Source organism: Amycolatopsis sp. GM8 (assembly GCF_021653975.1).
Lineage (GTDB): Bacteria > Actinomycetota > Actinomycetes > Mycobacteriales > Pseudonocardiaceae > Amycolatopsis_E.
Map to the genome: position 1 here is coordinate 449,084 of NZ_JAJKFK010000002.1, position 110,663 is coordinate 559,746.

Below are 110,663 nucleotides of genomic sequence, written 5' to 3' on the forward strand. Positions count from 1 at the left end.
CCAACCTCGTCAAAGGACTCGGCGACGCCGGGCACGACCTGGCCGACAAGGTGCAGTCCGCGCACGACGCGATGTCGAACCACGAGGACGCCTCGAAGCAGAAGCTCACCGCGCTCGGCAAGGAGATCGGGAAGTGACCACCACCGAGAACCCGCTGGTCGCACAGCCGGAAACCGGGACCACGGCCACGGCAGGCACCGGCATTTTCGACGACGTCGCCACCACGGTGAAGGACTTCTCCGGTGGCAACTGGATGCAGGGCGGCCTCGACGCCGCGACGGACGGGCTGGATCTGCTCGGCGCGGCGATGGACCCGCTGGGCACGCTGGCCAGCGCCGGTGTCGGCTGGCTCATCGAGCACATCAGCTTCCTGCGCGAAGGCCTGGACAAGCTCGCCGGTAACCCGCAGGCCGTCACCGCGAAGGCGGTGACCTGGCAGAACATCGCGAAGCAGCTCAACGAGACGGCCGACGGGTACGAGCAGTCGGCGGGCACTCTCGCGCAGAGCTACCAGGGCGAGGGCGGCCCGGCCGCCTATCAGAAGACGGCCAAGGGTTATGCCGAGTCGATCAGGGGCGCCGCGGGCCACGCGGAAAGCGCTTCCACCGCGATGCAGGTCGCGGCCGCGCTGGTGGGCACCGAACGCGGCCTGATCCGGGACCTGATCTCGTCGTTCGTGAGCGCGCTGATCATCAAGGCGATCGCCGCAGTCGCGACCGCGTGGTGCTCCTTCGGCGGCACGGTGGCGGCGTTGATCGCCGACACCGTCCTCGAAGGCGCCTCACTCGCCGAAAAGATCAGCTCCCGGATCACCAAGATCGTGGAGAAGCTGGAGACGCTGGCGCAGGCCGCGGGCAAGTCGAAGGGCATCATCGAAGCGGCGGCCAACGGCCTCAAGAAGGTCGGCAAGGCGGCGGACAAGATCGCGGACAAGGGCCTGGACGCGGCCGTGAAGCTCGACTCGAAGGCCAAGGATCTCAAGGCAGCGCCGAAGATCTCCGTAGGGGAGCAGGTCGAGAAGTTGAAGAATTCCATACCGCATCTGGATGAGAACATCCCGGGTGGGCAGATCGCAGAACCGAACCGGAACATCCTCAGCGGCGAGCAATGGGAAAAGCGCCTCTTCGGAGAAGAGGGCGCGAAGCCTCCGAAGTGGAGCCCCGCCGACACCGCGGGCGTCGTCGAGGAAGGGCGTCGCCAGTGGAACGAGCAAGGGGCTCGCTCGAAGGAAACCACTGAGGCCTACGAAAAGGAACACGGTGAGGGCGGCGCGGAGTGAAGGTCAACCAGTACGAGGTTGATCAGCAGAACTTGGCCGGGCGCTTGCATCCCTCGCAGCGTCATCTGGCACTGCGAGGGATTTCGATCGGCGTGTTCCTCGCAGCTGCGGCGATCGTGGTGTTGGTGCTCGCCCTCACGACGCTGCCGGTGGACGTGTCGGGCCTGCCCTATCTGCTCCCGGAGGTCGCGCTCCTCGTGTGGGGTCTCTGGCTGACGCTTCGGCGCGTACTCGACGTCACCGACGGCCGGGTGGTCGCGATCACCGGCTGGACCGGGCCGGACGTCGGTGAGCAGATCCACAGCCCGGCCGACTACGGCAAGCGGATCATGATCGTCAACGGCCAGGCCAACAACTACCAGGTCCGCATCGGCGACCGCCGCTTCCAGATCGACAAGGACATCTACCAGCGAACGCCACCCAACAGCACGAACGCGGCTTTCCTGACCCCGCGCACGAAGCGAGTCGTGAACATCGCCCGGACGGCTACCTGATCTGGAACCGGCCAGCCTTCACGGTCTTCTGCCCTGCCCACAATTCGGGTGCGAACTGCTGGACACCGCGGGCGATTTCGTCGACGCTGCGTTGCTGGCTACCGATCCGAAGGCCGATGGCCCCCTCCTGGGTGAAGACGAGGATCTGGTCGAGACTCCGTTGGGCGGCCCACGTGCCTGGACCTCGCGCCGTGACGCTGATCTCGGCGCCGACTCCAGTGATCTCCGGCCAGCCGAGGGTGAACGCGCCTTCGACCGAATCTGCCAAGGCGAAGCTGTCGGCATCGAGCACGAAGCTCCGCGTGCGGATGCTCACCAGGCCGAACGCCACGGCGAATACCGCCGGCACCAGGAACAGCACACTGACGAACGCGCCGATGACATGCAGGAGGATCTCGGGGCTCGAGCCGAACGTGATGGAAAGCGCGCCGGTTGTCAGGGCGATCGACACTACCCCGCCGACCAGGATTTGCCAGCGGGCCCGCCGTCCCACGTCGACGACGACCGGCGGACGGACGTCCGGTGCCGGAATCACGTCCGGCGCGACGCCCGGCGCGGCCACCAGCACGTCCCACGGGGCGGCAGCCAGACGTTGCCAGTCGCTCGGGGCGGAGCTACGAAACGCATCGGCGATTTCGGCGCGGTACGGAATCCGGACCTTCACGGCATGATTTCTCGGCAGCCGCACGAGAAGCGGGCCGCGCAGATTCTTCCCGAAATCCGCGGTTTTCGGGAAGAATGTCAGAGTCACACCGAATCGCTTGTCCGCGCCGGGATCGGCGTGCACGCCCACCGCGGCGAGATGTGACCACTGAATCCGGAACGCACCGTCGTGCTTGGTCTCGTGCGCGATGACCTCCGGGCCGATTACCAGCTCCCGGCGCCACCACAACGACCGCCAGCCCTGCATCCGCAGCGCGACAATCAGCAGGATCAGGACGCCGATGACGATCATCGGCACGGTCAGCCAACCGCTCCAGTCCGTCAAGGCACCCAAAAGCACCAAACCGGCACCAACGACCAGGAAATCGATCGCGACGGCAATCTGGTCGATTCGCGCTTCCCAGCCGAGCCGAATTCGGGTCATGCCGGGAGTTTAGGTGGGCAAGAGTCCGTCGATCAGCACACGTCCCAGCGAACGTCCGGGCGGGGACAGGCGCAGGATCGCGACATGGCCCGAGAGGAGCGCCGTCAGGTCACCGGGTTCGAGATCGTCGCGGACCGCGCCGGTCGCTTGCGCGCGCCGCAACAACTCCCCGAAACCGGCGCGGAACCTGTCCTTCCGCTCCGACGGATCCGTCATCGCCGCACCCGTGCTCTCCTGCAGCGCGTCGCACAAAGCCTTGTTCAGCAACGCCTGCTCGGCGACCGCGTCGAAGTAGTCGAAGAACGCCGCACCCGGGTCGGCCGCGTCCAGCAGCGACTCGGCGCGCTCGGCGAGGCGCTCGATCCCGTCCAGCACCACCGCCTCGAACAGCGACTCCTTCGACGGGAAATGCCGGTACACCGTGCCCGCGCCGACCCCGGCCCGCCGGGCGATCTCGTCCAGCGGGACACCGGGCCCCTGGTCGGCGAACGCCTCGTGCGCGGCCGCGAGCACCCGGGCGCGGTTGCGCCGGGCGTCGGCCCGCAAGGTCGGTTTCGCGCTGGTCATCGCTGTCGATTCTAGGCGGCCGCGGGCGCGAACAACTGGTCGTAGAACGCGATCAGCCCGGCGATCACACCCGGCACCAGGACCAGCGCCCCGACCAGGCACAGCGGCGCGATGACCAGCCGTTCGAAGCGGCCGCCGGTGCGGAACCGGAGGAACGCCGGCGGCCGCAGCTCGTACCAGGTCTCGCCGGCGATGGGCACCGGGAACAGGAACGGGCAGCCGGACTCGGTGAGCGCGTCGCCGAGGCAGTGCGTGACACAGCCGACCGCGACGGCGACCCCGAGCCAGCCGGTGAGCTGCTGCAGTTCACCGGCGGCGCTCGCGGTCAGCGCCCACCACGCGGTCGCCGCGCCCGCGAGGAGCAACAGCCAGTCCCCCAACGCATCGGCGGCCAGCAGCACGCCGAACAGCACGACCCCGGCGACGGCGTACCAGCCGCCGGCCCGGGTGCCCCACATCGTCAGCGCGCCGAGCCCACCGGCGAACAGGATGGTGTGCGACATGTGCCGGTGCGTGCCCTTGCTCCGCTCGTCGCGCGGGCCTTTCGTCAGCGCGTACAGCGCCGCCGACAGCCGGCGGAGCAGCCACGACAGGGCGCCGGTGAAGGGCCCGAGCAACCGCGAGGCGCCCGCGCCGGGATGATCGAGGTCGGGCAGCAACGCGAAACCCGCTGTGGCGGCGGCGAAAGCGATGGCCTGGTGGATCGAACTCGCGCCCACCAGCGGAGCGACGGCGAGCCCGGCACACCAGCCGGTCAGTGCGTGGGTGCGGCCCATCATGAGCGGGCACCTTCCGCCGGATCCACGGAGCGGAGGCTATCTATGAACGCACGGGTGCGAGGATGGCGCCCGTGGAGGACCTGATCACGTTTCTGCGCGGCCGGCTCCGCGAGATCGAACTCGCGATCGGCGACTACTTCGAAGGATGGCTCGCACTGCCGTTCGCCGGGCACCCGGACTATCGCGAAGCGTGGCGACCGTAGGAGTGCGTGCGTGCGGCCCATCATGAAGGAAGATCTTGGCAACAGGGCACGACAAAGTCTGGGAGGCGCACCCGATGAGCCCGGAACTACAGGGTTTCTGGTCCGAACGGCACCTGTGCACACTGACCACGCTGCGGGCCGACGGGTCGCCGCATGTGGTGCCGGTCGGGGTGACCGTGGACGAGAAGTTCCAGGTGGCACGGGTGACCTGCGGGCGCGGCAGCGTCAAGGCCCGCAACGTCCGCGGGGACGGGCGGGTCGCGGTCAGCCAGGTCGACGGCCGCCGGTGGTCGACGCTGGAAGGGCTCGCCGTCATCCGCGAAGACCCGGAATCCGTGCGGGACGCGGAAAACCGGTACGCCGAGCGCTACGGCCGCCAGCCCCGCCCGAACCCCGAGCGTGTCGTGCTGGAGATCACGATCACACGGACTCTGGGACTGTCATAAGGAGACTAGCTGCGCTGGAGTTCTTCACGTGTGACACGGCGAGCGATCTCTTCGACGTCGGCGGCGCTCAGGCCTCCGCTCTCGTGCGTGTGCACCGCCTGCGTGAGGAGCCGTCGAACGAACGCGGAAGTCGGGATGTGCTCAGCGGCAGCGCGTCGGCGAAGCTCCGCGTCAAGGGTATGGCTGATGCGCAAATGCAGTGAGACGTCGAGAATGGCGGCGTTTTCCGCTGCTTCGGCTTCCGCTGCTTCGGTTTCCTCGTCCGCAACCTGAGCGCGGATCGCTTCGTGGCGAGCCCGACGGGCGCCCTTCGCGGGATCGGTCATGGTTGCACCTCCTTGCCTTCGAGATAGTCGCGCAGGTCAGCCCCACGCGTCTTCCACGCAGTAACCCCGGAGTTGTCCTCGGGATCGACGATCACTGTCAGCACGAACCCAGCACTCGCCGAGTAGCCGATGATCCGGGTATAGCCGACACGACTTTTCGGGTCGGGATCACGGACGACGCACTGTGGGTCCTCCGCGGCTTCCAGCGTCCAAGCAGGTTCGAGATCTGCGGCTCCGGGATAGCGGGTGGAGCGGTAGCGGATGTGACGGGCGTCTTCGTCGTCCCACCACAACTCACCAACCATGTAGCACATTGTAGAACACTGCGATACAAGCGCGCCACGGCGGCAGCCTCGCGGTCCCGCCGCACTGAAACACGCCCTAAAGCGCCTGCCACCACGGATCCACGGGTCCGACGTTGTCGATGTCGACGCGCTCGCCCGGGCGTGGCACGGCGAGGGTGATGTCGTGCGCCTTCGCCTCGCGCCAGGTGCGGTCCGCCGGGTCGCTCCAGCCGTGCAGGGCGAGGCGGAAAGTCCCCCAGTGCACCGGAATCAGCACCCCGCCGCGCACATCGAGATGCGTGGCCACGCCCTCCTCCGGCGTCATGTGGATGTCCGGCCACGCCGGGTGATACGCGCCGACCTGCACGAGGGATGCGTCGAACGGGCCGTACCGCTCGCCGATCCGCTGGTAGCCGTCGAAGTAGCCGGAGTCGGCCGTGTAGAACACGCGGCGGTTCGCGCTCGCGATGATCCACGACGCCCACAGCGTGTTGTTGCGGGTGAACGCCCGGCCCGAAAAATGCTGTGCTTCCGCCGCGGTGATCCGGACGCCCGCGATTTCCGTGCTCTCGTGCCAGTCCAGCTCGATGATCCGCTCCCGCGGCACACGCCACCGCCGCAGGTGCGCGCCGACCCCGAGGGGTACCACGAACGGCGCGTGCTGGGTCTTTGTCAGCGTCCGGACGGCGGCCGCGTCCAGGTGGTCGTAGTGGTCGTGCGAAACGATGATCGCATCGAGCCGCGGTAGTTCCTCCAGCCGGTGCGGCGGCTCGTGCATCCGGCGCGGGCCGATCAGCCGCGACGGTGAGACCCGCTCCGCCCATACCGGGTCGACCAGGATCCGGATGCCCTCGATCTCGACGAGCGACGACGCGTGGCCGTACCAGGTGATGTACAGCCCGTCGGCCGGATGGTCGAGGCGCTGCGGCACGAGCGGGACCTGCCCCGCCGGCTTGCGCTGCTGGCCGCCGAACAGCATCTCCCGCAGCAGCTCACGGCCGGCGGCGCCGTCCTGCGTGATGGGTGGCGCGAGATTGCGGAACTTCCCGTCCCGAAACTGGGGTGAGCGGCGCATCACCTCCAGATCGGGCCGGCCACCGAAGGCGAGCGGGATCTCCCACACCGCCCACGCCAGCGCACCGACCAGGGCAGGGACTGTCCACCGGAGTTTCGCCATGCTCGAAAAACTACCGAGTTTGCCGAGAAGTTCCGCGAGATCGACCCGATAGGGCGAGCTACCGTGTCTCGGCGACGAGCCAGTCCAGGTATTCCGCGCTGCCGCCCTCGATCGGGACGGCGATGATCTCCGGGACGTCGTAGCTGTGCACCGATTTCAGCAGTGCCACCAGATCCGGCACCCGGTCCGCGGCGGTCTTGACCTCCACCCGCCACTCGGAATCGATGCGCACCCTGCCCTCCCAGCTGTAGACGCTGGTGATCGGGCCGACGATCTGCGCGCACGCGCCCAGCTTGTCCGCGACCGCCTGCGCGGCCAGGTTGCGCGCGGCATCCTCGCTGTCGGTCGTGGTCGTGACGATGATGTGGTCGGACACGCGCCCAGCGTAGAGCGCTGTTGACCGCGGTCGCGATCTCTCCTTAAGCTGTCTTCATATAGAGCCACTGTCCACATATGAAGACGGACAAGATGAAAACACCGCAGGAGACCGCAGCTCTACTCCGGCAGCGCATGGCCGCCGGGGTCCTTTCGTTCCCGCTGACCTCGTTCACCGGAAGCGGCGAACTCGACCCCGCCGCCTTCCGCGCCTACTTCCGCACGCAGCTGGCGGCCGACCCGGCGGCGGTGTTCGTCGCGTGCGGCACCGGTGAGTTCTTCTCGCTGACGCTCGACGAGTACACCGAGGTCGTGCGCATCGCCGTCGAGGAGACCGCGGACCGCATCCCGGTGATCGCCGGCGTCGGCTACGGCTGGGCGATCGCCGCCCAGTACGCGGCCCGCGCGGCCGAAGCCGGCGCGGACGGTGCGCTGCTCATGCCGCACTACCTGGTCAAAGCGCCGGTGGACGGGCTCGTCGAGCAGGTGCGCAAAGTCGCCGAGTCGAGTCCGCTCCCGCTGATCGCCTACCAGCGGGACTACGTCACGTTCGACGCCGCGTCGGTCGGCCTGCTCGCGAAGATCCCGAACGTGATCGGACTCAAGGACGGCCACGGCGACCTCGACCAGTTGCAACGCCTGCGCCTGGCCGCGCCCGAGGACTTCTTGTTCTTCAACGGCGTCGCGACCGCGGAGATGCAGGCCCGCGCGTACTCCGCGATCGGCATCCCGGCGTATTCCTCGGCCGTGCACGCGTTCGCACCCGAGATCTCCAAGGCGTTCTTCACCGCGCTGCACGCCGACGATCAGTCGCGTGTGGACGAACTGCTGCGTGGTTTCTACCAGCCGTTCGTGGAACTTCGCGACCGCCGCGCGGGCTACGCCGTCGCGCTCGTCAAGGCCGCCGCCCGGTTGCGCGACCTGCCTGTCGGCCCGGTGCGCGCGCCGCTGTGCGACCCGGCGCCCGAAGAGCTCACCACCCTCAAAGCCCTGCTGGCCACCGGCCTCGACCTCGTCTGAGGAGGACACCGATGTCCCGGATCGCGGAAGTTCGCGTCACGCCGATCCTGATCTCCGATCCCCCGCTGCTGAACCTGCAGGGCGTGCACCAGCCGTACACGCCGCGCACGATCGTGGAGGTCATCACCGAAAGCGGCGCCGTCGGCCTCGGCGAGACCTACGGCGACACCGACTACCTCAAGCTCGCCGAGGCGTTCGGCCCCCGGCTCGTGGGCGCCGGCCTGGTCGTGAACGACCTGCTCGCGGCCGTGACGCGATGCCTGTCCGAAGTCGGCGCGGAACGGGTCGACAACACCGTGCAGGCCGAGGGTCTTCGCGGCAGCCGCACGCTAGGGAAGATCGCGTCGAGCGTCGCGTCGGCGTTCGAGGTCGCGATCTACGACGCGCTGGGCCACGAGCTGCGCCTGCCGGTGCACGCCTTGCTCGGCGGCAAGGTGCGGGACGCCATCGAGTACAGCGCGTACCTGTTCTACCGCTGGGCCGAGCACCCCGAGCCGGACGAACCCAAGGACGACTGGGGTGCTGCGCTCGACCCAGAAGGTGTTGTGGCGCAAGCGAAACGCATGGCCGAGGACTACGGGTTCAGCTCGTTCAAGCTCAAGGGCGGGGTGTTCGAACCGGCGCACGAGATCGCCGCGTCACGCGCGCTCGCCGAGGCATTTCCCGGTCAGCCGGTGCGGCTCGACCCGAACGGCGCCTGGTCGGTCGCGACGAGCCTCGAAGTAGCCGGCGCGCTGGAGGGCGTCCTCGAATACCTGGAGGACCCGACCACCGGCACCGCGAACATGGCCGAGGTCGCGAAGAAGACGTCACTTCCCTTGGCCACCAACATGTGTGTGACCGCGTTCGACGAGATCCCCGAAGCGTTCACGGCCGACGCGGTGCAGGTCGTGCTGTCGGATCACCACTACTGGGGTGGGTTGCGCGCGACGCAGGACCTGGCCGCCGTGTGCCGGACGTTCGGCGTCGGGATTTCCATGCACTCCAACACCCATCTCGGCATCAGCCTCGCGGCGATGACCCAGGTCGCGGCCACCATCCCGGGTCTGCGCCACGCCTGTGACACGCACCGTCCATGGCAGACAGAGGACGTGATCACGCAGCCGCACACGTTCTCCGGCGGGAAGATCGCCGTGTCCGACACCCCCGGCCTCGGTGTCGAACTCGACCGCGACGCACTCGCGAAGCTCCACAACCGTTGGGAGACAAGCGATGCGCGCCGCCGCGACGACGCGGCCGCCATGCGCCGCGTGCACCCGGACTTCACCGCCCCGAAATTCCCCCGCTGGTAACGGCCATGCCTGAACAGCAGAAGGGCGTGCGCGATGTGAAGTCGGCCGCGCGCACCGTCGAGGTTCTCGAGGTACTCGGGAGCCTCGATGGGCAGCCGATCGGCCTGCGCCAGCTCGCCGAACGGATGGATGTGCCGCGCAGCAGCCTGTACGCGCTGTTGCAGACGCTGGTGAACCGCGGCTGGGTGCGCACCGATCCGACGAATTCGTTGTACGCCATCGGTGTCCGGGCGTTGCTCGTCGGAACCTCCTACATCGACGGCGATCCGCGCCTGGCCGCCGCCAAGCCGCACCTGGACGCGCTGGGCGAACAGGTCGGCGAGACGGTCCACTTCGCGCGGCTCGACGGCGCGGACATCGTGTACCTCGCGACCCGGGAGTCGCGGCACTACCTCCGCCCGTTCAGCCGGGTCGGCCGGCGGCTCCCGGCGTACGCGACGTCGCTGGGCAAGGCGATCCTGGCGGAGCGCACCGACTCCGACGTCGAAAAACTGCTACCGCCTGAGATGCCCGCGCTGACCGAGCACACGCTCGACCGCCCCGGGCTGCTGGCGGATCTGGCCGGCGTGCGCGAACGTGGGTACGCGATCGACAACGAGGAAGGGACGATCGGCCTGCGATGCTTCGGGATGGCGTTGCGGTACGAAACCCCGGTCATCGACGCGATCAGCTGCTCGGTGCCGATCGCGCGGCTGGACACGGACACCGAGGCCACGATCCTCGAAGCACTGTCGACGGCGCGAACCGCGATCGAGCGCGCGATCCGCTCGGCGACCTGGCGCTGACCTAACGGGCCCAGTCCGGGACCCACACGTCTTCGCCGGCTGTCGCCCGGTATCTCGCCCGCAGGTACTCGAGGAAATCCGCCAGGACGGGATGCGCGTTGTCCGCCCGCCAGACCACCGAGAGCGGGTACACGGGGATCGGGTCGACGACCGGGATCCGGCGCAGGTCATAGCTTTCCGGCCAGAGGTATCGCGAGCCTTCGCCGACCAGATTGGCGAGCCGGGCCGAGTCCGCGATCTCGGCGAGGAGCGCCTCGATGCCGAACATCGGGCCGATCGTGTCGATGGTGAGCCCGAACGCCCCGGCCAGATCTTCGTAGTAGCCGATGGGCTCGGCGTCGGTCATACCGGGCATCCAGACGGGGTGTTCGGCGAGTTCGGCCGGTGTCACACTTTTGGCGTTCGCCAACGGGTGCTTCGGGCCGACCAGCAGTTCGTGCCGGTCGTCGATGACGCGCGCGGACCGGAGCTCGTCCGGGAGTTCGAGGGCCCGCAAGGATCGGAAGGTGGCGTCCAGGGTCCCGGCGCTGACCTCGGCCAGCGCCGACGCGGCGTCCGCGTGGGCGAGCGTGACGACATCGAGCTCGATCGCCGGATGTTGCTGGTAGAAGGCGCGAAGGACGTTGGAGGGCGCGATCCGGCGGTTGACGACGTCGATGCGCAGGGCCCGGCGGCCTGGCGTCACGGCCGCGGCGGCGCGTTCGGCGGCGCGGAGCAGTTCGCGCGCATGAGGCAGCAGCGCCTGCCCGTCCACGGTGAGCCGGGCGCCCTTGGCGGTCCGCGCGAACAGCCGCACGCCGAGTTCCCGCTCCAGGCCGGCCACCCGTTTCGAGGCCGCCTGCTGGGTGATTTCCAGGTCGTCGGCGGCGGACTGGAACTGGCCGGTCTCGGCGACGGCGATGAAGGTGCGCACCGCATCGAGATCCATCAGGCAGAACCTACCCGCACAACGCCGGGTTGTGACGCGCCGGCCGATCCGTTGTTGGCGCCCGCACCGGCAGACCGGCTTTCCTTTCCCCGTGCGAAATCTGGGGCGGACGTTCGGGTGGTTGTGGGCCGCGTACGCGGTGAGCGCTTACGGGACGGGGCTCGGGTTCGGCGCGTTCTCGGTGGTCGCCATCGAGGTCCTGCACGCCGGCTCGGCCGAGGTGGCGGCGTTGTCGTCAGCCGGGCTCGCGATCGGAGCGCTGCTGGCGGTCCCGCTCGGGCCGTGGATGGAGTTCCGCGCCAAGCGGCCGGTCATGATCGCCATGGACGTGGTCCGCTTCGCGGCGTTGGTGTCGATTCCGTGCGCCTACTGGCTGGGTGCGCTGTCGTTCGCACAGCTGTTGGTGGTCTCCGTCGTCGCGGCGGCGGCGAAGATCGCGTTCACCGCCGCCAGTGGTGCCTACCTCAAGACCATCGTCCCGGCCGACCGGCTGCTGATCGCCACCAGCCGGTTCGAATCGACCACCTGGTCGGCCACGATCATCGGACCGCCCCTGGGCGGCGCCGCGGTCGGGCTGCTGGGGCCGGTGACCACGGTCGTGTTCGACGCGATCAGCTACCTCCTTTCGGCGCTCGGCGTCACCGCGATCAGGGAACCCGAGGAGCCCCCGAAGCCGAGCGCGAAGCGGGCCCGCCGGTGGAGCGACCTCGTCGAGGGGTGGCGCTACATCCTCGCCCACCGCACACTTCGCCGGTTCTTCTTCAACATCGTGCTGGTCAACGCGCTGATCATGGCCACGGAGCCGCTGCTATCGGTGCTGATGCTCGGCCCGCTGGGGTTTCCGGTCTGGGAGTACGGGCTGGCGTTCGCCGTGCCGTGCATCGGTGGCCTGATCGGCTCACGACTCGCCCGCCGGGTCGCCGCTCGCTACGGCGAACGGACGGTGCTGCGGGTCTTCGGCGCGGTCCGTGCCTGCTGGCCGTTGGGGCTCGCGTTCATCCGGCCGGGCCTGGCCGGGCTGGTGATCGTGATGGCCACCGAGCTCGGGCTCATCATCTGCATGAGCATCTTCAGCCCCGTCTTCGCCGCCTACCGGATGAACAACACCGACGCCGACCGCCAGGCGCGGGTGCTCGCCGCGTGGTCGATCACCACCAGCACCAGCATCGCCGTGGTCACCATGCTGTGGGGTCTCGTGGCGGAACTCACCGGCCCGCGGGCGGCGATCGCGCTGGCCGGGGTGCTGCTCCTCGCCACGCCATTCCTGCTGCCGCGGCAGCCGAGGCCCTATAGTCATACCCGGTGGAGGTATGACGATGACCGCGATCGGGGAAGCACTGGCCCTCGCCGGGTCGATGACCTGGGAAGTCCTGTGGGCGCTGATCCTCGGGTTCGCGCTGTCCGCGGTGGTCCAGGCGGTGGTGCGCAAGTCGACGGTGGTCCGCCTGCTGGGTGACGCGCGCCCGCGCACGCTCGTGATCTCGGCCGGCCTCGGCGCCGCGTCCTCGTCGTGCTCCTACGCCGCGGTCGCACTCGCACGGTCGCTGTTCCGCAAGGGCGCGAACTTCACGGCGGCGATGACCTTCGAGATCGCGTCCACGAACCTGGTCGTCGAGCTCGGCATCCTGCTCGCATTGCTGCTGGGCTGGCAGTTCACGGTCGCGGAGTTCATCGGCGGGCCGCTGATGATCGTGTTCGTCGCGTTGATGTTCCGTTTCTTCGTCCGCGAACGGCTGCTGCGCGCGGCTCGCGAGCAGGCGGAGAAGGGCATCGCCGGGTCGATGGAAGGCCATGCGGCGATGGACATGTCGGTCGCCCGCGAAGGCACGTTCTGGCAGCGGCTCGGCTCCCGCGAGGGGTTCACGTCGGTCTCGCACGTGTTCGTCATGGAATGGGCGGCGATCCTGCGTGACCTCGTGATCGGCCTGCTCATCGCGGGCGCGATCGGGGCGTGGGTGCCGGACTCGTTCTGGCGCGGGTTCTTCCTCACCGACCATCCGCTGGGCTCGGCGTTGTGGGGGCCGGTGATCGGGCCGGTGGTCGCGATCCTGAGTTTCGTCTGCTCGATCGGCAACGTGCCACTCGCGGCGGTGCTGTGGAACGGCGGCATCAGCTTCGGCGGGGTGGTCGCGTTCATCTTCGCGGACCTGCTGATCCTGCCGATCCTCAACATTTATCGGAAGTACTACGGCGTGAAGATGGCGCTGGCCGTGCTGGGCGTGTTCTACCTGGCGATGGTCGCGGCGGGCTATGTCGTCGAGCTGCTGTTCGGCGTCACCGGCCTGACCCCGACGGAGCGCAACGCGCGCGTCGTGGAAGCCGGGATCTCGTGGAACTACACGACGTGGCTGAACATCGTGTTCCTGCTACTCGCCGCGGTGCTGCTGGCCCGATTCTTCCGCACCGGCGGCGCATCGATGCTCCGCATGATGGGCGGTGCGCCACCGAGTGGGGAAACACAGCACCATCATTGACGCGCAACACCATGCTGGTGGACAAGTACTTCATCGACAAGACTGCCAGAGCGCCCGGATCTTCCGTATCTATCGGAAGTGCCGCTGCACTACCCCAATGAGTGTCAGCGGCCGCGGGACGTTTCATTTGGACGGCAAGGAGTTCGAGGCGCGGCCGGGGATGTTCCTGTGCTTCGAAAAGAAGAAGGTGCACGGATTTCCGCGAATCGACGAACATCCCTTGGTGATGCTCGCGATCGACGTACCACGCCCGCGTCCTTAGCGGAAACGCCGCAACCGCAAGGAGTTGGTGACCACGAAGACCGAGCTGAAGGCCATCGCGGCGCCGGCGATCATCGGGTTGAGCAGGCCGGCCGCCGCGAGTGGGAGCGCGGCCACGTTGTAGGCGAACGCCCAGAACAGGTTTCCCTTGATGGTGGCCAAGGTCCGGCGGGACAGCCGGATCGCGTCCGCCGCCGCGCGCAGGTCGCCGCGCACCAGGGTCAGGTCGCTCGCCTCGATCGCGACGTCCGTGCCGGTGCCCATCGCGAGGCCGAGGTCCGCCTGCGCGAGCGCGGCCGCGTCGTTGACGCCGTCGCCGACCATCGCGACGCGCCGTCCTTCGTCCTGCAGCCGCTTGACCACGTCGACCTTGCCCGCGGGCAGCACCCCGGCCACGACCTCGCCGATACCGACCGACCGCGCCACTTCCCGCGCCACAACCTCGTTGTCGCCGGTCAGCAGCACCGGTTCGAGGCCCAGCGCGACGAACCGGCGGATCGCCTCGGCCGACGTCGGCTTGACCGTGTCAGCGACTTCGAGCACCGCGCGCGCTTTGCCGTCCCAGCCCGCCACGATCGCCGTTCGGCCGAGCTTTTCCGCTGCTGCCAAGGCTTCCGTGAGTTCGGATGGGATCGCGTCGAACAGCGCCGCCCGTCCGGCCGTCACGGCATGTCCGTCGACAACACCGCGCACGCCGAAGCCTTCGAGGTTGGTGAACTCGGTGATCCGGCCCGGCACCGCGATGGCCTTCGCGACCGGATGTTCCGAGGCGCTCTCCAGGGTGCCCGCGAGCCGCAGCACCTCGGCGCGGTCCTCACCGGGCGCGAGCCGGACGGCGACGAGCGACATCCGGCCCGTGGTCACGGTTCCGGTCTTGTCCAGCACGATCGTGTCGATCCGGCGAGTGCTCTCCAGGATTTCCGGGCCCTTGATGAGAATGCCGAGCTGCGCGCCGCGGCCGGTCCCGACCAGCAGCGCGGTCGGTGTGGCGAGGCCCAGTGCGCACGGGCAGGCGATGATCAGCACGGCGACGGCGGCGGTCACCGCGGCCGTCGGTGTGCCGCCCGCGACCAGCCAGCCGACGAACGTGATCAGCGACAGCATCAGCACGATCGGCACGAACACCCCGGCGACCCGGTCGGCCAGCCGCTGGACCTGCGCCTTCCCGGTCTGGGCTGCCTCGACGAGGCCGGCCATCCGCGCCAGTTGCGTGTCCCCGCCGACCCGTGTCGCGCGGACGACGAGCCGGCCGTGCGCGTTGACCGTCGCCCCCACGACGGCGTCCCCCGGCGCGACCTCGACCGGCACGGACTCGCCGGTGAGCATGCTCGCGTCGACGGCCGAGGCGCCTTCCTCGATCACCCCGTCGGTCGCGATCTTCTCGCCCGGCCGCACGACGAACCGATCGCCGGCGACGAGCTGCCCGGCCGGAATCCGGACCTCGGCGCCGGCACGCAGCACGGCGACATCCTTCGCGCCCAGTTCGAGCAACGCGCGCAGCGCCGCCCCGGCCCGCCGCTTCGACCGTGCCTCGAAATACCGCCCTGCCAACAGAAAAGTGATGACCCCGACCGCGACCTCGAAGTAGACGGTTTCACCGGTGGAGCGCGCGATGGTCAGCTCGAACGGATGCCGCATGCCGATGATCCCGGCGTCCCCGAAGACAAGCGCGTACAGCGACCAGACGAACGCGGCCAGCGTGCCGACCGAGATCAGCGTGTCCATGGTCGCGGCGCCGTACCGCAGGTTCGTCCAGGTCGCCTGGTGGAACGGCCACGCCGCCCAGCCGATGACGGGGGTCGCGAGTACGAGCGAAACCCATTGCCAGTAGTCGAACTGCCACGCCGGAACCATCGCGAGCACGATCACCGGCACGGCGAGCACAGCGGACGCGATCAGCCGATCCCGCAACGGACGCGACGGATCGTCGTCCGCCTCCGGCCGCGGCAGCGCGGCGGTGTAGCCCGCCGCCTCGACCGTTTCGACCAGCTTTCGCGGGTCGACGCCAACGGGGAAGGTCACGCTGGCCTTCTCCGTGGCGTAGTTGACCGTCGCGGTGACCCCGTCGAGCTTGTTCAGCTTCTTCTCGACCCGCGTCGCGCAGGACGCGCAGGTCATCCCGCCGATCGCGAGCTCGAGCCGGTCGTGGTCCGCCGTAGCGGTCATCAGGCGACCTGGTAGCCGGCCTCGTCGACCGCCGCACGCACGGCCTCGTCGCTCAACTGGCCCGAGCTGACGACCGTGACCGCCCCGGTGGGCAGGTCGACCGCGACGGACTCGACGCCGTCGATCGCGCTGACCTCCTCGGTCACCGCCTTGACACAGTGCTCACAGGTCATCCCGGTGACGGTGTAGCTCGTCTCAGTCATGACCTTGACTGTACCCCCTACCCGTAAGGGGCGTCTCAATCGGCGGACATCGCCCAGCGCTCCTCGATCCGGCCGAAGCGCCACACCAGCACGGCCACCGCCCAGGCGACCACGAACAGTCCGACTATCGCGAACCCCACGTAGTCCAGGTTCACCTTCGCGATGGCCGCGAGTGGGCCGGTGGTGATGTCCAGGCGGTCGGCGAGCACGCCGATCAGCTCGATCACCCCGATCAGCAACGCGACCGCCACGGACAACGCGGTCACCGTGATGTTGTAGAAGATCTTGCGAACCGGCCGGGCGAACGCCCAGTCGTAGGCGCGGTACATGAACACCCCGTCGGCGGCGTCGAGCAGCGACATCCCGGCCGCGAACAGCACCGGCAGCACCAGGATCGCGTACCAGGGCAGGGAAAACGCGGCCGCGCCGCCGGCGAGCACGAGCAGCCCGACCTCGGTCGCGGTGTCGAAGCCGAGCCCGAACAGCACGCCGATCGGGTAGATGTGCCACGGCTTGCGCACCGCGGCCGTCGCCCGGCCCAGGATCCGGTTCATGAAGCCGCGTTTGTTGAGTTGCTCCTCCAGTTGGGTTTCGGTGTATTCCCCCGCCCGCATCCCGCGGAACACCCGGAGGATCCCGAACAGCACGACCAGGTTGACGATACCGATCAGGCACAGGAACACCCCGGACACCGAAGCGCCGATGACTCCGGTGACCTGGTGCAACTGCGACGAGTCGTCTTCGAGCTCCCCGGTCAGCGCCCGCACGCCGAGGGACAGCAGCAGGCAGAGCGCGAAGACGATCGTCGAATGCCCGAGAGAGAACCAGAAACCCACGGTCAGCGGTCGTTGTCCGTCGTTGATGAGCTTGCGGGTGGTGTTGTCGATCGCCGCGATGTGGTCCGCGTCGAAGGCGTGCCGCATACCGAGCGTGAAGGCGGTGACGCCGAGCCCGATGCCGAACACCTGGGCGTTCCCGAGTGAGTAGTGCGCGGGAACGACGAACAGGGTCAGCACGCCCCAGCCCAGGACGTTGAGAACCAGCACGAACGCGGCCATGGCGGCCACCGGACCCCAGTCACGCCTACTCATATCTGAGAGAGTAATCAGATGAGCAGGCTTATAGGGTTTCGGTTGGGTCTCGGAAATACGGGGAGCGGGTATGATGGCCTGAAGTCGAGAACGAAGGTGGGCAGGACAATGGCAAGCTACAGCGGCGACAGGGACGCCTACCTCAAGCGTCTCCGCCGGATCGAGGGCCAGATCCGGGGCTTGCAGCGGATGGTCGAAGAGGACAAGTACTGCATCGACATCCTGACCCAGGTGTCCGCCGCGACGAAGGCCCTGCAGTCGTTCTCCCTCGAACTGCTCGACGAGCACCTGTCCAGCTGCGTCGTCGACGCGGCGAAGGCCGGCGGCCGCGAGGCCGAGGTGAAGGTGCGCGAGGCATCGGACGCCATCGCCCGCCTCGTGAAATCCTGACACCTCTTTTCCCGGGCACGGCAACACAAACCGGCCGTCCACAAAGGACACCAAGGCCACGCCCGGCCCAAACTGTCAGACCCCACCCCTAGTGTCGAACCCATGTTCGACCCCACCAGGACCAGAGCGACCTCAACCGTCCGGCACGCGGGCATCCTGCCCGTAGACCCGCCTGCTCTCCACCGACCCGTCCCGCCGCAGGACCTTCAGCACGCTGGGCCGATCGCAGCGCGCCAGCCGCGCGGCGATGGTCACCGCCTCGCGCTTGCGCCCGTGATGCGACAGCACCCGGTTCACCCGCCGCACGTCCCAGCTGCCGAACAGCGGCGATACCCAATAAACGGTGCACGACACGATAAATCCCCTTCCCCAGTGGTGTTCCACTGCCACAGAAGCCTGCCACCAGTGTTGCAAAACCGCAAGAGCATTGCAATACTGAAACACGCCAGAGGAGACGGAGGATGAGCGATCAGATGACAGGGCGGCTGGACGCGGCCAGGTTGTACACGGCGCTGGACGCCGAGCGCGCGGCGCGCGAGTTGTCCTGGCGGCAGCTCGCGGCCGAGGCCGGTGTGAGCGCGTCCCTGGTCAGCCGCATGGGCAACGGGCACCGCCCCGACCTCGACGGGTTCATCGCACTCGTGCAGTGGCTGGGCCTGCCCGCGGAGACGTTCATGGTGTGGCCGGAAGGCTTGCGCGACAAGCATTCCCGGCCTTCGTTGGAGGCGCAGCTCGCGCCCTTGCTGCGCGCGGAAGAGGAACTCAGCGAGTCCGACCAGCAGCACGTGCTGGACGTGGTCGGCATGACGCTTCGACACATGAGAGCCAGGAACAAGGGGGACTGAAATGGCGCTGCGGCGCGGCTTCAAGAAGGAGGCCAGGGAACTGGCCCTGGAAGTACGGGAAGAGCTGGACACCAAGGTGTTCGCGCCGATGGACCCGTACGCACTCGCCGAGCTCTACGGCGTCGAGATCTTCGATCTCACCCAGCCCGAACTGCCCGCGGAATCGGTACGCCACCTGACCGAACTGCGGCCGCACGTGTTCTCCGCGGCGCTGGTACCACTGAACCCGAGCGGCGTGATCATCGTCGAGAACCACGTGCACCACCCGAAACGCCGCCGGGCCACGATCGCGCACGAGATGGCGCACGTCCTGCTGGAGCACCCGTTCGGTCCCATGCTCACCGGCGAGAACGGCTGTCGTTCGGCGGTCAGCGTGATCGAGGAGGAGGCCGACGAACTGTCCGGCGAGCTGCTGATCCCGAGCGACGCGGCGCGGATGGCGGCGTTCAAGAGCTGGTCGGATCAGTCGGTCGCGAACTACTTCCGGGTCAGCGTGCCGATGGCACAGTGGCGGATGAACGTGACCGGTGCCCGGCGGATCGCCTGTCGCTGGCGGGAAAGGTCGATGCGCACCCGGTACGCCGTCGCCCACTGACCCGGGCCGTCCACATGCGACAGTCGTGCGATCCCTTGCCCCGCTTCGGATTCGCTAGCCGAGCGCACCGCCGAGCAGCTCGTCCGCCGCCCGCGAACGCAGCCGCTCGAGCCGGGTGATCTGGCTGCGACCGCCGGCGATCAGCTCGTCGAGCCTGCCCTTGTCGAGCCGGGAGTCGACGGTCACGCGGGCGCGGAGTGCGCGCCAGGCCGCCACCTTGGCTTCGATGCCGAGGCGCAACTGCTCGAGGTCCATCACCCGGCTCAACGGGGACTGCGCCACCACGCGGCCGTTGGGCCTGAGCCGGCCGATCCTCGCCCCGGCCATCCCGGCCCACTGCTCGAGGCGCCGGACCGGCTCGCCGAGCGCCGCCATGGTCTCCACCAGCGCGGCACGGTCGTGCCGGACCTCTTCGGCGATCCGCTCGAGCTTGCCGTTGCCGGCCCATTCGCCCTCGGTCAGTGCGAGCCGCTGGGCGAGATCGACGCAGGTCGTGGCGCCGGCGAGGTGCTCGTTGAGGTACATCCCCAGCAGCGTGCGGCTCATGCCCCATTGAGTACCCATCCGGAGGACCACCAATCGCCTGAACCTGCTGAGCCGCCCACACCCTAGTCATCGACCACAACCCTGGCCAGGCCTTTCCGCGGCAGGCAAGGCGTTTTTGTCCATAGTGGACATCATTTCCGGTGGTACGGACCGCTCCGGGGCTTCGCCGGCCATATCATGATCGCCGAGGTCCGCGGCATCTCGGAGGGGGAACCTGTATGTCGTATCCACCGCAACCTGGCCAGCCGTTTTACGGTCCACAACAGTCGTATCCCGGCCCACCGGGCGGCTGGGGTCCGCCGCCCGGATACCCCGGTTACCCGGGCGGTCCGGGCGGGCGGCCACCACGGCGGAAGACGGGCCTGATCGTCGGTGTGATCGTGGGCGCAGTGGTCGTCATCGGCGGCGGCGTCACCGCGATCGTGCTGACCACCGGCCGCAGTCACGTCGATGCCGGTTCGATCCCGCGGACGAGCTACCCGTCGCCGGCCGGGCTCAGCACCGGTCCGGTCGCCAGCGGCCGGCCGAGCAGCGCGGGCGGTGGCGGCGCGGGCAAGGCGACCCCGGAGGCGCTGCAGGCCGCCATCGCGGACGCCTACAACAACCGCGACGCCGACGCGTTCCCGGCGCTCTCGTGTGACCCGACCAGTGACGCGGACCTGAAGGACCTGCGGGACACGATGTCCCGCGTCCCGGCCGCGGTCCGCTACGCGCCCAGTGGCCCGCCGCAGGTGAACGGCTCGACGGGCACCTTGACCTATGCGGTCACCGCACCCGGCGCGCAGACCAAGACGTTCGACATGCCGATCACCAAGTCCGGCGGCAACTGGTGCATCCCGTCGTGACCGGCGATCGTGCGTGTCCGGCAGGGTTTCGGGCCTGCTGAACACGCACGGGCGTCAGGTCAGCCCCACTGGCCGGGCTGGTAGTCCCCGGCCGGCTGGCGAACGATGATGTTGAGCCGGTTCCAGGTGTTGATCTCGGCCACGAGCACGATCAGCGCGGCGAGCTGGTCGTCGTCGTAGTGCTTGCGCGCCTGAGCCCAGGTCTCGTCGCTGACGCCCTCGTGTTCGTCCGCGAGGCGGGTGCCCTCCTCGGCGAAGGCGAGCGCGGCCCGCTCGGGCTCGGTGAACACGGTGGCCTCGCGCCACGCGGCGACGAGGTTGAGCCGCTGCTGGGTCTCCCCGGCGTGGGCGGCGTCCTTGGTGTGCATGTCGGTGCAGTACCCGCAGCCGTTGATCTGGCTGGCCCGGATCTTCACCAGCTCCTGCGTCGCCTTCGGCAGCGCCGAATCGGCGACCACGTTCCCGGCGTTGATGAGGCGCTTGAAGTACTTCGAGCTGACCTGGTTCTCCAGCAGGGCGAACCGCGCTTCCATCAGAATGTCCTTCCGCTTTGGCTGTCGACCTTCACCGGTATGACACGACAGCCCAGCCGCTTGTGACAGGCTCAGGCCTCCGGTTGGTCGAGGTCCGACATGTCGAGCACGAAGCGGTAGCGGACGTCGCCGTCTTCGAGGCGGGTCAGGGCTTCGCCGACCCGGGCGGAAGCCAATACTTCGACGTCGGCGGTGAGGCCGTGCTCGGCGCAGAAGGTCAGCATCTCGGCGGTTCCCTTCGTGCCTCCGGTACCCGACGACGTGAGTTTCTTCCGGCCGAGGGTGAGCGCCAGGATCGGCGGCGCGCTCAGGAGCGGATTGCCGAGGACCCAGAGCGTGCCGTCCAACGTGAGCATGTTCAGCAGCGGCAAGAAGTCGTGGTCGGCGGAGATGGTGTCGAGGACAACGTCGAAGCGGCAGCGTGCCTGCTGTACCTGGGTTTCGTCCGTGGTCAGGAGCAGCTCGTCAGCTCCCAGCGCGCGAGCGTCGGCCGCTTTGTCCGGCGTGCGACTGAGGACGGTGACCTCAGCGCCGAGGGCTGCTGCCAGCTTCACTCCCAGATGCCCCAGTCCGCCCATCCCGGCCACGGCGACACGGCTGCCCGGCCCGACACCGGCGGCCCGCAGGGGTTCCCACATCGTGATCCCGGCGCACATCAGCGGAGCGGCGGCGGCCGGGCTGAGCCCGGCGGGCAGGTGATAGGCGAACTTCTCGCGCAGCACGTACTCCCGGCTGTAACCACCCTTCGTCACCGTGCCGTCGACACCGTCCTTGCTGCCGTAGGTGCTGAGCGGGCCCCGGTAACAGAAGTTCTCCTGGCCGGCCTGACACATGTCGCACTCGCCGCAGGAATCGACGAGGGTGCCGACCGCGACCGAGTCGCCCACCGCGAACCCGGTGACCGCGGACCCGACGGCGGTGACCGTTCCGGTGAACTCGTGCCCTGGGACCAGTCCGCTCGGGTCGGACATGTGCGGCGTCACGCCGTGGATCGCATGGAGATCGCTGTGGCAGACGCCGCAGTAGTCGATCCGAACCGCGATGTCATCGGCGCGCAGGTCCCTGCGCTCGATCAGAACCCGCTGCAGATCGACGGAATTGTCCGTGCTCCGCCAGGCGAGAGTCGTGCTCATGAAGCCTCCAGAAGAATGACTAGTCTTTCTTCTGCGAACGGTAGCAGTACGTTCGTGAGCAAGCAAACGAACTAGTCTTTCTGCTAAGCTGCGTAGTATGCCCGAACTGCCCACCACGGCCCGTGGGATCGCGACGCGCCGCCGGATCCTCGACGCCGCCGCCGTCGAATTCGCGCAGGTCGGTCTGGCCGGTGCGCGGATGGACCGGATCCTCGACGCCGCCGAGGGAAACAAGGCCCGGCTCTACGCGTACTTCGGCAGCAAGGAGGGCCTGTTCGACGCGGTCATCTCCGACCGCGTCGACACGAGTACCGACACTGTCCCGTTCGATGTCGATGACCTGCCCGGCTGGGCCGTGGGCCTGTACGACCAGAACCTCCGCCACCCGGAGCTGGCCCGCCTCATCGCCTGGACCAGGCTCGAGCGGTCCCCGACCGGCCGGTGGTTCGACAGCACCCGGCACGAGCACAAGCTCACGGCAATCACGCAAGCGCAGGCGGCCGGCCGACTGCGCGCAGGGGACCCCACTGACCTGCTGGTTCTGCTCATCAGCATGGCTTCGGCCTGGTCCCCGGCCAGCAGCGTTTACACCGCCACACTCGACGAACCCGCCGCAGACCACGAGCGCCGCCGTACGCTGCTGCGCGAATCCGTCGCCCGGGCAGTGGCCCCAGAGACCGGCGAACCCCTGACCTTCTGATCGGAAATAGGGAGTTTTCGACACAGCATGAGGGGTCGGATGGTCCTGCTCTGCGTGATGCCTTGTTCGAGGAGATCTGTCGGTGTAGCGGTGGTCGCGCATGTGCGCTCGGGCGGCCGGGGATTCGAGTCGCCGTACGCGCCGAAGTTCTTGTCGGATGGGGACGGCATCGAACTCATCGACGACCTGCGGGTCACACTGCGACGATAGGCTGAGATCATTTCTCGCGGCTTGGGTTCACTCATTGGCGGCCGCCAGTGCTCGTAGCTTCAGGCCCAGATGCAGGGTCAGGCGGTCGTCGCCGTTGTCTAGATGGCAGTCCGTGATTTTCTCAATGCGTTTGAGTCGGTGGTAAAGCGTCGCCCGATGGATGCAGAGCAGATCCGCAGTACGGCGAATATCGCAGGCGCTTTCGAAGAATGCGTCGAGAGTCGCGACGAGGACCTGCTGTTTGTCCGCCGCTTCGAGCGTCTCCAGGGGCGAGACTTTGGCAGCGCGCATTATTTCGTCGCTCGGTAGGCGCAGAAGAATGTCGTAAGGGCCCAGGCATCCCCATCTCGCCACATCTCCCAGCGAGGGGACCAGAAGCGCGGCGCGCACCGCGACGAATGCCTGTCGATAGGCGCGGAAGACCTGACCGAGTTCGTTGACAGTATCGCTGACACCAAGAACGAATCGACTGTCATGTCCGCTTAATTGCTGGAAGCGGCAAGTCATACGCTGAGTAACGGAATCCAGTTGTTGCTGGGTCGACGCTTCTGTCAGGGCAAGCAACAGCCAGGCTCGGGATCTATTCGCAACCATCAGTCCGGCACCGTCCGGAAAAGCGTGTAGCCCTTCCTGGACCGCCACTTCGACCGCTACGTCGTCCGATGCCGCGATCGAGCGCGCGGCCCCTCGCTGTGCCGCGATGACCCGATACCGTGTCGCCTCTTCGACCAACAGCTGCTCAGCGCGTAGATCCTCGACCGCCTGCCTCCTCACTTCTTCATCTGAGGCGATGAGGTCGCGGAGAATTGTTTCGCGACGGACGTTCGCACGTTCGCGAAGTAACAGGCGTTTGTAGAGGATTACGCCCGCATATGAGGCAGTCTCCTCCGCCATTTCGATCTCGGAACTGGTAAGGGGATTCTCGTCGTGGTCAATAAGCCAGAGGAAACCGAGCAGCAGGCTGTTACACCGCACGGGTACACAGAGCCGCGGCTCGAACCCCGGCACATCAATATCGACCCGGCGCGGCTTGATCCACTTCGCGATGCCCAGAGCCAGGAGGGGGCGAGTCACTTCGTCGGGTACCGCTCGGTTCAGGATGGAGGTGACCCGCAGTGAGTCTTCGTCGCCGAAGTGCCGGCTGGCGGCGAGGAGCCGGATCGAGGGATCATCGATGGCCACCGAACGCTGCAGCCGCCCGGCCAGGTCGTCAACGAGCGGCTGCAGGTCGTCGGCGGGCATGTGCGCTCTCCTCAAGAAACCTGCCGCCCAGGTCCACGGCGGATGGCCCCATGCCGGAACCATCCGCGTACCCCGTGTCCGTCACGTAACCTCCCGGTCGCTTCACCGCAGCACCACGTCCACCTCACGACTTATCCAATGGAAAACCATGAAGGTGCCGATGTCAACAGGGGCGGAGCGGTGAGCTGGGCCGGCGCGGTTTGGCCTATCCCTCGAGGGCTGAGGACTTCTTCGAGTCGTGAACGCCTGTCGATGCGCGGCCGGCCTTCGGATCGCGGTACCAAGCGAGTACCACAATGAGCGCGACTATGGCCATAACCGCGACGAATACCGGGAAAGCAAGATGGGAACCCGTGGCTTGAGTGAGCCACACGGCTATAAATGGCGTGAAACCGCCCAGGATCACGGTCAGGTTGTACGCCAGAGCGCCGGCGGTGACACGGACTTGAGCCGGGAATAGCTCGCTCACATTAATGATGGCCGGAGTAATGAAAACCGAGAGCGGAACCACAAAGATCAACGCTCCCAGCAGCCCCAGACCCAAGGAACCGGTAGCTCCCAACAAAAACGTGGGCACGACGGCCACCGCAAGGGCAATGGAGCACGCGAGCAGGATCGGTTTTCGACCGACCCGGTCGGCCAAACCTCCCGAGAGCAGGAGCCCGACGATGAGGACGAGGCCAGCGACGGTATTGATCATCAACGCTTTCGCCGATGACATTCCGTTGGCGAGCATGTATGCGAGATAGGCGGTAAAACTGACGTACACGGCAATGGAGTAGAACCCGCCAAATCCCAGATACAGCAGGATGGATCGGCGATTCTGCCGAATCACGGACCAGAGGCTCTCCGCACCTGATTTCGGCGTCCCCGATGCCTTCTGATCCCGCAACGCCGCGAAGTCGGGCGTCTCGCTGAGGCGGCGCCGAATGTAGATGCCGACGAAACCGAGAGGAAGAGCCGTGGCGAAGACTATTCGCCAACCCCAGGATTGCATCAAGTCGGCAGGCAGGGTGACGGTCAGGAGGGTCGCCAACGCCGACCCCAACACGGTCGCAACGAAGGTGCTGACACCCAGGAAGCTGACCGTTCTGGCCCGGCGACCGATGGGCGCATGCTCATACAGGAAAGCGGTCGCGCCGGCGAACTCACCGCCGGCCGCGACGCCCTGAGCGATGCGCACACAAACGAGGAGAATCGGCGCGGCGATACCGATCACCGAATACGACGGGATCAGCGCGATCGCGAACGTCGCGAGCGACATCACTGCGATGGTGACGAACAGAATGTGGCGCCGACCGTGACGGTCGCCCAGGCGGGCAAGAAGGACTCCGCCGATCGGCCGTGCGAGAAAGGAGATCCCGAATGCTGCCCACGTGTTCAATACGGCGGCCGAGGGGTCATCCGTGGGGAACATCGCCTTCGATAGATAAGCCGCCACCACGCCGTAGACGGCAAACTCATACCATTCCACGAAGTTGCCGATCGACGCTCCGACAATCGTGCGAGTGAGGCTGATCGGGGTGTTGGCATCCTCGGCGGAACCCACCTTCGAGACACTCATGATGATCCCCTTCCCGTAGCACATTACGTTTGCGGGTCAAGCGCAGAACTAAATGTCACCGGCGTACGACGTGCCCACCACCACACCCGCGACAACAACGGGTTCGGTGCTCCGGTTGACCCACCGGTGGACGTTGCCCACCTGAACAACGACATCGCCGGTGTGCAACTCTTTCGCCAGCGAGTCACTCAGCTCCAGAGTGACCGGACCGGTCAGGACAACGCACAGATCGATCGTCTCGGAAGTGTGCATTCCGGTGGTGCCGGGCTCGACAGTGCCAAGGAGGCCCGGAAAAGTCTCCTCCAACTCCTTCAGCTGACTGTCGGTCGGATTGTCGATAGGGGCCGCGGCCTGTCCGGGCTGCAGGGTGAGGAGCACGAACCGCCATCCATTTTCCGGCGGAAAGTGACTGGTCCATGAAGGTTGCGAGCCGTCGCGTGGCAGAAGTCGCTCGTCGGCGCCCCAGATGTAGTGCATCGCAAAACCGGGCAACGCTTCGGCTGTTCGAGCGGTGATGGTCGAATCCTCGGCGAAAAAGGCGTTGCCGTGAGCATCGGTAGCCGAAACGATTCTGCGGAGCATTGTTTCTCCCGTGGGCTGGTGAGGCGATTTAGGCAGCATGCTGCCTCCCGATCGCGACGGGTAGTGGTCGCGTGTTGCGACTTCGATGGGCGATCTTCGACACATGTCGCAGCCTGTCGGCCTGGAGTGGTGGGCGCCCACCGCCAGCGACGGGTGAGGGAGGCCGACTCGCGCGGGCCACCCATGTCCGGCGATGCCGAGAACACCCGCAGCGGTCCGTAGTTTCCGCGCTGGCCTGGTCATCGTTCGTGATCTGCGGGATGACCGGTTCCAGTGGCGTCAAGATGGGCACTTTCGGCACTGGTGGGCACAAGTTCGTGGATGAGCGTGTGGATGAAGTTCAAGCCGCTTTCACCGCGCGCACCCAGTCGGCCCAGGTCTCGATGCGGCGCCAGAACTGCTCGCGGGTGCCGGCGAAGTTGTGCATGTGCCCCATTTTCGGGCAAATGAACAGGTCGACCGACGTCGCCAGCAAGTAGGCCCGCGGCTCACCCTTCGGGTCGGCGATCACGTCCCGCTCGCCCATGCCGACCAGCACCGGGGCGGTGACAGCCGCCGCCTCGGGCGCCACCGCGCCCGGCGTGAGGCAGCTGGCCGCGACGGTCCCGGGCAGGGTCGCCGACGCCCACGGCGGCACATTTCCCCTGCGGGTGGGGAAATCCGTCAGGTCGGCCGCGATGATCTCTTCGTCCACATCGGAATAATGGAAGCCCCAGCCCATGGCCGTGCCACGTTCGCCGGCGACCAGGGCGGCCGCGGCGAGCGCGGGCGCGTTGGTGAACACCTGATCGGCGGGGCTGACGTCCCGCGGGATCCACGGCGCGGTGATCGCAACCTCGCCCGGCCGGACCGGCGGATGGGTGTGGACGGCGCTGTAGCCGAGCACGCCGATGCCGTCGTAGCAGTGGTAGCGGCCTTGCTGGATGACGGTCATGCAGCCGCCCATCGACTGCCCGATACCGAGCAGCAGCGGATCGCTGATCGCCGGGAAGCCCGCCGCGAGCGTGCCCTTCGCGAGCCGGGCGAGGACTTCCTGCTCGGCGGCCTGGTTGCCCGCCGCGACCACCGTGTAGCCGAGTTCGAGGGTGCGCTCGGCGTGAATCGTGCTGTCGCCGACACCAAGGTGATCGACCGAGACGAAGACCCAGCCCCGCTCGGCGTGCCAGTCGGCCTGCGCCCCGCTGCCCGGCCCCGGAAGGTCCACCGTGTAGTAGCCCTTCGAGTAACCACCACCGGGCTTGCCGAAGCAGACGACCGGTCGCTCGCGCAGGTCCGCGGGATCGGGAAGGGTCACAGTCACCGCCACAGCGGCCGGCTCCCCGAGGCCCGCCGCCTCGGTCACGTCGATCTTCAGGTCCACAGCGCGCATCGCGTCCTCCATTTGCTCCTGCCGGGCACCGTTGCCACCTAGGCATGAAGCCATCATTCTTAGACGCTGTCAATACTTGCACTGCGTCCATCTTTGGGTGACGGTACCGTTATGCGCATGAACGAGGAACGGCTCGGTCTGCGCGAGCGCAAGAAGCTGGAAGCGTGGCGCACACTCCGCACCGAGGCATACCGCCTGTTCGCCCGGCACGGCTACGAGGCGGTCAGCGTCGAAGACATCGCGGCGGCGGCGAACATGTCCCGTTCGACGTTCTTCAACTACTTCACCAGCAAGGATGCCGTACTCCGCGACCCCGAACCAGGTGACCGCGAGCGCTGGCTGGCCCTGTTCGACCGCCCGGCCGACGAGCCACTGTGGGACTCGCTCGTGGTGCTGCTGCTGGAATTCGCGAAGCAGATCTCGGAGTTCCTGACGACGATGAAGCGCCTCGAACTTCAGTCACCCGCACTGACCGAGAGGACCCTGGACCGCACCCACCCCTTCTACCGTGACCTCCGCGACTGGGTCGACACCCGCACCAAACCGGGCGACGAGCTCGAATCAGCGCTGGTGCTGAATGTCGCCCTCGCCGCCGCCGAAACGGCGTACGCGCACTGGGAACCGACGGTCGACTTCGCAGGCTTCCTGCGGACGGCACTGGAGTGTCTCGAACGGGCGGGGGCGGGGGTGGCCAGGCATGGCTGAAGCGCAAGATGCTGCCGTTTCCCGTGGATCTAGAGCCGCCGTACGATCCCGAGGCTCAGCGATCGTACGGCGCCGTCGACTTTGTACAGCTACCGGAAATGGCCAGGGCCGGGGTCGAACAATCCGTCGCTTCCATCACGAGCCGGCCCAACGCGCTATCGACGCGCCTCGTCCAACTCGACTTCGACCCGCAGCTGCTCCAGTACGTCTCGGCCTTCCGTGAGCCCCTTGCTGCGGTAGTCATGATCAGTGGTCCTCCGACGAATCAAACGGACGGAGCTTCCCCCTCCGCCCGACCCAATCAGTAGAACATGCGTTCGAATAAACCGTGAGAGAAGTAGCAGGTGCTGCTGGCCGCTCAGCCTGCCGCTCCGGGATACCGTTCGCGTCCTTCGGCACCCCGAACGTGGCCACGTGCGCGGTGTTGCCGTGCCGGCCGCGCGTGAGCCCGACGTACCGGGCTTCCTGCCCGGTGGACTCGCTCACCACGGCATGGCTGGTGTCCACTGTCAAGCCCTGTCCACTGTGGATGGTGGAGGCGTAGCCGAGGGTGACGTGCTCGCCGACGTATGAGCCGGGCAGGGTGATCGGCTCGGCTATCACCTCACCCACGCCGTCCTCGCGGGTATTGAGGACGCGGTACTGCTTGCGGTTGATCGGTGCTTCGCCGTTGCCCTCGAACCCGCGAGTTCCCAGCCGTTTTTGCGGGCTTGGACCAGGTCGCCGACCCCGGCGTAGGTGGCCTGTAACCCGAGCGGCACCCCGGTCTCGGCGACCTTGCCGAGCCGGACGAGTTCGTTGCGCAGCTCGGCGCACAGGTGCGCGGCCTGCTCGCGGGTTCCGGCGTCCACGAGCCGGCCGTGCTTGTAGTAGTCGGCCAACACCGATTCGTCGTCGTCGCGTAGCCGCAGGGAGGCCGTGTGTTCCCAGCGTCGGCCATCATGTCCACGCCGCCCGCACCGGCCACCGCCAGCTGACGGTGGTCACCGGTCAGCAGATGACGCCGGGTTGTAGGGAATCCAGCTCCAGCGAACCGCTGCGCTCAGTGCGCCGCTGATGATCGCGCGCACGTGGCGGACCGTAGAGGCCGGGTACCCTCGCACTTGTTGCGGACCACACTCGATCACCGTGCAGCCAGCGGCCTTGCAGTTGCGGTCGACATGGCCGGCGGCCGACCAGGCGGGTCGACTTGGTCCGGGCGACTTTCAACGAGTCAGCCTCGGACTGCAGTCGGGTGAGGCTCTTCTTCGGCTTCCGTCTTCGCCGCTCGTTCGGATCCCCGTGAGCAGCACATTGGCAACAGCTGTGGATGAGACTGTGGAAATGAAGAAGCCCCCAGGTGACTGGGGGCTTCTTGCTGTCTCAACCAGACGTGCGCCCGAAGGGATTCGAACCCCTGACCTTCTGATCCGTAGTCAGATGCTCTATCCAGCTGAGCTACGGGCGCGTGTTCAGTTATCAACTTAGCATCCGGCGTGCCGGCGCTGAGCGGAGGCTCCGGGATTTGAACCCGGGAGGGGGGGTTACCCCCAACCGCATTAGCAGTGCGGCGCCATAGACCAGACTAGGCGAAGCCTCCCGGGATCAATGACCACTGCTGAGAAAGCGTACACAACCCCGAAACCCCACGGCAAAGGACCCCCTCACCGTTGCAGCATCCGCATCAGCCAGCGTGAACGCCCGCCGAGGCCCTCCGCTTCGAAGACCGCCACCCCGACCCGCGGCAGTTCACGCACGCCTGGGAACACCAGGAACCTCGGCACCCAGTTCGGCTGGAACTTCGCGTTGAACCGATACAGCGACTCGATCTGGATCCAGTGTGACACCAGGCCCAGCACCTTCGCCGAGATCCGGGCGACCGGGCCCGCCCCGATGCGCCGGCCCTCCTCCAGCAGCTTCCGGAACGCCGCGAAGTTCAGCGAGACGTACCTGACGCCGTGGTCCCGCGCCCCCAGTAACAGCTCCGAGATCATCAGCTCGTTGACGCCGTTGTCCGCGGCCCGGTCCCGCCGCATCACGTCCAGCGACAACCCGTCCGGCCCCCACGGCACGAACTGCAGCACGCCCCGCGTCCGCCCCGCCTGCTCCGCCGTCACCAGCACCGAGCCCGGATCCCCCATCCGCCCCAGCGCCATCGAGAAACCCCGCTCCGTCGCGCTGCCCCGCCAGTTCGCGGCCAGCGCCTCCAACTCCGCCAGCTCACCGGGCGACAGGTCCTCCGTCCGCCGCACGCGCACCTCGTACCCGGCCCGCTTCGTCCGCGACACGGCTTGCCGCACGCCGCGCATGGCCCGGCCGTCGAGGGTGAACGCCGACGCGTCGACGATGGCCTCGTCGCCGATCTCCAACACATCCAGGTGGTACCGCGCCCACACGGTCGCGCCCAGTTCCGAACAGCCCATCGCCGCCGGCACCCAGCCGTGCCGCCGGCACACCTCGAGGAACTCTTCGATCGCGCCCGGCCAGGCTTCGCTGTCCCCCAGCGGATCGGCCGACGCGACCGCCGCGCCGGCGATCACCCGATACGTCACGGCCGCCTTGCCGGTCTTCGAGAACACCGCGAACTTGTCGTCCCGCAAAGCGAAGTAACCCAGGGAGTCCCGCCCGCCGTGCTGCTCCAGCAACTCGCGCAGCCGCGCCTTCTCCGCTTCCGTCGGGTGCGGCGCCGGCTCGGCCGAGCGCAGCAGGAAATACGCCGCGATCAGCACCGCGCCGAGCCCGAACACGACGCCGACCGAGGTCGTCAGGTCATCGAGCCACATCACATGGAACACCGCGGGCCCGCTGACCCCGAACAGCGACAGCGCCGCGTCCGCGAGCCGGCCCCGCCAGTCCAGCGGTTCGAGGAAGCTGCGCGGCGCGAACGACAGCAGCCCGAAGTTGATCACCAGTCCGGCCAGCACCAGCTGCAGGAACACCCGCGCGGCGCGCCATTTCCCGGTCACCGGGTCCGGCAGCGCGATGAAGTACCGGCGGTTCAGCAGCAGCGCCGCCGCCAGCGCGACCGACACCATTCCGGCGCCGAAAACGTGCCGCAGCCCCAGATGCGACAGCGCCAGCAGCAGGCTCGCCGCGAGCGCCAGCTGCCACGCCCGGCGCTTGCGCCGCCGCAACCCCGACGCGAGCAGGATCAGCAGCACCCCGGTCACCAGCACCACGGCCGCGGCGGCCGTGGTCGCGTCCTGCGGCAGCTCCAGCCACTCCGCGACCTGCCCGCGTATCCCGCGCCGCCCCGCGGGCAGCACGACCGACAGCACCGCGACCAGCCCGACCAGCCTCGTGGTCCAGGTGATCGCCGCCACCGACGCCGCCCCCGTCAGGCGCCACAGCGCGGGGCGCGCATACCCCGTCAACGGCCTCCCCACCAACCCCGCTCCTCTTCGGTCTAGCGCCCCCCGGCCCACTCGACGAAGGGCTGCAACGCCTCCGGGTTGGCCAGCGCGTCCCGGCTCACCGCCCGGTCCAGCGCCATCCCGGCCAGGATCCTCTTGACCGGGACTTCACACTTCTTACCGTTGAGCGTCCGCGGCACCGCAGCCACCTCGACGAACCGGTCCGGCACATGCCGCGGCGACAGCTCGGCCCGCAGCGCCTTGCGCAGTTCCGGTTCGACGCCGGCGAGGCTCGCGCCCGGCGCCATCACCACGAAACACAGCAGCTCGCCCTGGGTATTCCCGGCACTCGTCGTGTCGATGACGAGTGAGTCGGCGATCTCGTCGAAACCCTCCACCACACGGTAGAACTCGGCGGTGCCCATCCGGACACCGCCACGGTTGAGCGTCGAGTCGCTGCGCCCGTAGATCACCGCGGAGCCACGCTCGGTGATCCGGATCCAGTCGCCGTGCCGCCACACGCCCGGGTAGTAGTCGAAGTAGGCCTCGCGCAGCCGCGTGCCGTCGGGGTCGTTCCAGAAGTACACCGGCATTGACGGCATCGGCCCGGTGACGACGAGCTCGCCGACCTCCTCGACGATCTCGTGCCCGGCGTCGTCGAACGACGCCACCGGCGCGCCGAGCGCCCGGCACGACAGCTCACCGAGCCAGATCGGCACATCCGGTGCGGCGCCGACGAACGCCGCACACAGGTCGGTACCGCCCGACACGGAACAGATCTGCACGTCCTTGCCGATCTTCTCGGCGATCCAGCGGAAGCCTTCGACACTCAACGGCGATCCGGTCGACCCGATCGCGCGCAACGACGAAAGATCGTACTCGGTGCCGGGTTCGAGGTGTGCCTTGAGGCAGCTCTGGATGAACGGCGCGGACGTGCCGAAGTAGGTGATCTTCCTCTCGTCGGCGAGCCGCCACAGCGCGCCGAGGTCCGGCTGTCCCGGGCTGCCGTCGAACAGCACGATCGTGGTGCCCATCAGCAGCCCGCCGACGAGGAAGTTCCACATCATCCAGCCGGTGGTGGTGAACCAGAAGAACCGGTCACCGGGGCCGAGGTCCGACTGGAGTGAAAGCGCTTTCAGATGTTCGACGACGATGCCGCCGTGCCCGTGCACGATGCCCTTCGGCAGGCCCGTCGTGCCCGAGGAGTACAGCACCCACAGTGGATGGTCGAACGGCACCGGCTCGAACGCCAGGTCCGCGCCCGCGTGCCCGGCCAGCAACGCGTCCCAGTCGAGCGCACCGTCGAGCGCGCCACCGACGTAGTCGATGAGCACCGTCGCCGCCACGGACGGGATGTCCGCCCGCAGCCTGTCCACTGTGGACCGGATGTCGAACGACCGTCCGTTGTAGACATAGCCGTTGACGGCGATGAACACCTTCGGCTCGATCTGGGTGAACCGGTCGGCCACCGCACGCACGCCGAAGTCCGGCGAGCACGACGACCAGATCGCGCCGAGGCTCGCCGTGGCGAGGAAGGCGACCAGCGTCTGCGGGCAGTTCGGCGCCAGCGCGACGACCCGATCCCCTTTGCCCACACCGAGTTCGGCCAGCGCGGCCCGCGCCGCGCCGACCTGGCTCCGCAGCTCGCCGTACGTGAGCGTGGCCTCGATGCCGTCCTCACGCCGGAAGATCACGGCAAGCTCGCCGTCACCCTTCGCCGCTCCCGCGACACCGGACGACAAGGCGTGCTCGGCGTAGTTCAGCGTGCCGCCGGGAAACCACTTCGCGCCCGGCATGCGCGCGTCCGCGAGCACCGTCTCCGGCCGCTCGTGCCAGCGCACGCCGAGGAACTCCGTGACCCCGCCCCAGAACCCGGCCGGATCGCCGACCGAGAACCGCCACAGGTCGTCGTAGCTCCCGAGCGGCACGTCGTGCCGCTCGCGCAACCATTCCCGGAACGCCTGGACCCTGCTCGAAGCGACCTGTTCCGGGGAGGGCCGCCACAGCACTTCGGGGACGCCTGGTTCGCTCACACGCCGACTTTACGTTCAGCGCAGGTGTGCGTCGAACCAGCTCAGCGTGCGCTGCCAGGCCTCCACGGCAGCCTTCGGATCGGCGTCGAACCGGTGGTTGGCACCGGGATAACGGACCACGTTGCTGACCACGCCGGCCGTCGCCGCCGCTTCGCGCAACTGCTCGACCTCGGCCGCGCCCAGCTCGTCCCCGGCGTCGCCGTAGATCCCCAGCCACGGGCTGGTCAGCTTGCCCGCGATCTCGACCAGCGCGGGCAGCTCCTTGCCGCCCTGCCCGCCGACACTGACCGCCGCACCGAGCTTGCGGTTCGAGGCGACGACGAGCGCCGCCGTACCACCGAGATCGAACCCGACGACGCCCAGCAGATCCGCCTGCACCCCGTGGTCCACCAGCCAGGCCAGCGTGATGTCCGTCGCGGCGAGAATGTCCTCACGCGACGGAATCCCGTCCAGATGCGGTGCGACGGCGAGCCAGCCTTCGCTCGCGAGACTCGCGATCAGCAGGCGCACACCGTCCGTGACCCCTTCGGCCTCATGGAGTACGACGAGCCCGCCGCGCACGACGTTCTCGGGTTCGGCGTAGGTCAACTCGATCGCGCGGCCATCCTCGCGCTCATAGTCTTCGGTGTGCGTCTGCATCATCTCCCTACTCAACCACCTCGGAGTGAACAGAAGTCAACATGAACTCCAGCCGAGGCCACGGGTTACGGTGACACCAGAAGTTTCGCCCAGAAGGAGCACAGTAATGCCCGTGCGGCCGCGCGTCGACCTGGAAACACTGCCCGACTACGTCGCGGGGAGGACGGTGCCCGGCGCGATCAAGCTGTCCAGCAACGAGACCCCGGACGGCCCGCTGCCCAGCGTCGCGCGGGCGATCGTCGACGCCGTCACGAACCTCAACCGCTACCCGGACCCGACCGTCGGCAAGCTCGCCGCGCGGCTCGCGGACAAGATGGGCCTGCCGCCCGGGCAGGTGGCGGTCGGCTGCGGTTCGGTCTCCTTGTGCCATCAGCTGATGCACGCGATGTGCGCCCCGGGCGATGACGTGGTGTTCGCGTGGCGGTCGTTCGAGACGTACCCGATCGCGACGGGGATCGCGTGCGCGAACCCGATCAAGGTGCCGCTGGACGAGACGCACACGCACGATCTCGACGCGATGGCCGCCGCGATCACCCCGCGCACCCGCGTGATCATCGTGTGCAACCCGAACAACCCGACCGCCACGGCGAACCGGCGCGCGGAGCTGGACGCGTTCCTGGACAAGGTGCCGTCGGACGTGCTCGTGGTGCTGGACGAGGCGTACCGGGAGTTCGTCAGCGATCCCGAGGTGCCCGACGGGCTCGACTACGTGCGCACCCGGGACAACGTCGCGGTCCTGCGTACCTTCTCGAAGGCCTACGGGCTGGCCGGGCTGCGCGTCGGCTACTTCGCCGGCCCGAAGCAGATCGCCGACGCGCTGCGGAAGGTGTACGTACCCTTCAGCGTCAACGCGCTCGCGCAGACCGCCGCGATGGCCTCGCTCGACGCGGAGGACGAGCTGCTCGCCCGCTGCGAAACCATTGCGGCGGAACGGGATCGGGTGCGCGGCGAGCTGATCGCGGCCGGCTACGAGGTGCCCGACTCGCAGGCGAACTTCGTCTGGTTGCCGTTGGGCGACAAGGCTTTCGAGTTCTCCGAGCACACACTGGCCAACAAGGTCGTGGTGCGGGCCTTCCAGCCGGACGGGGTGCGCGTCACGATCAGCCACCCCGAGGAGAACGACCTGTTCCTGCACGCTGCCCGCAGCTACCGCAGGAGCAGCTGAACAATCGCCGCGATCCCGACCACGACGATCACGCCGCGCAGCACGGTGGGCGGCAGGCGCCGGCCGATCTTGGCGCCCAGCTGCCCGCCGACGGTGGAGCCGACCGCGAGCAGCACGGCGACCGGCCAGTTGATCGGCGCGATGAACGCGTAGATCCCGCCGGCGACGATGTTGACCACCGCCGCCAGGACGTTCTTGATGCCGTTGAGCCGTTGCAGGGAATCGGTCAGCAGCATGCCCATGAACGCCATCAGCATGACGCCCTGCGCGGCCGTGAAGTAGCCGCCGTAGATACCGACGAGAAAGATCAGGAACAGCAGCAGTGGACCGCCGTGGTCCGTCGTCGTATCGGAGCGTTCACGGCGTTTCGCGATCCACGTCGACACCCACGGCTGGATGATCACCAGCACCACCGCGAGCCCGACGAGCACCGGCACGATCGTCTCGAAAGCGTTGGGCGGCAAGGACAACAGCAGCACCGTGCCGCCGACCGCGCCGAGGAACGACGGGATCGCGTAGCGCGCGAGCCGGCGGCCCTGCCCCGCCAGTTCGTGCCGGTACCCGATGGCGCCGCTGATGGTGCCCGGCGCCAGCCCGAGCGCGTTCGAGGTGGTCGCGACCAGTGGCGGATAGCCGAGCGCGACCAGGACCGGGAACGTGACGAGCGTGCCGGACCCGACGACCGCGTTGATGGTGCCCGCCCACACGCCGGCCAGCGCGATGATCAGCGCGTGCCACCAGCTCATGTCCCCCATCGAACAACACGTTTCGCACAGGCTGGCAACGGGTACCACGCCGCCATGCGGCCGACGATCGAGGCATCATGGGTGCGCAGCGGTATCCACGGAACTACGGCGAGGTGAAAGTGGCAGACAGGCAATCCCCGCCTCTCGACGCACACGACGACATCGAGCTGCGGCTCGGTGCCGACCTGGTTCACCTGCCGATCGTGCGTTCGGTGGTGGCGACGATCGCCACCCGCGCCGACTTCGACCTCGACGCCATCGCCGACCTGCGGCTGGCGGTCGACGAGGCCTGCTCGACGCTGATCACCAGGGCGATCCCGGGCAGCACCATGCGCTGCCTGTTCACCGTGTCCGACGACGAGCTCACGTTCACCGGCACGGTGCACTCGGACAGCGACAGCTCGCCCAGCACGAAGTCCTTCGGCTGGCGGGTACTGACCACATTGACCGACTCGGTGGACAGCCGGGTCACCTCCAACGGGCAGGCCGGCCACCAGATCGACATCGAGCTGACCAAACGGCGGGTCGTGGTGGACGCGTGACCGGCGCTCCAGCCGAGCCCACTTCGTCCCACGAATACCAGCATCTCGCTCCGCTCTTCGAGGAGCTGGCGGCCCTCGACCAGAAGGACGGGCGCCGGGCCGCACTCCGGGACGAACTGGTGACTGGGCATTTGCCCTTGGCCGAACACATCGCGCAGCGCTTCTCCGGCCGGGGCGTCGCGAAGGAGGACCTGGTCCAGGTGGCCACGGTCGGGTTGATCAACGCCGTCGACCGGTTCGACGCGAGCCGGGGCTCGGATTTCCTGTCGTTCGCGGTGCCGACCGTGATGGGCGAGGTCAGGCGGCATTTCCGGGACACCGGCTGGCTGGTCCGGGTGCCGCGGCGGCTCAAGGAGCTGCACCTGTCGATCTCGACCGCGAACACGGAGCTCGCGCAGCGGCTGGGCCGGGCGCCGACCCCGAGCGAGATCGCCGCGCATCTGGACATCAGCCAGGACGAGGTGTTCGCGGGGCTGGAAGCCGGCAACGCCTACCACTCGATGTCACTCGATGAGGTGCTTTCCGGCGACACCGAAAACCTGGCGCTGGGCGACACGCTCGGCGAGGAAGACGCGGCACTGGAAGGGGTCGAGAACCACGAGGCACTGCAGCCCCTGATCCAGGAGTTACCCGAGCGTGAACGCAAAATCCTCGGGCTGCGGTTCGTGCACAACATGACCCAGACCCAGATCGCGGAGCGCATCGGCGTCTCCCAGATGCACGTGTCGCGGCTGCTCGCGCGGACCCTGGAGCGGCTTCGCGAGGGGCTCACCGAGCAGGACGAGGATGTACTGTCACCCTGACCAGCGGGGGGTTCCGATGATCATGGAGGTCGAGCCCGGCTGGCGTGAGCCCGAGCTCGCGACGCTGACGCAACGCCGGTTTTCGAGCGAGAACTGGGTGTTCGAACGCAAGCTCGACGGAATCCGCGCGATCTGCTCCCGGGCCGGCGGCACCCCGACGCTGTGGTCGCGCAACCACCACGTCATCAACGACTCATACCCGGAAATCGTCGAAGCGCTGGCCGCGCACGGCGGCTCGCATTTCGTGGCCGACGGCGAGATCGTCGCGTTCGACGGCACCCGGACCAGCTTCGCCAAGCTCCAGCACCGCCTGCACCTCACCGATCCGATCCGGATCGAAGCGACCGGCGTGCACGTGTACTACTACCTGTTCGACCTTCTCGTGTTCGGCCACGCCGACGCCACCCCGCTGCCGCTGCGGCAGCGGAAACAGTTGCTGCGCAACGCTTTCGACTGGACCGACCCGCTGCGCTACTCGAACCACCGCAACACCGACGGCGAACGGTACTTCGCCTACGCGTGCGCGCACGGCTGGGAGGGCCTGATCGCGAAACGCGCCGACGCGCCGTACCGGGCGGGCCGCAGCGCCGACTGGCTGAAGTTCAAATGCGTGAAGGACCAGGAGTTCGTGGTCGGCGGCTATACGGCGCCCGGTGGTTCGCGCAGTGGTTTCGGCGCGCTCCTCGTGGGCTACTACGACCAGGGCAGGCTGCGGTACGCCGGCAAGGTCGGCACCGGCTACACCGAGGCGACCCTGCGCGAGCTGTCCGGCACACTCGGCGAACTGCGGCGCGATCGCTCGCCGTTCGACGATGACGTGCCGGAACGGGGGCCGCGCTGGGTACGACCGGAACTGGTCGTGCAGGTCCGGTTCTCCGAGTGGACGGCCGACGGCAGGCTGCGGCACCCGCGGTTCACCGGTGTGCGCGACGACAAGCCGGCGGACGAGGTGGTCCGGGAACAACGCTGAAATACGATCACGGGGTGCGCAGGCCCACGCGGTTCACGAGATTGCGCGTCGCGCTGCGCACCGCGCTCGGGTTCGTGGTGCTCGGCGTCGGTTCGAGTGTGTGCGGCGCCGCGGCCGTCGCGCTGTTGCTGGTGCTGCAAGGACTTCCCGCCGACATGGGCCGGCACAACCTGGCTTTCGTGCTCGTCGCGGCCGGTTATGTCGCCGTGTCGGTGATCGTCGGTTCACTGTGGACGGCGTTCCTGCACCGGCGCACCGCGATCTGGTTCGCCGCGGCCCGGCGCCCGACCGCCGCCGAGGCGCGGCGGGCGCTGCGGCTGCCCGCGCATCTGGCGTTGGTCAGCGGCAGCCTGTGGCTCGGCGGAACGGTGCTGCTGGGCGGAATCACGCCGATCCTCGCGTCCTGGCTGGACGCGCTCGCGGTGACGCTCACAATCGGCGCCGGCGGGCTGCTCACGGTCGGGCTGACGTACCTGGCCGCGGAGTGGGTCGGCCGCCCGATCCTGACCGCCGCGCTCGAGGTCACCCCGCCCGAGCACGCCGCGTCGGTCACCGTGCGGACCCGGCTGGCGCTGACCTGGGCGGTGGGCAGCGGCGTCCCGCTGCTGGGCGTGTTCATCGTCGCCGCGCCGCCGGATCTCCGGCACGCCGACGACCAGGCGAGCCTGATCATGCTGGCGATCGTCGGGCTGCTGTGCGGCGCGGTGGGCACCGGGTTGCTGGCGCGGGCGGTCGCCTCGCCGCTGAACCGGATGCGCGGCGCGCTCGACCAGGTCGCGCGCGGGCGGACGGATGTCGCGGTGCAGGTCGACGACGCCAGCGAGATCGGTCAGCTGCAGGTGTCGGTGAACACCATGGTCGCCGGGTTGCGGGAACGGGACCGGATGCGCGACCTGTTCGGCCGGCACGTCGGCGACGACGTCGCCCGGCACGCGATCGAGCACGGCATCTCGCTGTCCGGCGATGTCCGTGCGGTGACGGCGCTGTTCGTCGACGTGGTGGACTCGACGGCGCTGGCGAACCGGACCCCGCCGGAAGAGATCGTGCGCAAGCTGAACCGGCTGTTCGCGAGCGTCGTCACGGCCGTCGACGCGCGAGGCGGCCTGCTCAACAAGTTCCAGGGTGACGCGGCCTTGTGCGTTTTCGGCGCACCCACGGTGCTGGCCGACGCGCAGACGGCGGCGCTGTCCGCGGCCCGCACGATCCGCGACGCCGTGCGCGCGGCCGGTGAGCTGGACCTGGGGATCGGCGTCGCGAGCGGGATGGTGTTCGCCGGTCAGCTGGGCACCCGGAGCCGCCTGGAGTACACGGTCATCGGCGACGCGGTGAACGAGGCGGCCCGGCTGACGGAGCACGCGAAGAAGGTGCCGGGCCGCATCCTCGCCAGCGACGCCGTCGTCGTGGCGAGCACCACGGGCGAGCGCGAGCAGTGGTCGCCGTACCGGAAACTCCGGCTACGCGGCCGCGACGAGCCGACCGTGACCTGGACGACCGCGGAACCGGGCGACCTCAGCCGGGCTTGACGTCGGGCCAGGTCAGGAGGGTGGAACCCCAGGTGAGGCCGGCGCCGAAGGCGGTCAGCAGGACCCGGTGGCCCGGCTGCAGGCTGCCGTCCTCGCACGCGTCGGCGAGGGCGAGCGGGATCGAGGCGGCGCTGGTGTTGCCGGCGTGGCCGATGTTCGCGACCACCCGGTCCTCGGGCAGCTTGAGCTGCTTCGCGGTGGCCAGCAGGATGCGGATGTTCGCCTGGTGCGCCACGAACCGGTCCACGTCGTCGATTTCCAGGCCCGCGCGCTCCAGCACCGCGCGCGCCGACTCGGCCATCCGGGCGCACGCGTGCCGGAAGATCGCCTGGCCGTGCATCGTCACGTAATGGTCGCGCGGGTCGTCCGACTCGCGCTGCTTCGCACCGCCGGCGGGCACGATCAGCAGATCGGCGTTGTCCCCTTCGCTGTGCAGGTCGAACGGGCCGAGCGCACCCGGCTCGTCGGCGAGCCCGCGGCGCAACACGACCGCGCCCGCGCCGTCACCGAAGATCGGCACCGTGCCGCGGTCGGCCGGATCGCACAGCCGGCTGAACACGTCGGCGCCGATGACGAGCACCCGGTCCGCCATCCCGCCCGCGATGAGCCCGCCGCCCGTCGCCAGCGCGTACACGAAGCCGGTGCACACGGCGTTCACGTCGAAGGCGGCGATCCCGCTCAGCCCCAGCGCGGACGCGACCTGCGGGGCGCTGGCCGGGCACACGTAGTCGGGCGTGGAGGTGGCGAGGACGACGGCGTCCACCAAGTCGGAACCAGCGCTGCGCAGCGCGTTGGCACCCGCCTGCACAGCCATGTCCACTGTGGACGTATCCGGGTCGGCTATGCGCCGCTCCCGAATGCCCGTGCGGGTGCGAATCCATTCGTCGGAAGTGTCCAGCCGTTGCGAGAGTGCGTCGTTGTCCACCACTCGCGGCGGCAGCCAGGCGCCGAGCCCGGTCAGAACCGCGGAGTGCCCCTTTTGCATGCCATCACTTCTAGGGCTTACCACTGGGTAGACCCGTCAGTTGTGTTCCAGGTCACATTCACGCCGCCCGAAAGGGCTACCGGTGCTAACGAGATGTTTCGACGACGGAAATTGTCGGTGGGTGGTCGTAGCGTGCCGGCATGAAGGTTCTCGGTACCCGGGCACTCAACCGCGCGCTCCTCGCACGGCAGTTCCTGCTGCGCCGAGTGAAAAGTTCACCACTCGACGTCGTCTCGCACCTGTGCGGAATGCAGGCGCAGGCGCCATTCCCGCCGTATTTCGGGCTGTGGTCCCGGCTGCACGGTTTCGCTCCCGAGAATCTTTCACAACTGCTTATCGATCGATCAGTGGTCCGGATCGCACTGATGCGCGGCACCGTGCATCTCGTGACGGCCGGCGACTGCTCGTTCCTGCGCCCGCTCGTACAGCCGATTCTCGACCGCGATCTGAAGACCAACCAGTCGTACGCCCGCGCGCTGGCGGATGTCGATCTGGCGACACTGGCGAAGGACGCACGGGCCGTGCTCGCCGAAAAACCTTGTACTGGGGCCGAACTCGGCAAGCTTCTCGCCGAACTTCATCCGGACTGCCCGCCGGCCGCGCTCGCCCATGCCGCGCGCGGCTTGCTACCGCTGGTGCAGATTCCGCCACGAGCGGTGTGGGGCCGCAGCGGGCAGCCGACGTTTGCCACCGCGGAGGACTGGCTCGGCCGGCCGCTCGACACCCGCGCCCGGCTCGACGAGTTGGTGCGCCGGTATCTCGCCGCGTTCGGGCCCGCGACCGTCAACGACGTCCAGGCCTGGAGCGGCTTGACCCGGCTGAGTGAAGTGGTCGACCGGTTACGCCCTGAGCTGACGACCTTCGCCGACAAGGACGGCCGCGAACTCTTCGATCTGCCGGACGCGCCACGGCCGGATCCGGACACGCCCGCGCCGCCGCGGTTCATCGCCGAGTTCGACAACTTGCTGTTGTCCCATGCCGATCGCACGCGCGTGCTGAGCGCCGACGCACGGAAACGGGTGTTCGGCGTGCCCAACGGGGTGTTCCCGGGGACCGTACTCGTCGGCGGTTTCGTCCGTGGCACCTGGAAAATCACGAAGACCGCCGGTGAGGTGACGCTGGATATCGAGCCGTACCAACGTATCTCCACAAAGGACATCGACGCGCTGACGAGCGCCGGCGCCCGGTTGCTGCGCTTCGCCGCGCCGGGCCGCACACCCGGGATCCGGGTCCACGACCTGCTAAAACCGCATTCCTGAGCAGCGGTTATTGGCTACGATGCGGGGGTGCCCGACGCCGACCTGGACCCCCTGGACCAAGCCATTCTCAGCAGACTGCAAGTGGATTCCCGCACGATCGCGGAATCCATCGGCGCCCAGGTGGGTCTTTCCGCCGCGGCCGTGCAGCGGCGGATCAAACGGTTGCGGGAAACGGGAGTGATCGTGAAAGAGGTCGCGGTCGTCGACCCGAAGGCCGTGGGCGCGGATATGACGTTCGTCGTCTCGGTGGAGATGGAGCGCGAGCGGATCGAGGTGCTCGAAGCGTTCCGCAAGCAGGTGCGCACCGATCCCGCGGTGCAGCAGTGTTATTACGTAACGGGGTCGGCCGACTTCGTACTGGTGGTGGTCTGCCGGAACATGACCGAGTTCGAGGCGTTCACCCGGCGAACCTTCTTCGACAACGGCGAAGTGCGCCATTTCACAACAAGCGTCGTGATGGACCGGGTCAAGGTCGGGCTGACCGTTCCCCTGAACGGCGGCTGATTTCTTGCAGGGTCCCGTGTTACATGTTCCAGACGATTGCACCGGATCGCGTGAAAGTCTTTCACCACGCATCATCATCGGCGCCCAATCCCATCTCCTCGCTGTCCGAACAGTTCGTGCCACGACACGAGAAGCCACTTGACCGCGAGGAGTGGACATGAATACCGAAGCTGTCAACCAGAGTCAGTTCGTCACACTGAACGGCTCGAGCGCCCCAGTCCTGTCTCGACTGTCCTATGTGGCCGCCGAACCGTTCGCCGTGAACATCGCGTTCCGCACCGAGCGCGGCCGGTGGGTCGAGTGGACGTTCGCCCGCGAGCTGCTCGCGCAGGGCCTGTCGGAGCCGGCCGGTCTCGGCGATGTGCGGGTGCGCCCGGATCTGGCGAACGACGAGGACCTGCTGATCCTGGAGATCGAGTCACCGGACGGTTACGCGCTGGTCGAGATCGAGCGCGAGGACGTCGAGCGCTTCCTCGACGCGGCCGCCGAAGTGATCCCCCTCGGTTCGGAGAGCGAGCACTTCGACATCGACGGCTTCATCGACGAGATCACCAACGTCTGACAGCCACGTGTGCCAACGGGGATGGTCGTTACCGTCGTCCGGTCGCCCCGGACGACGAGTCGCCCCGAAGCTTGTGATCCTGCTGGGGGAATCCGCCGCCGATCAGCGGCCGTTGCTGTCCCAGCCCTGGTGCCCGCCGCCGCGGACCGTCAGGTAGCTCCATGACCACGGACCGACCAGCTGCGCGAACTCCTGGCTCACCTCGTCGATCGGATTCTGGGCCGTCGACGAGGGCGTGCTGGCCGGAGTGTCGGCGCGGTCGGCCACGGTCGTCTTCTTGGTGGTGGCCTTGGGAGCCACCTTCTTCGTGCTCGCGGCAGCCTGCTTCGTACTGGTCACGGGCGGCGCGACCGGCGGCGCCGGCGGAACCGGCGCCGGTTCGACGACCGGCGCGGGCGGGTTCGGGGTGACAGCGCCCTGTTCCTGGTTGGGGACCGCGCCCACTGCGACCACGGGAGTGGTGTCCTGGTCCTGGCCTCCCGGGCCGCCCCACATCCCGCCGCCGATCCAGCCGACGATCAAGAACAGGGCGGCGGCACAGGTGAGGACGAGGTTGCGGCGCACCCGCCGGGTCACCGGCCGCTGCGCCTCGGTGGCCGAGACCAGCATGGACACCCGGTCCACCGGCTGCGGTTCGGCCGCGGGTTCCTCCGCGGGCGGTGGCGCGCTCGCCGCGACGATGCCCGTGCGGTCGATCACCTGAATCGCCGTCACGATGTCACCCAAGTCGCCCGACCTGCGGCGCAGGATCGTGCGCGCCATCAAATCCTCCATACAACCATCTGGCTGGTTTGCGGGGCGCCTCTGCGGCTTTCCGTCACCCGACGGCGCTCCGCTCAACCCGAGGCCTCGCCGAAGCTACCAGGACCATGCCTTTCGAGATGGCGAAAGACTCTCACTTTCCCCGATCTAGCGACAAGATGACTCTATTGGGTGAAGTTCGCATTGCCGCCCCTGCTAAGAGTAGTCGCGAATTCGATCATGGCCAGATCGTCACTATCTCACCGGATCGACCGTCTTTCTTGTTGCCATCCGACGTAAAAGTGTTCGAATTGCTTCAGATGCGGGTGGCTGCCCGCACGAGCGCGGCGACGTCCAGTGACCGGCTGTGCGAGGGCCACGCGATGTGGGTCGCGATCGGCGGCGCGTCGAGGACTGGCACGGCCACGACACCGCTGGGCAGGGACGGCCGGGTCGACTCGGGCAGGACGGCGCAGGTCCGGCCGAGCGCGATCAACTGGAACAGTTGCGCGCCGTCCCGGATGATGGGGCCGGGCCCGTCCGGGTAGGTGCCGTTCGAACGCGGCCAGCGTGGCTGCGGGAGATCGGGCAGCTCGGCGGTGGTCAGCGCGGTCCGGGTGCCGAGCGGGTGCCCGGCGGGCAGCACCGCGATCTGGCCCTCGGTGGCGATGTCCTCGTGGTCGAAGCCGACGGTCGAGTGATAGGGCGATTGCAGGACCGCGACGTCAGCACGGCCGTCCCGCAACATCTGCTCCGGCGCGCCGACTCCGAGGCTCGTGGGGACCACCTCGACGGTGACCGCGTCCGGTTCGGCGGCATACGCGTCGAGCAGCTTCGCCAGTAACTCGACGGACACTCCGGCCTTGGTCACCAGCACGATGCCGGGGCGCCCGGCCTCCGCTTGCCCGGCGCGGCGGGCGCGGCGATCGGCGGCGTCCACCGCGTCAAGGGCGTTCCGACCCTCATGCAGGAGCACGGTTCCCGCCTTGGTGAGGCTGATGGAGCGGCCGGACCGGACGAACAGCGGCGTGCCCAGGCTGCGTTCCATCTTCTGCACAGCACGCGACAACGCCGGCTGCGCGATGCCGAGCCGCTCAGCCGCCCGCCCGTAGTGCGACTCCTCGGCGACGGCAACGAAATACCGCAGTTCACGTGTCTCCACGCCGGCCACGCTACCCGCGATCGATAACCCAGCGGCATCAGTCGGCATCGGTTCGGCATTGGAGATCACCGCCGCCGGGAACGCAGGATCGAACCGTCACCTTCACTCGACAGGAGAACGAAACATGGATCTGGAGCTGAAGGGCAAGCGCGTCCTCGTCACCGGTGCCAGCAGAGGCCTCGGTCTGGCGACCGTGAAGGCCTTTCTCGGCGAGGGCGCCGAGGTCGTCGGTGTCGCCCGGCGCAGCACGGCCGAATTCGACGCCACCGGGGCCACCTTCGTGGCCGCCGACCTGGCCCAGCCGGACGGGCCGCGGCGCATGGTCGACACCGTGCTCGCGGCCGACCCCCGGCTCGACGTGCTCGTCAACAATGCCGGCGGCGGCGAGCTGCCCTACGAGGCCTTCAACGACATCTTCGAGGGAGATGACGACGTCTGGAGCGACCTGCTCGCGTTCAACCTGTTGTCGGTCGTGCGCGTGACCCGGGCCGCGCTGCCGGCGTTGACCGAGGCACGCGGGGCCATCGTCAACATCAGTTCGGACGCCGCGCGCCGGCCCGGGGCGGGACCGCTGCCGTACGCCGCTGCCAAGGCCGCCCTCAACATGGTGTCGCGGGCGCTGGCGGAAAAGCTGGTGGCCTCCGGCGTGCGGCTCAACACCGTGTCACCCTCCGGAATGCGTACGTATCTCCTGGAAGGCGAGGACGGCTACATCGCAAAGGTCGCAAAACATATGGGCGTCGACCATGCCGCCCTGCTCGAGGCCCTGCCAGGCCAGAGCGGAATGCTGACCGGGAAGCTGGCCGAGCCGGACGAGGTCGCCCGGGCGGTGCTTCTGCTCGCCTCGCCGACCATCCCGAGCGCGATCGGGGAGAACTGGGCCGTCGACGCCGGTTCCGTCAAGGCCGGGTAACGATGCGCGGCGGCCGGTCGATCGTGACCGACGGCGGCGTGCCATCGTACCGTTCGAGCTCCACCAGAACGTGCTGCCCCGTGCAGCCTTGGGACAGCCGCGAGGACGGCCGGTCCGCGGTCAGCACGTTCGGATTCCCATGTACACAAAGGAAATCCAGCGGATCGAACCAGGCGCCCGTGGGCAGCCGGACGACACCGGGGCGCAGTTCGGTGCTCAGCACGGCCCCCGCGAGGCAGCTGCCGCGATCGTTGAACACCCGCACGACATCCCCGTCGGCGATGCCTCGCGAGCGCGCGTCGTCGGGATGGATCCGGATCGCTTCGCGCCCCGCCACCTTGCCGGCCTGGCTGACCGTGCCCCCGTCGAGCTGGCTGTGCAACCGGGTCTGCGGCTGGTTCGCGATGAGCTGCAAGGGAAACCGCGCCGCGCGCGGGCCGCCGAGCCACTCCGCCGGTTCGAGCCACACCGGGTGGCCAGGGCAGTCGTCATACCCGAACCCGCGCACGCGCCGGGAGGTGATCTCGATCTTGCCGCTCGGCGTGGGCAGCCGGTGGGCGACCGGGTCGCGGCGGAAGTCCGCGAACAGGGTCCGGTCCTGGTTCTCCACCGGTAGCCGATACTCGCCCGCCGCCCAGAAGTCCACAAAGGACGGAATATCGAAACCCTTTTCCAGCAACTGCTTTCGCCACGACTCGTACAGGTGGTCCAGCCAGGCGCGCGGTGACCGGCCTTCGGTGAACCGCTCCTCGATGCCCAGCCGGGCCGCGAGCCCGGCCAGGATCGCGTAGTCGTCGCGGGCTTCGGCGAACGGCTCGGCCACCTGGTGCATCGCGACGAAGTGGGTGTCCCGGCGCCCGGACCCGAAGTCCTCCCGCTCCAGCGACACCGTCGACGGCAGGACGAAGTCCGCGTGGCGCGCGGTCGCGGTCCAGAACGGATCGTGCACGACCGCCGTGTCCGGCCGGGAGAACGCGGTGCGCAGCCGGTTGAGGTCCTGATGGTGGTGGAACGGGTTCCCGCCCGCCCAGTGCACGAGCCGGATGTCCGGGTACGTGCGCACGGTGCCGTCGTAGTCGTACGAAGCGCCGGGATTCAGCAGCAAGTCGGCGATCCGGGCGACGGGGATGAACTCCCGCACGGGATTCACGCCCTGCGCCAGGTGCGGCGTCCGGAAGTCGGGACCGATGTCGCCGATCTCCGCCATGGACCCGTAGCCGTGACCGAACCCACCGCCGGGCAGGCCGATCTGGCCGAGCATCGCGGCCAGCGCGATCCCGGCCCACACCGGCTGCTCGCCGTGTTCGATGCGCTGCAACGACCAGGTGACCGTGATGAACGTCCGCGCCGAGGCCATCCGGCGGGCCAGCGCGACGATGTCGGCCGCGGGCAGTTCGGTGATCGGGCTCGCCCAGTCCGCGTCCTTGGGCACGCCGTCGTCCAAGCCGAGGAGGTAGCGCTCGAACTCGTCGTAGCCGGCGCAGTACCGGTCGAGGAAAGCCTTGTCGTGCAAGCCTTCCGTGACGAGGGTGTGCGCGAGGGCGAGCATCAGTGCGGTGTCGGTCGCCGGGCGGATCGGGTACCAGCGAGCGTCCAGGGACGTGGGAAGGTCACCCCGCAGCGGGCTGATCAGGGCGACCTCGACGCCGCGTTCGCCCAGCTGCGCCAGGAATCCCGGGGTGTGGTGGCGGGTGACGCCGCCCGGGGTGACGAACACGTTCTTCTCCGGCACCCCGCCGAACGCGACGAGCAGGTCGGTGTTCTCGACGATCGTCGGCCAACTCGACCCGTTGCGCATGACTTCGCCGGCACCGCCGACGATGTGCGGGAGCACCACGGTGCTCGTGCCGTTGCTGTAGCTGTTGCGCGCGGAGACGAAGCCGCCGAACGCGTTGAGGAACCGGTGCAGCTGGCTCTGCGCGTGGTGGAACCGGCCCGCGCTGGCCCAGCCGTACGAGCCGCCGAAGATCGCCTGGTTGCCGTGCTCGTCGCGGACCCGGCGGAACTCGGCGGCGAGCAGGTCCAGCGCCTCGTCCCAGCCGACCTGGACGAACTCCTCGCGACCGCGCGCCGGGTCGGGTCCCGGTCCGCGTTCGAGCCAGCCGCGGCGGATCGCCGGCGCCGCGATCCGGGTCGGATGGCGCAGCGTGTCGGTCAGGTTGGCAAGCAGGGGTGACGGCGCCGGGTCCTCCGGGTGCGCGACGACCTCCAGCCGGCCATCGGCGTCCAGCCCCGCGGAAAACGCGCCCCAATGTGATGTGCTCGGCCGCAGACTCACCCGTCCACACCTACCATAAGACCTGCGTGAGACGGTGATGTCATGGACAGGAACGCATTGACCGCCGGTGTCTTCGGCGGCCGGATGCCCGCGCGGGCGGGCGATCTCGGGCTCGAGTCGCACGGGATCACCCCGGTTCCCGACAGCAACCGGTTCGGCAGGCCGATCCGGCTGCTCACGGTGTTCTTCGCGCCCAACCTGACCATGACCGCGGTGTTCTCGGGCACCCTCGGCGCCGGGCTGGGCCTCGGCTTCGGCACCGGCCTGATCGCGCTCCTGGTCGGCACGGTGCTCGGCTCGCTCCCCGTCGCGTACCTGGCGACGTGGGGTCCGCGCACCGGCACCGCGCAACTTCCCTTGGCGCGCCTGCCGTTCCGCGGCACGGTCGTCCTGCCGGGCCTGGTGCAGTGGGTCAGCTCGATCGCGTGGGACGCGCTCGTCGGCCTGTTCGGCGGGGACGCGCTGGCCCAGCTGCTCGGGATCCCGTTCTGGCTGGCGGTCGCGATCGTGTTGCTGCTGCAGTGCGCGGTCGGGGTGCTCGGCTACGAGGTGATCCACCGGGTGCAGGCCGTGATGACGGCCGTCATCGGGGTGTTCTTCGTGGTGCTGACCGTCAAGCTGGTCGGCGGGCACACCGTGGTGACCGCCAACTCGGTCACCGGCGGGGATCTCGCGGGCGCGTTCATCCTGTTCAGCACCATCGCGTTGAGCCTGGCCATCTCGTGGGCGAGCTACGCCTCGGACTTCAGCCGGTACCTGCCCTCGACGACGTCGCGGCCGCGAGCGTTCGTCTACACGCTGCTGGGCGTCACGCTGTCGTTCGCGTGGGGTGAGGCGCTCGGGCTCGCGGCCGGCCAGACGCTGACCGACCAGACCACGGCCGGGATCAGCGCCCTGCTCGGCGGCGGCGTGCTCGGTGCCGTCGCACTGCTGGTGATCGCGCTGACCGCGGTCTCCTCCAACGCGATGAACGACTACAGCGGCTCGCTGGCCCTGCAGACCGTCGGCGTCCGGCTGAGGCGGCCGGTGTCGGCGGTGGTGGTGACGGTGATCGCGTTCGCGCTGATCCTGTGGATGCACAGCGGCGACCTGTCTTCGAAGTTCGAGGACGTGCTGCTGGTCATCGGCTACTGGATCCCGCCGTTCGTCGGGGTCGTGGTGATCGACTGGTGGCTGCGCACCCGGCGCGGGCGCCGCTTCGACGTGCTGGCCGACATCGCCGAACCGCAGCCGGGCTGGCCCGCGCTGGTGGCGTTCGTGGCCGGGTGCGGCGCGGCCGTGCCGTTCATGAACACCAGCATCTACACGGGTCCCGTCGCCGCCGCGGCACACGGCGCCGACCTCGCGTACTACGTCGGACTGGTCGCGTCGGCGGCCGTGTATTCCGTGCTGCGGGCAGTCACTCGCCGGTAGCGACCGGACGGTCCGGGTGGTTGGACCACTGCGACCACGAGCCGGGGTACAGCGCGGCTTCGATCCCGGCCACCGCGAGCGCGGCGATCTCGTGTGCCGCGGTCACGCCGGATCCACAGTAGACACCGACCTGCGTGCCGGCACCGAGTTCGCGGAAACGCGCGGCAAGTTCTTCCGCCGCGCGGAAACGGCCGTCCGGCGCGAGATTCTCCGCCGTGGGGGCACTGACCGCGCCGGGAATGTGCCCCGCACGGGGGTCGACCGGCTCCTGCTCGCCGCGATACCGCTCGCCCGCCCGCGCGTCGAGCAGGACGCCCTGGAACGCGCCGGCCTCGTCCATGGTCAGGACCGGCATATTGCCCGATTTGACGACGAAGTCACCGGCCTTCGGGGCCGGTCCGAAGCCGGTCTCCAGCTCGTCCCAGGCAGCCAGCCCGCCGTCGAGCAGCCGCACGTCTTCGACGCCCGCCCAGCGCAGCAGCCACCAAGCCCTTGCCGCGGCAAGGTTTCCGTTGTTGTCGTACGCCACGACGCGAGAGCCTTCCCGGATCCCCCACCGCCGGGCCGCCGCTTGCAGGGCCTGGGGATCGGGCAGCGGATGGCGGCCTTCGGCCGGGACTGGCGGGGCGGCGAGTTCCGTGTCGAGGTCGACGTACACCGCGCCGGGAATGTGGCCGTCCAGATAGTGCCGGTGCCCGTTCGGGTCGCCGAGCGCCCACCGGACGTCGAGCAGCACGGGCGGATCCGCGGACTCCAGCTGCCGCGCCAGTTCCTCCGCCGTGACCAGCACCGGCGGCACCACCCGCGGCAGCTCGCCGATGTTCGCGCTGCCCGGTTCCTCGCGTCGCTCCGCGGCCAGGCCGATCCGGTGCTGCAGCGCCTCGTTGAGCGGAGCCGGCACGCCGTGCAGGCGCCCGAGCAGCACGATCTCGCCGTTGAGGAAGTCGGCCTCGACCGAACCCGTGCCGCGCGCCAGGCTCTGCCACGTCGAACTGCCGCCGCGCGCATGGCTCGGCACTTCCGCGACGTCCGCGACGGACACGTCCACTTCGGACTCCGCACGGAGATCGGCCGCCGTCATCCCGGCGGCCTTGAACACCCGCAGTGCCTCGGCCCGCAACTCGGCGGCGATCTTCGGGTTCGGGCCGTACAGCGCGTCGACCGCGTTTCGGAGGTTGCCCAGCAGCTTGCCCGCCTTCCAGTGCGACAGGTTCGGTACGACCTGCACGGCGAAGTCGGCTGCCCGGAAGTCGTCGGCGATCCGGGACAGGCGGGGATCGTCGCCGTGGGGGAACTGGCCGAGCCAGAAGATGCCCGGCTGCCGCGCGCCCTCGGCGCTCACCTCACCGGGCCGCAGGTAGCTCGATGGCTGCCAGATCGCCGCGCCGAACACCGTGCGGAACCGGCGCAGTGCCGCGCGCTCGTTCTCGAGCCCGTTCTGCAGGCTCACGATGGGCAGGTCCGCCGCGGCACCATCGCCGGCGGGCCGCCACGACCATTCCCGCAGGACGGCTTCGGTGTCCTGGGTCTTGGTCGCGAGCACCAGCACGTCATCGGCGGTCAGCTCCACCTCGTGCGCACCGGCCGCGACGGTGAGGCGCACCTGCCGCTCACCGCTGGGCCGGTGATACCGCAGCCCGCGCTCGCGGATCGTCGCGCCGTGCTCGCCGCGGGCGATCAGCACGACCGGGATCCCGGCCAGTTCGAGCTGCGCCGCGACGGTCGAGCCGATCGCGCCGGCGCCGATGATGATGTATCGCATGCCCCCATCCCACCACAGCGCACCGAAACAAGATCGTGACCAGCGGCTATCAACCTGAGGTAGCGAACTGACGTCTGAAGCGATGTAACAACCGACCGAAACCGGACCCCGGGGGGCCAAGTGCGCACGAAGAAGATCTGGCTGGTGTTCGCGAGCGTCGCCGCGGCCGCCACCGTCGCCGGTTGCTCCGGCGGGACCAGCGCGAACGTGCAGCCGGCCGCGGCCGCGAGCACGCCGACGTCCTCCATCTCCAGCGCACCGCCGGTCGTCACCACCACCACGACCACACCGCCGCCGAGCACGAGCAGCACCACGCCCGCGCCGCCGAGCTCGTCGACGACGACCACCAAGAAGACCACCACGACGCCGAAGAAGACGACGACTCCACCGCCCGCGGCGCAGCCCCCGGTGCCCTGCGCGATCACCGACGGCGCCTGCGTCGACATCTCCGCGAAGAAGGCCTGGCTGCTCAGCGGCGGCAAGGTGGTCTACGGCCCGGTCCCGATCACCACCGGCCGCAAGGGCTACCCGACCCCGACCGGCACGTTCCACGTGCTCTACAAGGAGAAGATGCACCTCAGCAAGGAGTTCGACAACGCGCCGATGCCGAACTCGGTCTTCTTCTACCCGGGCGACGCCTTCCACACCGGCAGCCTCTCGGCCCCGTCACACGGCTGCGTGCACCTGTCGAGCGCCGCGTCGCTGAAGTTCTTCAGCACGCTCAGCGTCGGGGACGCGGTTCAGGTCGTGCCCTGAGCCACACTGGGCTCCAGCTCCGCGCGCAGTTCGGCCAGTAGCTCGCCGCGGCTGCCGGCGCCCAGCCGCTGGCGCATCCGGGCCATGTGGTGCTCGACCGTCTTCGCCGAGATGAACAGCCGGTCGCCGATCTGCTTGTAGGTCAACCCGGCCAGCACGAGCTCGGCGACCTGCCGTTCACGGCCGCTCAGCCGCGCCGGTCCCGGGGTGGCCGACGGCTCGCGGCCCTGCAGCACCCGGGCGCAGTCCAGCAGGGTCACCATCACCTTGCGGTCGGACGTCCGGATGGCCGCCTGGCCGGCCAGCCGGGCGCCGTCCCAGCACAGGCCGACGTCGTGCAGGCCGCGCGCGGCCGTTTCGACCGCGACCTGGTCGACCTCGCCGCCCAGCACCTTCAACCAGCATTCGGCCGCCTGCGACATCGCCGCGAAGTACGCGCCCGCCCCGGCACCGGTCGCGAGCGCACGGGCGTGCTCGGCCGCCTCGCCGGGCTGCTCGTCGAGGATCGCCGCGTGCAGCCCGCTCCAGTGCAGCGCCGTCGCCCACAACGGCGGATCACCGAGCGCGGCGAGCAGCTGCCGGGCCTGCCGCAGGTGCGGCGCGAGCCGGTCGCGCTCGCCGAGCCGGGCGGCCGCGACCTCGAACTCGCCGAACGGCAGGAAGGTGAACAGGTCCACCGGGTGCCGGATCACCGCTTCCCTTGCCTGGCCCCAGATCCGGCGCAACGCGGCGAGGTCGCTGGCCCGGCGGGCCAGGCCCACCCGCAGGCCGACGGCGAACAGCCAGTCGCGCGGGGACAGGTTGTCCCCGGCCTGGCGCAGCCGCGACACCGCCACCTCTTCGTCGCCGCGCACCATGGCGATCCACGCCAGCAGCAATCGGTGCCGCGCCACCAGCGAACCGGCCTCGATCGCGCGTGTCAGCAACGGCGCCGCGATCTCCGCCTCCCCGCTGTGCACGGCGACGAGCGCGCCGAGCGCGGCCGGGCTGTCCGGCAGCAGCAGCCGCGCCGACACGGGTTCGAGCATCTCCGCGGAACGGACCAAAGTGGACAGTGCGACCGCCGGCTGCTCGGTCACCGATTCGACGACGCCCCGCGCCGCACTGGACACCGCGCCGGACAGCAACGTCGGCGGGCCGCCGCCGGCTTTTTCCAGCGCCTGCTTGGCTTCCGCGGCCCGGCCGGTGCCGACGAGGGCGATCGCCGCGAAGCACTGGGCCTCGCTGGTCCCGGCCCACTGGAACAGTTCCGCGCTGCGGGCGAGCTGTCCCCGGTGTGCGAGCGCCGTACCGGCCACGCGCGCGCCCTCGGACCGGTCCGGTGCGTTCTCGGCCCCGATCACCGCGTCCGCGAGCCGCAGCGCACCGTCGAAATCTCCGGCCCGGCAGGCGGCATCCGCCCAGCGCGCACCCACCTGCCGGCCCGCCTTGGCCGCTGCTTCGTACAGCCGGGCGGCCGCCGCGGGCTCGGCTTCGTCCGCGGCCGCTTCGAAAGCCGCGCCGATCCCGTCGCCCGTCAACCCGGCGCCGAGCAACGGGGTGACCAGCCGCAGCAGGGGACCGCCGCGCTCCAGCTGCCGTTCGACCAGCTCCCGGCGCAAGGAGACCTGCCGGTCGCGGGGCATCAGCTCACGCACCGCCCGCGCCGCGATCGGCAGCAGCTTGCCGTCCGGCGCGAGCAGGCCGGTCGCGTACGCCGCCTCGGCCGACCCGCCCGCGAGATCGGCGCCCGCCCCGGCGTCCGCGGCGACCAGGAACCGCAGCACGTCCTCACCGGCGTGGTCGAGCTCGTGCCGCAACAGGCTCAGCTCCGACGCCGCCCGCACCAGCCCGGGCACACCGCCGGTCTGCGCGTGCACGAACTCGGCCAGCTCGCGGGAACCGGTCGCTTCGAGGAACTTCGCCGTCCGCGCGACGTCGAACGGGCGCAGCACGATCTGCCCCTTCAGCCGCGCGAGTACCCGGTTCAGCTCGGCCCGGCGCGCGTGCGGACGAGTCGCGATCACGATCCCGGCCTGCTCGTCCTCCAGGTGGCGCGACAGCTCGGCCAGTTCCGCGTCGCCCAGCAGATGCGCGTCGTCGACCAGGCGGACGTCGGCGCCGGACAGCCGTTCGAGCACGGTCGTCTTGCCGTAGCCACCGGGCGCCACGACCGCGAGCCGGACCGGCGCGAGCTCGCCGGACACGATGGCGGCGCAGACCCGTTCGGTGGGCTCATCCAGCAGGATCACTCGTCGTCATCCTCGTTTCGGGGCCGCCGGGTCAGCTCGAACCGCCGGCGGGGCGGTTCGAGCGGGGTGAGCACGACCGGCGGTCGTGGCGGGGTGGGCTCGGCATCGTAAACCTCGTCCGGGTCGAGCTCCGGATAGCCCGTCACTCTGGGCACGAGCGCCGTCGACGACGGGGGCGCCTCGGCGGGCGGCCGGGCGGCCAGTGCCGCACCCCGGCAGGCGGCGGTGGCCGGATCGGGGTCGAGCAGGACCCGGCAGTCCAATGCGTCCTCGGCGAGCCGGCTGACCAGCGGAATCCGGGCCACACCGCCGACCAGCAGCGCCGCGGACAGGTCTTCGAACCGGCGCAGCGGGGCCAGCGCCATGGCCAGCATCGGCTCGACCAGCCGCTCGAACTCGGTGCGGGTGACGCGGCCCGGCACGTCCACATCCCGCGACGTGGACAGCAGTTCCTTGGTCTCGGTGGACAGATCGCGCAGCTGGGCCGGATCTCCGCCGAACCGCGCGACGAGATGCTCGGCGAGCACGTCGTCCAGCGCGGGCGCGAGCTGTTCGTCGTGCCCGAGCAGCTCGAAGGTGGCCGCGGCGCGGCGCAGGAGCGCGGTGTCGACGTGCTCACCGCCGAGACGGCAGACCGCGAGCCGGTCGCCGGTTTCGACGCGTTCGCGGACCAGCAGGCTTTCGGCCGCCGCGATGGCGTTCGGCAGCAGCAGTGCGCCGGGGATGCCCGCGTCGTGCAGCGCGTCATGCAGCAGGGAGCGCCGGTAGCCGGTCCAGCTCGGCGGGTGGGTCAGCGCGATCCGCGCCGCGTCGCCGCCCTCGTTCTCGGCGACCTGGTCGGCCACCCAGCCGGCGACAACCGCCGCCAGCGACTCGGGCCGGTACAGCTCGTCGCCCAGCAGCATCGGCACGTCGTCGCCGACCCGCCGGGCGAAACCGCGGGCGACCCGGTCCGGCGCCACCTGCGCGCGCCGCCGGGCCTCCGGACCGGCGACGACCGTCGCGTCCGCGTCGACGTGCAGCACCGACTCGAGCGAGTACACCACCTCCGGCTCGCCCCATCGCTCCCCCGCACGACGGCACACGGCGGCCTTGATCCGGCTGCCACCAATGTCGATACCGAGGACGTAACGCATCCGAGTGCTTCCTCCTAGGAGTCGTCCTTTCGTACCAAAGGCTTCCGTTGGGGTCACATCCCCTAACCCCCTAATGCCCGCACACCCCCATTCGGGGAACGGGACCGGGTCGGATCCCCGATGGCAGGACCAGCGGGAATGCCTAGGTTGGTGGCAGTTGCCCGGCCGTGCCGCGCGATCACCTCATGACCAACTCCTAGATTCCGGAGCTTTCGTTGTCCCTCCCCGTCCAGACGCTGCACGACTTCGTGCTGAACCTGCTGACCGACGACGCCGCCCGGTCGGCCTTCGCCGCCGACCCGACCGCCGCGCTGGCGCACGCCGGGTTGAGCGACGTGACCCCTCAGGACATCCAGGAAGTCGCCCCGCTGGTGGCCGACTACGCGCCGGCGCCCGCCGCGGACGCGCTCGAGTCCGTCCTTTCCTCGCTGCCCGCCGGTGCCGGTGAAGGCGGCCTGCAGGACGCGATCGCGCAGCTGACGGCCGTCGCCGACGCCGCGCACTCGCTGCCGGTGTCGCTGCCGGAGGTGAGCACCCCGGAGCGCGCGCTGCCGACGTCGGAGGGCCTGCCCGTCTCGCTCCCCGCGGTCGGCGAGCTGCCGGCCGTGGGCGCCCTCCCCCTCGGCGAGCTGCCGATCGACGCCCCGAACCTGGGCGACCTGCCGGTGTCGGTCCCGTCGCTGGGCGACCTGCCCGTCGGCGACCTCCCGGTGTCGCTCCCCGCGACCGGCGCACTGCCCACCGGGGCACTGCCCATCGCCACCCCCGACCTGGGCAGCCTCCCGGTGTCGCTCCCCGACGCCGGCGCACTGCCCCTCGGCGAGCTCCCCGCCGTCGGCAACCTGCCCCTCGGCGAGCTGCCGGTCCAGGCCCCGGACCTGGGCAACCTGCCCGCGTCGGTCCCCTCGCTCGACGCCCTGCCCACCGGTGGCCTCCCCGTCTCGCTCCCCGCGGTCGGCGAGCTCCCGGCCGTGGGCCAGCTGCCCGTCGGTGACCTGCCCGTCTCGGTCCCGTCGCTCGACGCCCTCCCGCTGGGCGGCCTGCCGATCGCCGCGCCGGCGCTGCCCAACCTGCCCCTCGGCGACCTGCCGTTCGACCTGCCCAAGGCGGACACGCTCCCGCTGGACTCCTCGGCGCTCCCCGGGGTCCCGGACCTGAACGTGCCGGTCCTCGGCGACGTCAAGACCGCGACCAGCGAAACCGCGCACAGCCTCGCCGGCAGCGTGACCCTCGACGGTGACACGGCGTCGGGCGCGGCCGGTGCCGCGGCTTCGACCGAGAACGTGGCCCTCGCCGGTGCGTCGGATTCGCAGCTGGGCACCCTGACCGGCAGCGCCGTCACGGGCCTCGACAGCGTCGCGGGTGGCGTGCAGACCGAGTCCGGCGTCGGCTCCTACTCGGTGGGCATCGCGGGCACCCCGGCCGGCTTCGACTCGGTCGGCGACCTCGGCAGCTCCCTCGACTCGGACGCGCTCGCCAAGAGCGACACCGCCGCGGGCCCCCTCGCCGACTTCGTCTCCTCCGGTGGCGAGCTGCTCGGCCAGCCGGTCGAGGCGAGCACCGCGACCATCGGCGGCTACCTGACCAGCGGGCTGCCCGCCGCCGCCCCGGTGGCCGTGCCGGCCGAAGCCGTGACCGCGGCCGGTGCCCAGGCCGGCAACGGCCTCGACCAGGCGACCACCGCGATTTCGGACCAGGCCGCGCACCTGCCGGCCGTCCCGGCGCTGCCGGTCCCGGCCGAACTGCCGGCGCACCTGCCCGCCGATCTCCCGGCGCACGCCGGTGCCGACCTGCCGCAGGCGCTGCCGCACCTGCCGGTCGCGAACCCGCTGCCCCAGGTCACCGACGGCCTGACGCACGTCATCACCGACAACCCGGTCACCGACATCGTGACGCACAGCCCGCTCGGCGACACGCTCGACCACGCTCAGCTGCCCGAGGCCCCCAGTCTCGACAGCCTCCACAACGACCTGCCTTTCGGCCACTGACCGCGCCCAGTGAGGCGAGTGGTGTTCTCGCCAGTGCCCTCCCTCTGGGGTGAGAACACCGCTCGCCGGTCGTGAACGGCGGGGGTTCATCTTCGGATGGACCCCCGCCGTTTCCTTTTCGTGACCGCACAGGGCACACTGCTGCCCGTGATGGCACCACCCTGGCTCGAAGTGCTGGACGACACCGTCCGCGCCTGCGCCGCGCACCGGCGTCCCGACCTGGTGGAACGGTTGAGCGCGCGCAGATCCAGACTGCTGGACCCGAAGCTGCGCATGGTGGTCATCGGCGAGTCGGGGCAGGGCAAGAGTCAGCTGATCAACGCGTTGCTGAACGCCCCGGTGTGCGCGGTCGGGGATGACCGGACCACGGTCGTGCCCGCCGTCATCGAGCATGCCGAAACGCCGACCGCGACCGTGGTGACCGGTGGCCGGCTCGCGATCGAGGGGGCCGCGCGCACCCCCATCGCCGTCGAGGCCGTGACCACCGAGGCCAACCGCGAGGCCCGGTCGGTCACCGGCGTGCCCGTGGTGCGCACCGAAATCGGCCTGCCTCGCGCGCTGCTCGCCGGCGGTCTCGCGATCGTCGACACCCCGGCGGTCGCCGCGCTGGAGACCGTGGAGGAGATGTCGGCCGACGCCGTACTGATGGCCACCGACGCGACCACGGACCTGTCCGCGAGCGAGCTCCGTCTCCTCGAACAAGTCGCCCGGCTGTGCCCGACGATCATCGTGGCGCTGACCAAGATCGACCTCGTGCCGGGCTGGCGCGGCGTGGCCGAGCGGCTGCGGGCGCGGCTGGCGGAGGACGGGTTGCTGGCCACCGTGCTCCCCGTATCGGCGACGCTGCGGCTCGCCGCGGCCCGCACCGGTGACAAGTCGCTCAACGAGGAGTCCGGGTTCGGTGAGCTGATTCGCTTCCTGCACAAGGATTTGCTGGGTCAGGCGGATCTGCTGGCGCGGCGCTCGGTCGCGGTGCTGACCGGGCTGACCGTCGAGTCGCTGGTGGGTCCGCTACAGGAGGAGTTCGCCGAGACGCAGCAGTCCGAAAACGATGAGACGGTCGCGCGCTGGCACAACGAGGGCCGGCGGCTGGAACGGCTGCAACGCGACGCCGCGCGCTGGCAGACCCTGCTCTCCGACGAGGTCGCGGACCTGCTGTCGGACGTCGAGTTCGACCTGCGTGACCGGACGCGCCGGATCCTGGTCGAGGTCGACGACTACTTCGACGCCGCCGACCCGGCCCGCGCCTGGCCGGAGTTCGAGGACTGGCTGCGCGAGAACCTGACGGTGGTCGCGGAGACGAACTCCGAGTGGCTGCTGGACCGCTTCGAGTGGGTCGCCCGCAAGATGGGCCGGCAGGTGTCGCCGCACCGGCCGGACGCGGTGCCGGAGACGCTGCCGCGCGAGGTCCCCACCGATGCGGTCGGCGAGCTGAAGATGCCGCGTGTCGAGAAGTTCGGTGTGGGACAGAAGTTGTTCGTGGGCATGCGCGGGTCCTACAGCGGTTTGCTGATGTTCGGTCTGGCGACGACGATCGCCGGCCTGCCCCTGATCAACCCGATCTCGCTGGGCGCGGGTGCCGCGTTCGGCGCGAAGAGCGTGTTCGAGGAGCGCGGGAACCGGCTGAAACGGCGGCAGGCCACGGCGAAGAACGCGGCGCACCGGTACGTCGACGACTTCTTTCTCACGTACGGCAAGCACAGCAAGGACACCGCCCGGCAGATCCACCGCGCGCTGCGGGACCGGCTGACCGGGGTCGCGGACGAGCTGCGGGGCGAGATCACCGAGTCCGCGAAGACGCTGAAGCGCATCATCGACACCGATGCCGCGCAACGCAACGCGCGCGCACACGAGATCCGCCGCGCGATCGAAGAACTGGCCTTGCTGCAGCAACGCGCGCAGTCGGTCGGCGGGGTGCGGGCGCGGCCGGCGCTGCGGGGGCTCACGGCGTGAACCTGGCGCTGCGCACGCGGAGGATGCTCGAACAGGCCCTCGACGCGTATCAGGACAGCCCGCGCGCGATCGGCTGGCTGCGACGGCATCTGGACCGGTTCTCCGATCCGCTGCGGCTCGCCGTCGTCGGCGCGAAGCAGACCGGCAAGTCGACGATGGTGAGCGCGATCGCCGGGCAGGAGCTGGCCGGGGACGGCGACGGGATGCGCTGGTTCCGGGTCGCGCCGAGCCGGTCGCAGGGTGAGCTGACGCTGATCGACACACCCGCGATCGACGCCGATGCCGCGCCCGGCACGGTCGAGGGCATCTGCATGGAGGCGGATGCCGTGCTGTTCCTGGTGCGGCATCCGGAGAACGCGGACCTCGGGTTCCTGCACACCCTGCAGGACCATCCGATCGCGCGGGCGTCCGCGGTGAACTCGGTGGTGGTGCTCTCCCGCGCGGACGAGCTCGGCGCCGGCCGGGTGGACGCGCTGATCTCGGCGCGGCAGATCGCCCGGCGCTACCGCCGCGAGCCCGAGTTGCAGGGGTTGTGCCAGGACGTGGTGCCGGTGGCGGGGCTGCTCGCGTCAGCGGGCCGGACCCTGCGCCCGGACGAGTTCGAGGCCTTGGTCGACCTGGCGCGGGTGCCGCGCGCGGAGCTGGAGCCGTATCTGATGTCCACCGACCGGTTCCTGTCCCAGGACGCCGGGAAACGGGCCCTGTTGCTGGAGCGGTTCGGGATGTTCGGCGTGCGGCTCGCGGTGACCCTGATCCGGCGTGGCGCGCAGACCCAGCCGGCGCTCGCGGCGCAGCTCATTCCGCGCAGCGGGCTGGCGGAGCTGCGGGACACCATCGACCAGTACTTCACCGAACGGCAGGCGGTGCTGAAGGCGCGGTCGGCGTTGCTGGGCCTGGAGGTGGTGCTGCGGATGGAACCGCACCCGGCCGCGGCGGCGCTCGCCGGTGAGCTGGAGCGGACCCTGGCCAGCGCGCACGAGTTTCGTGAGCTGCGGCTGCTGGCGGACCTGCGCACGGGCCGGGTGGCGCTTTCACCGGAGCTGAACGCCGAGGCGGTGCGGCTGGTGGGCGGCAACGGCGCGGGGATCGCGGAGCGGCTGGGCTCGGACGGTGCGGACATCGAACGCACGATCTTCGACGCGATGCAGCGGTGGCGTTCCCTGGCGGAGACCGCGGGCTTCAGCACCGGCGAACGGCGGGCCGCGGCGGTCGTCCTGCGCAGCTGTGAGGCGATGGCGGCAGGGGCACTTTGAAGGTGCCGGGGGTCCGGGGGTTGTCCCCCGGGTAGACACTGCGGGCAGCGGCGAAGGCGTGTCAGCGCCGAGCAGCCTGAGCTACCCCGGAGGCGCGGCAACGTGTGCTGCCGCGCCGGCGAATCAGTCTTCGGAGTCGGTCGGCTTGAGGTAGGCGGTGCCGCCTGCGGGCATCCGCCGGAAGAAGTCAACGCGGGTGAGGGGCTGGCCGTAGGGCCGGCCACCGAGAGCGACCTGCTCCGAAACGCTGCCGCCGTGGGGTACCGCCACCACCGGCTCGCCCGTGGAGGTGCTGGATCTCCGCCGGGGGTCCCACTGCGCTGCCATCAGTGTCCTTTCAAAATGGCTTACGGCACCGTCTTGTTTGGACGGTGCCGTCGTCGATGTCGAGCGAATCTTAGTCCTCTCGTCAACCGTACCTCAACGCGGCTCACCCACCCGATAAGCGAGTTCCGACGCGACGAGACCGTTGAGAATTTTCACCTTTTCCGGACCCAGCGCGCTCATCGACAACGGCTCCTCGCCGAACTGCTCCACGACCTCGGCGGCGTTGCGGTTGAGCCAAACCAGCTGGGGCGGATGTCCAGGACTGGCAAGCAGCATCCGGCCGGTGGCCATTCGGGCCATCCTGACGAAAGGTTTCAATGCATATCGTCCATCGAGAACAGAATTTTTTGATTCCTCTGTTCGGATGGCGGCATTGTCTGCACGCAGAAGTGTCCGGAGCAACCACCGTGCGTCGCTTTCCAGCGACTCTTCGGCGCCGAGCAGCCACCGGCCGATCTCGGTCTCGCGCTCGCGCGCGAACGGCAGGAGCGAGCTCGGCCCGACCTGCCCGATTTCACCGGAAGCGGTGACACTCTCGGCGAACTGGGCCAGCAACGCGTAGGCATGGAAGGCCGCGACAACCTGTTCGAGTGGCCAGCGCGCCGTCGACCAGGAAGGGCTGAACACCCGGTCGTCAACCTCGGAGCCCAGGAAGTCCCGGGTGATCGCAAGGTCGAAGAACTTCTGGTGTGCCCCCTCGTGCACCAGTGCTTCCGCGACGTCGTACGGACAGGTCGGCTTGTCGATCAGGATCAACCCGGGGAAGAGCCGTGACGACGCGGAGACCAAGCCGTTGGACGTCGCCGGGTCCAGGATGACGAGCAGCGCGGTATGCGGCAGCAGGTCGCGAGCGAGCGCGGGACTGACTTCGCGGAAGCGGGCCAACCCCGCTTCGACGATGTCGATGGCTTCGCGGAAGGACTCGCCGTCGACCTGCGTAAGCAGCCGGGGCGGCGTGCCGGGGGCCCCGCTTTGACTGTGGACCACGCGAAGCGTGTCGGCGAGCCGGTCGTTGGCGCCGGCGCCGGAAGCGATCTTCAGCTGCCCGCCGACTTCGGTGACGACGTCGTCCAGATCGTCGTCCGCGGTGGAGTCGAACGGGATGCGATCGGCCAGTGCTTCGCCGACGCGGAAGCGGAACAGGGGGTTGTCGAGCCGGCTTTCCGGCAGTTTCGGTGCACCGCGCCAGAACAACTCGGCCGCCAGTTGATACAGCGCACGGCGCTCGGACAGCAGCTCGTCCGCAGGGGCGAGCGCCGCGTGCACCGCGGTGGCGTCCGGCCAGTCAGATCTGAGATTCATCCGCGCGGCTTCCCGGTCAGGAGGAACGACCTCAAGGAACGGCGTCAAGCTACTCGCCGGGCCAACTGGCCGCCCATCCGCCTCCGCCGAAGGCATCGCTGTCTGACAACAGATCAGACCACGAGCCTTCGGCGCATACTCATCGCACCGTCAGGTCACCGCTCCGAACAAGGAGACGATCTCGACCAGACCGAGCACGGCCAGGGTCACGCCGGCCGTCAGGGTCATCACCAGTACTGTGCGCCACCCGATCAGAGTCACGCCCATTGCTACCAGGAAGATGACAATCAGCAGGTTTTGCGAGCTCACCATGACACCTCCTTCGATGAGAACCGAGGCGACGAGCCGAGCACCGGGTCTTGTCCGACTCACCTCGGTGGAATTAGCATCCACAAGATGTCGGTTGTCTGTCAAGTAACAACTTGTCGACAGACAACTTGCGTCTGCTGTCTGTCCTTGCTAGGCTCGGACGAGTTGCTCGGGGCCCGTCAGAGGTGGAGAAGGCCGATCATGGATGACGAGAGCTGGTCGCTCTCCCCGGACACTCGCAAACCACTGCCTGAGCTCATCGAGGACAAGCTCCGCCAGTTGATCGAGAGTGGCCGGTTCAAAGCCGGCGACCGGCTGCCCACCGAACCCGAGCTCGCCCAGCGGATGGCGGTCGCGAGAAGCTCGCTGCGGACCGCGCTGCAACGGTTGCAGCTGCAGGGAATCGTCGAGGTCATGCGCGGCCGTGGCTGGTACGTCCGGTCCACGGAGGTCACCGGCCAGGACGATGTGCTGGTGCTGGACAACCGGGCCAGCGAGGCGGATCTGATCGAGGTGCGCATCGCGCTCGAGGCGACCGCCGCGAGCCTGGCCGCGCTGCGCGCCGACGACGGCGAGATCGACGAGATCACCAAGCGCGCGAAGGACCACCAGACGGCGCCGCACGATGACAAGGAAGAGTTGCTGCGGACCGACGAGGAGTTCCACGCGGCGGTCATCCGGGCGAGCCACAACGAGTTGCTGGAGCAGCTGTACCGGACGCTGGTGCCGAAGCTGCGCGGGTTCCGCCGGAACAGCTACGGCACGGTCGAGCTGCAGAACCGGTCGGCATCGGAGCACAACCAGGTGGCGTGGTTCCTCAAGCGGCGCGACGAGGGTGGCGCGCGGGTCTCGATGACGACGCACCTGCTGGGGCTGTACAACGACGTCGCCAACCAGACCGGGGAGCCCGTCGACGAGCGGGCCACGCTCAGCACGTACGTGTACGACTCCGAGGAGGACGAGCCGCGCTGGCACAAGCGCTGACCCACTGACCCGCCGGAGTGTAACGAACGACACAGTAAGCCGATCGGGTCTATCGCGTTCCTCCCCTTTCCGCAGACGATTGTCGTAGACGGGGCGGAGAGGCAGTGAAGGCTGGGGAACGCGAGTGGTCCGCCGATGACGCGCGACTGCCCGAGCACCGGCGGCGTGCGCGGGCGGCCGCGCTGTTGCTCGTGTTCCTGGGCGCGGCCTCGTTGTCCGTGGTGGTGGTGTGGACGCCTCGTCCCGGCTGGCCCACGGCCGTCCAGCGGTTGCTGGAGCTGACTTTCCCGGTGCTGCTGCTCGCGGGCGGCGCGCTCGGCGCGTACGAACTGTTCCTGCGGCGGTGGATCTCCGGTGAGCTGGCGCGGATCGCCGGCCCGCGGATCGTCGAGTCGCTGCTCCCCCAGCAGGTCATGGAAGTGTTCCTGGAGTCGATCTACGGAAAGAACGACGCGAACCGGGATGTGATGACCGGCGTGCTGGGCGGTGAGGGCCGGCGGCCGCTCGGCGGGGATCTGACGATCAGCACGCACACCGGCGTGAACGTCGAGCTGCGGGCGGTCGATCACGAGCTGTACCACTTCACGCTCGCCGTGACGTACAGCTTCAAGAAGAACGTCCAGGTCGACCGGTTCATCATCTTCGCCACCTGTAACGCCCTGCTGCGCGACTCCATCAGTTCGGGTTGCCAGCTGCCGCTGTTCGAGCTGTGGTTCGTGCCGGACAGTGAGCTGTTCCAGAGCTCGGTGGACGACATGCTGCCGTCGGTGCGGCTGGGCATCGAGTACCTGGACCACGACCGCCAGCACCACGTCGCGGAGTCGAGCAAGATGCGGCTGCGCGAGGTGAAGTTCCAGAACTGGCCGGACTATCTGTCGTTCTTCCGCGAGGACATGGGGGCGCTGGCCCGGCAGAGCCCGCGGGAACATCTCGGTGATCTGCGGATCTTCGAATGCGACCTGAGCGATATCGCCGGCGATCACCAGAATGTCGGTGCCATCGAACGCCTTTCCGTGCGCGCGACTTCGCTGCAACGCATCGACGAAGGATTCTGTTACTGGCAGGCGCCGTATCCGTGTTACGTCGACCGCGTCACGTTCTCGGTGAAAGAACTGGACATCGACGGCGCCGGTGACTTCCAGTTCAACATCGCGCCGTTCACATTCAGGTCGAACACCGCCCCGACCCGGTGGTTGAAGGCCGAGGACCTGCCGGACCTGGAAGTACGCTCCTGGTTGTTGCCGGGCCACGGCGTCGTCCTGTTCTGGCGCCGAGGCGGCGGGCCATGACCAGCCGGGGCGCCATCGTGCTGGGCGCCCTGTCGATCGCCGCGTTCGCCGGAGTCCTGGTCTGGCAGCCGGCCTCGGATTGGCAGCGAATCGGATATCAGGCCCTCACCCAACTCTGGCTCCCACTCGGCCTGATCGCGGTCGCGATGTTCACCTACAAGCACTTCATCCATCGGCGGCTGGCAACGGAACTCGCCAAACTCACGGCCCCGCCATCGTCGGTTCGATGCCCCCGCACCAGGTGATCGAATCCTTCTTGAGCTCGGTCTACGGCACGAACGAAGCCAATCGGGATGTCGTGGCCGGAATCCTCGGCGGCGATCTCTCGACGATCAGCACGCGAACAGAGGTGGAGCTGCGGCTGAGCGCCGTGAGCCAGGAGGTGTACCGCCTGCGCAACACCATCACCTATCGCTTTCGCAGGAACGTCGAAGCCAGCCATTTCATCGTGTTCGCAACCCGTCCCTTTTCACTCCGTCGGGTTCCGCGAGCTTTCCCTGGAGGAGGTCAAGTTCCAGGAATGGTCTCGTTATCTGCCACGATGACGGCCCACCGATCGCGTCTGTCGAGCGTCTGAGTGTTCGCCAGGCAACGCTGGAAAGGATCGACGAGGGAGCTTGCTATTGGCTGGCTCCCTATCCCTGCTATGTCGATCACATCGGCATCGACGCCCGTGAGCTGGACTTCGACGGTTCTGGCGCCTGGGAGTTCATCGCGATGCCGTTCTGCTTCCGAGCCAGCAGCGTCGCGAACTCGTGGCTCCCCGCGGAAGAACTGACGTCCGTGGAGTTGCGTTCGTGGCTGCTTCCGGGGCACGGCGTCGCATTGCTCTGGCGTGCCGCGAAGTCTCATTCAGCGGTCGACTCGGACCCGTGACTTGTTCGGGAATTTCCGACCATTCAGCGCCGGGAAACATTTGTAGTATTGCGCCGATCTCCTTTCGCAACCGGCGATCGGCGGTTTATCGTGCGTTCGCCGAGACGGTCGGTGCTCGGGTTTGCTGGGGGTTTTGGGGAGGTTTGTCGTGCGGTTGCGAGCGCTCGCGGCGGTGTCGGTGGTGGTGGCGGGCCTGGCGGTCGGCTCGGGCGGAAACGCCTTGGCGGCACAAGGTCCGAGGCATCCGGACACCGACTACATGGGCTCGACGGTGCACGCGCACGAGACCACCGCCCGGTCACTGGCCGTCGCGGCGGCGCCGGCCGGCACGCCGGGCTTCGACGTCTCGCACTACCAGGGCAACGTGGACTGGACCGGGGCCGTCGCGAGCGGCGCCAAGTTCGTCTACATGAAGGCCACCGAGGGCACCGACTACACCGACCCGCAGTTCACCGCGAACTACGCGAACTCGGCCAACGCGGGCCTGGCGCGCGGCGCCTACCACTTCGCGCTACCCAGCGACTCCAGCGGCGCCGCGCAGGCCACGTTCTTCCTCGCGCACGGCGGCGGCTGGGTCGCCGACGGACACACCCTCCCGCCGGTGCTGGACATCGAGTACAACCCGTACGGCACCGCGGACTGGGCCGGCTGGTGCTACAACCTGAACGCCGCTCAGATGACCGCCTGGATCAGCGATTTCGCGAACACGATCCACGCCCGCACCAACCGCTGGCCGGCGATCTACACCACCAACGGCTGGTGGTCCAACTGCACCGGCAACGACGCCGGCTTCGGCAACGATCCACTGTGGATTGCGCCGAGCAGCTCCGACGCCGGCGGCCCGCCGGGCATACCGGCCTCGTGGAGCGCGTACACGTTCTTCCAGTGGGCCACGTCCGGCACCTTCCCCGGCGACCAGGATGTCTTCAACGGCACCGCGGCCGACGTCGCCGCCTTCACGATCGCCGGCACGGCTGACCAGATCCAGGCGCACTACACCGCGTTTGGCGGCAGCGCGTCGAGTCTGGGCAACGCCACCGGCGGCGAATACCCGATCGCCTCGGGCTGGGCGCAGAACTACCAGAACGGCATCATCTACTACAGCCCCGACACCGGCGCGTACGCCGTCACCGGCGCCGTCCTCACCCGGTACCAGCAACTGGGTGGGCCCGGCGGCAGCCTCGGCTTCCCGACCAGCGACACCACGACCACCTCCGACGGCGGCCAGCACGCCGATTTCGGCGGCACGTCGCTCTACTACTCGCCCGCCACCGGAACGCACAGCGTCCAGGGCCAGATCCGCACCAAGTGGCTCGCCCTCGGCGGCGCCCAGGCCCTCGGCTACCCCACCACCGACGAGTCGGGGACGCCGGACGGGGTCGGGCGGTACAACCACTTCTCGTCGTCGTCCGGCTCGGCGTCGATCTATTGGACGCCCAACACCGGCGCCCATTCGATCCAAGGCGCGATCCGGTCGAAGTGGGCGTCACTCGGCTGGGAAACCGGGCTGGGCTACCCCATCACCGATGAGTCGGTGACGCCGGACGGCACGGGCCGGTACAACCACTTCAGCCTTGCCGCCGGGGCGTCGATTTATTGGACGCCCGGCACCGGCGCGCACTCGATCCAGGGCGCGATCCGGTCGAAGTGGGCGTCGATGGGCTGGGAACGGAGCATCGGATACCCGACCACCGACGAGAACGGCACCCCGGACGGCGTAGGGCGGTACAACCACTTCAGCTTGGCCGCCGGGGCATCCATCTACTGGACCCCCGGCACCGGTGCCCACTCGATCCAGGGCGCGATCCGGTCGAAGTGGTCGGCGCTCGGCTGGGAAACCGGCCTCGGCTACCCCACCACGGACGAGTCGGTGACGCCGGACGGCGTCGGCCGGTACAACCACTTCACCGGCTCGGCGTCGATCTACTGGACCCCTGGCACGGGCGCGTGGTCGATCTACGGCGCGATCCGCGACACGTGGGCTTCGCTGGGCTGGGAAACCAGCCGCCTCCGCTACCCGACGAGCGACGAATTCGGCGTCCCCGGCGGCCGCCGCAACAACTTCCAGGGCGGCAACATCACGTGGCTCAGCGCCAACGGCAGCACTCAGGCGGCCTACAGCTGAGCACCGATCCAACGCGTGAGGCTCACTGCGGGTTGGTGCGCGAGATGATTGGTCCGGGCCGCGGTGGAAACCGTAGGAATGTGGAGCGCAGCGTCAAAGAATACCGCGTCCACAGGTGTCTCTAGCCGTTCGCTCCGCGCCGAGACCGTCGCCAGCGCAACCGACCCGGCTTGTCCAGATAGCGAATGAGCCGCCCTGCGGTAAGAGTGTGATCCGGCATCTGGAATGTCGAGCGCAGATGTGCCCCCGCATGCTTCGCACTGTTGTCCAGTAACGCTTGCGGCCGCTGAATCACCCCATCACTCATGCCGAGACGCTTGACCTCCAGCGCGCTCGAAGTCAAGCGCTCAGCCCCGCAACGCAGTCGACGTTGATGGCCTCGATTGCCTCAAGCTGACCTGCGGGAGGTCTTTCGAGGCCCCGCCCGGCGGTCGGAGGCCTGCACGCCCTGCCCCGGAGGGGCTTGCGGAATGGACCACCACATGTATCCTCTATCCTGTAACACTGCCACAGGAAACCAGGAGTCAAGGATGATGCCGACTATCCGCATCTCGGACGAGGTCTTCAGCGAACTCAAGCGCCGGGCAGAAGCTTTCGTGGACACGCCGGACTCAGTGCTGCGCAAGATCTTGGGCCTGACCGACGCGGCGAAGACCAGCAGGACGGGAGGACTCCTGCCGCAGCTCCGGTCCGGCGCCCTGTCAGCTGGCGACAAGCTTGTATGGCACCGCAAGAGGGCTGGTCAAACGCACCAAGCGACCGTGCTCGCCGACGGATGCGTTCGATTGCCCGATGGACGAGTGGCGGAATCGCTATCGAAGGCGTGCGCCCTGCTCAGCGAAGGTAAGAGCTACAACGGCTGGGAGGAATGGCGTCGAGCGTCCGATGACGTGCTGCTGAACGAACTGCGCTGACTGGGTTCGCGGGCCTTGCCTGCCCGCAGCGGAGGTGCCAGCCGTCCGCCACCCGGATGGATGTGCCCGGGCGGTGGACGGCGCTCACTCAACGCCGAGGAGCGCTCTACGACAGCAGGGTTCGAACAAGGCCACGAAGGTCTCGGCTCAGCGGAAGCGGAGGATTTGCCCCCCGGTCGGCTGCCCGACGGTCGCTTCAACGTGGGCCATATCCGTGGATCAGGATCCTTGAGCGAAGCGGGCGCCGGCGCGGACGAGCGCGACACCGGTGATGAACGCGACCTTTTCATTCGAATTGACGTGCAGTAATCACACATCACTATCGGAGGTTTGAGAATCCGAACTAGCCCTAGCCAAACGTGACAGGCAGGCGGTCCGGGCCGCGCAGGACCGAGCCGTGGACCAGAGGTGCCTGCTCCGGGGCGGAGAGGCGCAGATTCGGGAGGCGGTCGAGGAGTGTTCGCAAGGCGATACTCATCTCGGCGCGAGCAAAATGCTCCCCGAGGCAGTGATGGGTCGCGAGTCCGAAGGTGAGGGTCCGTTGCGAATGCCGTTCCAGATCAAAGCGATCGGGGTCTGAGAACTGGGCTGGATCCCGGTTGGCGCTGAGAACGCTCAACAGCACCATCGTTCCCCCTGGGATCGGGATGCCGTTCCACTCGATGTCGTCAGACACGCTTCGGCGTGGTAGATGGGCCACCGACGGTTGCCAGCGCAGTCCTTCCTCGACTGCCCACGGGATCTCGTGCTCAGGGTCCGCCACGGTCCGGTCCATCGCTTCGGGATGGGTCAGCAAGGCGAGCAAGGTGTTACCCAGACCGAGCAGGGTGGTGTCGGATCCTGCCGGGAACATGAGCCGGACGAACGAGAACACTTCGTCGTCGCTCATGCGTTCCCCGTCGACCTCCGCCGCGAGCAAGGCGGAAATGAGGTCATTGCCGGGATGTCGGCGCCGCTCTTCGAGAATGGGGCCGATGCGCCGGTCGAACTCCGCGATCGCGGCCTCCGCCACGTCCGGGTTGTGGCCGTACTGGATCATCTCCCATGCCAGCTGTGACCAGTTGACGTCCGCCGACACCTCAAGATCGAGCAACCGCATAATGACGCGCGGCGGGTACTGCTTGGTGAACTCGGCAACCAAATCTGCTTCACCGTCGTCGATGAACTTGTCGATCAACTCGTGAGCCACCGGTTCGAACAACGACGCAATATACGATGGTAGAAGGCTCCGCCGAAAGAATGGCGACTGCAATCCTCGGGCCGTATGGTGCGCCTTGCCCGACAAGCTTTGCACCGTCCATCCCATCGCCGGTTGCTGCGTCTCTTCGTAGAAGCCGTGACCAGGAATGTTCACCTCGTCGCGGAAGCCGGCCTTGACGAGATCGTAAGTATTGAGGTGCAGCGCGGGCTCGCCGGCGAAACGGACCCAGGTGGCCGGCTCCACTGCCCGCATACGGGCCACCCGGGCCGGCAGATCGGTCATGTCGTCGACCGAAAAATCGATGTCGTCGATGTCAGCCTTGAGAAGTCGGGTCGTGCTCACTTTCTGCGCACTTCCTCTCAGCTTCGAATGGAGCATGAACCGGAGTCGAATTCGCGGTCTCATTGCCAATGACGGCCTCGAATTGTCCATCGAAGTTATAAAGATACGGATTTATTCCACCCCTGTCAATAGATTCCTCTCTCTTCGGTATTTCAAAAAATACGACTGGGTCCGACGTGGTGATCGTGGCGGCAAGGGTGAGGGAGGCGAGGAAATGGCCGGCTCTTCGTTCGTGGATGCCGACGCGCCGCTCGGCGACCCATGCTCGCAGGTCGGCGTACAGCTCCCCAAGCGATACCAGCACGTCACGACGCACCGCGGCGCTCAATCGCAGACCAGGTGGGCGGGAGCGGCAAATGAGACCAGGGCACGCCCGCAGGCTCACCCGAAGATGCTTCGCCCGGCATACGCTCTGATCAAAAGAGCGGAAGCGGAGGGATTTGAACCCCCGGTTGGTTTCCCAACGCTCGCTTTCAAGGCGAGTGCATTCGGCCGCTCTGCCACGCTTCCCGTAGGTGCAGGGTAGCCCGTCACTCCGGCAGGTCCGTCAGGTGTTCGAGGACCCGCGAGAACACCGTGCCGACGACCTGCTGCTCCGCGGGGTCCAGCAGGTCGATCAGATGTTGCCGGACGCCCGCGACGTGCGTCGGCGCTGCCCGCTCCAGCAGGGCGTCGCCGGCTGGGGTTAGTTCTGCGATGACGCCTCGCTTGTCCTCCGGGTCCGGGACGCGCCGCACGTACCCGTTCGCCTCCATGCGGGCGACCTGGTGTGACAACCGGCTCTTCGTCGAGCCCAGGTCGGACGCCAGATCCGACATCCGCCGCCGGCCGTCTTCCTGGACCTGCAGCACCACGAGGACCTCGTAGTCCGCCAGTGACACCTGATGCGCTTCGGTCAGTTCGCGGTGCAGGCGCTGCCGCAGGCGCAATCCCGCCACCACGTACGACCGCCACGCGTCCTGCTCGGGAGCAGTCAGCCAGCGAACTTCTGTCATGCCGGGAGGCTACTGCGGCGCCAAGCACCGCAACGAGGGGCGGTGGCGGTGCCCGGCCTTGACCGGAAAGTGGGATAACGGAACGGTTGAGACCGCCGCCGGAAAGGCGCATGCTGGGATGTATCGGAGGACGAGCTCCGCGGCAACCGGCGCACTACCCGGGTGCACCTCGCGGAGCACACCGCCGGGGAATGGTCAGGTGGTTCAATGGCGAATGCTTCTACCGCGGTTGACTGCCGGCTGTGGACCCACGACCGGGATGCGGTGAATCCCAGCCCAGTCGCGAAGTGAGCAGCACGGGTGTCAACGCCATGCGCTCGATCTACCTCTCGCGCATCACGGTGAGGCTCTGGCCTGCCTCGATGCCGCCTCCGCGTGCATCGGCAGCGCGAAACTCGCCGGCCCGAGAGGCAGCCAACCGCCAACAGTGACAACCTCGGTATAACCCCGGGTGCGGCCGGACAAGGCCGCACCCGGGCTTTTGTCGGTACTCTTCCGCTCCGTGAGGTTCGACGACAACGCAGGGCTCGACACATCCGAGGTTTCCGACCTCCGCGGCGGCGGCGACAGCGGCGGAGGAGGTATCGGCTCCCGGGTCGCACTCGGCGGCGGCGGGCTCGGCGTCGTGGGCGTGCTCATCTACTTCGTGCTCAGCCAGCTCGGCGGCACCAGCGCCCCCAGCAGCGACGTGAGCCTGGGCCGCCTGCAGTCCGGCCAGCAGGTCAGCAACAGCACCCTCGCCCAGGAATGCCGCACCGGCGCCGACGCCAACCGCAACCACGACTGCGCCACCGTGGCGATCATCAACTCCGTCCAGGACTACTGGACCGACCAGTTCGCGCGCTCCGGCCGCACCTACCGCAAGGCCACCACGAACTTCTTCAACGGCAGCGTCCGCACCGGCTGCGGCGGCGCCACCTCCGACACCGGCCCCTTCTACTGCCCCGCCGACTCCGAGGTCTACATCGACCTGTCGTTCTTCAACGAACTCCAAACCCGCTTCGGCGCCCAGGGCGGGCCGTTCGCCGAGGCGTACGTGCTCGCCCACGAGTACGGCCACCACGTCCAGAACCAGCTCGGCACGTCCAAAAGGGTCGGCAACGACACCGGCCCCACCTCCGGCTCCGTGCGCCTCGAACTGCAGGCCGACTGCTACGCGGGAGTATGGGGCAACCACGCCACCACCACGCCGTCCTCCAGCGGCAAACCGCTGGTGCAGAACGTGACGCAGGACGACGTGCGGCGCGCGCTCGACACCGCCTCCCGGATCGGCGACGACTACATCCAGAAGAACCTCGGCAACGGGCGCGTCAACAGCTCGCAGTTCACCCACGGCACCTCGGCGCAACGCGAAAAGTGGTTCAACACAGGCTTTTCCACCGGCGATCCGGCGCGCTGCGACACCTTTGGCGCTCGGGACCTTGGTTGACGTCTAGGGTCGGGATCATGCATGCGATCACCATCCGCGAACCCGGCGGTCCCGAAGTCCTGACCTGGACCGAAGTCCCCGATCCCGAACCGGGCCCCGGTGAGGTGCTCGTCGAGGTCGCGGCCAGCGCCGTCAACCGCGCGGATCTGATGCAGCGGAAGGGTTTGTACCCACCGCCGCCCGGGGCGAGCGACATCCTCGGCCTCGAATGCTCCGGCACCATCACAGCGCTCGGCGACGGCGTCGAGGGCTGGCAGCTCGGCGACGAGGTGTGCGCGCTGCTCGCCGGCGGCGGGTACGCCGAGAAGGTCGTCGTCCCGGCCGTGCAGCTCCTGCCGATCCCCGCCGAGGTCGGCCTCGTCACCGCCGCGGCGCTGCCCGAGGTCGCGTGCACCGTGTGGTCCAACGTCGTCATGATCGCCAGCCTCCGCGAGGGCGAACTGCTGCTGATCCACGGTGGCGCGGGCGGCATCGGCACGCACGCGATCCAGGTCGGCAAGGCCCTGGGCGCGACGGTCGCGGTGACCGCGGGCTCGGCCGAGCGGCTGGAACGCTGCGGGCAGCTCGGCGCGGACATCACGATCAACTACCGCGACCAGGATTTCGTCGAGGTGCTCAAGAAGGAGACCGGCGGCGCCGACGTCATCCTCGACAACATGGGCGCGTCCTATCTGGACCGGAACATCGACGCGCTGGCCCCGGGCGGGCGGCTCGCGATCATCGGCATGCAGGGCGGCACCAAGACCGAGATCAACCTCGGCAAGGTGATGGCCAAGCGCGCCAGCATCTCCGGCACCACGTTGCGGGCGCGGCCGGTGGCGGAGAAGGGCACGGTCGTCGCCGCGGTCCGCGAGTTCCTGTGGCCGCTGGTGGCACAGGGCTCGGTGCGGCCGATCGTCGGCCAGGCCATCCCGATGGCGGAAGCCGCGGACGCCCATCGCGCGCTCGACGAAGGCGACGTGTTCGGGAAGGTGCTGCTCACCGCCAAGGGCTAGCGGAGCTCTTCCAGCGCCCGGACCAGCTGGTTGATCTCGAAGACGTTGGAGTAGTGGGCGAGGCCGATGCGGACCGCACCGCCGACCTCGCCCACGCCGAGCGCCGAGAACACGCCGCTGGTGCCGTCGTCGGCGAACGCGCAAAGTCCTTGCGAGGCAAGGTAGTCCGCGACCTCGGGCGCTTTCTTGCCCGCGACCGCGAACGCCAGGGCGGGGATGCGCCGCATGGCGTCGCCGATGACCATCACGTGCGGCAGCGCACGCAGCTCCGTGTTCAGCTGCGCGAGCAGCCCGGCGTGGTACGACTTCGCCGAGCCGAGCGAGGTCACCAGCTTCTCCCGCCGGGAGCCGGTGGCCGCGTCGTCGAGTCCGGCGAGGTAGTCGATCGACGCGATCAGGCCGGCCAGCAGCGGATACGCGTGCGGTCCCAGTTCGAGCCGCGCCGGGCCGCGCACCTCCGGGTCCAGCGACGCCGACGGCAGCCGCTCGATCAGCTCCGGATCCCGGAAGGCGAGCGCGCCCACCGGGGGCCCGCCCCACGCCTGCGCGGACACCACGATCACGTCGGCGCCCAGCTCCGCCAGGTCGAGCGGCACGAACGGGGCGGCGTAGGTCGCGTCCACCACGACGGTCGCGCCCACCCGTTTCGCGAACTCCACCACCGTCGGCACATCGGGCCGGGTGCCGACCGCGCCGGACGCGGCCGTGATGGTGACCGCCTTGGTGTGCGCGGAAATGAGGTTCTCGTACTGCCACGCCGGCAGTTCACAGTTCTCGATGTCGATCTCGCCCCAGCGCACGATCGCGCCGACCCGCTTCGCGGTGCGCTGCCAGGGCACCAGGTTCGCGTGCTCGTCCAGCCGCGACACGACGACTTCGTCGCCCAGCTGCCAGTCCTCGCTCATCGCGTCGGCCAGCCGGCGCAACAGCACGGCGGCGCTCGGACCGAGCACGACACCGGCCGGGTCGGTGCCGACGAGATCGGCCACCGCGCGGCGGGCCGCGGTCACGATGCTCTCCGCACGCTGGGATGCCGGGAACGCGCCACCGGGTCCGGAAACCGGGGCACGCATCGCCGTCGACACGGCCGAGGCCACCTGTTCGGGTACCAGCATTCCGGCAGGGCCGTCGAAGTGGATCCAGCCGTCACCCAGCGCGGGGAACAACCCACGTATTCGAGCGACGTCGAACGCCATGGGCACACGGTACGGAGAAGTAATTTCGCTGCGCGTCCGGGGTTGAGATATGGGCCGCCCCGCCGCGGCGGGAGGACTACGCTCGGGGACGTCGCATCAGCGCAGCAGGAGCCCATGGACGGAGACATGACGGATCCCAACCACTTCACCAACCAGCCGGACGAGCAGGCGCAGCACGTGCTCGTCGTCGGACCCGATGGTGCCCCGGTGGGCACGGCGAGGGTGCCGGCCGGCGAGGAGGAGTCCCAGGAAACCGTCGGTGACCTGGTCGAAGAGCCGGCCAAGGTGATGCGCATCGGCACCATGATCAAGCAGCTGCTGGAGGAGGTCCGCGCCGCTCCGCTGGACGACGCGAGCCGCAACCGGCTGCGCGAGATCCACCAGACCTCGGTCAAGGAGCTCGAACAGGCGCTCGCGCCGGAGCTGCAGAGCGAGATGGAACGCCTGGTGCAGCCGTTCACCGACGACTCGACGCCGTCCGACGCCGAGCTGCGCATCGCGCAGGCCCAGCTGGTCGGCTGGCTCGAGGGGCTGTTCCACGGCATCCAGACGGCGCTGTTCGCCCAGCAGATGGCGGCGCGCGTGCAGCTGGAGCAGATGCGCCGCGGCCTGCCGCCGGGTGCCTCGGCCGGGCGCGGCGCCGACGGCGTCACCCCGGGGATCACCGGCACCGGCCAGTACCTCTAGCGCCGCGGGCAGATCACGAGCGGGTCGGCCCTGATGGCGTTGTCGCAGTCGTAGGTCTGGCGGATCCGCGTGGCCAGGTCTGGTTCGAGCATGCCCAGGTCGAACCACGACGGGTCCACGACGAGGTACCGCGGCGCGGGATCCGCCAGGCACTCGGCGTTCTCGCCGTAGCTGACGACCGTGCGCACGTCAGGGATCCGCATCCCGCGTTGCAGGAACGTCGGCGACGGGTAGCGGCACGGCGTGGGGTTGCCGAGGAAGTAGTTCACGTCGCCGAAGGTCAGGTACAGCACCGGTGTGTCCGCGCCGATCACGGCGTGCACCTCCGCGGCCTGCGCGGTCATCTGATCGGCGAACCGGACGCGGTCGGCGTTCGTGGACTCGGACCAGCCGAAGTCGAAGGAATACGGGCTGCTGGGCCAGATCGGGACCGCGAGCGCGGCCACGGCCGCCAGCGCGGGCACGAAGAACAGCGGGCGCCCACCGCGGGCCGGTTCGATCGCGGCGACCACCAGCGCGAGCACGAGCGCGACCGCCAGCACCCAGTAGACCTGCGTCGCGTACGCGATGCGAAAGGCCTGCGATTTCGCGTCCACCACCGGCAACCCGACGGCGAGCACGGCGGTGACGAGTACGAGCGTCCACGGCGGCCGCCCGTACTCGGTGTACCAGCGGGCGATCGCGAGCGCCCACAATCCGGCCGCCAGCGGCAAAAGCGCGTCGAGGTGGTACTGGAACCACTGCGCCTGCAACATGGTCGCGCCGAACACGCCCGCGATTCCCAGCGCCAGCAACACCGGCCACCAGCCGCGGACCACGCGGAACAGCACGAGCGCGCTGACCGGCAGCAGGGCGAACAGCGGCGCCAGCAGGGCCTCGTTGCCGACCGTCCGCCACAGGTCGGTGAAATCGAGCGGGGCGCCGCCGAGCGGTGAGGCGCCGTTGAGTGTCGAGAACTCCCCCAGCCACCGCCATTCCCGCGGTTCGACCAGCACGGCGAGCCCGAACAGCGCGCCACCCAGCGGGATGGCGGCGACGGTCATCGCGAGCGCACGCCGCCGGTCGGCGACGAGCACCACGCCGATCGCGAGCAGCGCCGCCGGCAGCGTCGTGTACTTGACGAGCACGGTCAGCGCGAGCAGGAAACCGCCCAGCAGGGCCGAAAACCACAGTTTCCGCGGCCACAGCGCGCCCGCGACGGCGGCGGTCGCAAGCAGTGAGCCGATCCATTCCGGCTGCAGGAAGTCCCAGTTCGGCGCGAGCGCCAGTGCCAGGCCGACGGCCGCCGCGATCATCGTCGCTTCCGGGCGGCGGAGCGCGGTGCGCAGCCACCACGCGACCAGCGCGACGAGCACCAGCGCGGCCAGCCGGATCAGCGCGTCCGAGCCGAGCGGGGACAGCGCCGCCATGAACAGCCGGGCGGCGAGCGGCCGATGCACGAACACCGCCGAAGGCGGCAGTTCGGCCACCCGCAGCACGCCGAGCACGTAGTGAACGTCGTGGTTGAGGCCGGTCCACAGCACCGTCGTCGCGACGGCGACCAGGGCGGCGACGCCCCCGGCGGCCCAGCCGAGCCGCTCGGAAAGCGCTTTCATTCAGTCCCCGGAAGCCCTGTGCGCCAACACCTCTTCGACGCGCGCGAGCCGCTCTTCGTATTGCGCCACAACGGACTCGCGGGCCCGGATGCGGGCGTGTTCCGCGCGGGTGTCGTCGACCTCAGCCGACGCCGCGCCCGGCCGTTCGAGCGCCGCGACCTGGCTGCCCATCGCGGCCACGTGCGCGGCGATCCGGCGCAGCTCGTCGTCATGCCAGCGGAACCGGCCGTCGACTTCGTCGACCCGATGATCGGCATGCCCGCGCAGCTCGTCGCGCGTCGCCTGCAGCTCCGTGCGGAACTCCCCGCGCAGCGCGTCCAGCTGACCGCGCACCTCCGCCAGCTGCCGGCGCAGATCGTCGAGCTGCGGGACGAAACGCTGATCACTCACGTTCTCGATACGCCAGCGCAGCCGCTTCCACAGCGGGAAAACGGCCCGCTTCCCCAGATTCTTCACAGTGCTCACGGGATCAACTCGATTTCTCCGTTGTCACGCCAGGACCGCAGCAACGCGGACTCGGCGTGCAGCCGGTGGTCTCCGGTGACGTGCACGTCCTCACCCCAGGCGTGCGCGAACGTCGTCTGCTCGGGCCGGTCGACGATCGAGAACCCGGTGACGCCGATCTTGGCCCCGGGGAACAGCCGGACCGCCAGATACACGACGAGTGTGCCGGTGGTCGCCCAGGTCGGCTGATCGGGATCGAGCCCGAGCAGCCGGCCCAGCGGCCGCACGAACGGCCGGTTCGGGATCGGCACGAAGCCGAGGTCCGCGGGCCACCAGTCGGGGATGATCTCCGGTTCCCAGTGCAGCCGGCCCGGCTCGGCGAGCAGGTACAGGCGGGACGTGTAGTCGGCGAAGGTGTGCGGGCTGGCCAGCACTCCGCGGTGCATGACCACGACGTCGGTCTTGCGTCCGTACGCCGGCTCCGCGCCCGGCTCGTCGAGCGCGAACGTCGTCATCCGCACGACGAGATCGCTGTCGTCGATCAGCGCGGCCCGTTCGGCGCTCGGCGCGAGTGGTGCGTTGCCAACCACGGTGAGCGATTCGACCCGCTGGCCTCGTCCATACGAAGCCACCAGCTCGCGGAGAGCGTCGAGCTGTCGTGCCGCGGCCACCTCTTCGGGCGCGGCCTCAGCCAGGTACACGGCTTCCACCCCTTCACCGATCGGAGGACCGACTGTAGCGAAGTTGGTTCAGACCCTCCGCAGACGGCGGCGCGGGGCCTCTTCGCCGGGAAACACGCGCTTCACGCCGTCACCGAGCGCCAGTTCGACATTACGGATATCGCGGATCAAGCGCCGCAAACCTTCCGGCTCGAGCGAAGCGGCCTGATCCGAACCCCACATCGTGCGGTCCAGCGTGACATGCCGCTCGACGACACACGCGCCCAGCGCCACCGCGGCGATCGACACCTGCAGCCCGCGCTCGTGCCCGGAATAGCCGATCGGCACGCCGAACCGCCGCGACAGCGTCTCGATCATGCGGAGGTTCGCCTCCTCCGGCGGGCACGGATAGGTCGACGTGGCGTGCAGCAGCACCAAGCGCTCGGTGCCGAGTACCTCGACGGCCTTCTCGATTTCCTCCATTGTGGACATACCGGTCGAGGCGATGATCGGCTTCCCGGTGTCCCGCAAGGCTTTCAGCAAGTCCACATCGGTCAGTGACGCCGACGCGACCTTGTGCGTGACCACGTCGAACTTCTCCAGGAAGTCCACACTCGGCACGTCCCACGGCGAAGCGAACCAGGCGATGCCCTGGTCCTTGCAGTGCCGGTCGATCTCCTCGTACTCGGGCACGCCGAACTCGACGCGGTACCGGTAGTCGAGGTAGGTCATCTCGCCCCACGGCGTGTCGCGCAGGGTGTCCCGCATGTCCGGCGGGGTCGCGATGTCCGGCGTGCGCTTCTGGAACTTGACCGCGTCCGCGCCCACGCTCACCGCGACGTCGATCAACTGCTTGGCGATCTCGACGTCGCCGTTGTGGTTGATGCCGATCTCCGCGACCGTGAACACCGGATGCCCGGGACCCACCTCGCGGTCGCCGATTCGCACGGCAGAAGTCACTGTTCCGTCCTCCGTTCAACTGCGTGCAAGACGAGGTCGGCCACCTCGCGGACAGCGCCGGCGCCACCGGGCCGGGTCAGCACCAGCCGCGCCGCCCGCAGCACCTCCGGCCGCGCGTCGTGCACCGCGATCGGCCAGCCGACCAGCGCCATCGCGTCCAGGTCGCGCAGGTCGTTGCCGACGAACGCGACCCTGGCCGGGTCCAGCCGCTGCTCGGTGAGCCAGGTCTTGAGCACGGCAGCCTTGTCCCCGACCCCGTGCAGCACTTCCACGCCGAGCTTCGCGGCCCGCGCGGCGACCACCGGGTTCTTCTCGACGGACAGGATCATCAGCGGGATCCCGGCGGCCAGCAGCCGCGCGACACCCGCCCCGTCCGACCGGCTGACCAGCACGCCCTCGGTACCGTCCTGCAGGACCAGCGCGCGGTCGTCGGTGTGCACGCCGTCGAAGTCGGTGACCACCGCGTCCACGTCCAGATCCACCGACAGCGGTTCGATGGTGGCCGCGAGCGCGCGGGCGATCGCGAGGTCCTCCGCGGTGTCGATCTCGATCGCGTGCTTCGCGGGTGTCTCGACGAGCCCGATCCGGCCGAAGAACCGGTGCCGCGCCGAGCGGAACCCGGGCACGCGCATGCCATACACCGCACCGGTTTCGCGGAACTCCGGCGTGCGCTCCTGGCGCCGCGGCCGCACCGCGGCGTCGTGGTTGACCGCGACCGCCGCGCCGTCCGGGTCTCGCTGCCACAGGAACTCGTGCACCCGCACGGCCGTGAAAGCACAGTCCCAGCCGTCGTCGAGGATCTGCGACACGACGTTGTCGATCGTCTCGGTCGCGATGAACGGCGACGTGCACTGGACCAGTAGCACCACTTCGGGCGAATACCCGTGCTCCTGCTCGAACACGTCGAGCGAATGCAGCAGGACCGCTTCCGAGGACACCGAATCCCCGGACAGCTCGTCCGGACGCGGCGACACCACAGCGCCCGCGGCCTCCGCGACGGCGCCGATCTCGGCGCTGTCGGTGCTGACCACGACCTCGTCGACCCGGGTGGACGAGCGCAGCGCGCGCACCGCCCGCGCGATCAGCGGGTCCTCGCCGACCTTCGCGAGGTTCTTGCCGGGTACGCCCTTCGAGCCGCCCCTGGCGGGCACAACCGCCAGGACCCGGGTCCCCTCACGTTCAACCACACGGGTGAGGGTACGGAACGCGCTCACTTCGCCCCGAACAGGCGCTCCCAGTTCTCCTTGCTGGTCAGCTGTGGCTTCGCCTGCTGGTAACGGCGGACCGTCTGATCGCCCTCCTGGCGCAACCGCCACAGCACCGCCAGGCCCTGCTTACCGAGCTTCGTCATCAGCCGCTTGTCCAGCCGGCGCACCCGGACCCCGGTCTGCGACGCGTCGGTGACGACCGCGGTACGGAACAGCGAGACGTGCCACCAGTGCTCGTCACCCGCGCGGATGGCCGCGCCACCGCCCGGCTTGTCCAGGTACTGCGTGAGCAGGCGCTTGAGCAGCACGAGCGTCGGCTTCGACGGCTCCCAGCTCGGCCGCACCATCGGCGCGTGCTCGGCCCGCACCCCGGTGCGCGCCGCCGGCACGATGTGGGTCTCCGGGAACTCGGCGCGCAGCATGCGGATCGAGGGCACCACGTTCGCGCCACCGTCGGACAGCGACTCCGGGCCCGCCAGGAAGTCCTCGATCGCCTTGATCATGGTCGCCGCGAGGCCGTACTGCATCGACGCCAGCGTCTCCATGAACTCGGTGAGCAGGAACTGGAACATGTCCTTGGACCGCAGCTGGTTGTGCAGCGACGCGGTGATCAGGCCGTTGCGGTAGTGGAAGTAGCGGGCCCAGTCGTCCCAGCCCTTCCAGTACAGGTCCTGGTGCCACACGCCGGCGCCCGGCAGGGTCACCGTGAAGAACCCGGCGGCACGCGCCCGCAGCCCGTACTCGACGTCGTCCCACTGGAAGAAGATCGGCAGCGGGTAGCCGACGGACCGCACGACCTCGGCCGGGATCAGGCAGCACCACCACGCGTTGTGCGTCGCCTCGACGCGGCGTTCCTGGTTGTGGTCCAGCATGCTGCGCTGCGACAGCGACTCGTTGCGGTCGATCCCGGCGCGCAGCTTCGGCAGGTCCGCGATGTCCGCGTCGACGAACAGCCGGTCGGGGTGCAGCTCGCAGAGGTTCTGCCCGCCGATCACGGCCGGTTCGCAGGCGCTGTTGGCGAGCGCGCTGATCCGCATGATGGTGTCGGACTCGAGCTTGATGTCGTCGTCCATCAGCAGGACGTGCGCGTCCTCGCCGCCCGGGCCTTCGAGCGTATCGTGCATGCCGCGGGTGAAGCCGCCGGCGCCGCCGAGGTTGGCCTGGCGGACGTAGCGGAGCTTGTCCCCGAGCAGCTCCTTGACGTGCGCGAAGCGGTCCCGCGAGTCGACGGTGTCGGTGCCCTGGTCGGTGACGTGCACGGTGGTGACGTACTCGCGGACGATCGGGTCCTCGGCGAGCTCGATCAGCGTCTCGATGCAGTAGTCGGCGCGGTTGAACGTGCAGATGACGATCGAGATGGGGCGCGGCGCCTTCGCGCTCGCCACCGTCCAGCGCACGTTCTCCACGACCAGCTGTTCGGCGCCGGTCTCGATGTCCAGCCACAGCGCGCCGCCGTCGACGAACCGGTCGATCGGCGCGGTCAGCCGGACGGTCTCCCCGTCGGCGCCCGCGACGACCTTGGTCGCCACCGTCCTGGGCTCGCCGTGGCTGTCCGACGCGGTGATCACCAGCTTGCCGGATCCGGTGACCACGGCCTCGACGTCACAGCTGGTGACCTCGGTATAGCGCTGCCAGTAGCTCGCGGGGAAACGACCGAAATAGGTGTTCGTCGTGACCTGTGCGTGCGGTTCGACCGTCACCCGTTCGCGTTCTGCGACCGCCGCGCCCAGCTTCGTGGCTGCATACATCGCGTCCGGCGCCGGAAATGACCGTGCGGCGAAGAATGTCCGCTGCGCGAGCAGACGTCCTGGCTCACCATCGCGTCTTTCCGGCCGGTTCTCCGGCTCGGCAACCACGTTCTGGGTCATGCCGATCGACACCCCACTTCAAGGATTTGGTTTTTTGAGAAACACCGGAGGCCCCAGCGCCCTTGCGGAATTAGAGCCACACGTTACCCAACAACGAGGGCGCGAAATTACCCGGCCCGAACATGGATGCGCTGGTGACACGGCTTTCCCGCCCAGGGCGGGAGCCCACACCTCCGGTCGCTACCCTGAACAGGTGCATGCCACCAGCACGGTCGACAAGGCCAGTGATCACGCGACGGACAGCCCGCGGCGCGTCCCGCCCTCAGCGAACAGCCGTTCCTTCGCACGCGCGTTCGAGGACATCCGTGAGGGGTTTTCGCAGCGTGAGCTGTGGTCGCACCTCGGATGGCAGGACATCAAGCAGCGCTATCGCCGCTCGGTGATCGGCCCGTTCTGGATCACGATCAGCCAGGGTGTCATCTCGCTCGGTCTCGGCATCCTGTACTCGACGCTGTGGGGCCTGCACGTCTCGACGTTCCTGCCCTACATCGCGACCGGGTTCATCGTCTGGACCTTTGTCAGCGGCTGCCTCGCCGAAGGCATGGAAACCTTCATCTCCAACGAGGGCCTGATCAAGCAGATCCGGGCGCCGTTGACGGTGTACATGCTGCGCACGGTGTGGCGGCAGACGTTGATGTTCGCGCACAACATCATCGTCGTGGTCATCATCGTGGCGATCTTCTTCGGCAGCCTGAACAACCACTACGACCTCAACCACGGGGTCTGCGGGCCGGAAACGATCATCTGCCACCCCGGCCTCGGCTGGTACTCGCTGAGCGCGATCCCCGCGTTCGCGCTGCTGGCGATCAACGCGGGCTGGCTCACCCTGCTGCTGGGCATCATCTCGACGCGTTTCCGCGACATCCCGCAGCTGATCAACTCGATCATCCAGCTGCTGTTCTACATGACCCCGATCGTGTGGCCGATCGACCAGCTCTACGGCACCGGCGCCCGCGCGGAACTGGCCCGCTGGGTGGTGCCGATCGTGCACCTCAACCCCTTCTACCATTTCGTCCAGATCCTGCGCGCCCCGTTGATCGGGCAGGCCGTGAGCTTCGGCAGCTGGCTGGTCGTCATCGGCATCACGATCGTCGGCTGGGCGCTCGCGCTCGTCGCGCTGCGCAACTACCGTGCCCGCGTCTCCTACTGGGTGTGAGAACTAGACATGGTCAGCATTGATGTTCAGAACGCGTACGTCGATTTCCCGATCTTCGACGCGAAGACCCGTTCACTGAAAAAGCGGGTGCTCGGCAAGGTCGGCGGCAAGATCGGCACCGAGAGCCGGGTTCCGGTGATCGAGGCGCTGCAGGACGTGTCGCTGTCGCTGGGCGACGGTGACCGGGTCGGCCTGGTCGGGCACAACGGCGCCGGCAAGTCCACGCTGCTGCGGCTGCTGTCGGGGATCTACGAGCCCACCCGCGGCACCGCCCGGGTCGAGGGCAAGGTCGCGCCGGTGTTCGACCTCGGCATCGGGATGGACCCGGAGATCTCCGGCTACGAGAACATCATGATCCGCGGCCTGTTCCTCGGCATGACCCGCAAGCAGATGGAGAAGCGGGTCGACGACATCGCCGAATTCACCGAGCTGGGTGACTACCTGGCGATGCCGCTGCGGACGTACTCGACCGGTATGCGGGTGCGGCTCGCACTCGGCGTGGTCACCACGATCGACCCGGAGATCCTGATCCTCGACGAGGGGATCGGCGCGGTCGACGCGGCCTTTTTGAACAAGGCACGTGATCGGCTCGTGGATCTGGTCAGGCGCTCCGGCCTGTTGGTCTTCGCTTCGCACGCGGACGACCTACTGTTGGAGCTCTGCACGACGGCCATCTGGATGGACGAGGGCCGGATGCGGATGGAGGGCTCCCTGCGGGACGTCCTCACCGCGTACAAGGGCCGTGATCCGTACGAGAGCATCAGCGCGGAGACGGCCGAACGGATCGGTGCCGAGCGCGTGGTGACAGTCAAAGGCGGAGAGTAAGTATGAGCAGTCCCGAGCAGGCGCCGCTCGACAAGGGCGCCGTGGTGGCCGTCGTGGTCACCAGGCACCGGCGTGAGCTGCTCGCGGACTCGCTGAAAGTGCTCGCCGCGCAGACCAGGGCGGTCGACCATCTCGTGGTGGTGGACAACGGGCCGGACCAGCCCGCGCGCTCGGTCGTCGAGTCGTATCCACTGCCCTGCACCTACCTGCCCTCGCACCGGAACCTCGGCGGCGCCGGCGGTTTCGCGCTCGGCATGCTGCACGCGCTGGCGCTCGGCGCGGACTGGGTGTGGCTCGCGGACGACGACGGCAGGCCCGCGGACGAGACGGTCCTCGCGGTGCTGCTGAGCGAGGCGGAGAAACGCGGCCTGGCCGAGGTTTCACCGGTGGTGACGAACATCGACGCGCCCGCGAAGCTGGCCTTCCCGTTGCGGCGCGGGCTGACCTGGAAGCGTTCGTCGGCCGAGTTGGGCACGGATTTCCTGCCCGGGATCGCCTCGCTGTTCAACGGCGCGCTGTTCCGCGCGTCCACCCTCGACGTCGTCGGGGTGCCGGACCTGCGGCTGTTCTTCCGCGGCGACGAGGTCGAGGTGCATCGCAGGCTGGTGCGCTCGGGCCTGCCGTTCGGCACCTCGCTGAAGGCGGCGTATCTGCACCCGGACGGTTCGGACGAGTTCAAGCCGATGCTCGGCGGGCGGTTCCACGCGCAGGACCCGGAGAACGAGGTCAAGCGGTACTACACGTATCGCAACCGCGGGTTCCTGTTGTCCCAGCCGGGAATGCGCAAGATCGGCGCACTCGAGGTGATCCGGTTCGGGCTGTACTTCATGGGCGTGAAGCGGGACCCGAAGGCTTTCCTGCAGTGGCTGAAGCTGGTCCGGCAGGGCCAGCGGGAACGCTTCTTCCGCTACTGATACGGCTGCAGCTGCTCGAAAATGTGGTGCGCTATGCGGGCATTGTCGGCGGGCGCGTAGGTGAGCCAGTTCTGGCCGTCCTCGGCCTGGCGTGAAGTCACGAAGTACCGGCCCTCTTCGGTGTCGAACCAGGCCGTCGGGGTCAGCCGCTGACCCTGGACCACCGCGCTGAACTGGCCGATGCGGAGTTTCGGCTTCTGGAAGATGCGTTCGACCACGCGCAACTGCGCTGGGGCGGTCGAGCGAGGTTTGGCCACGTTGGCGAACGGGTCGTAGCTGTTGTCGTCGAGACGATGCTTCGCGCGCTTCACCGGTTTCACGACGGTGACCGACTGGCCGGCAGCCGCCGCCGTGAGCGGGAGCAGGTCGACGACCCCGGGCACGATCGCGGCCGGCCGGACGTCGGTGAAGATCATCGAATTCTCGTCCTGCTTGGCGACCAGGGCGTACTGCCCGTTGGACGCGGCGCGGGCGAACAGCTGCTTGCCGTCCTCGAGCTGGGCGACGGCGGTGATCGCGATGGGGGCGCCGGTGAAGGTGTGCAGGGCCAGCTCCAGGTCCGGGTCGAACCGGCCGCGGCCGGCGAGGCCCTGGTTCTCCAGCTCGCGGAACACCGCGCCGCGAACCTGGCCCCGCTGCTCGACGGTGGTGCCGATGTAGGGCACCTCGAACGGCGCCGGTGCCCGGCCGAGCCGCATGTGCTCCAGCAGGACGTCCAGCGCCGTCAGCGACAGCGAGAACTGGTGTGGCATGACACTTCCCCCTCGGAAATCGTCCATCGAGCACGTTAGCCGATAACGGGGACACTCGTTGCGCCCTTGGCGAACCAGCTTGCCGCGCAAGATCGGGAACTGCTGTGGTGGACCCATGGCCGATACGAAACCCGCGCTCGTCCTGCACCTCGCGTCCGGCGGCGAACCTTTGCTGTTCGCGCTGCCGGAAGAAGGCCTGGCAGAACTGGCGTCAAGACTGCCGCTGTGGCTCGAACACGGTTCCACGGAATCCGTGCAGACCAAAGAGGAATTCCGGATTTCCGTCAATTTCGCGCAGGTCGCCGTCGCCTATATCGACGACCTGCAGCGAAAAGGAAAGGTGTTCGGGCTGCGCTGAGCCCGTTACTCGCCGATGACCGGCGGGGCGGTGCGCTCGCTGGTGCCGAAGACCTCGTCCGGGTCGGGCTCGACGAGCCAGGTCGGACGCTGGTGCTCCTCGTCCTCGCTGCCCTGCCCCTTGCCGCCGTGGCCCATCCCGCCGCCGGCCATGCCGGGACGTCCGGACGCCCCGCCGCGGCCGGCACCCGCGGCGGTCTCGGCCGCGCCCGCGCCACCGGCACGAGCGCCGCTCTGCCCGCCGGCACCGCCGCTGCCACTGCTCGCGGCCGAACCGCCGGAGCCGCCGGGCCCGAACCCGCTGCCACCGCCGGCGCCACCACGGCCCAGCTTGCTGGAGTACTCGTCGCCGTCCATACCGCCGAAGCCGCCGCCCATACCACCCATCGGCAGGCCGCCCATGGCGCCGAGCCCGGTGTTGCCGAGGTCTGAGCCGCTGCTGGAGCCGACGTTGCTGGTCGGTGGCCGGAAGCCCTGCGCGGTGGTCCGGCCGGGCGTGGTGGAGCTGCCGCCGGTCTTGGTGCCGCCGGCGAGCGGGGCCGGCGGTGTGAAGCCGGCCAGGTTGCCGGTGAGCGAGCCGCTGCCACCGCCGCCGGGCGCCCCCACCGGCGCGGAGCTCGCTCCGGTGCCGCCGACGCCGAGGCTGCCGCCGGCCGGGCCGGTGAACGACGAGGACGTGGTGCCCATCAGGCCGCCGCTGATGTGGCCGACCGACCCCGTGCCGGGCCCGTCGAACGTGGGCGGCGGGTTGAAGGCGGGCGCCTTGGACGCGGCGCTGTACAGGTTGTTGTCGTAGGCCGACATGACCTGGACCGCCTGGTCGTGGGCGTCCTGGCTGTCCTTCTGCTTCTGGATGGACTTGTCGATGTTGTCGACGATGTCGAACGGGTTCGAGGTCGCCCAGCTCTTCATCTCGTCGGACCAGCTGAACGGGATGGGCTCGGGCATGTTGTTCTTGGCCGTCTCGGCGGCCGAGGACTGGTTGTACACCTGGTCCGCCGCGAGCTGCGCCGCCTGGCCGCTCTGGTCGCTCCACGTGCCCAGCCCGGAGACGAAGCTGAACGCCGACTCGGCCGCGTCACCCTTCCAGGTGGCGCCGGACTTGTTCGCCGCCTGCCCCAGCTGCTGGCCGAAGGTGGCCATCGCGTTGGCGAGCTGGGTCCAGGAGGTCGAGACGCCGGTGACCTGGCCGGGGTTGACGGTCTGCACCATGTTGTAGAGCTGCTGGTGGTCGATGCCCTGGTACACCGTGCCGGGCGGCTGCAGCCCGCTGCGGTACTCGACGCCCTGGCTCAGCTGCTGGGTCTGCTGGCTGCGCTGCTGGCTGGACGCCTGCTCGGCGCGCGCCTGGGCCACCATGTTGGTGATCGCGTCGAAGAAGCCCTTGCTGTTGGGGTCATACCCCTGGGCGATGAGCTGCTGGCGAGCCGCCTCCTCGGGGGAGACGTACTGGCCGCTCTGGTTGTACTGGTCCAGCCCCTGATTCCCCGGCTGCTGCTGCGGATTGGTCATGGCTAGTTCGCCTCCGGAGGCAACTTCGGCTCGATGATGTTGGCGATGTCGGACGCGATCTGGCAGGACTGAGCGGCATTGTCGGCAACCACGGAAATGTCCACCCGCGACTTCGGCCCGACCCTGAGTGACAGGATGCAACCGCCATTCACCGTCTGGAGCTGCCGGGCTGCGTGGGAATTGACCTTGCCGTCGGTGACGGTGCCCCCGTTGGCACGGAGTTCATCAATCCCCTGCGTCGCCCGTATGTCGACACCGAAGCTAACCGAGTTGTCGTCGGCCGTTCGGCCATGCCAGCCACATGCACTCGTCGATCCGGACGCCTGGGTGTCGCCAACCTGACCGGGTCCCTGCGCCTTGAACTGAGCAGCCTCCTGAGCCGTGAGCAGGTCACATGGCTTTATCGCGGCCAAGGTCTCGTCCTGACCGGTGGACGCGTTGGCGGAAGAGGTCTGCGAGATCGAGGTACCGCCCGTGCTCGGCACTGGTTGGCCAGGCTGCTCGCTCGAGCAACCGCTCATGAGGGCCAGTCCCAATGCGGCAGTAGCGAACAGGGACGTGTTCTTCAGAGTCGGCATACCTCAGACCTGGATCCCGCGGAACTTCTGCGCTACTTGATCGTCCATTTGTGAATAGTTCTTCTTGGCCTGTTCAAATGCCGCGCGGGCCTGCCGAACGACCTCGATAAGCGACCTGAGCGCCGTACTGTAGGACTGTGCGTCACCAGTTGCGACAAGCTGGGTGTGCTGCGCCACGGCATTCGCGTAGTCACTGTCTCCGAGCTGCGGCGCTTGCCCTGCCCCGTCAGCCGCGCGAAGAACATCCTGACCGATGTCCTCGAACTCGCGAAACACGCGGATGTACTCGTTCGCGCCTTCTTCGCTGATCGCGAAGCCGCCGGAGTTGGCTGAGTCGACCAGCTTCTGGACCTCGGCCGAGGCCGACGCCACCGCGGTAGCGCTGAGCGCGCCGCCGACCGCGGCGCCTATCGCTCCCCCGATACCTGCGGCCGTCTGCGGCTGGCCCGCGTTCGGCACGAAGCCTGTCATCGCTGTCCCCCGTCTCGTCCGGTTACGTCGCGGAGTTTACTGGCGGCCGCCCGGTCGCAACCGCGCTTTCACACAGAAAACAACACTTCGACGCAACCGGAACGAGCAGGGTTCCCGGCGCGCGGACGATCACAGCTCGTACAGGCGCTGCCAGTTCTCCCGGCTGGTCAGCTGCGGCATCGCCCGCTTGTACTGGGCCTGCACCGCCCGGCCTTCCTTGCGCAGCCGGTTGATCGTCCGCAGTCCGTGCTTGCCCAGCTCGAACATGCGGTCGCGATCGTACTTGCGGACCCGCACACCCTCCTGGTTGGCATCGGTCACCACGGCGGTGTCGAACAGCGCCACGTGCCACCAGCTGGCCTCGTCCATCGGGATCGCGCCCAGGCCGAACCGCGAACGGCCGCGCAGCCGGTCGACGATGCGCTTCACCAGCACCAGTCGCTGCAACGCGGGCCGGCCGCCGCCGTTGATGATGCCGATGTCGTTCGACGCGATACCCGGGACCTCGGTCGGGTCGTACCGCTTCGTCTCCGGGTACCTGGCCCGGATCTCCCGGATCTCCTGCATCGCGGCGACCCCGCCGTCCCGCAGGATGTCCGGGCCCTCGAGGAAGTCCTCGACCGCCTTGATCAGGGTGTGCGTCAGGCCGTACTGCATCCCCAGCAGGTACCGGACCAGCTGCGCCGTCAGCACCCGCGCCAGCACGTTCACGTTGAACTCGCTGTGCAGCGCCGCGGTGATGATCGAGTTACGCAGATTGAAGTAGCGGTGCCACTCGTCCCAGTCCTTCCAGTGGAAGTCGGCGTGCCACACGCCCGCACCGGGCAGGGTCACCGTCGGGAAGCCGTGCTCCCGCGCCCGGTAGCTGTACTCGGCGTCGTCCCACTGGAAGAAGAACGGCATCGGGTAGCCGACCTCACGCACGACCTCGTACGGGATCAGGCACGACCACCAGCCGTTGTACCCGGCGTCGAGCCGCCGCTCCTGCTTGTTCGGCTTACCCGTCTCCTCGTCGACCCCGAGCAGGTTCGCCGTGGACAGGCTGTGCTCGACCGGCATCCCCGGTTCGAGCGTGTTCAGCCGCGCATACTCCGCCCCGACGTGCAACTGGTGCGGGTGCAGCAGGTTCAGCATCTGACCGCCGACGATGACCGGGTTCGCGGCGCGGTTGGAGAACGCCGTCATCCGGATCACCAGGTCCGGCTCCAGCAGCACGTCGTCGTCCATGAACAGCACGTTCGCGTGCTCGGTGTCGGTGTGCCCGGCCACCTCGTACAGCCCGCGCGTGAACCCGCCGGCGCCACCGAGGTTCGGCTGGGTGATGTAGTGCAGCTTCTCGCCCAGCGCGGCGGACACCTCGGCGAACCCGTCCCGCGACTCGACCCGGTCGGTGCCCTGGTCGGCGACGTAGATGGCGTCGAGCGTGTCCAGCGACGAGATGTCCCCGGCGAGCGCCTGCAGGTTCTTCAGGCAGTCGTCCGCGCGGTTCATCGTGCAGATGGTGACCGCGGTCGGCCGGATCTTCTCCGGCGGCTCGACGGTCCAGCGCACCCGCTCGGCGGTCAGCTGCTGACCCGCCTCGGTCTCCAGGTCCAGCCACAGCGCGCCGCCGTCGAGGAACTTGTCGAGCTTCAGGTCGAACGAGACCGCGAGCTTCTTGGCGCCGTCGATCTCCTGCGCGGCGACCGTGCGCGGTTCGCCTTCGAAGTCCGACGCGCGCACGGCCACCAGACCGGAGCCGGTGACGACCAGCTCGGCGCGGACCTCACGCACCGTGGTCCACCGCTGCCAGTAGCTGGCGGGGAAGCGACCGAAATAGGTGTTGCCGGAGACCCGTGCGGACTCTTCGAGACTGACGCTGTCGCGCTTGCGGGTGACGACCCCCGCCTGCACCTCGCCGTACAGGTCCTTCGACACGACCGGCGCCGGGCCGGCATAGAGCCCGCGCTGGGTGGTCAGCCGCCCCTGGGGGGTGTGTTCGGAGAACGTGGTCTGCTCCTTGTCCGCGGCCGCGGAGGAGCCGTTGCCCCGCGTCGTGGCCGTCGCGGTCTTACCAGCCATGAGTTCGCTGTCCTCCAGGGATTCGGTCACGCCGGGCAAACTACACGTGAGTTTTTCACACGCTAGGTGGTGGGTTGTTCACGGAACACGACCCACTTGAGCATCACGAAGTTGATCGCGGTCGCCGTGCCCTGGGAGATCACCCACGCCAGCGTGGCCTTCCAGGCGAGGCTGTCCGGCAGCACCACCAGCATCAGCGCGTTCATGCCGACCGCGACGAAGAACGTCACGGTATAGAGCAGCACGAAACTGCCGACCTGACCGGCGCCTTGTTTGCGGCCCGCGGAAAACGTGAATTTCCGGTTAAGGAAATACGCGGTGGTGGTGCCGATGATGAAACTGATCGCCCGCGCCACCGTGTCCCACGGCGCGTGGTCCAGGCCCAGCGCGCGTTCGCCGGTGTACACCCCGAGATCGAGACAAGCACACAAGCCGCCGATGAGAGCGAAGCGCACCAGCTGGCCGAGCAGGCCGGGCGCGGCTTTCGGCGTTTCCGTCGACTCCTGCGGTTCCGTGGACACCACTGCGCACCTCACCGGCATGGGATTTCCAGGACGCGGAAAGTGTAGAAGCGATGCGCCGCAAGCCGCCGATCGGGGATCGTTACCCTGGTTCGGGTGAACGCGACGACTCCCGATTTCCCGACCGAGCGGCGGACACTGACCGGTTGGGGCCGCACGGCTCCGACCACGGCGGACGTGCTCAGCACGCCGGATGTGGAGGTCATCGCCCGCGCGGTGACCCAGGCCGGCGAGCGGGGCGTGATCGCGCGCGGGCTGGGCCGTTCCTACGGCGACCCCGCGCAGAACGCGGGCGGCCTGGTCGTCGACATGACCCCGCTGGACCGCATCCATTCGATCGACCCCGACAGCGGGGTGGTCGATCTCGACGCGGGCGTGAGCCTGGACCAGCTGATGAAGGCGGCGCTGCCGCACGGGCTGTGGGTGCCGGTGCTGCCGGGGACCCGCCAGGTGACCATCGGCGGCGCGATCGCCAACGACATCCACGGCAAGAACCACCACAGCGCGGGCAGTTTCGGCAACCACGTGGTGTCGATGGATCTGATCACCGCGGACGGCCAGGTGCACACGCTGACGCCGGAAGGCCCCGAGGCCGAGCTGTTCTGGGCGACCGTCGCGGGTGTCGGGCTGACCGGGATCATCGTGCGCGCCAAGGTCAAGATGAAGAAGACCGAGAGCGCGTACTTCATCGTGGACGCGGACCGCACGTCGAACCTGGACGAGACGCTGGCCCTGTTCACCGATGGTTCGGACCTCAACTACGACTACTCGATGTCGGTGCCGGACCTCATCAACTCCGACTCGCGGCTGGGCCGCGCCACGTTTTCCCGCGGCTCGCTGGCGAAACTCGACCAGCTGCCGCCGAAACTGCGCGCGGACCCGTTGAAGTTCGACGCGCCGCAGCTGATGACGCTGCCCGACGTGTTCCCGAACGGGCTGGGCAACAAGCTGACTTTCGGGCTGCTCAACAACGTCTGGCAGCGCACCGTGCCGCAGAAGGGCGTGCGCGGGAAGATCCAGAACCTGACGCAGTTCTACCACCCGCTGGACATGCTCAGCGAGTGGAACCGCGCCTACGGCTCCAAGGGTTTCCTGCAGTACCAGTTCTCGATGCCGTTCGGCCGCGAGGACGAGCTGAAGCACCTGTGCCGCCGGATCGCGACCTCGGGTCACTACTCGTTCCTCAACGTGTTCAAGCGGATGGGCGAGGGCAACGCCGCGCCGCTGTCCTGGCCGTCGCCGGGCTGGATGCTCAGCGTGGACTTCCCGATCAAGGCCGGCCTGAGCCGGTTCTGCATCGAACTGGACGACGAGGTGCTGGCCGCCGGTGGCCGGCTGTACACGGCGAAGGACTCGCGCACCACGCCGGAGATGTTCGCGAAGATGTACCCGCGACTCGAAGAGTGGCGCAAGGTCCGGCATTCCGTTGACCCCGAAGGCGTTTTCGCCTCAGACATGAGCCGGAGGCTCGAACTGTGATCGACGCGGTAGGCAACCCCCAGTCGCTTTTGCTGCTCGGCGGCACTTCGGACATCGCGCTCGCGATCGCCGGCAAGTACCTCGCCGAGCGCCCGGCCAGGGTCGTGCTCGCGGCCCGCGCGACCGAGCGCCGCAAGCTCGCCGCGGAGCAGCTGCGCGCGGCCGGCGCCGAAGTGTCCGAAGTGGACTTCGACGCGAAGGACATGGCTTCGCACCCCGGCATGCTGGACCGGGCTTTCGCCGACGGCGACATCGACGTCACGGTCGTCGCGTTCGGTTTGCTCGGCGACGCCGAGGAAATGTGGCAGGACCACGCGAAGGCCGTCGAACTGGCCACGGTGAACTACACGGCCGCGGTGTCGGTCGGGGTGGCGCTGGCGGACAAGCTGAAGAAGCAGGGTCACGGCCAGATCATCGCGCTGTCCTCGGTGGCCGGTGAGCGGGTGCGCCGCTCGAACTTCATGTACGGCTCGACGAAGGCCGGGTTCGACGGGTTCTTCCTCTGCCTCGGCGAAGCGCTCGCCCCGCACGGCGCGAGTGTCACCGTCGTCCGCCCCGGCCAGGTCAGGACGAAGATGACCGAGGGCATCGGCAAGGCGCCGCTGGAGCAGACCGCGGACCAGGTCGCCGAGATCGCGGTGGACGCGGCGCGCAAGGGCAAGGACCTGGTGTGGGCGCCCGCCCAGTTCCGGCTGGTGATGGCCGTGCTGCGGCACATTCCGCGACCGATCTTCCGGAAGCTGCCGATCTGATTCACTTTCCCTTGGGGAGTTCGTGGCTCCGGGAGAGGTTCTCGGCGCGATCCGGCAGGCGACGGCGGTTTCGGTGTGACGGGTTGGCGGCCGGTGCCGGTCGCCGTGCGTGCCGGCGGTTCGGGAAGGGCCGTGGCGGCGACGCCGGAGGTCGAACCGGAGGAATTCGGCGGACCGATCCCGAGGCGTGAATGATGACGGCCGCATCGCAGGCATTCCAGGTGGAACCCGGGGCGCCTACACGGGCCGCAGCGTGCCGCCGCCGCAGGCGATCCAGCTAGATTTCGCCGACGGGTCAACGCTGCTGCTGCGTGATCCGATGGCGGCGGCCCGCGTCGCGCGTCACTGACCGGTTACTGGCTCAGCCAGTAGCCGAACGAGTTGTAGATCGGGTATGGGTTCAGCAGCGGCCTCGGCTGGGTGATCTCGATGCGTGCGGTCGGCCCGGTGATCAGCGAGCCCGGGATCGTGTAGGTGTAGGTCGCCCAGCCGCCGCGATCGGGTTCGCGTGTCCAGGTGCCCGCCGGTTTGCCGTCGACCAGCACCGACATGTCCGGCACGATCTTGTTCATCGCGGTGCGTGCGGTGATCGTCAGCGGCCGGCCCGGTTCCAGGTTGTGCGCGGTGAACGCCTCGCCGCCGGCGATGGTGCGGCCGCTGTCGACGACGTCGCCGACCCGCGCGACGATGCTCAGCGGCTGCATGCCGACCTCCGCCATCAGCGGTTCGTACCCGTGCGCCGCCTCGTTGCGCATATCGCCGACGTTGACGTAATCGCGCAGTTCACCCGGAACACGCTGGAGGTCACCGCTGCCGGCGAGTGTCCAGTCCGCGCGCCACACGTCGAGCTCGTCGAACGGCACGATGAGGTTGCCGCCGATGTCCCGCGGCGTCTGCACCTTGAACTCCTGCACCGGTTCCGGGTCCAGGATGCCGACCTGCCGCAGCATGTCCATCGACACGCCGGGGCCGGTGTCGTACGTCGCGAAGTAGGCCGGTCGCTGACTCGGTGGCAGCTGCCGCAGCGCCTCGTACAGCGAGCCGATGCCGTTGTTCGACGGCTCGGCCAGCCCGTTGGTGCCGAGGCCGATCAGGTCGATGACGTGGTGCTTGCCGAAGTACGCGACCGCGCCGACGTCCTTCACCGCGACGCTCACCCCCGGCGGCAGGTTGCCGCTGACCCAGGCACCGACCGAAACGTCGGTGTCGCGGATCGTCTCGGCGTCGCGGCCGAACCGGACGATCCAGGTCGGCAGGGCGACCAGCGAGAACACGAGCACGATCGCGAGCCCGCCGTGCAGCGTGGCCCGGCGCGCCGGATGCGGCACCGCCCGCGTGATGCCGTAGGCGCCGGCCACCGCGAACAGCAGGATCAGCGGCAGGAAAGGCTGTTCGTAGCGCAGGTTGTGCACCAGCACGGTGTTCAAAGTGGACACTGACACCAGCACCGCGAGCAGCCCGGCGACGAGCGCCACGAACACCGGCTGCCACGCCCGCCGCACCATGATCAGGTAGACCGCGCCGGCGAAGAACAGCAGCAGCGCACCCGGGAAAGCGAAGTCTCCGTTGGTGAAACCGAGGAAGATGCCGGCGACCTTGCGCAGGTTGTCCGTGGTGCGGTCGACGAACTCGCCGAAGTAGAACATCGGCCGGTCGTGCAGCAGCGACTTGGCCTGGATGCCGTTGGCCGACGTGGTGCCGGTGGCGATCGTGTAGAACACCAGCTGCGCCACCCCGGCGAGCAGCGGGAGCAACGTCCACGGCCAGCGCGCGAGAGTCCGCACGAGACCGGTCGTGCGGCGCTGCGTCCACAGGATCCACCAGGACGCGAGCGTCAGGACGGCCGCGAAGATCAGCCCTTCCGGCCGGACGATCGCGAGCAGCACGCCGACGAGCGGGGTGAACAGGAACAGCCCGCTGGGCACCTCGTGCACGAACACCAGCACCGTCGAGACGACGAGCAGCATCGTCAGGCCGACTTCCATCCCGCTGCTGCTGCCCCACAGCACCGGCCCGCTGACCGCGAGCAGCACCCCGGTCCACGCGCCGACCGAGCGCGCCACGAGCCGCGAGCCGAGCCGATACACCAGCGCGGCGCTGATCGCGAAGCACAGCAGGTTGAAACCCATCGCGAAGGCGAGGAACCACGGGCCATGGAACCCGATCGCATACGCCGCCCCGAGGACCAGCGCGTACAGGAAGCTGCTGGCGCCGGTGCTGATCGGGTCGCCGGTGTTGTACTGGAAGAAGTGCCCCAGCCCGATCTGCCGCCCGTACTGCAGATGGATGTACACGTCGTCGAGCGGCCCGATGAGCTTGCCCTGGTTCGCGGCGAGATCGGAGATGATGAACAGCGCGCCGAGGAGCAGCGCGAGACCGCCGATCAGCCACGGGTACGGATCGCGCTTCCTGGCGCTCGCGGCTCGGCGGATTTCGCTGGTCTCGCGGGTTGCGTTCAGCACTTCGATCACACGGAACTGTACGTTCCCGGCTCAGCCCGGGTTGCCCGCACCCCGTACCCAGGCGTTGAACAGCAGGTCACGGTGCAGCTCGCGGTATCGGGCGAGTTCTCCGATATGCACCGTTTTCGCCCACGTGCCGGCGTCGGTCTGCACGAACCCGTCGCGCGGCATCGCGGCCATGTCGTCGCCGAGGTAGTACAGGCCGGTCGCGCCGTCCTCGCCGATGCTGATCACCTGGCACTGGTGCCCGCGGTAGTCGGCGACGGTGGTCACCTCGGCGAGCCGGTCGCAGCGCGCCAGCGGAACCGTCGCCAGCCATTGGCCGTCCTGCTCGGCGAACAGTTCCGGGTCCGGATTTTCCGTTTGGCGCGAGAAAAGCGTGACGGCGTCTTCGCGCGGGTACGAGCTCGCCTGGTACTCGCGGCCGTCGACGGTCGCGAGGATGCCCGAGCGTGGACGCTGGTAGGTCATCGCACGTGCCCCCAGCCGAACGCCTCACCGCGGTAGACGGCGATCGTCTTCCGCACCGGGTACTGGACGATCTGGGCTCCCGCCGGAATCGGGCCGAACCGCCGCCAGCGTTCGGGCACCCCGGTGTCCGGGTCGGCGGTCAGGCCGGTGCCGGTGTACGGCCACGGCCGGACCTCGCGGCGGAACGTGTTCGGATCCACCCCGGCGCGTTCCGCGGCCTGTGCCATGGCCGCGGCGACGAGTTCCACTTCGGCGTGATCCGGCGGGAAACCCTGCTCGGGATAGGGCTGAGACGGCGCGCCGAGCGGGGTCACGTACTGCGCCGGGTCGACCGCCGGGAACTCCAGCGTGTGCAGTGCCGGCTGGTCGGAATGAAACGGGCTGTGCGGATAGTCCAGTCGCAGCGCCCGCACGAAGTCCGCCGGCGCGCGCAGTTCCGCGCAGTCCTGCTTGCGGACGACGGTGCCGCCGACGAGCCGGTAGTCGAACGGCGGCGCCTGGCCCCACACACCGGGCGAAACCTCGTGCCGCAGGTATCGCGCACCGCTGCCGGGGCGCAGGACCTTGAGCATGATCGTGCCGGGCTCGATCACCACGACCCGCTGCACGCGCGCCACCAGCTCACGTTCCTGGTCGCTCAGGCGACCCGACCCGGGGATCACGGCGCCTCCCCGAAGGTCTGGACCCGCCAGTCGTCGAACAGCAGGTCCCACTGTTCCTCGTGGTAGTCGTACAACTCGGTGCTCGGCACGGTCCGCCGGAACGTGCCGCGGTCGTGCTGCTCGAAACCGTTGCGCTGGGCCCAGTCCTGATCGGTACCCGCGTAGATCAGCTCGGCGGACTCGCCGGTCAGACCGTCCACATAGCACCGATGACCGAAGAACCTCGCGTACGGCGAAATCCGGAACACCCGGTCGCACTCGCCGGCGGGCACCTGGGCGACCCACAGCTCGTGCGTCTCCTGCCACGTGAACAGGCCGGGATCCGGATTCTCGGGCGCGGCAAGGGAAATGAACGCGACGCGCTTGCCCGAGTTGTACCGCGCGGGATAGGTACGACCATTGATCGTGGCGTGCACGCCATGGCGATGCGGCTGGTACGCCATCACAGCCTCACCCACTTGCCGATCGTCTCGTCGAACCGTGCCACCGGGAGCTTGTCCCCGGCGGCCGTGTACTTGTACATCATGTCACCGTCTTCGAAGTCCTTCCGGTCGGTCATGGTGCGCTCGGGCACGCCCATGTCCTTGTCCGCGGTGACGCCGATGCCGCTGTAGGGCCACTCGGAGTTGTTCCGGTAGTAACCGTTCGGGTCAACGCCCGCGGTGCGCGCGCCGGTGATCATGTCGTCGCTCGCCCTGGTCACGGCGGGATCGCTGGCGTCGAGCCCGCTCGCACCGCCGTGCGGCGCGCCGAACGGGATCTGGTAGTTGTCCGGCGAACCGGCGCGGAACTCGATCACGTGTACCTCGGGCATCCCGCTCGTGTACGGAGTTCCCCCGTAGTCCAGCCGGTTTCCCCGGATCAGATCGTCCGGAGTGGACATATGGGTCGCGTCCTGCTGACGGGCGACGAACCCGCCGACCTGGCCGTAGCTGCCGTCGAGGTACTTGGGGACATCGCCCGGCGGGATCACCTTCTGCATCCGGGTGCCAGGCGAGATCGTGACCAGTTTCTGCGCCTGGGCAACGAGTTCGCGCTCGCGCTGGGTCAGCTGTCCCGATCCGGCAACCTCGCCGGGACGCGGATCGTCGGACATCTTCTTGAACGCGGTGTCGAGTTCGCGCTGCTCACTCGGGCTGAACTGGCTCTTGATCTCGTCGCGCCACGAGCGTGGCGCGGCGGCACCGGATGGCGTGGTCGACGGCGGAGTGCCACCACCGGCGGCCGGCTTACCGTCCACATCGGACTTGAGTTTGGCGAGCTTGTCCGCGCTGGCGCGTTCCCTGCCCTGGATGGCTTCCCGGGCCGTCTTCGTCTGCGTCCGCGCACCGTCGACGGCCTCGCTCGCCTTCGCGACCTGCTGCTTCGCCTTGTCCAGTGCGGTGTTGAGGGTGCCGGTCATCGTGCTGCCGACGATACCCATCGACTGCGCACCGAAGTTCGTGCCGGCCACCCGCTGCCCCGCCGAGTCGACCCTGGCGCGGGTCGCGTCGATCCGGCCCTCCATGGTGCCGAGCTGCTCCGGGTCGAATCGGAACCCTTTGCCTCCACCGCCACTCGGCGGCGGCGAGCCGCTTTCCTTTGTGTGGTGCGGAGTTTCCGGCGATGACGTGCTTGTGTGGTGCGGGGTGGACGGGTGCGGGTGGCGCGCCATCACGCCCCCGCCGGATACGGCTGCACGGTCTGGTAGGCGCCGAGCGCGAGCCCGCCGGCGGTGGAGAACCGGTCCAGACCCTTGGTGATCTTCTCCATCGCCTCGGCGAGCTTCGCGAGCCTGCTGCCCTGCCGCGCGAACGCCTGCAGCAGCTTGCTGATCTTGCCCGCGATCTTCGACGCCGTTGCCGCCGCCCGCGCGCCCGCGACCCCGCAGAACGCGGCGATCGAACTGCCGAACGTCACCACCGCCGAGGCCGCCGCGATGAGCGCGTCCCGGATCAGCTCGGAGATCACCGAGGCGATCAGCCCATACACGATCTCGCGCAGCGTGCAGACCAGCATCCCGGACACCGCGGCGACGGTGGCCGTGCCGTCGAGCGTCTTGCCGAGCGACTCCAGCTCGTCGCCGAGCTGGTGCATCGATCCCCGGTACGCCTCAGCGGTGTCGCCCGACCAGTCCCCGACCGTGCCGACGTCCTGGCGGTGCTCGCCGGCGAGCTGGTGCATCTCCGCCGCGGCGGACTTGAGCTGGTCGACGTTCGCGTTGATCTCGTCCGGGTTGCCGAGCAGCGCGTCGAGCGGTTCGCGCAGGAAGCTGATGTGCTGCAACAACCAGCCGACCCCCGCGTTGAGCACCGTGCCGAGCGGATCGGCCAGCGCCGCGACGGTGTCGACGACCGCGCCCGCCGCGTTGATCGACACGTCGAGCGCCTTCATGCCTTCGGACTCGGAATCGCTGGTGATCGAGTCGACCAGGCCGGCGTAGGAGTCGACGATTCCCGTACCGGCGGTGGCTGAAGTCATCGCGGCTCCCGGTCAGTCTCGGCGCAGGTACGAGTTGTCACCGAAGTCCTCGTCCTCGTCGCGTGACGGCCGGGTGCGGCGGGGACGGGACTGCGGTTGCTGGGCTGGCTGCTGGATCGGACGCGGCGGCGGGGCCTGCGGTTCCACGGTGTCGGTGAACCGGTAGGTCGGAGCCGACGGCTCCTCCGGCGGCTCGGGCTCTTCCGGCGGGATGTAGCCGGTGACCATCTCCATCGCCTCGGAATCGGCGCCCAGCGGCGCGAACGCCTCCGCCACGTGCACCGCGGCGGCCCGCTGCGCCTTGCGGGCGAGCCGGAGGATCTCCTGCGCCAGCTTGGTGTCGGGCAGCCGCAGGTCCGTTAGCGCGCCGTTGGGCGCGACGGTGACCGCGATCGAACCGTCTTTCGAAGATTCGGTGGCCCCGGCGGCCTGCAGGTTCTCCTGGAACTCCGCGGCCTTCGCCCGCACATCGGCGACCCTGGACTCGAAGTTCGCGAGCCACTCTTCCGGCGACATGCGCCAGAGATTACCTGGTGAAAAGCGAACTACGTACCGTTCGCCGGTTCACGGGACAGACGCCACTTCTCGAAGTCCAGATCCGCCTGGTGTTCCTGGTATCTCGCCAGGTCGTAGATGTGCACGGTCTTGGCCCACCGCCCGGTCTCGTCCGGTGTGAAGCCGTCGGCCTCGGCGCGCCCATGGTCCGTGCCGAGGTAGTACAGGCCAACGGAACCGTTCGCCGAGATGCCCGCGATCTCGCACGGGTGCCCGAAGTACTCGGCGCGGGTGGTGACCTCGACGGTCCGGCCGTCTTCGGTCTGCAGCACACCCGAACGGGGCCGGCCGTCGACGATCGCGGGCACGCCGTTGGCCCAGCCGCCGGCGAGCGGCATCCCGTCCACGGGCCGCGCGAAATGCGCCGCCCGCCAGCGCAGGAACAGCAGATCGACCTGTTTCTCGTAGTAGTCGCGCAGGTCACGCAGGTCGACGGTCTTGAAGTACTCGTACTTGTTCTCGTGCACGAAACCGTTGGCGGTGGCCCATTCCCCGTCCCACTCGGCTTCCATCAGCCGCGCGTTGCCGGTCTCGTCCATGTCGTCGACCAGCACGACGTGACCACGGTAGGTGGCGTAGACCTGTATCGAGACGATCCGGTCACACTTTTCGACCGGGACCGGCTCGCCCGACCGCAGGTGGGCGAATTTTTCGCCGACCGCGTACGAAACCGGCCGCGCCTTCCCGTCGAAGACGGCGAATACACCGTGCCGGTAACTCGGGTAACTCATTTCTGGGATTTTACCAATCCGACCAGAATCAGCGAATTGGGTCCAGTATGAAGTGACCGACACCTTTTGCCACCGAGAAAACCTGCCACGGACCGGGTCCTGGCTCGTAACGCAGCTGGTAGTCGAGCCGCACGGGGTGCTTCGACCAATCGAAATACCGGTAGTTGAGCCGGAAGAGCCAGGCCGTGACCGGGTCCGCCTGGTCGATTCGCTGCAAGATCTGGGGCCCGAGTAGGCCCTGGTCGGAAAACCCGTCGATCAGCCGGCAGTCGCAGAAGTAGGCGATCGTGCCGATCTCGCCGGGTGAACCCACCGCCGCGCCGGGCGGGATCCGGGTGGCGAGCTCCTGGCCGACGCGGGCGTAGTCCGTTGCGCTCGCCCAGTTTCCGAAAAACGGCGGCGCGTCCCACGGCAGCCCGCGCCCGGCGAACGCCGGTGCGTAACCGAAGACGAGCAGCCCGGCGAGCACCACGGCGACGGCGTGCGGGATCCGGGGCAGGCCGACGCCCACGGCCGCCACCCCGAGCGAGACCACCGGCGGCACGTAGTACCAGTGATATGCCGGGACGTCCAGCAGCGAATACACCGCGAAGTAGGCGATCCCGCCGAGCCCGAGCCCGATGAACGGGTCGAGCCGCCGTTTGACCACCAGGCTCACGACCACCGCCAGCACACCGAGTTCCGCGGGCGCGAAGGTGAGCATCGCCATCGGGTCCCCGCCCCACATCTGCTGGAACCCGACCTCGAGATACGTGCTGCCGTCAAAAGATTTCTGCAGCTGCTTGATGACCAGCGTGTCCGGCAGGGCGGAGCCGAAGTAGAACCAGCTGAACACGAACCACGGCAACGCGACGAGCACGCAGCAGCCCAGCGCGCGCAGGGCGTGCCGCCGGATTTCGGCCGAACAGAGCCCGATCAGCAGCACGAACACGATCAGATCGAGCCGGACCAGCAGCGCGAGACCCGCGATGACGCCGAACACGACCGGCCGGTCGGCGAACGACACCAGCAGCACCAGCACCGTGCCGATCAGCAGGACTTCCATACCCAGCGCGGAAAGCAGCAGCGGGTTGAGCAGGATCAACGCGGTCCCGATGGCAGCGGCGGCCGGATGTATCCGCATTCGGGCAAAGGCCCAGCCGAGTACCGCACTCACCCCGACATGGACGATGCCCAGCGCGACGATCGGGTGCGCCGAACCGGAGATCCGGGTCAGGAACGTGACGAACCCGAGCAGCGCGACGTTCAGCGGCGAGGTCGCGGTGTTCGACGTCATCCCGGGGACCAGCGCCCATTCGCCGCGGACGGCGAGATTCCGGGCGTAGTCGAGGGTGATGAAGGCGTCGTCGGTGAGACTGTCCTTGACGACCAGGAAGGTCAGCGCGGACACCAGTGCGGCAGCGGCCGGTAGCCACCGGGTTGTTCTCACCAGGACATTGTCACCGCTGAGCGACCACAGTAAACGGACCGACATTCCGGTGCACGAATCGCGGCGAGTCGAACAGCGCCGGATCGAAGTCCACCTTCTCCACCGCCACCGGTGAGGCCTGCGGGAACGAGTCCGACGCGAGGTACGCCGCGAACTTGCCCTCGTCGTTGCGGAACACGAAGACGTTCGGCGCGGAGTACGGGCTCGCCGCGAGCCGCTCGACCAGCTCGGCGGAGTTCGCCGACGTAGACCAGTACTTGATCTCGCCGTTGCGCTTGGTGTACTCGGCCAGCGGGTTCGCGTACTGCGGGGTGGTCTGCTGGAAACCCCAGTACGGCGCGAAGGACAGCAGCCGGTCGTACGCCGAGAGCACGATGTTCTGCGTTTGCGGGCGGCCGGACAGCTGGTCGATCGTGCTGATCAGCGCGCCGGTCCACGCGCCGTCCTGGCTCAGGTCGTGCTGGCCCTTGGCGTTGTACCCGTCGGCGTAGTAGTCCGACTCGGCGGTCTGGACCAATCCGCTCGTCGTCTTGACGCTGGACTGGGCGAGCGACACCGCCGCGACGAACGCGAGCACGAACCCGGTGACCAGCACCGCCCGCCCGTCGCGGAACATCCGCGGCACGAGCCGCAGCAGGTCGACCGCCGCGAAAACGCCCGCGACGGCGAAGATCGTGTCGACCGTGACGATGAAACGGAACGGCAGCAGCGTCGTGTGCGCCAGCAGCGCGAGCGTGGAAACCCCGAACCAGAGGTAGATCACCGCGGCGACGGTCAGCAGCGAGAACGCGATCGGGCTCCGGCGCGCCCGCAGCAGCAGCCAGATCAGCCCGGCCAGGCACAGCACGCCGAACAGGCTCGTCGGCTCGAACGGGGTCGGGAAGTTGGCGCTCGACTCGGGCAGGAAATGCGCGGCGACGTTCGGCTCGCCCAGGCCGCCGCCCAGGATGAACGGACCCCAGGTGACCAGCGACAACACCAGCGTCACCAGGCCGATGACGACCAGCCGCAGGAAGAGCCGCCGGACCGTCGCGCCGGCGGGTTCGCCGCGGCGGATGTCCAGAACCCCGGCAACGATCGCGAGCACCACCACGACCACGACGCCGAGCGCCAGGTGCAGGGTGTAGGTGATTCCGGAGAAGCCCAGGAACAGGCCGATCAGCACGAGCGTCCACGCCGGGACGCGGCCGCGGCGGCGGAACACCAGCCAGGCGAGCACGGCGATCGGCGCCAGCCAGGCCGACGTCGGCCACGCGTACGGCTCGTCGATCGCGGCCGAGAGCAGGCCGGCGAGCACGGTCGCGATGGAGGCGAGCAGCGCGAGCCGGCGGCTCACGACCAGGCTCCACAGCACGAAGGCGACCACGGAGGCGAGCGCGATCCACAGGATCGAGTACGGCTTGTAGGCGGCCCAGCCGTCCCAGCCGAGCAGGTTCGCGAACCGGCCGCCGAGCCAGAACCAGCCGCCCGGGTAATACGGCGCGATGCCGTGGTAGTTCATGTCCGCGAGCGAACTGCCCGCGGTCATCCGCTCTATGTACTGGAGGCGGAAGGTGTTGTCGACGGACGAGCCGCCGAGGAAGAACCGGGTGGCCTGCAGCGGGATGGCCAGCAGCAGCGTCGCGAACGCGGACAGTGCCGTCCCCGCGCCCGCGAGCTTCAGCCAGGACGGCCAGCGTGCCGCCCAGCCCGAGGCCAGCAGCACGAACAGCACCAGCAGGATCACCGCGCAGGCCAGGTTGACCAGCGCGTTCGGCACGTACGTGCCCGGGTCGGTGCCGATCCGGCTCGCCGCGAACTGCAGCACCAGGCTGACCAGCACGGCGAGCACACTGCCGAGCACCAGTTCGACGACCGTACGGCCGAGGGAGAGCCGGGTGAGCGGCGGTTCCTCCGGCGCGGGCGCCGTATCCGTCTCGGCGCGCCGCGCCAGCGTCGTCGTCACAGGTAGAACGTCACCGCGAGCGTGGCGACCCACAACACACCCAGGATCTGCAGCACGCGGTCCTTGAGCACGATCTCCTCGGGCTCACCGGCCGTGCCGCCGTCCACGTCCACCGCGTACCGCAGCACCGCGATGACGAACGGCACCATCGAGATCAGCGGCCAGATCGAGCCGTGCGCGCCCTCGCGGAGGGTGAACGCCCACAGCGAGTACGACATGATCAGGATCGCCGCCGCGGTCGCCCACACGAAGCGCAGGTAGCTGGCCGAGTACTTCTTCAGCGAGGACCGGATCTTGGCGCCGGTCCGCTCGAACAGCATGATCTCGGCGTAACGCTTGCCGGCCACCATGAACAGCGAGCCGAACGCGGTCACCAGCAGGAACCACTGCGACAGCGCGATCCCGGCGGCGACACCACCGGCCATCGCGCGCATCAGGAAGCCGGAGCCCACGATCGCGAGGTCGACCACCGGCTGGTGCTTGAGCCCGAAGCAGTAGCCCAGCTGCACCGCCTCGTAGACGCCCAGCACGATCGCCAGCTGCGGGCTGGCCAGGAAGGACAGCCCCAGGCCGGCCGCGAAGAAGATCACCGCGCTGACGTAGGCCAGCGGGACCGGGACGATCCCGGCGGCGATCGGCCGGTTGCGCTTCGTCGGATGCGCCTTGTCCGCCTCGACGTCGATCGCGTCGTTGATCAGGTAGACCGAGGACGCGACGAGTGAGAAGGCGACGAACGCGATCAGTGCGTCGAGCAGCACCCCGCCGTTGGTGATCTGCGCCGCGGTGAACGGCGCGACGAAGACGAGCACGTTCTTCGCCCACTGACGCGGCCGTGCGGTCTTCAGCACGCCCAGCGCCATCCGGACCGGGCCCCGCGTGGCGGTGGTCTCCGGCTTGGTCTCCGGTTTGGTGTCGGTGTCCGGTTCGGCTGCCGGCGTGACGTCCACGCCGGCCTCGTTCACTGATTTGGTCACGAACGCTTTCCCTAACCCTGTTTGCGGATGATCCTGCGCAGCAGACCGCCGAACACGCCACCGAGGGCGGCTCCGGCGAGCACGTCGGTCGGGTAGTGCACCCCGAGCACGAGCCTGGAGGCCAGCATCGGCGGCACCAGGGCGGGAACCAGGTTACGCCCGGTCAGTCCGGAGTAGAGCACCGCCGCCGCCGTAGTGGAGGTGGCATGGGACGATGGGAAGCTCAGCCTGCTCGGGGTGCCGACCAGAACCTCGACGTCCGGATGCTCCGGCCGCGGGCGGCGAACCACCCGCTTGACCGCGATCGACGCGCCGTGTGCCGCCGCGACCCCGCCCGCCGCGACCAGCCAGTCCTTACGGCGCTTGCGGTCCACCGCGGCGCCCACCAGCCCGGCGGCGAGCCAGCCGATGGCGTGCTCACCGAAGTGCGACATGCCGCGCGCGGCCTTGACCGTCTCCGGCCGCTTCAGCGTGCGCTGCACCCTGGCGAGGATGTCGCCCTCGGTGATCCGCGCCTTGCCCTTCTCAAGCATCGATGCTCCCGTCGAGCGGTGCCCCGTCGGTCAGGTGCGGGGCGATCTTGTTGTCGAACACCGACAGCGCCGACCCGATGGCCATGTGCATGTCCAGGTACTTGTAGGTACCGAGGCGGCCACCGAAGACGACGTTGCGCTCGGCCGCTTCCTGCTTGGCCAGCTCGCGATACTGCTCGAGCTTCTCCCGGTTCTCCGGCGTGCTGATCGGGTAGTAAGGCTCGTCGTCTTCTTTGGCGAACCGGGAGTACTCGCGGACGATGACCGTCTTGTCCGTCGGGTATTCGCGTTCCGGGTGGAAGTGGCGGAACTCGTGGATCCGGGTGTACGGGACCTCTTCGTCGTTGTAGTTCATGACGGAGGTGCCCTGGAAGTCCCCGACCGGCAGGACCTCCTGCTCGAAGTCCAGGGTGCGCCAGCCGAGCCGGCCCGCGGAGTAGTCGAAGTAGCGGTCCAGCGGCCCGGTGTAGACGGTCGGGGTGCCGGCCGGGATCAGCGCGCGGACGTCGAAGTAGTCGACGTTCACCCGCACCTCGATGTTCTCGTGCTCGGCCATCTTCTCCAGCCACGCGGTGTAGCCGTCGACCGGCAGGCCCTCGTAGGTGTCGTTGAAGTACCGGTTGTTGAAGGTGTAGCGCACCGGCAGCCGGGTGATGATCGAGGCGGCCAGCTCCTTCGGGTCGGTCTGCCACTGCTTGGCGTTGTACCCGCGGACGAACGCCTCGTAGAGCGGGCGCCCGATCAGCGAGATCGCCTTCTCTTCGAGGTTCTGCGCGTCCTTGGTGTCGATTTCGCTCGACTGCTCGGCGATCAGCGCCTTCGCCTCGTCCGGCGTGTAGGACTTGCCGAAGAACTGGTTGATCAGGCCCAGGTTCAGCGGGAACGAGTACACCTGGCCGGAATACTTCGCGAAGACCCGGTGCTGGTAGTTCGTGAACTCGGTGAACTGGTTCACGTAGTCCCACACCCGCTTGTTCGAGGTGTGGAACAGGTGCGCGCCGTAGCGGTGCACCTCGATCCCGGTCTCGGGCTCGGCCTCGGAGTACGCGTTGCCGCCGATATGCGCGCGCCGTTCCAGGACGAGCACCTTCTTGCCGAGCTGCGTGGCGGCGCGCTCGGCCACGGTCAGCCCGAAGAAGCCGGAGCCGACCACGATCAGGTCATACCCGGTGAAATCGGCCTCGGAAAAGTCAGTGCGGTTCGTGTGCTCGCTCACGGGCGTCGAGGGTACCCACGCTACGCAGTGCTATCGAACCGGCCGCTGGTTAAGCCGTGTCGCGCAGGTTCGGCAATACGTCCGACACTACTTGTTCAAGCACCGTTTCCCGGCCCGCATACGGGCCGCTGGAGCGGGGCCAGTGCGTGACGATATCGGTGAAACCCAGCTCGGCGGCCCGGCCCGCGGCGTCGGTGAACGCGTCTGCGCTGGTCAGGGAGAACACCGGGGCGGCGTCGAGGCTGAGATAGCGGTGCACGCCGCCGCGCCCGGTCTCGTCGAGGATCTGCTCGAATCGCTTCGCCAGGGCACCGACGCCCTGCCACCACTCGTCCAGCGTCTCGGCGGGCTGCCCGCTGGTGACCCAGCCGCCGCCGAATCGTGCCGCTAGCTTCATGTTCCGGGGCCCGTTCGCCGCGATCAGGAAAGGAATCCGCGGGCGTTGCACCGGTCCGGGCAGGTTGCGGGCGCCGACCGCCCGGTAGTACTCGCCGGAGTAGTCGAACTTGTCCGTCCTGAGCAGGCCGTCGAGCGCCTCGACGAACTCCGCGAGCCGGTCGGAGCGCTCCTTCGCGGTCGGCTCGCCGCCGCCCATGACGAGGTTGTCGTAGCCGAGGCTGCCCGCGCCGATGCCCAGCAGCAGGCGGCCGTCGGCGATGTCGTCCAGGGTTGTCAGCTCGCGCATGAACGGCACCGGGTGCCGGAAGACGGGCGAGGCGACGAAGGTGCCGAGGCGGATGGTGGAGGTGACGGTCGCGGCGGCGGTGAGGGTCGGCACGGCGCTGAACCACGGGCCGTCCACGAGTGATCTCCAGCCCAGGTGGTCATAGGTCCAGGCGTGGTCGAAGCCGTACTCCTCGGCCGCCCGCCACTTGGGCTCGGCGGCCCACCACCGGTCCTCGGGGAGAATCACAATGCCTACGCGCACTGGGCAACGCTATCGGGCATCGGCGGCAAAGGGACAATGGCGGGTGTGGAGCAACCCCTGCTGATCGCCTCCGACGTGGACGGCACCCTGCTGGACACCTACGAACGGCTGTCCCCGCGCACGCTGGCCGTTGTCCGCCGGGTGACCGCGGCGGGGGTGCCGATCGTGCTGGCCAGCGGGCGGCCGCCGCGCTGGATCCCGTCCGTCGCGAACGCCGCCGGCCTGACCGGTTACGCCGTGTGCGCCAACGGTGCCGTGCTGTACGACATCGGCGCGGACCGGGTCGTCGCGGTGAACGGGCTGCTCGAGCCGATGGTGCTGCGCACCGTGGTGGCCGAGGTCGAAAAGGCGCTGCCGGGCTGCGGGTTCGCCGCCGAGCGGATCGGCAAGCGGGCGCTCGACCCGGAGCTCCACAACCTGGTGATCGAGGACGGCTACCAGAACCCGTGGGGCGACGGCGAAGGCGTGCGGGTGGCGCGGGGCGAGATCATCGGCCGTCCGGCGATGAAACTGCTGGTCAGCAGGCCGGGGATGACGTCGGACGAGATGGCGGAGGCGGCCGGCGCGGTGCTGGACTCGGCGGTGGACATCACGTTCTCGGCGGGCTCGGGGCTGATCGAGATCTCCGCGCACGGGATCACCAAGGCGTCCGGGCTGGCGGAGGTCGCCGAGCGGCTCGACGTGCCGGCCGAGCGGGTCATCGCGTTCGGGGACATGCCCAACGACGTGGCGATGCTGCGGTGGGCCGGGCACGGGGTGGCGATGGCCAACGCGCACCCGGCCGTCCGCGCGGCGGCCGACGAGATCACCGGGCCGAACACCGAAGACGGCGTGGCCCAGGTGCTCGAACGCTGGTTCTGACCCGGGGTCAGGGGCAGGGGACGTAGGACAGCCGCGGGTCCTGGTCGAGGCGCTTGATCAGAGCCGTCGCCTGGTCCTCTCGCGGGTACACGGTGACCCACTCGTGCGCGCCCTGGCGCAGGAACGTCGCGACGGCGTAGAGGCCGGCGTAGGCGGGATCGAGGTCGCACTGCTGCCGGGCCGAATAGCCGAGGCCGGTGATCGTGAGCGCGGGTTCCTGCAGGCTCACGACGAACTCGTAGTCCTCGTCGTCGCGGTGCGGGGTGACGACGGTCAGCCGCGTCCCCACGCCGTACGCGAGCGCGCCGCCGCCGCCGGTGCTGATGATCGAGCCGGGCGGCAGGCGGGTGGCGAGCCAGTCGCTGATCTCCGCCGTCTCGGCCAGCCGCGACCGCCAGTCGAGCACGCCCGGCCGCTGGTAGGCGGCGAACGGAAAGCTCACCGCGCACAGCAGCAACGCCACGACCGGCGCCCAGCGGCGAGTCGCCCGCGGGGTCGGCGACGGCTTGCGGTGCTGTTCGAGCAGGCGCCCTACGACGACCGCGGCGAGCGTCGCCCCGAGGAACGCGTACGCCGGGAACGACGCGTGCAGGGCGGGCCAGCCCGACAGCTTCTCGTAGTAGGTGGTGCGCCAGACCAGCCAGGGCACCACGAGCACCAACGCGCCGAGCAGGTACCCGACCGGCGCCCACCAGGTCGACCGCCGCCGCGCGGCGCCGAGCACCAGCCACAGCACGGCCGCACCCGCGAGGATCAGACCATCGGGCCGGGTCATCACGGCCAGCGCGGTGAGCACCCCGGCCGCGAGCGGATGCCGCGTCGTCAGCGCGTACCCGACCGCGAGCACCAGCAGCACGAACAGCGGCGTCTCGGTGCCCGCGCATTCGTACGCCGCCAGACCGCTGACCGCCGCGGTGAGCACCGCCGCGAGCCTGCTGAACCGGCCGGCCAGCAGCACGCAGCCCAGCGCGCACGCGGAGCTGAGTACGACGGCACCGGTGACGATGTCGGCCCCGAACAGCGCCTTCGGCAGCGTGACCAGGACCAGCCAGGCGAAGTTGGTGTAGCCCTCGACGTACTCGCCGATGTTGAACACCGCGCCGTGCCCGGCCGCGATGTTCGCCGCGTAGCGGAAGGTCAGGAACGCGCTGTCCGGGACGGTGCTGAAGATGAGCTGCTGCAGCAGGGCGAACGCGAGCGCCAGCAGG

At 68.8% G+C, this 110,663-nt stretch carries 114 protein-coding genes and 3 tRNA genes (2 of these 117 running past the window's edge); 48 read left to right on the forward strand and 69 right to left on the reverse strand.

Annotation, left to right across the window (positions count from 1 at the left end):
* The 3 genes from LOZ83_RS09455 to LOZ83_RS09465 all read left to right on the forward strand — a co-directional run.
* A protein-coding gene (locus tag LOZ83_RS09455; RefSeq protein ID WP_236789958.1) for a type VII secretion target crosses the window boundary here: on the forward strand, nt 1–137 show its 3' end. 190 nt of this gene lie to the left of the window's left edge; the window shows 137 of its 327 coding nt (coding positions 191–327); its start codon lies off the left edge, out of view; the stop codon is at nt 135–137.
* The gene (locus tag LOZ83_RS09460) at nt 134–1,279 is read left to right on the forward strand and encodes a hypothetical protein (RefSeq protein WP_236789959.1); all 1,146 of its coding nucleotides are present in this window, start codon (nt 134–136) and stop codon (nt 1,277–1,279) included. The genes LOZ83_RS09455 and LOZ83_RS09460 overlap by 4 nt, the downstream gene beginning before the upstream one ends.
* A 92-nt stretch (nt 1,280–1,371) precedes the next feature.
* The gene (locus LOZ83_RS09465) at nt 1,372–1,773 is read left to right on the forward strand and encodes a hypothetical protein (protein ID WP_236789960.1); all 402 of its coding nucleotides are present in this window, start codon (nt 1,372–1,374) and stop codon (nt 1,771–1,773) included.
* Here the strand turns inward: LOZ83_RS09465 and LOZ83_RS09470 are convergent.
* From LOZ83_RS09470 to LOZ83_RS09480, 3 genes are read right to left on the reverse strand one after another with little or no spacing between them, the layout of a single operon-like run.
* Entirely contained in the window at nt 1,766–2,860 is a 1,095-nt protein-coding gene (locus LOZ83_RS09470; RefSeq protein WP_236789961.1) for a hypothetical protein, read from the reverse strand. The genes LOZ83_RS09465 and LOZ83_RS09470 overlap by 8 nt on opposite strands.
* A 9-nt stretch (nt 2,861–2,869) precedes the next feature.
* On the reverse strand, nt 2,870–3,427 hold the full coding sequence (locus tag LOZ83_RS09475) for a TetR/AcrR family transcriptional regulator (protein WP_236789963.1): 558 nt from the start codon (nt 3,425–3,427) through the stop codon (nt 2,870–2,872).
* 11 nt (nt 3,428–3,438) lie between these two features.
* Nucleotides 3,439–4,203, reverse strand: a complete 765-nt coding sequence (locus LOZ83_RS09480; protein WP_236790745.1) for a metal-dependent hydrolase — start codon at nt 4,201–4,203, stop codon at nt 3,439–3,441.
* 65 nt (nt 4,204–4,268) lie between these two features.
* Here LOZ83_RS09480 and LOZ83_RS09485 point away from each other — a divergent pair, with 65 nt between their 5' ends.
* Both LOZ83_RS09485 and LOZ83_RS09490 read left to right on the forward strand, forming a co-directional pair.
* Entirely contained in the window at nt 4,269–4,409 is a 141-nt protein-coding gene (locus LOZ83_RS09485) for a hypothetical protein (protein ID WP_236789965.1), read from the forward strand.
* A 74-nt stretch (nt 4,410–4,483) separates the two neighbouring features.
* Nucleotides 4,484–4,855, forward strand: coding sequence for a PPOX class F420-dependent oxidoreductase (locus tag LOZ83_RS09490; RefSeq protein ID WP_236789966.1), 372 nt, complete (start codon nt 4,484–4,486; stop codon nt 4,853–4,855).
* Between the two features lie 5 nt (nt 4,856–4,860).
* On the opposite strand, the gene LOZ83_RS09495 is transcribed toward LOZ83_RS09490, so the two are convergent.
* The 4 genes from LOZ83_RS09495 to cutA form a co-directional block, all read right to left on the reverse strand.
* On the reverse strand, nt 4,861–5,181 hold the full coding sequence (locus tag LOZ83_RS09495; RefSeq protein WP_236789968.1) for a hypothetical protein: 321 nt from the start codon (nt 5,179–5,181) through the stop codon (nt 4,861–4,863).
* Complete coding sequence (locus tag LOZ83_RS09500; protein WP_236789969.1) at nt 5,178–5,486, reverse strand: hypothetical protein; 309 nt, start codon at nt 5,484–5,486, stop codon at nt 5,178–5,180. The genes LOZ83_RS09495 and LOZ83_RS09500 overlap by 4 nt, the downstream gene beginning before the upstream one ends.
* A 76-nt stretch (nt 5,487–5,562) precedes the next feature.
* Complete coding sequence (locus LOZ83_RS09505; protein ID WP_236789970.1) at nt 5,563–6,642, reverse strand: MBL fold metallo-hydrolase; 1,080 nt, start codon at nt 6,640–6,642, stop codon at nt 5,563–5,565.
* 58 nt (nt 6,643–6,700) lie between these two features.
* A complete protein-coding gene (cutA, locus tag LOZ83_RS09510; protein WP_236789971.1) occupies nt 6,701–7,018 on the reverse strand; it encodes a divalent-cation tolerance protein CutA in 318 nt (105 codons plus the stop codon).
* 77 nt (nt 7,019–7,095) lie between these two features.
* Here cutA and LOZ83_RS09515 point away from each other — a divergent pair, with 77 nt between their 5' ends.
* The 3 genes from LOZ83_RS09515 to LOZ83_RS09525 are packed head-to-tail and all read left to right on the forward strand — an operon-like array spanning nt 7,096 to nt 10,114.
* Nucleotides 7,096–8,037 carry a 5-dehydro-4-deoxyglucarate dehydratase gene (locus LOZ83_RS09515; protein ID WP_236789972.1) on the forward strand — a complete coding sequence of 314 codons (942 nt, stop codon included), beginning with the start codon at nt 7,096–7,098 and terminating at the stop codon, nt 8,035–8,037.
* 11 nt (nt 8,038–8,048) lie between these two features.
* Complete coding sequence (locus LOZ83_RS09520; RefSeq protein WP_236789973.1) at nt 8,049–9,329, forward strand: glucarate dehydratase family protein; 1,281 nt, start codon at nt 8,049–8,051, stop codon at nt 9,327–9,329.
* A gap of 5 nt (nt 9,330–9,334) precedes the next feature.
* Nucleotides 9,335–10,114: an IclR family transcriptional regulator gene (locus tag LOZ83_RS09525; RefSeq protein ID WP_236789974.1), complete on the forward strand. Its 780-nt coding sequence runs from the start codon at nt 9,335–9,337 to the stop codon at nt 10,112–10,114.
* A gap of 1 nt (nt 10,115) precedes the next feature.
* Here the strand turns inward: LOZ83_RS09525 and LOZ83_RS09530 are convergent, their stop codons facing one another.
* Nucleotides 10,116–11,042 (reverse strand): LysR family transcriptional regulator, encoded by a 927-nt coding sequence (locus LOZ83_RS09530; RefSeq protein WP_236789975.1) that lies wholly within the window; start codon nt 11,040–11,042, stop codon nt 10,116–10,118.
* Nucleotides 11,043–11,133: 91 nt separating this feature from the next.
* On the opposite strand from LOZ83_RS09530, the gene LOZ83_RS09535 reads away from it, so the two are divergent.
* From LOZ83_RS09535 to LOZ83_RS09545, 3 genes are all read left to right on the forward strand, one after another.
* Entirely contained in the window at nt 11,134–12,498 is a 1,365-nt protein-coding gene (locus tag LOZ83_RS09535) for an MFS transporter (RefSeq protein WP_236789977.1), read from the forward strand.
* A complete protein-coding gene (locus LOZ83_RS09540) occupies nt 12,398–13,516 on the forward strand; it encodes a permease (protein ID WP_236790746.1) in 1,119 nt (372 codons plus the stop codon). The genes LOZ83_RS09535 and LOZ83_RS09540 overlap by 101 nt, the downstream gene beginning before the upstream one ends.
* Before the next feature lie 97 nt (nt 13,517–13,613).
* Nucleotides 13,614–13,778 carry a cupin domain-containing protein gene (locus LOZ83_RS09545; protein WP_236789978.1) on the forward strand — a complete coding sequence of 55 codons (165 nt, stop codon included), beginning with the start codon at nt 13,614–13,616 and terminating at the stop codon, nt 13,776–13,778.
* Here the strand turns inward: LOZ83_RS09545 and LOZ83_RS09550 are convergent.
* Genes LOZ83_RS09550 through LOZ83_RS09560 form a run of 3 tightly spaced genes read right to left on the reverse strand, consistent with a single transcriptional unit; the run spans nt 13,775 to nt 17,237 of the window.
* Nucleotides 13,775–15,943 (reverse strand): cation-translocating P-type ATPase, encoded by a 2,169-nt coding sequence (locus tag LOZ83_RS09550; RefSeq protein WP_236789979.1) that lies wholly within the window; start codon nt 15,941–15,943, stop codon nt 13,775–13,777. The two genes, LOZ83_RS09545 and LOZ83_RS09550, sit on opposite strands and share 4 nt — an antisense overlap.
* Nucleotides 15,943–16,146, reverse strand: a complete 204-nt coding sequence (locus tag LOZ83_RS09555) for a heavy-metal-associated domain-containing protein (protein WP_236789980.1) — start codon at nt 16,144–16,146, stop codon at nt 15,943–15,945. Before LOZ83_RS09555 ends, LOZ83_RS09550 begins: the two co-directional genes overlap by 1 nt.
* A gap of 35 nt (nt 16,147–16,181) precedes the next feature.
* Nucleotides 16,182–17,237 (reverse strand): HoxN/HupN/NixA family nickel/cobalt transporter, encoded by a 1,056-nt coding sequence (locus tag LOZ83_RS09560; RefSeq protein ID WP_236789981.1) that lies wholly within the window; start codon nt 17,235–17,237, stop codon nt 16,182–16,184.
* A gap of 108 nt (nt 17,238–17,345) precedes the next feature.
* Here LOZ83_RS09560 and LOZ83_RS09565 point away from each other — a divergent pair, with 108 nt between their 5' ends.
* Complete coding sequence (locus LOZ83_RS09565) at nt 17,346–17,627, forward strand: metal-sensitive transcriptional regulator (protein WP_236789982.1); 282 nt, start codon at nt 17,346–17,348, stop codon at nt 17,625–17,627.
* A gap of 132 nt (nt 17,628–17,759) precedes the next feature.
* On the opposite strand, the gene LOZ83_RS09570 is transcribed toward LOZ83_RS09565, so the two are convergent.
* Nucleotides 17,760–17,981, reverse strand: coding sequence for a DUF2188 domain-containing protein (locus tag LOZ83_RS09570; protein ID WP_236789983.1), 222 nt, complete (start codon nt 17,979–17,981; stop codon nt 17,760–17,762).
* Between the two features lie 119 nt (nt 17,982–18,100).
* Here LOZ83_RS09570 and LOZ83_RS09575 point away from each other — a divergent pair, with 119 nt between their 5' ends.
* On the forward strand, nt 18,101–18,472 hold the full coding sequence (locus LOZ83_RS09575) for a helix-turn-helix transcriptional regulator (RefSeq protein ID WP_236790747.1): 372 nt from the start codon (nt 18,101–18,103) through the stop codon (nt 18,470–18,472).
* Between the two features lies 1 nt (nt 18,473).
* Nucleotides 18,474–19,067: an ImmA/IrrE family metallo-endopeptidase gene (locus LOZ83_RS09580; RefSeq protein WP_236789984.1), complete on the forward strand. Its 594-nt coding sequence runs from the start codon at nt 18,474–18,476 to the stop codon at nt 19,065–19,067.
* Nucleotides 19,068–19,121: 54 nt separating this feature from the next.
* On the opposite strand, the gene LOZ83_RS09585 is transcribed toward LOZ83_RS09580, so the two are convergent.
* Nucleotides 19,122–19,613 (reverse strand): hypothetical protein, encoded by a 492-nt coding sequence (locus tag LOZ83_RS09585; RefSeq protein ID WP_236789987.1) that lies wholly within the window; start codon nt 19,611–19,613, stop codon nt 19,122–19,124.
* A 380-nt stretch (nt 19,614–19,993) separates the two neighbouring features.
* On the opposite strand from LOZ83_RS09585, the gene LOZ83_RS09590 reads away from it, so the two are divergent.
* Nucleotides 19,994–20,458 (forward strand): hypothetical protein, encoded by a 465-nt coding sequence (locus tag LOZ83_RS09590; RefSeq protein ID WP_236789989.1) that lies wholly within the window; start codon nt 19,994–19,996, stop codon nt 20,456–20,458.
* 59 nt (nt 20,459–20,517) lie between these two features.
* On the opposite strand, the gene LOZ83_RS09595 is transcribed toward LOZ83_RS09590, so the two are convergent.
* Both LOZ83_RS09595 and LOZ83_RS09600 read right to left on the reverse strand, forming a co-directional pair.
* Nucleotides 20,518–20,991: a carboxymuconolactone decarboxylase family protein gene (locus LOZ83_RS09595; RefSeq protein WP_236789990.1), complete on the reverse strand. Its 474-nt coding sequence runs from the start codon at nt 20,989–20,991 to the stop codon at nt 20,518–20,520.
* A gap of 71 nt (nt 20,992–21,062) precedes the next feature.
* Nucleotides 21,063–22,124 carry an NAD(P)-dependent alcohol dehydrogenase gene (locus tag LOZ83_RS09600; RefSeq protein ID WP_236789991.1) on the reverse strand — a complete coding sequence of 354 codons (1,062 nt, stop codon included), beginning with the start codon at nt 22,122–22,124 and terminating at the stop codon, nt 21,063–21,065.
* 97 nt (nt 22,125–22,221) lie between these two features.
* Here LOZ83_RS09600 and LOZ83_RS09605 point away from each other — a divergent pair, with 97 nt between their 5' ends.
* The gene (locus LOZ83_RS09605) at nt 22,222–22,824 is read left to right on the forward strand and encodes a TetR/AcrR family transcriptional regulator (protein WP_236789992.1); all 603 of its coding nucleotides are present in this window, start codon (nt 22,222–22,224) and stop codon (nt 22,822–22,824) included.
* A gap of 237 nt (nt 22,825–23,061) precedes the next feature.
* Here LOZ83_RS09605 and LOZ83_RS09610 read toward each other — a convergent pair whose 3' ends face one another.
* The 4 genes from LOZ83_RS09610 to LOZ83_RS09625 all read right to left on the reverse strand — a co-directional run bounded on the left by LOZ83_RS09610 (nt 23,062) and on the right by LOZ83_RS09625 (nt 27,791).
* The gene (locus LOZ83_RS09610; protein ID WP_236789993.1) at nt 23,062–24,276 is read right to left on the reverse strand and encodes a CdaR family transcriptional regulator; all 1,215 of its coding nucleotides are present in this window, start codon (nt 24,274–24,276) and stop codon (nt 23,062–23,064) included.
* Between the two features lie 205 nt (nt 24,277–24,481).
* Nucleotides 24,482–25,840 (reverse strand): MFS transporter, encoded by a 1,359-nt coding sequence (locus tag LOZ83_RS09615; protein ID WP_236789994.1) that lies wholly within the window; start codon nt 25,838–25,840, stop codon nt 24,482–24,484.
* Nucleotides 25,841–25,888: 48 nt separating this feature from the next.
* On the reverse strand, nt 25,889–26,422 hold the full coding sequence (locus tag LOZ83_RS09620; RefSeq protein ID WP_236789996.1) for a cupin domain-containing protein: 534 nt from the start codon (nt 26,420–26,422) through the stop codon (nt 25,889–25,891).
* Nucleotides 26,423–26,762: 340 nt separating this feature from the next.
* On the reverse strand, nt 26,763–27,791 hold the full coding sequence (locus tag LOZ83_RS09625) for a hypothetical protein (protein ID WP_236789997.1): 1,029 nt from the start codon (nt 27,789–27,791) through the stop codon (nt 26,763–26,765).
* A 117-nt stretch (nt 27,792–27,908) separates the two neighbouring features.
* On the opposite strand from LOZ83_RS09625, the gene LOZ83_RS09630 reads away from it, so the two are divergent.
* Entirely contained in the window at nt 27,909–28,496 is a 588-nt protein-coding gene (locus LOZ83_RS09630; RefSeq protein WP_236789998.1) for a TetR/AcrR family transcriptional regulator, read from the forward strand.
* Between the two features lie 246 nt (nt 28,497–28,742).
* Here the strand turns inward: LOZ83_RS09630 and LOZ83_RS09635 are convergent, their stop codons facing one another.
* From LOZ83_RS09635 to LOZ83_RS09665, 7 genes are all read right to left on the reverse strand, one after another.
* Nucleotides 28,743–29,108, reverse strand: coding sequence for a helicase C-terminal domain-containing protein (locus LOZ83_RS09635; RefSeq protein WP_236789999.1), 366 nt, complete (start codon nt 29,106–29,108; stop codon nt 28,743–28,745).
* Nucleotides 29,096–29,380, reverse strand: coding sequence for a hypothetical protein (locus LOZ83_RS09640; protein WP_236790000.1), 285 nt, complete (start codon nt 29,378–29,380; stop codon nt 29,096–29,098). The genes LOZ83_RS09635 and LOZ83_RS09640 overlap by 13 nt, the downstream gene beginning before the upstream one ends.
* A 489-nt stretch (nt 29,381–29,869) precedes the next feature.
* Nucleotides 29,870–29,943: transfer RNA gene (locus LOZ83_RS09645), tRNA-Arg, on the reverse strand.
* Nucleotides 29,944–29,985: 42 nt separating this feature from the next.
* Nucleotides 29,986–30,075, reverse strand: a tRNA-Ser gene (locus LOZ83_RS09650).
* A gap of 64 nt (nt 30,076–30,139) precedes the next feature.
* Complete coding sequence (locus LOZ83_RS09655; protein ID WP_255823652.1) at nt 30,140–31,816, reverse strand: phosphatidylglycerol lysyltransferase domain-containing protein; 1,677 nt, start codon at nt 31,814–31,816, stop codon at nt 30,140–30,142.
* A 65-nt stretch (nt 31,817–31,881) separates the two neighbouring features.
* Nucleotides 31,882–33,861, reverse strand: a complete 1,980-nt coding sequence (locus tag LOZ83_RS09660) for an acetoacetate--CoA ligase (RefSeq protein ID WP_236790003.1) — start codon at nt 33,859–33,861, stop codon at nt 31,882–31,884.
* 15 nt (nt 33,862–33,876) lie between these two features.
* Nucleotides 33,877–34,503, reverse strand: coding sequence for a dienelactone hydrolase family protein (locus tag LOZ83_RS09665; RefSeq protein ID WP_236790005.1), 627 nt, complete (start codon nt 34,501–34,503; stop codon nt 33,877–33,879).
* A gap of 103 nt (nt 34,504–34,606) precedes the next feature.
* Between LOZ83_RS09665 and hisC the strand changes: the two genes are divergently transcribed.
* Complete coding sequence (hisC, locus tag LOZ83_RS09670) at nt 34,607–35,665, forward strand: histidinol-phosphate transaminase (protein WP_236790007.1); 1,059 nt, start codon at nt 34,607–34,609, stop codon at nt 35,663–35,665.
* Here the strand turns inward: hisC and LOZ83_RS09675 are convergent.
* A complete protein-coding gene (locus tag LOZ83_RS09675; RefSeq protein WP_236790008.1) occupies nt 35,647–36,411 on the reverse strand; it encodes a sulfite exporter TauE/SafE family protein in 765 nt (254 codons plus the stop codon). The genes hisC and LOZ83_RS09675 overlap by 19 nt on opposite strands.
* Before the next feature lie 77 nt (nt 36,412–36,488).
* Between LOZ83_RS09675 and LOZ83_RS09680 the strand changes: the two genes are divergently transcribed.
* From LOZ83_RS09680 to LOZ83_RS09695, 4 genes are read left to right on the forward strand one after another with little or no spacing between them, the layout of a single operon-like run.
* Nucleotides 36,489–36,953: an ATP-binding protein gene (locus LOZ83_RS09680; protein ID WP_255823479.1), complete on the forward strand. Its 465-nt coding sequence runs from the start codon at nt 36,489–36,491 to the stop codon at nt 36,951–36,953.
* The gene (locus LOZ83_RS09685) at nt 36,950–37,756 is read left to right on the forward strand and encodes a SigB/SigF/SigG family RNA polymerase sigma factor (RefSeq protein WP_236790012.1); all 807 of its coding nucleotides are present in this window, start codon (nt 36,950–36,952) and stop codon (nt 37,754–37,756) included. The genes LOZ83_RS09680 and LOZ83_RS09685 overlap by 4 nt, the downstream gene beginning before the upstream one ends.
* Before the next feature lie 16 nt (nt 37,757–37,772).
* Nucleotides 37,773–38,726, forward strand: coding sequence for a non-homologous end-joining DNA ligase (gene ligD, locus LOZ83_RS09690; protein ID WP_236790013.1), 954 nt, complete (start codon nt 37,773–37,775; stop codon nt 38,724–38,726).
* A gap of 14 nt (nt 38,727–38,740) precedes the next feature.
* Nucleotides 38,741–40,249, forward strand: a complete 1,509-nt coding sequence (locus tag LOZ83_RS09695) for an adenylate/guanylate cyclase domain-containing protein (protein ID WP_236790014.1) — start codon at nt 38,741–38,743, stop codon at nt 40,247–40,249.
* Here LOZ83_RS09695 and LOZ83_RS09700 read toward each other — a convergent pair.
* Nucleotides 40,236–41,234 (reverse strand): beta-ketoacyl-ACP synthase III, encoded by a 999-nt coding sequence (locus LOZ83_RS09700; protein ID WP_236790015.1) that lies wholly within the window; start codon nt 41,232–41,234, stop codon nt 40,236–40,238. The two genes, LOZ83_RS09695 and LOZ83_RS09700, sit on opposite strands and share 14 nt — an antisense overlap.
* 140 nt (nt 41,235–41,374) lie before the next feature.
* On the opposite strand from LOZ83_RS09700, the gene LOZ83_RS09705 reads away from it, so the two are divergent.
* The 3 genes from LOZ83_RS09705 (at nt 41,375) to LOZ83_RS09715 (ending at nt 43,559) form a co-directional block, all read left to right on the forward strand.
* On the forward strand, nt 41,375–42,493 hold the full coding sequence (locus LOZ83_RS09705) for a winged helix DNA-binding domain-containing protein (RefSeq protein WP_236790016.1): 1,119 nt from the start codon (nt 41,375–41,377) through the stop codon (nt 42,491–42,493).
* Between the two features lie 27 nt (nt 42,494–42,520).
* Complete coding sequence (locus tag LOZ83_RS09710) at nt 42,521–42,997, forward strand: Lrp/AsnC family transcriptional regulator (protein ID WP_236790019.1); 477 nt, start codon at nt 42,521–42,523, stop codon at nt 42,995–42,997.
* A 157-nt stretch (nt 42,998–43,154) separates the two neighbouring features.
* Complete coding sequence (locus LOZ83_RS09715) at nt 43,155–43,559, forward strand: SsgA family sporulation/cell division regulator (protein WP_236790020.1); 405 nt, start codon at nt 43,155–43,157, stop codon at nt 43,557–43,559.
* Nucleotides 43,560–43,661: 102 nt separating this feature from the next.
* Here the strand turns inward: LOZ83_RS09715 and LOZ83_RS09720 are convergent, their stop codons facing one another.
* Both LOZ83_RS09720 and LOZ83_RS09725 read right to left on the reverse strand, forming a co-directional pair.
* Nucleotides 43,662–44,321 carry a hypothetical protein gene (locus tag LOZ83_RS09720; protein WP_236790021.1) on the reverse strand — a complete coding sequence of 220 codons (660 nt, stop codon included), beginning with the start codon at nt 44,319–44,321 and terminating at the stop codon, nt 43,662–43,664.
* A gap of 295 nt (nt 44,322–44,616) precedes the next feature.
* Entirely contained in the window at nt 44,617–45,462 is an 846-nt protein-coding gene (locus LOZ83_RS09725) for a LysR family transcriptional regulator (protein WP_236790022.1), read from the reverse strand.
* Between the two features lie 124 nt (nt 45,463–45,586).
* Between LOZ83_RS09725 and LOZ83_RS09730 the strand changes: the two genes are divergently transcribed.
* Nucleotides 45,587–46,375, forward strand: coding sequence for an SDR family NAD(P)-dependent oxidoreductase (locus LOZ83_RS09730; protein WP_236790023.1), 789 nt, complete (start codon nt 45,587–45,589; stop codon nt 46,373–46,375).
* Here LOZ83_RS09730 and LOZ83_RS09735 read toward each other — a convergent pair.
* Nucleotides 46,362–48,653: a molybdopterin-dependent oxidoreductase gene (locus tag LOZ83_RS09735; RefSeq protein WP_236790024.1), complete on the reverse strand. Its 2,292-nt coding sequence runs from the start codon at nt 48,651–48,653 to the stop codon at nt 46,362–46,364. The two genes, LOZ83_RS09730 and LOZ83_RS09735, sit on opposite strands and share 14 nt — an antisense overlap.
* A gap of 42 nt (nt 48,654–48,695) precedes the next feature.
* On the opposite strand from LOZ83_RS09735, the gene LOZ83_RS09740 reads away from it, so the two are divergent.
* Nucleotides 48,696–50,066, forward strand: coding sequence for a cytosine permease (locus LOZ83_RS09740; protein WP_236790025.1), 1,371 nt, complete (start codon nt 48,696–48,698; stop codon nt 50,064–50,066).
* Here the strand turns inward: LOZ83_RS09740 and LOZ83_RS40370 are convergent.
* Nucleotides 50,053–51,828, reverse strand: coding sequence for a rhodanese-like domain-containing protein (locus tag LOZ83_RS40370; protein ID WP_308190202.1), 1,776 nt, complete (start codon nt 51,826–51,828; stop codon nt 50,053–50,055). The genes LOZ83_RS09740 and LOZ83_RS40370 overlap by 14 nt on opposite strands.
* 120 nt (nt 51,829–51,948) lie before the next feature.
* Between LOZ83_RS40370 and LOZ83_RS09755 the strand changes: the two genes are divergently transcribed.
* On the forward strand, nt 51,949–52,584 hold the full coding sequence (locus LOZ83_RS09755; protein WP_236790027.1) for a L,D-transpeptidase: 636 nt from the start codon (nt 51,949–51,951) through the stop codon (nt 52,582–52,584).
* On the opposite strand, the gene LOZ83_RS09760 is transcribed toward LOZ83_RS09755, so the two are convergent.
* Together LOZ83_RS09760 and LOZ83_RS09765 are read right to left on the reverse strand one after the other, a co-directional pair.
* On the reverse strand, nt 52,569–54,815 hold the full coding sequence (locus LOZ83_RS09760) for a helix-turn-helix transcriptional regulator (RefSeq protein ID WP_236790029.1): 2,247 nt from the start codon (nt 54,813–54,815) through the stop codon (nt 52,569–52,571). The genes LOZ83_RS09755 and LOZ83_RS09760 overlap by 16 nt on opposite strands.
* Nucleotides 54,812–55,951 carry an Hsp70 family protein gene (locus tag LOZ83_RS09765; RefSeq protein WP_236790031.1) on the reverse strand — a complete coding sequence of 380 codons (1,140 nt, stop codon included), beginning with the start codon at nt 55,949–55,951 and terminating at the stop codon, nt 54,812–54,814. The genes LOZ83_RS09760 and LOZ83_RS09765 overlap by 4 nt, the downstream gene beginning before the upstream one ends.
* A gap of 215 nt (nt 55,952–56,166) precedes the next feature.
* Between LOZ83_RS09765 and LOZ83_RS09770 the strand changes: the two genes are divergently transcribed.
* From LOZ83_RS09770 to LOZ83_RS09780, 3 genes are all read left to right on the forward strand, one after another.
* Nucleotides 56,167–57,939 (forward strand): IniB N-terminal domain-containing protein, encoded by a 1,773-nt coding sequence (locus LOZ83_RS09770; RefSeq protein ID WP_236790034.1) that lies wholly within the window; start codon nt 56,167–56,169, stop codon nt 57,937–57,939.
* A 147-nt stretch (nt 57,940–58,086) separates the two neighbouring features.
* Complete coding sequence (locus LOZ83_RS09775; protein ID WP_236790037.1) at nt 58,087–59,892, forward strand: dynamin family protein; 1,806 nt, start codon at nt 58,087–58,089, stop codon at nt 59,890–59,892.
* Nucleotides 59,889–61,145 (forward strand): hypothetical protein, encoded by a 1,257-nt coding sequence (locus tag LOZ83_RS09780; protein WP_236790039.1) that lies wholly within the window; start codon nt 59,889–59,891, stop codon nt 61,143–61,145. Before LOZ83_RS09775 ends, LOZ83_RS09780 begins: the two co-directional genes overlap by 4 nt.
* 123 nt (nt 61,146–61,268) lie before the next feature.
* Here LOZ83_RS09780 and LOZ83_RS09785 read toward each other — a convergent pair whose 3' ends face one another.
* The 3 genes from LOZ83_RS09785 to LOZ83_RS09795 all read right to left on the reverse strand — a co-directional run bounded on the left by LOZ83_RS09785 (nt 61,269) and on the right by LOZ83_RS09795 (nt 63,086).
* The gene (locus tag LOZ83_RS09785) at nt 61,269–61,472 is read right to left on the reverse strand and encodes a hypothetical protein (RefSeq protein ID WP_236790040.1); all 204 of its coding nucleotides are present in this window, start codon (nt 61,470–61,472) and stop codon (nt 61,269–61,271) included.
* Between the two features lie 93 nt (nt 61,473–61,565).
* Nucleotides 61,566–62,822 carry an HEXXH motif-containing putative peptide modification protein gene (locus LOZ83_RS09790; RefSeq protein WP_236790041.1) on the reverse strand — a complete coding sequence of 419 codons (1,257 nt, stop codon included), beginning with the start codon at nt 62,820–62,822 and terminating at the stop codon, nt 61,566–61,568.
* Between the two features lie 102 nt (nt 62,823–62,924).
* Nucleotides 62,925–63,086: a hypothetical protein gene (locus tag LOZ83_RS09795; RefSeq protein ID WP_236790042.1), complete on the reverse strand. Its 162-nt coding sequence runs from the start codon at nt 63,084–63,086 to the stop codon at nt 62,925–62,927.
* A 198-nt stretch (nt 63,087–63,284) separates the two neighbouring features.
* Here LOZ83_RS09795 and LOZ83_RS09800 point away from each other — a divergent pair, with 198 nt between their 5' ends.
* The 6 genes from LOZ83_RS09800 (at nt 63,285) to LOZ83_RS09825 (ending at nt 69,271) form a co-directional block, all read left to right on the forward strand.
* The gene (locus LOZ83_RS09800) at nt 63,285–64,067 is read left to right on the forward strand and encodes a FadR/GntR family transcriptional regulator (RefSeq protein WP_236790043.1); all 783 of its coding nucleotides are present in this window, start codon (nt 63,285–63,287) and stop codon (nt 64,065–64,067) included.
* A gap of 104 nt (nt 64,068–64,171) precedes the next feature.
* Nucleotides 64,172–65,356, forward strand: coding sequence for a hypothetical protein (locus LOZ83_RS09805; protein WP_236790044.1), 1,185 nt, complete (start codon nt 64,172–64,174; stop codon nt 65,354–65,356).
* Nucleotides 65,353–65,601, forward strand: a complete 249-nt coding sequence (locus LOZ83_RS09810) for a hypothetical protein (protein ID WP_236790046.1) — start codon at nt 65,353–65,355, stop codon at nt 65,599–65,601. The genes LOZ83_RS09805 and LOZ83_RS09810 overlap by 4 nt, the downstream gene beginning before the upstream one ends.
* On the forward strand, nt 65,583–65,933 hold the full coding sequence (locus LOZ83_RS09815) for a hypothetical protein (protein ID WP_236790047.1): 351 nt from the start codon (nt 65,583–65,585) through the stop codon (nt 65,931–65,933). The genes LOZ83_RS09810 and LOZ83_RS09815 overlap by 19 nt, the downstream gene beginning before the upstream one ends.
* A gap of 558 nt (nt 65,934–66,491) precedes the next feature.
* The gene (locus tag LOZ83_RS09820; protein WP_236790749.1) at nt 66,492–68,357 is read left to right on the forward strand and encodes a GH25 family lysozyme; all 1,866 of its coding nucleotides are present in this window, start codon (nt 66,492–66,494) and stop codon (nt 68,355–68,357) included.
* A gap of 530 nt (nt 68,358–68,887) precedes the next feature.
* Nucleotides 68,888–69,271, forward strand: coding sequence for a hypothetical protein (locus tag LOZ83_RS09825; protein ID WP_236790050.1), 384 nt, complete (start codon nt 68,888–68,890; stop codon nt 69,269–69,271).
* A 349-nt stretch (nt 69,272–69,620) separates the two neighbouring features.
* Here LOZ83_RS09825 and LOZ83_RS40375 read toward each other — a convergent pair whose 3' ends face one another.
* From LOZ83_RS40375 to LOZ83_RS09845, 4 genes are all read right to left on the reverse strand, one after another.
* Nucleotides 69,621–70,814, reverse strand: coding sequence for a cytochrome P450 (locus LOZ83_RS40375; RefSeq protein ID WP_236790053.1), 1,194 nt, complete (start codon nt 70,812–70,814; stop codon nt 69,621–69,623).
* A complete protein-coding gene (locus LOZ83_RS09835; RefSeq protein ID WP_236790054.1) occupies nt 70,786–71,142 on the reverse strand; it encodes a hypothetical protein in 357 nt (118 codons plus the stop codon). Before LOZ83_RS09835 ends, LOZ83_RS40375 begins: the two co-directional genes overlap by 29 nt.
* A 97-nt stretch (nt 71,143–71,239) precedes the next feature.
* Nucleotides 71,240–71,324, reverse strand: a tRNA-Ser gene (locus LOZ83_RS09840).
* Nucleotides 71,325–71,344: 20 nt separating this feature from the next.
* A complete protein-coding gene (locus LOZ83_RS09845) occupies nt 71,345–71,809 on the reverse strand; it encodes a MarR family winged helix-turn-helix transcriptional regulator (protein ID WP_236790055.1) in 465 nt (154 codons plus the stop codon).
* Nucleotides 71,810–72,311: 502 nt separating this feature from the next.
* On the opposite strand from LOZ83_RS09845, the gene LOZ83_RS09850 reads away from it, so the two are divergent.
* Nucleotides 72,312–73,238, forward strand: a complete 927-nt coding sequence (locus LOZ83_RS09850) for a neutral zinc metallopeptidase (RefSeq protein ID WP_236790056.1) — start codon at nt 72,312–72,314, stop codon at nt 73,236–73,238.
* 17 nt (nt 73,239–73,255) lie between these two features.
* Nucleotides 73,256–74,233, forward strand: a complete 978-nt coding sequence (locus LOZ83_RS09855) for an NAD(P)H-quinone oxidoreductase (protein ID WP_236790057.1) — start codon at nt 73,256–73,258, stop codon at nt 74,231–74,233.
* On the opposite strand, the gene LOZ83_RS09860 is transcribed toward LOZ83_RS09855, so the two are convergent.
* Nucleotides 74,230–75,429, reverse strand: a complete 1,200-nt coding sequence (locus LOZ83_RS09860) for a cysteine desulfurase-like protein (RefSeq protein ID WP_236790058.1) — start codon at nt 75,427–75,429, stop codon at nt 74,230–74,232. The genes LOZ83_RS09855 and LOZ83_RS09860 overlap by 4 nt on opposite strands.
* A 126-nt stretch (nt 75,430–75,555) precedes the next feature.
* Here LOZ83_RS09860 and LOZ83_RS09865 point away from each other — a divergent pair, with 126 nt between their 5' ends.
* Entirely contained in the window at nt 75,556–76,116 is a 561-nt protein-coding gene (locus LOZ83_RS09865) for a bacterial proteasome activator family protein (RefSeq protein WP_236790060.1), read from the forward strand.
* Here the strand turns inward: LOZ83_RS09865 and LOZ83_RS09870 are convergent.
* The 6 genes from LOZ83_RS09870 to LOZ83_RS09895 are packed head-to-tail and all read right to left on the reverse strand — an operon-like array spanning nt 76,113 to nt 82,850.
* A complete protein-coding gene (locus tag LOZ83_RS09870) occupies nt 76,113–77,711 on the reverse strand; it encodes a hypothetical protein (protein ID WP_236790061.1) in 1,599 nt (532 codons plus the stop codon). The two genes, LOZ83_RS09865 and LOZ83_RS09870, sit on opposite strands and share 4 nt — an antisense overlap.
* The gene (locus LOZ83_RS09875) at nt 77,712–78,176 is read right to left on the reverse strand and encodes a hypothetical protein (protein ID WP_236790063.1); all 465 of its coding nucleotides are present in this window, start codon (nt 78,174–78,176) and stop codon (nt 77,712–77,714) included.
* Nucleotides 78,173–78,856, reverse strand: coding sequence for a hypothetical protein (locus tag LOZ83_RS09880; RefSeq protein ID WP_236790065.1), 684 nt, complete (start codon nt 78,854–78,856; stop codon nt 78,173–78,175). The genes LOZ83_RS09875 and LOZ83_RS09880 overlap by 4 nt, the downstream gene beginning before the upstream one ends.
* 48 nt (nt 78,857–78,904) lie before the next feature.
* Entirely contained in the window at nt 78,905–79,774 is an 870-nt protein-coding gene (locus LOZ83_RS09885) for an N-acetylneuraminate synthase family protein (protein ID WP_236790068.1), read from the reverse strand.
* Nucleotides 79,771–80,961: an acylneuraminate cytidylyltransferase gene (locus LOZ83_RS09890; RefSeq protein ID WP_236790070.1), complete on the reverse strand. Its 1,191-nt coding sequence runs from the start codon at nt 80,959–80,961 to the stop codon at nt 79,771–79,773. Before LOZ83_RS09890 ends, LOZ83_RS09885 begins: the two co-directional genes overlap by 4 nt.
* A gap of 23 nt (nt 80,962–80,984) precedes the next feature.
* Nucleotides 80,985–82,850: a glycosyltransferase gene (locus LOZ83_RS09895; protein WP_236790071.1), complete on the reverse strand. Its 1,866-nt coding sequence runs from the start codon at nt 82,848–82,850 to the stop codon at nt 80,985–80,987.
* Nucleotides 82,851–83,043: 193 nt separating this feature from the next.
* On the opposite strand from LOZ83_RS09895, the gene LOZ83_RS09900 reads away from it, so the two are divergent.
* Genes LOZ83_RS09900 through LOZ83_RS09910 form a run of 3 tightly spaced genes read left to right on the forward strand, consistent with a single transcriptional unit; the run spans nt 83,044 to nt 85,745 of the window.
* Nucleotides 83,044–84,006, forward strand: a complete 963-nt coding sequence (locus tag LOZ83_RS09900) for an ABC transporter permease (RefSeq protein WP_236790074.1) — start codon at nt 83,044–83,046, stop codon at nt 84,004–84,006.
* 9 nt (nt 84,007–84,015) lie between these two features.
* Nucleotides 84,016–84,831: an ABC transporter ATP-binding protein gene (locus tag LOZ83_RS09905; RefSeq protein WP_236790075.1), complete on the forward strand. Its 816-nt coding sequence runs from the start codon at nt 84,016–84,018 to the stop codon at nt 84,829–84,831.
* A gap of 2 nt (nt 84,832–84,833) precedes the next feature.
* A complete protein-coding gene (locus LOZ83_RS09910) occupies nt 84,834–85,745 on the forward strand; it encodes a glycosyltransferase (protein ID WP_236790076.1) in 912 nt (303 codons plus the stop codon).
* Here LOZ83_RS09910 and LOZ83_RS09915 read toward each other — a convergent pair.
* On the reverse strand, nt 85,739–86,497 hold the full coding sequence (locus tag LOZ83_RS09915; protein WP_236790078.1) for an ESX secretion-associated protein EspG: 759 nt from the start codon (nt 86,495–86,497) through the stop codon (nt 85,739–85,741). The genes LOZ83_RS09910 and LOZ83_RS09915 overlap by 7 nt on opposite strands.
* Nucleotides 86,498–86,612: 115 nt before the next feature.
* Here LOZ83_RS09915 and LOZ83_RS09920 point away from each other — a divergent pair, with 115 nt between their 5' ends.
* Complete coding sequence (locus tag LOZ83_RS09920; RefSeq protein WP_236790080.1) at nt 86,613–86,855, forward strand: hypothetical protein; 243 nt, start codon at nt 86,613–86,615, stop codon at nt 86,853–86,855.
* A 5-nt stretch (nt 86,856–86,860) separates the two neighbouring features.
* Here the strand turns inward: LOZ83_RS09920 and LOZ83_RS09925 are convergent, their stop codons facing one another.
* The 5 genes from LOZ83_RS09925 to LOZ83_RS09945 all read right to left on the reverse strand — a co-directional run bounded on the left by LOZ83_RS09925 (nt 86,861) and on the right by LOZ83_RS09945 (nt 92,000).
* Nucleotides 86,861–88,366: a hypothetical protein gene (locus tag LOZ83_RS09925; protein ID WP_236790082.1), complete on the reverse strand. Its 1,506-nt coding sequence runs from the start codon at nt 88,364–88,366 to the stop codon at nt 86,861–86,863.
* 2 nt (nt 88,367–88,368) lie between these two features.
* Complete coding sequence (locus LOZ83_RS09930; RefSeq protein WP_236790084.1) at nt 88,369–88,944, reverse strand: DUF3558 family protein; 576 nt, start codon at nt 88,942–88,944, stop codon at nt 88,369–88,371.
* 3 nt (nt 88,945–88,947) lie between these two features.
* Complete coding sequence (locus LOZ83_RS09935; protein ID WP_236790086.1) at nt 88,948–89,415, reverse strand: hypothetical protein; 468 nt, start codon at nt 89,413–89,415, stop codon at nt 88,948–88,950.
* A gap of 129 nt (nt 89,416–89,544) precedes the next feature.
* Nucleotides 89,545–91,476, reverse strand: coding sequence for a glycosyltransferase (locus LOZ83_RS09940; protein WP_236790750.1), 1,932 nt, complete (start codon nt 91,474–91,476; stop codon nt 89,545–89,547).
* 62 nt (nt 91,477–91,538) lie between these two features.
* Nucleotides 91,539–92,000 (reverse strand): GtrA family protein, encoded by a 462-nt coding sequence (locus LOZ83_RS09945; RefSeq protein ID WP_236790088.1) that lies wholly within the window; start codon nt 91,998–92,000, stop codon nt 91,539–91,541.
* Nucleotides 92,001–92,093: 93 nt separating this feature from the next.
* Here LOZ83_RS09945 and LOZ83_RS09950 point away from each other — a divergent pair, with 93 nt between their 5' ends.
* The 3 genes from LOZ83_RS09950 to LOZ83_RS09960 all read left to right on the forward strand — a co-directional run bounded on the left by LOZ83_RS09950 (nt 92,094) and on the right by LOZ83_RS09960 (nt 94,577).
* A complete protein-coding gene (locus LOZ83_RS09950; RefSeq protein WP_236790090.1) occupies nt 92,094–93,476 on the forward strand; it encodes an FAD-binding oxidoreductase in 1,383 nt (460 codons plus the stop codon).
* On the forward strand, nt 93,473–94,228 hold the full coding sequence (locus tag LOZ83_RS09955) for a decaprenylphospho-beta-D-erythro-pentofuranosid-2-ulose 2-reductase (protein ID WP_236790091.1): 756 nt from the start codon (nt 93,473–93,475) through the stop codon (nt 94,226–94,228). The genes LOZ83_RS09950 and LOZ83_RS09955 overlap by 4 nt, the downstream gene beginning before the upstream one ends.
* Before the next feature lie 187 nt (nt 94,229–94,415).
* Entirely contained in the window at nt 94,416–94,577 is a 162-nt protein-coding gene (locus LOZ83_RS09960) for a hypothetical protein (protein ID WP_236790093.1), read from the forward strand.
* 4 nt (nt 94,578–94,581) lie between these two features.
* Here the strand turns inward: LOZ83_RS09960 and LOZ83_RS09965 are convergent, their stop codons facing one another.
* From LOZ83_RS09965 to LOZ83_RS10030, 14 genes are all read right to left on the reverse strand, one after another.
* Nucleotides 94,582–96,699, reverse strand: coding sequence for a hypothetical protein (locus tag LOZ83_RS09965; protein WP_236790095.1), 2,118 nt, complete (start codon nt 96,697–96,699; stop codon nt 94,582–94,584).
* A gap of 21 nt (nt 96,700–96,720) precedes the next feature.
* A complete protein-coding gene (locus LOZ83_RS09970) occupies nt 96,721–97,161 on the reverse strand; it encodes a hypothetical protein (protein ID WP_236790097.1) in 441 nt (146 codons plus the stop codon).
* Nucleotides 97,158–97,823: a hypothetical protein gene (locus tag LOZ83_RS09975; protein ID WP_236790100.1), complete on the reverse strand. Its 666-nt coding sequence runs from the start codon at nt 97,821–97,823 to the stop codon at nt 97,158–97,160. Before LOZ83_RS09975 ends, LOZ83_RS09970 begins: the two co-directional genes overlap by 4 nt.
* On the reverse strand, nt 97,820–98,281 hold the full coding sequence (locus LOZ83_RS09980) for a hypothetical protein (protein WP_236790103.1): 462 nt from the start codon (nt 98,279–98,281) through the stop codon (nt 97,820–97,822). Before LOZ83_RS09980 ends, LOZ83_RS09975 begins: the two co-directional genes overlap by 4 nt.
* Nucleotides 98,266–99,330, reverse strand: coding sequence for a hypothetical protein (locus LOZ83_RS09985; RefSeq protein ID WP_236790105.1), 1,065 nt, complete (start codon nt 99,328–99,330; stop codon nt 98,266–98,268). Before LOZ83_RS09985 ends, LOZ83_RS09980 begins: the two co-directional genes overlap by 16 nt.
* Before the next feature lie 146 nt (nt 99,331–99,476).
* Nucleotides 99,477–100,283, reverse strand: coding sequence for a hypothetical protein (locus LOZ83_RS09990; protein WP_236790108.1), 807 nt, complete (start codon nt 100,281–100,283; stop codon nt 99,477–99,479).
* A gap of 12 nt (nt 100,284–100,295) precedes the next feature.
* A complete protein-coding gene (locus LOZ83_RS09995) occupies nt 100,296–100,799 on the reverse strand; it encodes a YbaB/EbfC family nucleoid-associated protein (protein WP_236790110.1) in 504 nt (167 codons plus the stop codon).
* 29 nt (nt 100,800–100,828) lie between these two features.
* Nucleotides 100,829–101,569, reverse strand: a complete 741-nt coding sequence (locus LOZ83_RS10000) for a hypothetical protein (RefSeq protein WP_236790112.1) — start codon at nt 101,567–101,569, stop codon at nt 100,829–100,831.
* A 28-nt stretch (nt 101,570–101,597) separates the two neighbouring features.
* Entirely contained in the window at nt 101,598–102,998 is a 1,401-nt protein-coding gene (locus tag LOZ83_RS10005; protein ID WP_236790113.1) for a hypothetical protein, read from the reverse strand.
* A 10-nt stretch (nt 102,999–103,008) separates the two neighbouring features.
* Nucleotides 103,009–104,943 (reverse strand): arabinofuranosyltransferase, encoded by a 1,935-nt coding sequence (locus LOZ83_RS10010; protein ID WP_236790114.1) that lies wholly within the window; start codon nt 104,941–104,943, stop codon nt 103,009–103,011.
* On the reverse strand, nt 104,940–105,890 hold the full coding sequence (locus LOZ83_RS10015) for a decaprenyl-phosphate phosphoribosyltransferase (RefSeq protein WP_374202657.1): 951 nt from the start codon (nt 105,888–105,890) through the stop codon (nt 104,940–104,942). The genes LOZ83_RS10010 and LOZ83_RS10015 overlap by 4 nt, the downstream gene beginning before the upstream one ends.
* 38 nt (nt 105,891–105,928) lie before the next feature.
* On the reverse strand, nt 105,929–106,450 hold the full coding sequence (locus LOZ83_RS10020; protein ID WP_236790116.1) for a phosphatase PAP2 family protein: 522 nt from the start codon (nt 106,448–106,450) through the stop codon (nt 105,929–105,931).
* Nucleotides 106,443–107,666, reverse strand: a complete 1,224-nt coding sequence (gene glf / locus LOZ83_RS10025; RefSeq protein ID WP_236790117.1) for a UDP-galactopyranose mutase — start codon at nt 107,664–107,666, stop codon at nt 106,443–106,445. The genes LOZ83_RS10020 and glf overlap by 8 nt, the downstream gene beginning before the upstream one ends.
* A 49-nt stretch (nt 107,667–107,715) precedes the next feature.
* Nucleotides 107,716–108,594 (reverse strand): LLM class flavin-dependent oxidoreductase, encoded by an 879-nt coding sequence (locus LOZ83_RS10030; RefSeq protein ID WP_236790118.1) that lies wholly within the window; start codon nt 108,592–108,594, stop codon nt 107,716–107,718.
* 45 nt (nt 108,595–108,639) lie between these two features.
* Here LOZ83_RS10030 and LOZ83_RS10035 point away from each other — a divergent pair, with 45 nt between their 5' ends.
* Entirely contained in the window at nt 108,640–109,455 is an 816-nt protein-coding gene (locus LOZ83_RS10035; protein WP_236790121.1) for an HAD family hydrolase, read from the forward strand.
* A 7-nt stretch (nt 109,456–109,462) separates the two neighbouring features.
* Here the strand turns inward: LOZ83_RS10035 and LOZ83_RS10040 are convergent, their stop codons facing one another.
* On the reverse strand, nt 109,463–110,663 hold the 3' portion of the coding sequence (locus LOZ83_RS10040) for a glycosyltransferase family 39 protein (RefSeq protein ID WP_236790123.1). It continues 86 nt past the right edge of the window; the window shows 1,201 of its 1,287 coding nt (coding positions 87–1,287); the start codon falls outside the window, past its right edge; the stop codon is at nt 109,463–109,465.

What these genes read in the sequence shown, in the direction of transcription:
- LOZ83_RS09470 (WP_236789961.1), bottom strand. Translation starts at nt 2,860, where the DNA reads ATGACCCGAATTCGGCTCGGCTGGGAAGCGCGAATCGACCAGATTGCC.
- LOZ83_RS09475 (WP_236789963.1), bottom strand. Translation starts at nt 3,427, where the DNA reads ATGACCAGCGCGAAACCGACCTTGCGGGCCGACGCCCGGCGCAACCGC.
- LOZ83_RS09480 (WP_236790745.1), bottom strand. Translation starts at nt 4,203, where the DNA reads ATGGGCCGCACCCACGCACTGACCGGCTGGTGTGCCGGGCTCGCCGTC.
- LOZ83_RS09485 (WP_236789965.1), top strand. Translation starts at nt 4,269, where the DNA reads ATGGCGCCCGTGGAGGACCTGATCACGTTTCTGCGCGGCCGGCTCCGC.
- LOZ83_RS09490 (WP_236789966.1), top strand. Translation starts at nt 4,484, where the DNA reads ATGAGCCCGGAACTACAGGGTTTCTGGTCCGAACGGCACCTGTGCACA.
- LOZ83_RS09495 (WP_236789968.1), bottom strand. Translation starts at nt 5,181, where the DNA reads ATGACCGATCCCGCGAAGGGCGCCCGTCGGGCTCGCCACGAAGCGATC.
- LOZ83_RS09500 (WP_236789969.1), bottom strand. Translation starts at nt 5,486, where the DNA reads ATGGTTGGTGAGTTGTGGTGGGACGACGAAGACGCCCGTCACATCCGC.
- LOZ83_RS09505 (WP_236789970.1), bottom strand. Translation starts at nt 6,642, where the DNA reads ATGGCGAAACTCCGGTGGACAGTCCCTGCCCTGGTCGGTGCGCTGGCG.
- LOZ83_RS09515 (WP_236789972.1), top strand. Translation starts at nt 7,096, where the DNA reads ATGAAGACGGACAAGATGAAAACACCGCAGGAGACCGCAGCTCTACTC.
- LOZ83_RS09520 (WP_236789973.1), top strand. Translation starts at nt 8,049, where the DNA reads ATGTCCCGGATCGCGGAAGTTCGCGTCACGCCGATCCTGATCTCCGAT.
- LOZ83_RS09525 (WP_236789974.1), top strand. Translation starts at nt 9,335, where the DNA reads ATGCCTGAACAGCAGAAGGGCGTGCGCGATGTGAAGTCGGCCGCGCGC.
- LOZ83_RS09530 (WP_236789975.1), bottom strand. Translation starts at nt 11,042, where the DNA reads ATGGATCTCGATGCGGTGCGCACCTTCATCGCCGTCGCCGAGACCGGC.
- LOZ83_RS09540 (WP_236790746.1), top strand. Translation starts at nt 12,398, where the DNA reads ATGACCTGGGAAGTCCTGTGGGCGCTGATCCTCGGGTTCGCGCTGTCC.
- LOZ83_RS09545 (WP_236789978.1), top strand. Translation starts at nt 13,614, where the DNA reads ATGAGTGTCAGCGGCCGCGGGACGTTTCATTTGGACGGCAAGGAGTTC.
- LOZ83_RS09550 (WP_236789979.1), bottom strand. Translation starts at nt 15,943, where the DNA reads ATGACCGCTACGGCGGACCACGACCGGCTCGAGCTCGCGATCGGCGGG.
- LOZ83_RS09555 (WP_236789980.1), bottom strand. Translation starts at nt 16,146, where the DNA reads ATGACTGAGACGAGCTACACCGTCACCGGGATGACCTGTGAGCACTGT.
- LOZ83_RS09560 (WP_236789981.1), bottom strand. Translation starts at nt 17,237, where the DNA reads ATGAGTAGGCGTGACTGGGGTCCGGTGGCCGCCATGGCCGCGTTCGTG.
- LOZ83_RS09565 (WP_236789982.1), top strand. Translation starts at nt 17,346, where the DNA reads ATGGCAAGCTACAGCGGCGACAGGGACGCCTACCTCAAGCGTCTCCGC.
- LOZ83_RS09575 (WP_236790747.1), top strand. Translation starts at nt 18,101, where the DNA reads ATGACAGGGCGGCTGGACGCGGCCAGGTTGTACACGGCGCTGGACGCC.
- LOZ83_RS09580 (WP_236789984.1), top strand. Translation starts at nt 18,474, where the DNA reads ATGGCGCTGCGGCGCGGCTTCAAGAAGGAGGCCAGGGAACTGGCCCTG.
- LOZ83_RS09585 (WP_236789987.1), bottom strand. Translation starts at nt 19,613, where the DNA reads ATGAGCCGCACGCTGCTGGGGATGTACCTCAACGAGCACCTCGCCGGC.
- LOZ83_RS09595 (WP_236789990.1), bottom strand. Translation starts at nt 20,991, where the DNA reads ATGGAAGCGCGGTTCGCCCTGCTGGAGAACCAGGTCAGCTCGAAGTAC.
- LOZ83_RS09600 (WP_236789991.1), bottom strand. Translation starts at nt 22,124, where the DNA reads ATGAGCACGACTCTCGCCTGGCGGAGCACGGACAATTCCGTCGATCTG.
- LOZ83_RS09605 (WP_236789992.1), top strand. Translation starts at nt 22,222, where the DNA reads ATGCCCGAACTGCCCACCACGGCCCGTGGGATCGCGACGCGCCGCCGG.
- LOZ83_RS09610 (WP_236789993.1), bottom strand. Translation starts at nt 24,276, where the DNA reads ATGCCCGCCGACGACCTGCAGCCGCTCGTTGACGACCTGGCCGGGCGG.
- LOZ83_RS09615 (WP_236789994.1), bottom strand. Translation starts at nt 25,840, where the DNA reads ATGAGTGTCTCGAAGGTGGGTTCCGCCGAGGATGCCAACACCCCGATC.
- LOZ83_RS09620 (WP_236789996.1), bottom strand. Translation starts at nt 26,422, where the DNA reads ATGCTCCGCAGAATCGTTTCGGCTACCGATGCTCACGGCAACGCCTTT.
- LOZ83_RS09625 (WP_236789997.1), bottom strand. Translation starts at nt 27,791, where the DNA reads ATGCGCGCTGTGGACCTGAAGATCGACGTGACCGAGGCGGCGGGCCTC.
- LOZ83_RS09630 (WP_236789998.1), top strand. Translation starts at nt 27,909, where the DNA reads ATGAACGAGGAACGGCTCGGTCTGCGCGAGCGCAAGAAGCTGGAAGCG.
- LOZ83_RS09665 (WP_236790005.1), bottom strand. Translation starts at nt 34,503, where the DNA reads ATGATGCAGACGCACACCGAAGACTATGAGCGCGAGGATGGCCGCGCG.
- hisC (WP_236790007.1), top strand. Translation starts at nt 34,607, where the DNA reads ATGCCCGTGCGGCCGCGCGTCGACCTGGAAACACTGCCCGACTACGTC.
- LOZ83_RS09675 (WP_236790008.1), bottom strand. Translation starts at nt 36,411, where the DNA reads ATGAGCTGGTGGCACGCGCTGATCATCGCGCTGGCCGGCGTGTGGGCG.
- LOZ83_RS09680 (WP_255823479.1), top strand. Translation starts at nt 36,489, where the DNA reads ATGGGTGCGCAGCGGTATCCACGGAACTACGGCGAGGTGAAAGTGGCA.
- ligD (WP_236790013.1), top strand. Translation starts at nt 37,773, where the DNA reads ATGATCATGGAGGTCGAGCCCGGCTGGCGTGAGCCCGAGCTCGCGACG.
- LOZ83_RS09700 (WP_236790015.1), bottom strand. Translation starts at nt 41,234, where the DNA reads ATGCAAAAGGGGCACTCCGCGGTTCTGACCGGGCTCGGCGCCTGGCTG.
- LOZ83_RS09705 (WP_236790016.1), top strand. Translation starts at nt 41,375, where the DNA reads ATGAAGGTTCTCGGTACCCGGGCACTCAACCGCGCGCTCCTCGCACGG.
- LOZ83_RS09715 (WP_236790020.1), top strand. Translation starts at nt 43,155, where the DNA reads ATGAATACCGAAGCTGTCAACCAGAGTCAGTTCGTCACACTGAACGGC.
- LOZ83_RS09720 (WP_236790021.1), bottom strand. Translation starts at nt 44,321, where the DNA reads ATGGCGCGCACGATCCTGCGCCGCAGGTCGGGCGACTTGGGTGACATC.
- LOZ83_RS09730 (WP_236790023.1), top strand. Translation starts at nt 45,587, where the DNA reads ATGGATCTGGAGCTGAAGGGCAAGCGCGTCCTCGTCACCGGTGCCAGC.
- LOZ83_RS09740 (WP_236790025.1), top strand. Translation starts at nt 48,696, where the DNA reads ATGGACAGGAACGCATTGACCGCCGGTGTCTTCGGCGGCCGGATGCCC.
- LOZ83_RS40370 (WP_308190202.1), bottom strand. Translation starts at nt 51,828, where the DNA reads ATGCGATACATCATCATCGGCGCCGGCGCGATCGGCTCGACCGTCGCG.
- LOZ83_RS09765 (WP_236790031.1), bottom strand. Translation starts at nt 55,951, where the DNA reads ATGCGTTACGTCCTCGGTATCGACATTGGTGGCAGCCGGATCAAGGCC.
- LOZ83_RS09785 (WP_236790040.1), bottom strand. Translation starts at nt 61,472, where the DNA reads ATGGCAGCGCAGTGGGACCCCCGGCGGAGATCCAGCACCTCCACGGGC.
- LOZ83_RS09795 (WP_236790042.1), bottom strand. Translation starts at nt 63,086, where the DNA reads ATGGTGAGCTCGCAAAACCTGCTGATTGTCATCTTCCTGGTAGCAATG.
- LOZ83_RS09800 (WP_236790043.1), top strand. Translation starts at nt 63,285, where the DNA reads ATGGATGACGAGAGCTGGTCGCTCTCCCCGGACACTCGCAAACCACTG.
- LOZ83_RS09810 (WP_236790046.1), top strand. Translation starts at nt 65,353, where the DNA reads ATGACCAGCCGGGGCGCCATCGTGCTGGGCGCCCTGTCGATCGCCGCG.
- LOZ83_RS09815 (WP_236790047.1), top strand. Translation starts at nt 65,583, where the DNA reads ATGCCCCCGCACCAGGTGATCGAATCCTTCTTGAGCTCGGTCTACGGC.
- LOZ83_RS09820 (WP_236790749.1), top strand. Translation starts at nt 66,492, where the DNA reads ATGGGCTCGACGGTGCACGCGCACGAGACCACCGCCCGGTCACTGGCC.
- LOZ83_RS09825 (WP_236790050.1), top strand. Translation starts at nt 68,888, where the DNA reads ATGATGCCGACTATCCGCATCTCGGACGAGGTCTTCAGCGAACTCAAG.
- LOZ83_RS09845 (WP_236790055.1), bottom strand. Translation starts at nt 71,809, where the DNA reads ATGACAGAAGTTCGCTGGCTGACTGCTCCCGAGCAGGACGCGTGGCGG.
- LOZ83_RS09855 (WP_236790057.1), top strand. Translation starts at nt 73,256, where the DNA reads ATGCATGCGATCACCATCCGCGAACCCGGCGGTCCCGAAGTCCTGACC.
- LOZ83_RS09860 (WP_236790058.1), bottom strand. Translation starts at nt 75,429, where the DNA reads ATGGCGTTCGACGTCGCTCGAATACGTGGGTTGTTCCCCGCGCTGGGT.
- LOZ83_RS09865 (WP_236790060.1), top strand. Translation starts at nt 75,556, where the DNA reads ATGACGGATCCCAACCACTTCACCAACCAGCCGGACGAGCAGGCGCAG.
- LOZ83_RS09870 (WP_236790061.1), bottom strand. Translation starts at nt 77,711, where the DNA reads ATGAAAGCGCTTTCCGAGCGGCTCGGCTGGGCCGCCGGGGGCGTCGCC.
- LOZ83_RS09895 (WP_236790071.1), bottom strand. Translation starts at nt 82,850, where the DNA reads ATGACCCAGAACGTGGTTGCCGAGCCGGAGAACCGGCCGGAAAGACGC.
- LOZ83_RS09905 (WP_236790075.1), top strand. Translation starts at nt 84,016, where the DNA reads ATGGTCAGCATTGATGTTCAGAACGCGTACGTCGATTTCCCGATCTTC.
- LOZ83_RS09910 (WP_236790076.1), top strand. Translation starts at nt 84,834, where the DNA reads ATGAGCAGTCCCGAGCAGGCGCCGCTCGACAAGGGCGCCGTGGTGGCC.
- LOZ83_RS09915 (WP_236790078.1), bottom strand. Translation starts at nt 86,497, where the DNA reads ATGCCACACCAGTTCTCGCTGTCGCTGACGGCGCTGGACGTCCTGCTG.
- LOZ83_RS09920 (WP_236790080.1), top strand. Translation starts at nt 86,613, where the DNA reads ATGGCCGATACGAAACCCGCGCTCGTCCTGCACCTCGCGTCCGGCGGC.
- LOZ83_RS09925 (WP_236790082.1), bottom strand. Translation starts at nt 88,366, where the DNA reads ATGACCAATCCGCAGCAGCAGCCGGGGAATCAGGGGCTGGACCAGTAC.
- LOZ83_RS09930 (WP_236790084.1), bottom strand. Translation starts at nt 88,944, where the DNA reads ATGCCGACTCTGAAGAACACGTCCCTGTTCGCTACTGCCGCATTGGGA.
- LOZ83_RS09935 (WP_236790086.1), bottom strand. Translation starts at nt 89,415, where the DNA reads ATGACAGGCTTCGTGCCGAACGCGGGCCAGCCGCAGACGGCCGCAGGT.
- LOZ83_RS09940 (WP_236790750.1), bottom strand. Translation starts at nt 91,476, where the DNA reads ATGGCTGGTAAGACCGCGACGGCCACGACGCGGGGCAACGGCTCCTCC.
- LOZ83_RS09970 (WP_236790097.1), bottom strand. Translation starts at nt 97,161, where the DNA reads ATGACCTACCAGCGTCCACGCTCGGGCATCCTCGCGACCGTCGACGGC.
- LOZ83_RS09985 (WP_236790105.1), bottom strand. Translation starts at nt 99,330, where the DNA reads ATGGAGGGCCGGATCGACGCGACCCGCGCCAGGGTCGACTCGGCGGGG.
- LOZ83_RS09990 (WP_236790108.1), bottom strand. Translation starts at nt 100,283, where the DNA reads ATGACTTCAGCCACCGCCGGTACGGGAATCGTCGACTCCTACGCCGGC.
- LOZ83_RS09995 (WP_236790110.1), bottom strand. Translation starts at nt 100,799, where the DNA reads ATGTCGCCGGAAGAGTGGCTCGCGAACTTCGAGTCCAGGGTCGCCGAT.
- LOZ83_RS10000 (WP_236790112.1), bottom strand. Translation starts at nt 101,569, where the DNA reads ATGAGTTACCCGAGTTACCGGCACGGTGTATTCGCCGTCTTCGACGGG.
- LOZ83_RS10020 (WP_236790116.1), bottom strand. Translation starts at nt 106,450, where the DNA reads ATGCTTGAGAAGGGCAAGGCGCGGATCACCGAGGGCGACATCCTCGCC.